General features: G+C 66.4%; 107 protein-coding genes and 1 pseudogene (2 of these 108 running past the window's edge). 43 read left to right on the top strand and 65 right to left on the bottom strand.

What is annotated here, in order from left to right; translation table 11 throughout:
• Positions 1–493 carry the 3' portion of a DUF6194 family protein gene (locus JQT59_RS22370; protein ID WP_213572042.1) on the top strand. It extends 68 nt beyond the left edge of the window, so the window shows 493 of its 561 coding nt (coding positions 69–561); the start codon falls outside the window, past its left edge; the stop codon is at positions 491–493.
• A 7-nt stretch (positions 494–500) separates the two neighbouring features.
• A complete protein-coding gene (locus JQT59_RS22365) occupies positions 501–1262 on the top strand; it encodes a MerR family transcriptional regulator (RefSeq protein ID WP_213572041.1) in 762 nt (253 codons plus the stop codon).
• Between the two features lie 236 nt (positions 1263–1498).
• Here the strand turns inward: JQT59_RS22365 and rox are convergent, their stop codons facing one another.
• Entirely contained in the window at positions 1499–2926 is a 1428-nt protein-coding gene (rox, locus tag JQT59_RS22360; protein ID WP_213572040.1) for a rifampin monooxygenase, read from the bottom strand.
• A gap of 231 nt (positions 2927–3157) precedes the next feature.
• Positions 3158–3547: a LysR substrate-binding domain-containing protein gene (locus tag JQT59_RS38050; RefSeq protein WP_502939876.1), complete on the bottom strand. Its 390-nt coding sequence runs from the start codon at positions 3545–3547 to the stop codon at positions 3158–3160.
• Between JQT59_RS38050 and JQT59_RS38045 the strand changes: the two are divergent.
• A pseudogene (locus JQT59_RS38045) lies at positions 3464–3634 on the top strand (acyclic terpene utilization AtuA family protein); the annotation flags it as partial. The gene JQT59_RS38050 and the pseudogene JQT59_RS38045 overlap by 84 nt on opposite strands.
• A 26-nt stretch (positions 3635–3660) precedes the next feature.
• Positions 3661–3822 carry a hypothetical protein gene (locus tag JQT59_RS22350; RefSeq protein ID WP_249353736.1) on the top strand — a complete coding sequence of 54 codons (162 nt, stop codon included), beginning with the start codon at positions 3661–3663 and terminating at the stop codon, positions 3820–3822.
• A gap of 4 nt (positions 3823–3826) precedes the next feature.
• Here JQT59_RS22350 and JQT59_RS22345 read toward each other — a convergent pair whose 3' ends face one another.
• The 11 genes from JQT59_RS22345 to JQT59_RS22295 all read right to left on the bottom strand — a co-directional run bounded on the left by JQT59_RS22345 (position 3827) and on the right by JQT59_RS22295 (position 14338).
• On the bottom strand, positions 3827–5221 hold the full coding sequence (locus tag JQT59_RS22345; protein WP_213572039.1) for an AMP-binding protein: 1395 nt from the start codon (positions 5219–5221) through the stop codon (positions 3827–3829).
• A complete protein-coding gene (locus JQT59_RS22340; RefSeq protein WP_213572038.1) occupies positions 5214–5816 on the bottom strand; it encodes an energy-coupling factor transporter transmembrane component T family protein in 603 nt (200 codons plus the stop codon). Before JQT59_RS22340 ends, JQT59_RS22345 begins: the two co-directional genes overlap by 8 nt.
• A complete protein-coding gene (locus JQT59_RS22335; protein WP_109330116.1) occupies positions 5813–6493 on the bottom strand; it encodes an energy-coupling factor ABC transporter ATP-binding protein in 681 nt (226 codons plus the stop codon). Before JQT59_RS22335 ends, JQT59_RS22340 begins: the two co-directional genes overlap by 4 nt.
• Positions 6490–7617, bottom strand: a complete 1128-nt coding sequence (locus JQT59_RS22330; RefSeq protein ID WP_213572037.1) for a thiolase family protein — start codon at positions 7615–7617, stop codon at positions 6490–6492. The genes JQT59_RS22335 and JQT59_RS22330 overlap by 4 nt, the downstream gene beginning before the upstream one ends.
• Complete coding sequence (locus JQT59_RS22325) at positions 7614–8735, bottom strand: class I adenylate-forming enzyme family protein (RefSeq protein ID WP_213572036.1); 1122 nt, start codon at positions 8733–8735, stop codon at positions 7614–7616. The genes JQT59_RS22330 and JQT59_RS22325 overlap by 4 nt, the downstream gene beginning before the upstream one ends.
• Positions 8732–9316 carry a biotin transporter BioY gene (locus tag JQT59_RS22320; RefSeq protein ID WP_213572035.1) on the bottom strand — a complete coding sequence of 195 codons (585 nt, stop codon included), beginning with the start codon at positions 9314–9316 and terminating at the stop codon, positions 8732–8734. The genes JQT59_RS22325 and JQT59_RS22320 overlap by 4 nt, the downstream gene beginning before the upstream one ends.
• Positions 9317–9527: 211 nt before the next feature.
• Complete coding sequence (locus tag JQT59_RS22315) at positions 9528–9890, bottom strand: cupin domain-containing protein (RefSeq protein ID WP_109335112.1); 363 nt, start codon at positions 9888–9890, stop codon at positions 9528–9530.
• 199 nt (positions 9891–10089) lie between these two features.
• Positions 10090–11472 carry a hypothetical protein gene (locus JQT59_RS22310; RefSeq protein WP_213572034.1) on the bottom strand — a complete coding sequence of 461 codons (1383 nt, stop codon included), beginning with the start codon at positions 11470–11472 and terminating at the stop codon, positions 10090–10092.
• Between the two features lie 12 nt (positions 11473–11484).
• On the bottom strand, positions 11485–12828 hold the full coding sequence (locus JQT59_RS22305; RefSeq protein ID WP_213572033.1) for a TIGR03118 family protein: 1344 nt from the start codon (positions 12826–12828) through the stop codon (positions 11485–11487).
• 94 nt (positions 12829–12922) lie between these two features.
• On the bottom strand, positions 12923–13630 hold the full coding sequence (locus JQT59_RS22300) for a hypothetical protein (protein ID WP_213572032.1): 708 nt from the start codon (positions 13628–13630) through the stop codon (positions 12923–12925).
• A 429-nt stretch (positions 13631–14059) separates the two neighbouring features.
• Positions 14060–14338 carry a hypothetical protein gene (locus JQT59_RS22295; protein WP_213572031.1) on the bottom strand — a complete coding sequence of 93 codons (279 nt, stop codon included), beginning with the start codon at positions 14336–14338 and terminating at the stop codon, positions 14060–14062.
• A gap of 773 nt (positions 14339–15111) precedes the next feature.
• Between JQT59_RS22295 and JQT59_RS37165 the strand changes: the two genes are divergently transcribed.
• Entirely contained in the window at positions 15112–15357 is a 246-nt protein-coding gene (locus JQT59_RS37165; RefSeq protein ID WP_249353734.1) for a hypothetical protein, read from the top strand.
• Positions 15358–15586: 229 nt separating this feature from the next.
• Positions 15587–16027 (top strand): SRPBCC family protein, encoded by a 441-nt coding sequence (locus JQT59_RS22285; protein WP_213572029.1) that lies wholly within the window; start codon positions 15587–15589, stop codon positions 16025–16027.
• Between the two features lie 296 nt (positions 16028–16323).
• On the opposite strand, the gene JQT59_RS22280 is transcribed toward JQT59_RS22285, so the two are convergent.
• From JQT59_RS22280 to JQT59_RS22260, 5 genes are all read right to left on the bottom strand, one after another.
• Positions 16324–16674 (bottom strand): hypothetical protein, encoded by a 351-nt coding sequence (locus JQT59_RS22280; protein WP_213572028.1) that lies wholly within the window; start codon positions 16672–16674, stop codon positions 16324–16326.
• Positions 16675–17869: 1195 nt separating this feature from the next.
• The gene (locus JQT59_RS22275; RefSeq protein ID WP_213572027.1) at positions 17870–19519 is read right to left on the bottom strand and encodes a glycoside hydrolase family 13 protein; all 1650 of its coding nucleotides are present in this window, start codon (positions 19517–19519) and stop codon (positions 17870–17872) included.
• 51 nt (positions 19520–19570) lie between these two features.
• On the bottom strand, positions 19571–20395 hold the full coding sequence (locus JQT59_RS22270; protein WP_213572026.1) for a carbohydrate ABC transporter permease: 825 nt from the start codon (positions 20393–20395) through the stop codon (positions 19571–19573).
• A gap of 2 nt (positions 20396–20397) precedes the next feature.
• Positions 20398–21345 (bottom strand): carbohydrate ABC transporter permease, encoded by a 948-nt coding sequence (locus JQT59_RS22265; RefSeq protein ID WP_213572025.1) that lies wholly within the window; start codon positions 21343–21345, stop codon positions 20398–20400.
• A complete protein-coding gene (locus JQT59_RS22260; protein ID WP_213572024.1) occupies positions 21342–22691 on the bottom strand; it encodes an ABC transporter substrate-binding protein in 1350 nt (449 codons plus the stop codon). Before JQT59_RS22260 ends, JQT59_RS22265 begins: the two co-directional genes overlap by 4 nt.
• A gap of 102 nt (positions 22692–22793) precedes the next feature.
• Here JQT59_RS22260 and JQT59_RS22255 point away from each other — a divergent pair, with 102 nt between their 5' ends.
• From JQT59_RS22255 to JQT59_RS22225, 8 genes are all read left to right on the top strand, one after another.
• Positions 22794–23918, top strand: coding sequence for a LacI family DNA-binding transcriptional regulator (locus tag JQT59_RS22255; protein ID WP_249353732.1), 1125 nt, complete (start codon positions 22794–22796; stop codon positions 23916–23918).
• A complete protein-coding gene (locus tag JQT59_RS22250) occupies positions 23915–24844 on the top strand; it encodes a glycoside hydrolase family 68 protein (protein WP_249353729.1) in 930 nt (309 codons plus the stop codon). The genes JQT59_RS22255 and JQT59_RS22250 overlap by 4 nt, the downstream gene beginning before the upstream one ends.
• A gap of 94 nt (positions 24845–24938) precedes the next feature.
• Entirely contained in the window at positions 24939–26015 is a 1077-nt protein-coding gene (locus tag JQT59_RS22245) for an ABC transporter ATP-binding protein (protein ID WP_213572023.1), read from the top strand.
• 244 nt (positions 26016–26259) lie between these two features.
• Positions 26260–26391: a hypothetical protein gene (locus JQT59_RS37745; RefSeq protein ID WP_283254007.1), complete on the top strand. Its 132-nt coding sequence runs from the start codon at positions 26260–26262 to the stop codon at positions 26389–26391.
• Positions 26392–26446: 55 nt separating this feature from the next.
• Positions 26447–27061 carry a maleylpyruvate isomerase family mycothiol-dependent enzyme gene (locus tag JQT59_RS22240; RefSeq protein ID WP_213572022.1) on the top strand — a complete coding sequence of 205 codons (615 nt, stop codon included), beginning with the start codon at positions 26447–26449 and terminating at the stop codon, positions 27059–27061.
• A 166-nt stretch (positions 27062–27227) separates the two neighbouring features.
• Positions 27228–27788, top strand: a complete 561-nt coding sequence (locus JQT59_RS22235; protein ID WP_213572021.1) for a dihydrofolate reductase family protein — start codon at positions 27228–27230, stop codon at positions 27786–27788.
• A 345-nt stretch (positions 27789–28133) separates the two neighbouring features.
• Positions 28134–28475, top strand: a complete 342-nt coding sequence (locus JQT59_RS22230) for an ArsR/SmtB family transcription factor (RefSeq protein ID WP_213572020.1) — start codon at positions 28134–28136, stop codon at positions 28473–28475.
• A gap of 3 nt (positions 28476–28478) precedes the next feature.
• Positions 28479–28964 (top strand): SRPBCC family protein, encoded by a 486-nt coding sequence (locus tag JQT59_RS22225; RefSeq protein WP_213572019.1) that lies wholly within the window; start codon positions 28479–28481, stop codon positions 28962–28964.
• A 100-nt stretch (positions 28965–29064) separates the two neighbouring features.
• On the opposite strand, the gene lexA is transcribed toward JQT59_RS22225, so the two are convergent.
• Positions 29065–29703, bottom strand: coding sequence for a transcriptional repressor LexA (lexA, locus tag JQT59_RS22220; protein ID WP_249354654.1), 639 nt, complete (start codon positions 29701–29703; stop codon positions 29065–29067).
• Positions 29704–29831: 128 nt separating this feature from the next.
• Here lexA and JQT59_RS22215 point away from each other — a divergent pair, with 128 nt between their 5' ends.
• Entirely contained in the window at positions 29832–30449 is a 618-nt protein-coding gene (locus JQT59_RS22215) for a DUF1109 domain-containing protein (RefSeq protein WP_213572017.1), read from the top strand.
• Positions 30450–30727: 278 nt separating this feature from the next.
• On the opposite strand, the gene JQT59_RS22210 is transcribed toward JQT59_RS22215, so the two are convergent.
• Positions 30728–31306 (bottom strand): dihydrofolate reductase family protein, encoded by a 579-nt coding sequence (locus JQT59_RS22210; protein ID WP_213572016.1) that lies wholly within the window; start codon positions 31304–31306, stop codon positions 30728–30730.
• Positions 31307–31511: 205 nt separating this feature from the next.
• Between JQT59_RS22210 and JQT59_RS22205 the strand changes: the two genes are divergently transcribed.
• Complete coding sequence (locus tag JQT59_RS22205; protein ID WP_397517634.1) at positions 31512–32006, top strand: SRPBCC family protein; 495 nt, start codon at positions 31512–31514, stop codon at positions 32004–32006.
• A gap of 224 nt (positions 32007–32230) precedes the next feature.
• Here JQT59_RS22205 and JQT59_RS22200 read toward each other — a convergent pair whose 3' ends face one another.
• Positions 32231–32827 (bottom strand): hypothetical protein, encoded by a 597-nt coding sequence (locus JQT59_RS22200; RefSeq protein ID WP_249353726.1) that lies wholly within the window; start codon positions 32825–32827, stop codon positions 32231–32233.
• Between the two features lie 152 nt (positions 32828–32979).
• Between JQT59_RS22200 and JQT59_RS22195 the strand changes: the two genes are divergently transcribed.
• Complete coding sequence (locus JQT59_RS22195) at positions 32980–33669, top strand: hypothetical protein (protein ID WP_213572015.1); 690 nt, start codon at positions 32980–32982, stop codon at positions 33667–33669.
• A gap of 38 nt (positions 33670–33707) precedes the next feature.
• Here the strand turns inward: JQT59_RS22195 and JQT59_RS22190 are convergent, their stop codons facing one another.
• On the bottom strand, positions 33708–34322 hold the full coding sequence (locus tag JQT59_RS22190; RefSeq protein ID WP_283254006.1) for a YceI family protein: 615 nt from the start codon (positions 34320–34322) through the stop codon (positions 33708–33710).
• A 126-nt stretch (positions 34323–34448) separates the two neighbouring features.
• Between JQT59_RS22190 and JQT59_RS22185 the strand changes: the two genes are divergently transcribed.
• On the top strand, positions 34449–35228 hold the full coding sequence (locus JQT59_RS22185) for a DUF899 domain-containing protein (RefSeq protein WP_213572013.1): 780 nt from the start codon (positions 34449–34451) through the stop codon (positions 35226–35228).
• 9 nt (positions 35229–35237) lie between these two features.
• On the opposite strand, the gene meaB is transcribed toward JQT59_RS22185, so the two are convergent.
• From meaB to mutA, 3 genes are read right to left on the bottom strand one after another with little or no spacing between them, the layout of a single operon-like run.
• The gene (gene meaB / locus JQT59_RS22180; RefSeq protein ID WP_213572012.1) at positions 35238–36242 is read right to left on the bottom strand and encodes a methylmalonyl Co-A mutase-associated GTPase MeaB; all 1005 of its coding nucleotides are present in this window, start codon (positions 36240–36242) and stop codon (positions 35238–35240) included.
• Between the two features lies 1 nt (position 36243).
• Positions 36244–38508, bottom strand: a complete 2265-nt coding sequence (scpA, locus tag JQT59_RS22175; RefSeq protein WP_109330158.1) for a methylmalonyl-CoA mutase — start codon at positions 38506–38508, stop codon at positions 36244–36246.
• Positions 38505–40421 (bottom strand): methylmalonyl-CoA mutase small subunit, encoded by a 1917-nt coding sequence (gene mutA / locus JQT59_RS22170; protein ID WP_213572011.1) that lies wholly within the window; start codon positions 40419–40421, stop codon positions 38505–38507. The genes scpA and mutA overlap by 4 nt, the downstream gene beginning before the upstream one ends.
• A gap of 402 nt (positions 40422–40823) precedes the next feature.
• Here mutA and JQT59_RS22165 point away from each other — a divergent pair, with 402 nt between their 5' ends.
• The 8 genes from JQT59_RS22165 to JQT59_RS22130 all read left to right on the top strand — a co-directional run bounded on the left by JQT59_RS22165 (position 40824) and on the right by JQT59_RS22130 (position 52383).
• A complete protein-coding gene (locus JQT59_RS22165) occupies positions 40824–41519 on the top strand; it encodes a TVP38/TMEM64 family protein (protein ID WP_249353724.1) in 696 nt (231 codons plus the stop codon).
• Between the two features lie 59 nt (positions 41520–41578).
• The gene (locus JQT59_RS22160) at positions 41579–42160 is read left to right on the top strand and encodes a hypothetical protein (RefSeq protein ID WP_109330161.1); all 582 of its coding nucleotides are present in this window, start codon (positions 41579–41581) and stop codon (positions 42158–42160) included.
• Positions 42157–42684 (top strand): hypothetical protein, encoded by a 528-nt coding sequence (locus JQT59_RS22155; RefSeq protein WP_213572009.1) that lies wholly within the window; start codon positions 42157–42159, stop codon positions 42682–42684. Before JQT59_RS22160 ends, JQT59_RS22155 begins: the two co-directional genes overlap by 4 nt.
• A 150-nt stretch (positions 42685–42834) precedes the next feature.
• Entirely contained in the window at positions 42835–44667 is a 1833-nt protein-coding gene (locus tag JQT59_RS22150) for a fatty acyl-AMP ligase (RefSeq protein ID WP_249353722.1), read from the top strand.
• A 37-nt stretch (positions 44668–44704) separates the two neighbouring features.
• On the top strand, positions 44705–44989 hold the full coding sequence (locus JQT59_RS22145) for an acyl carrier protein (protein WP_213572008.1): 285 nt from the start codon (positions 44705–44707) through the stop codon (positions 44987–44989).
• Entirely contained in the window at positions 44986–49344 is a 4359-nt protein-coding gene (locus JQT59_RS22140; protein WP_213572007.1) for a type I polyketide synthase, read from the top strand. Before JQT59_RS22145 ends, JQT59_RS22140 begins: the two co-directional genes overlap by 4 nt.
• A 4-nt stretch (positions 49345–49348) precedes the next feature.
• Positions 49349–50122 (top strand): thioesterase II family protein, encoded by a 774-nt coding sequence (locus JQT59_RS22135; protein ID WP_213572006.1) that lies wholly within the window; start codon positions 49349–49351, stop codon positions 50120–50122.
• Positions 50116–52383, top strand: a complete 2268-nt coding sequence (locus JQT59_RS22130; RefSeq protein WP_213572005.1) for an MMPL family transporter — start codon at positions 50116–50118, stop codon at positions 52381–52383. Before JQT59_RS22135 ends, JQT59_RS22130 begins: the two co-directional genes overlap by 7 nt.
• Here JQT59_RS22130 and JQT59_RS22125 read toward each other — a convergent pair.
• Genes JQT59_RS22125 through JQT59_RS22115 form a run of 3 tightly spaced genes read right to left on the bottom strand, consistent with a single transcriptional unit; the run spans position 52292 to position 54765 of the window.
• Positions 52292–53485 (bottom strand): SPFH domain-containing protein, encoded by a 1194-nt coding sequence (locus tag JQT59_RS22125; protein ID WP_213572004.1) that lies wholly within the window; start codon positions 53483–53485, stop codon positions 52292–52294. The two genes, JQT59_RS22130 and JQT59_RS22125, sit on opposite strands and share 92 nt — an antisense overlap.
• Positions 53486–53917 carry an NfeD family protein gene (locus JQT59_RS22120; protein ID WP_159922598.1) on the bottom strand — a complete coding sequence of 144 codons (432 nt, stop codon included), beginning with the start codon at positions 53915–53917 and terminating at the stop codon, positions 53486–53488.
• Between the two features lie 8 nt (positions 53918–53925).
• Positions 53926–54765, bottom strand: coding sequence for a DUF3097 domain-containing protein (locus JQT59_RS22115; protein ID WP_213572003.1), 840 nt, complete (start codon positions 54763–54765; stop codon positions 53926–53928).
• 67 nt (positions 54766–54832) lie between these two features.
• Between JQT59_RS22115 and JQT59_RS22110 the strand changes: the two genes are divergently transcribed.
• On the top strand, positions 54833–55642 hold the full coding sequence (locus JQT59_RS22110) for an Rv1486c family protein (RefSeq protein WP_213572002.1): 810 nt from the start codon (positions 54833–54835) through the stop codon (positions 55640–55642).
• On the opposite strand, the gene JQT59_RS22105 is transcribed toward JQT59_RS22110, so the two are convergent.
• The 8 genes from JQT59_RS22105 to JQT59_RS22070 all read right to left on the bottom strand — a co-directional run bounded on the left by JQT59_RS22105 (position 55608) and on the right by JQT59_RS22070 (position 64249).
• Complete coding sequence (locus JQT59_RS22105; protein WP_213572001.1) at positions 55608–56693, bottom strand: ferrochelatase; 1086 nt, start codon at positions 56691–56693, stop codon at positions 55608–55610. The genes JQT59_RS22110 and JQT59_RS22105 overlap by 35 nt on opposite strands.
• 48 nt (positions 56694–56741) lie before the next feature.
• On the bottom strand, positions 56742–57539 hold the full coding sequence (gene inhA, locus JQT59_RS22100; RefSeq protein ID WP_213572000.1) for an NADH-dependent enoyl-ACP reductase InhA: 798 nt from the start codon (positions 57537–57539) through the stop codon (positions 56742–56744).
• Positions 57540–57584: 45 nt separating this feature from the next.
• Positions 57585–58334 (bottom strand): 3-oxoacyl-ACP reductase FabG1, encoded by a 750-nt coding sequence (fabG1, locus tag JQT59_RS22095; protein WP_109330183.1) that lies wholly within the window; start codon positions 58332–58334, stop codon positions 57585–57587.
• A 57-nt stretch (positions 58335–58391) separates the two neighbouring features.
• Positions 58392–59372 (bottom strand): VWA domain-containing protein, encoded by a 981-nt coding sequence (locus tag JQT59_RS22090; RefSeq protein ID WP_159922606.1) that lies wholly within the window; start codon positions 59370–59372, stop codon positions 58392–58394.
• Positions 59369–60343: a DUF58 domain-containing protein gene (locus JQT59_RS22085; protein WP_109330187.1), complete on the bottom strand. Its 975-nt coding sequence runs from the start codon at positions 60341–60343 to the stop codon at positions 59369–59371. The genes JQT59_RS22090 and JQT59_RS22085 overlap by 4 nt, the downstream gene beginning before the upstream one ends.
• The gene (locus JQT59_RS22080) at positions 60340–61584 is read right to left on the bottom strand and encodes an AAA family ATPase (protein ID WP_397517635.1); all 1245 of its coding nucleotides are present in this window, start codon (positions 61582–61584) and stop codon (positions 60340–60342) included. Before JQT59_RS22080 ends, JQT59_RS22085 begins: the two co-directional genes overlap by 4 nt.
• Before the next feature lie 129 nt (positions 61585–61713).
• Entirely contained in the window at positions 61714–63234 is a 1521-nt protein-coding gene (locus tag JQT59_RS22075; protein WP_249354652.1) for an NlpC/P60 family protein, read from the bottom strand.
• 409 nt (positions 63235–63643) lie between these two features.
• Positions 63644–64249 (bottom strand): Rv1476 family membrane protein, encoded by a 606-nt coding sequence (locus JQT59_RS22070; protein WP_213571999.1) that lies wholly within the window; start codon positions 64247–64249, stop codon positions 63644–63646.
• Between the two features lie 305 nt (positions 64250–64554).
• Between JQT59_RS22070 and acnA the strand changes: the two genes are divergently transcribed.
• Both acnA and JQT59_RS22060 read left to right on the top strand, forming a co-directional pair.
• The gene (gene acnA, locus JQT59_RS22065) at positions 64555–67359 is read left to right on the top strand and encodes an aconitate hydratase AcnA (RefSeq protein ID WP_213571998.1); all 2805 of its coding nucleotides are present in this window, start codon (positions 64555–64557) and stop codon (positions 67357–67359) included.
• Positions 67360–67539: 180 nt separating this feature from the next.
• Entirely contained in the window at positions 67540–68106 is a 567-nt protein-coding gene (locus tag JQT59_RS22060; protein WP_109330192.1) for a TetR/AcrR family transcriptional regulator, read from the top strand.
• Positions 68107–68121: 15 nt separating this feature from the next.
• On the opposite strand, the gene JQT59_RS22055 is transcribed toward JQT59_RS22060, so the two are convergent.
• Positions 68122–68337 (bottom strand): helix-turn-helix domain-containing protein, encoded by a 216-nt coding sequence (locus JQT59_RS22055; protein WP_109335127.1) that lies wholly within the window; start codon positions 68335–68337, stop codon positions 68122–68124.
• A gap of 72 nt (positions 68338–68409) precedes the next feature.
• Positions 68410–70041 carry an ABC-F family ATP-binding cassette domain-containing protein gene (locus tag JQT59_RS22050; RefSeq protein WP_213571997.1) on the bottom strand — a complete coding sequence of 544 codons (1632 nt, stop codon included), beginning with the start codon at positions 70039–70041 and terminating at the stop codon, positions 68410–68412.
• An 880-nt stretch (positions 70042–70921) separates the two neighbouring features.
• On the opposite strand from JQT59_RS22050, the gene JQT59_RS22045 reads away from it, so the two are divergent.
• Both JQT59_RS22045 and ku read left to right on the top strand, forming a co-directional pair.
• Complete coding sequence (locus tag JQT59_RS22045) at positions 70922–72070, top strand: lycopene cyclase family protein (protein ID WP_213571996.1); 1149 nt, start codon at positions 70922–70924, stop codon at positions 72068–72070.
• Positions 72071–72110: 40 nt separating this feature from the next.
• Complete coding sequence (gene ku, locus JQT59_RS22040; protein WP_455431408.1) at positions 72111–72995, top strand: non-homologous end joining protein Ku; 885 nt, start codon at positions 72111–72113, stop codon at positions 72993–72995.
• Between the two features lie 66 nt (positions 72996–73061).
• On the opposite strand, the gene JQT59_RS22035 is transcribed toward ku, so the two are convergent.
• From JQT59_RS22035 to JQT59_RS22005, 7 genes are all read right to left on the bottom strand, one after another.
• On the bottom strand, positions 73062–73475 hold the full coding sequence (locus JQT59_RS22035; RefSeq protein WP_213571994.1) for a metal-sulfur cluster assembly factor: 414 nt from the start codon (positions 73473–73475) through the stop codon (positions 73062–73064).
• Positions 73472–73969 carry a Fe-S cluster assembly sulfur transfer protein SufU gene (sufU, locus tag JQT59_RS22030; RefSeq protein WP_213571993.1) on the bottom strand — a complete coding sequence of 166 codons (498 nt, stop codon included), beginning with the start codon at positions 73967–73969 and terminating at the stop codon, positions 73472–73474. Before sufU ends, JQT59_RS22035 begins: the two co-directional genes overlap by 4 nt.
• Positions 73966–75225 (bottom strand): cysteine desulfurase, encoded by a 1260-nt coding sequence (locus JQT59_RS22025; RefSeq protein ID WP_213571992.1) that lies wholly within the window; start codon positions 75223–75225, stop codon positions 73966–73968. The genes sufU and JQT59_RS22025 overlap by 4 nt, the downstream gene beginning before the upstream one ends.
• 6 nt (positions 75226–75231) lie before the next feature.
• Positions 75232–76038, bottom strand: coding sequence for a Fe-S cluster assembly ATPase SufC (sufC, locus tag JQT59_RS22020; protein WP_159922627.1), 807 nt, complete (start codon positions 76036–76038; stop codon positions 75232–75234).
• A 41-nt stretch (positions 76039–76079) separates the two neighbouring features.
• Complete coding sequence (gene sufD / locus JQT59_RS22015; protein ID WP_213571991.1) at positions 76080–77309, bottom strand: Fe-S cluster assembly protein SufD; 1230 nt, start codon at positions 77307–77309, stop codon at positions 76080–76082.
• Positions 77309–78769, bottom strand: a complete 1461-nt coding sequence (sufB, locus tag JQT59_RS22010) for a Fe-S cluster assembly protein SufB (protein WP_213571990.1) — start codon at positions 78767–78769, stop codon at positions 77309–77311. The genes sufD and sufB overlap by 1 nt, the downstream gene beginning before the upstream one ends.
• 82 nt (positions 78770–78851) lie before the next feature.
• Positions 78852–79601: a helix-turn-helix transcriptional regulator gene (locus JQT59_RS22005; RefSeq protein WP_283254004.1), complete on the bottom strand. Its 750-nt coding sequence runs from the start codon at positions 79599–79601 to the stop codon at positions 78852–78854.
• Between the two features lie 132 nt (positions 79602–79733).
• On the opposite strand from JQT59_RS22005, the gene mptB reads away from it, so the two are divergent.
• The 5 genes from mptB (at position 79734) to JQT59_RS21980 (ending at position 85779) form a co-directional block, all read left to right on the top strand.
• Complete coding sequence (mptB, locus tag JQT59_RS22000) at positions 79734–81518, top strand: polyprenol phosphomannose-dependent alpha 1,6 mannosyltransferase MptB (protein ID WP_213571989.1); 1785 nt, start codon at positions 79734–79736, stop codon at positions 81516–81518.
• Positions 81519–81524: 6 nt separating this feature from the next.
• Positions 81525–82463, top strand: a complete 939-nt coding sequence (locus JQT59_RS21995) for an ABC transporter ATP-binding protein (RefSeq protein ID WP_109330210.1) — start codon at positions 81525–81527, stop codon at positions 82461–82463.
• Positions 82460–83260 carry an ABC transporter permease gene (locus JQT59_RS21990; protein ID WP_213571988.1) on the top strand — a complete coding sequence of 267 codons (801 nt, stop codon included), beginning with the start codon at positions 82460–82462 and terminating at the stop codon, positions 83258–83260. The genes JQT59_RS21995 and JQT59_RS21990 overlap by 4 nt, the downstream gene beginning before the upstream one ends.
• 2 nt (positions 83261–83262) lie before the next feature.
• The gene (locus JQT59_RS21985) at positions 83263–84708 is read left to right on the top strand and encodes a hypothetical protein (RefSeq protein ID WP_213577965.1); all 1446 of its coding nucleotides are present in this window, start codon (positions 83263–83265) and stop codon (positions 84706–84708) included.
• A gap of 108 nt (positions 84709–84816) precedes the next feature.
• Positions 84817–85779, top strand: a complete 963-nt coding sequence (locus tag JQT59_RS21980) for a COX15/CtaA family protein (protein ID WP_213571987.1) — start codon at positions 84817–84819, stop codon at positions 85777–85779.
• Here the strand turns inward: JQT59_RS21980 and JQT59_RS21975 are convergent.
• Positions 85776–86141: a hypothetical protein gene (locus JQT59_RS21975; protein ID WP_109330218.1), complete on the bottom strand. Its 366-nt coding sequence runs from the start codon at positions 86139–86141 to the stop codon at positions 85776–85778. The genes JQT59_RS21980 and JQT59_RS21975 overlap by 4 nt on opposite strands.
• Positions 86142–86216: 75 nt before the next feature.
• On the opposite strand from JQT59_RS21975, the gene JQT59_RS21970 reads away from it, so the two are divergent.
• Positions 86217–87182, top strand: a complete 966-nt coding sequence (locus tag JQT59_RS21970; protein ID WP_213571986.1) for a quinone oxidoreductase family protein — start codon at positions 86217–86219, stop codon at positions 87180–87182.
• 10 nt (positions 87183–87192) lie between these two features.
• Here the strand turns inward: JQT59_RS21970 and JQT59_RS21965 are convergent, their stop codons facing one another.
• Positions 87193–88176, bottom strand: coding sequence for a heme o synthase (locus tag JQT59_RS21965; RefSeq protein ID WP_213571985.1), 984 nt, complete (start codon positions 88174–88176; stop codon positions 87193–87195).
• 216 nt (positions 88177–88392) lie between these two features.
• Between JQT59_RS21965 and tkt the strand changes: the two genes are divergently transcribed.
• The 5 genes from tkt to pgl are packed head-to-tail and all read left to right on the top strand — an operon-like array spanning position 88393 to position 94830.
• Complete coding sequence (gene tkt / locus JQT59_RS21960; protein WP_213571984.1) at positions 88393–90501, top strand: transketolase; 2109 nt, start codon at positions 88393–88395, stop codon at positions 90499–90501.
• A gap of 8 nt (positions 90502–90509) precedes the next feature.
• The gene (gene tal, locus JQT59_RS21955; protein WP_213571983.1) at positions 90510–91634 is read left to right on the top strand and encodes a transaldolase; all 1125 of its coding nucleotides are present in this window, start codon (positions 90510–90512) and stop codon (positions 91632–91634) included.
• A gap of 3 nt (positions 91635–91637) precedes the next feature.
• The gene (zwf, locus tag JQT59_RS21950; RefSeq protein WP_213571982.1) at positions 91638–93182 is read left to right on the top strand and encodes a glucose-6-phosphate dehydrogenase; all 1545 of its coding nucleotides are present in this window, start codon (positions 91638–91640) and stop codon (positions 93180–93182) included.
• Positions 93183–94094, top strand: coding sequence for a glucose-6-phosphate dehydrogenase assembly protein OpcA (gene opcA, locus JQT59_RS21945; RefSeq protein WP_213571981.1), 912 nt, complete (start codon positions 93183–93185; stop codon positions 94092–94094). It abuts the gene before it with no gap.
• Positions 94087–94830, top strand: a complete 744-nt coding sequence (gene pgl, locus JQT59_RS21940) for a 6-phosphogluconolactonase (RefSeq protein WP_213571980.1) — start codon at positions 94087–94089, stop codon at positions 94828–94830. Before opcA ends, pgl begins: the two co-directional genes overlap by 8 nt.
• 324 nt (positions 94831–95154) lie before the next feature.
• Here the strand turns inward: pgl and ppc are convergent, their stop codons facing one another.
• From ppc to rpe, 15 genes are all read right to left on the bottom strand, one after another.
• The gene (ppc, locus tag JQT59_RS21935) at positions 95155–97911 is read right to left on the bottom strand and encodes a phosphoenolpyruvate carboxylase (protein WP_213571979.1); all 2757 of its coding nucleotides are present in this window, start codon (positions 97909–97911) and stop codon (positions 95155–95157) included.
• 179 nt (positions 97912–98090) lie between these two features.
• The gene (gene secG / locus JQT59_RS21930; RefSeq protein WP_109330234.1) at positions 98091–98324 is read right to left on the bottom strand and encodes a preprotein translocase subunit SecG; all 234 of its coding nucleotides are present in this window, start codon (positions 98322–98324) and stop codon (positions 98091–98093) included.
• Between the two features lie 125 nt (positions 98325–98449).
• Complete coding sequence (gene tpiA, locus JQT59_RS21925; RefSeq protein WP_109330236.1) at positions 98450–99235, bottom strand: triose-phosphate isomerase; 786 nt, start codon at positions 99233–99235, stop codon at positions 98450–98452.
• The gene (locus tag JQT59_RS21920) at positions 99235–100446 is read right to left on the bottom strand and encodes a phosphoglycerate kinase (protein WP_213571978.1); all 1212 of its coding nucleotides are present in this window, start codon (positions 100444–100446) and stop codon (positions 99235–99237) included. The genes tpiA and JQT59_RS21920 overlap by 1 nt, the downstream gene beginning before the upstream one ends.
• A gap of 17 nt (positions 100447–100463) precedes the next feature.
• Positions 100464–101483 carry a type I glyceraldehyde-3-phosphate dehydrogenase gene (gene gap / locus JQT59_RS21915; RefSeq protein WP_109330240.1) on the bottom strand — a complete coding sequence of 340 codons (1020 nt, stop codon included), beginning with the start codon at positions 101481–101483 and terminating at the stop codon, positions 100464–100466.
• A 190-nt stretch (positions 101484–101673) separates the two neighbouring features.
• The gene (gene whiA / locus JQT59_RS21910) at positions 101674–102651 is read right to left on the bottom strand and encodes a DNA-binding protein WhiA (protein WP_201453625.1); all 978 of its coding nucleotides are present in this window, start codon (positions 102649–102651) and stop codon (positions 101674–101676) included.
• Positions 102648–103673, bottom strand: coding sequence for a gluconeogenesis factor YvcK family protein (locus tag JQT59_RS21905; RefSeq protein ID WP_213571977.1), 1026 nt, complete (start codon positions 103671–103673; stop codon positions 102648–102650). The genes whiA and JQT59_RS21905 overlap by 4 nt, the downstream gene beginning before the upstream one ends.
• Positions 103670–104536, bottom strand: coding sequence for an RNase adapter RapZ (gene rapZ / locus JQT59_RS21900; RefSeq protein WP_213577963.1), 867 nt, complete (start codon positions 104534–104536; stop codon positions 103670–103672). The genes JQT59_RS21905 and rapZ overlap by 4 nt, the downstream gene beginning before the upstream one ends.
• 44 nt (positions 104537–104580) lie before the next feature.
• Positions 104581–106788, bottom strand: coding sequence for an excinuclease ABC subunit UvrC (gene uvrC / locus JQT59_RS21895; protein ID WP_249353721.1), 2208 nt, complete (start codon positions 106786–106788; stop codon positions 104581–104583).
• A 65-nt stretch (positions 106789–106853) separates the two neighbouring features.
• The gene (locus JQT59_RS21890) at positions 106854–107306 is read right to left on the bottom strand and encodes a PH domain-containing protein (RefSeq protein ID WP_109330248.1); all 453 of its coding nucleotides are present in this window, start codon (positions 107304–107306) and stop codon (positions 106854–106856) included.
• Positions 107303–107800 carry a 6,7-dimethyl-8-ribityllumazine synthase gene (gene ribH, locus JQT59_RS21885; protein WP_213571976.1) on the bottom strand — a complete coding sequence of 166 codons (498 nt, stop codon included), beginning with the start codon at positions 107798–107800 and terminating at the stop codon, positions 107303–107305. Before ribH ends, JQT59_RS21890 begins: the two co-directional genes overlap by 4 nt.
• The gene (locus JQT59_RS21880) at positions 107797–109050 is read right to left on the bottom strand and encodes a bifunctional 3,4-dihydroxy-2-butanone-4-phosphate synthase/GTP cyclohydrolase II (RefSeq protein WP_109335132.1); all 1254 of its coding nucleotides are present in this window, start codon (positions 109048–109050) and stop codon (positions 107797–107799) included. The genes ribH and JQT59_RS21880 overlap by 4 nt, the downstream gene beginning before the upstream one ends.
• An 80-nt stretch (positions 109051–109130) precedes the next feature.
• Positions 109131–109739 (bottom strand): riboflavin synthase, encoded by a 609-nt coding sequence (locus JQT59_RS21875; protein ID WP_213571975.1) that lies wholly within the window; start codon positions 109737–109739, stop codon positions 109131–109133.
• Between the two features lie 37 nt (positions 109740–109776).
• The gene (gene ribD / locus JQT59_RS21870) at positions 109777–110832 is read right to left on the bottom strand and encodes a bifunctional diaminohydroxyphosphoribosylaminopyrimidine deaminase/5-amino-6-(5-phosphoribosylamino)uracil reductase RibD (protein ID WP_213577961.1); all 1056 of its coding nucleotides are present in this window, start codon (positions 110830–110832) and stop codon (positions 109777–109779) included.
• A 21-nt stretch (positions 110833–110853) separates the two neighbouring features.
• Entirely contained in the window at positions 110854–111537 is a 684-nt protein-coding gene (gene rpe, locus JQT59_RS21865; protein ID WP_109335134.1) for a ribulose-phosphate 3-epimerase, read from the bottom strand.
• A 101-nt stretch (positions 111538–111638) separates the two neighbouring features.
• Between rpe and JQT59_RS21860 the strand changes: the two genes are divergently transcribed.
• Positions 111639–112001: an MmcQ/YjbR family DNA-binding protein gene (locus JQT59_RS21860; protein WP_213571974.1), complete on the top strand. Its 363-nt coding sequence runs from the start codon at positions 111639–111641 to the stop codon at positions 111999–112001.
• Positions 112002–112040: 39 nt separating this feature from the next.
• Here JQT59_RS21860 and JQT59_RS21855 read toward each other — a convergent pair whose 3' ends face one another.
• The 3 genes from JQT59_RS21855 to fmt all read right to left on the bottom strand — a co-directional run.
• Positions 112041–112898 (bottom strand): mycofactocin-coupled SDR family oxidoreductase, encoded by an 858-nt coding sequence (locus JQT59_RS21855; RefSeq protein ID WP_159922667.1) that lies wholly within the window; start codon positions 112896–112898, stop codon positions 112041–112043.
• A gap of 112 nt (positions 112899–113010) precedes the next feature.
• Positions 113011–114444: an RsmB/NOP family class I SAM-dependent RNA methyltransferase gene (locus JQT59_RS21850; protein WP_213571973.1), complete on the bottom strand. Its 1434-nt coding sequence runs from the start codon at positions 114442–114444 to the stop codon at positions 113011–113013.
• Positions 114441–115343, bottom strand: the 3' portion of a protein-coding gene (gene fmt, locus JQT59_RS21845; protein ID WP_213571972.1) for a methionyl-tRNA formyltransferase. 21 nt of this gene lie beyond the right edge of the window; only the last 903 of its 924 coding nucleotides appear in the window; the start codon falls outside the window, past its right edge; its stop codon occupies positions 114441–114443. Before fmt ends, JQT59_RS21850 begins: the two co-directional genes overlap by 4 nt.

Raw genomic sequence — 115343 nt, 5'->3', positions numbered from 1 at the left:
GCCTGGGGTCACGGTGGTGACGGCCAGTGAAGAGGGCGGCGCTCCGCGGAGTTCCTGGGGAGACACCTTCTTCTCATACAATCCTGATGGCGACCCGCCGGCGGAGCAGCGTTTCCCGTTCGCCACCATCGTGACGAACGACGTCGATGGGTGGGACACCTCCTCGAACTTGAACCGGCAGGGCATATTTCGTCTCAATGTCTCGGTCGGCCGGGACCGCTTCCGCGAACTACTCGGCTTCTCACCGGCCGAACATGCGCAGCGCAGCAGCGGCATCGATTACAGCGCACTGGACCGACTGCTCCCCCACCCGAACTACGCAGCCCAATCGTGGGTATCGATCCTGAACCCGGGAGTGGCGACGGCGCACTCCGTGCCAGGGTTACTTGCCCTCGCGCACGGCCGAGCGAGGGCGCGACACTCACTGGCGAAGCGCACGATGAACGCCGTCTTCCCTCCGAGTTCGCCCCCGCCGCGCCGCGACGATGGATGATCGCGAGATGGACGGGTACACAGTCGGGCAACTGGCGGCGCTGTCGGGCATTTCCGTCCGTACCCTCCATCATTACGACAGCATCGGCCTGCTGAAGCCGCACGGGCGCAGCGCGGCCAACCACCGCGTGTACTCCCCCGACGACGTGCAGCGTCTGCGGCACATACTCTTCTATCGAGAGCTGGAGTTCGGGCTCGACGAGATCGCCGACATGCTGGCCGCGCCCCACGCCCGCGTCGACGATCACCTCCGCCGACAGCACCGTCTCCTGCGGCAGCGTCAGGCACGCACCGAGGAATTGCTCGACGCCATCGGAAAGGAAATGCGCGCTCGCCACATGGGGGTGGCACTGTCCCCGGAAGAGCAGCTCGCCATCTTCAGCACCGACAGTTTCGGTGAACGACTGCGCGAGGCCGAGCAGCGGTGGGCCGAGTCGAAGCGGAACCAGGAACTACCGCGGCGAACCGTCGCCTACACCAAGGACGACTGGGTGGCGATCAAGGCAGACGCAGATGCCAACATCCAGGAATTCGTCGACGCAATAGCCGCGGGTGAGCCGGCCACCGGCGCAGTCGCGATGCAGGCGGCCGAAAACCACCGTGCCCACATCGCACGGTGGTTCTTCGACTGCACCCACCGACAGCACCGGGACGTGGCTGCGCTCTACCTTTCCGACCCGGCGGCGGCCGCGCACTGGAACGAGATGGCACCCGGGTTCGCGCACTACGTTCACGACGCGATACTGGCGAACGCCGACCGCGCCGGCTGACGACCCGACGACCACCGGACTTTTCGGTTGGTCAGGAACCGTTGACCAGTAGGTCGAGGATCCATACCAACCACGGAATCCCACCTTCGATCGGCAACTCCCACATCGTCGACACCCCCTGCTCGCATCCACTATCCGGACGTCGCCATTGTGCACGACTGCACGACATGTGCCCGCCGATGCGCTCACGACCCGACTCGAACCGGCGTGTCGGACGCACGCGAAGAGTTCGGCGCTCAGCCGGCGGCAGCGCCGAACCACTGGGGCAACCGACTGAGCATGTCCTGCTCATCATCGCCTGCCCACGCCACGTGGCCGTCCGGCCGCAGCAGCACGGCGGGCACGTCGAGTTCCTCGCTGACATCGACGACGTGGTCGACCCGGTCGGCCCAGCCGGCCACCGAGAGCCGGCCCGTCTGGTCGAGGAGGAGTCCGCGGCCGCCGTGCATGAGCGCGTAGAGGCGCCCCCGCGTCAGCTGAATGTCCCGCAACCGCCGGCCGAGCAGTGGGTGCCCCTCGCCGAAGTCGTAGCGAACCCCGATCGCGGTGACCTTCTCGGTCAGGTACCGGTTCACCTCGTCGATGTCCATCAGTTCCGACAGCAACCTGCGAACGGCCCGCGGACCCGGCTCGGTGGACATCAGTTCCGACTGCACGCGGGTGTTGTTCAGCACGTCGGCGGCTACCGGGTGCCGCTCGCTCTGGTAACTGTCCAGCAGCCCCTGCGGAGCCCAGCCGCCCACCTCGGCGGCCAGCTTCCAACCCAGATTGAACGCGTCCAGGACGCCGAGGTTGAGACCCTGCCCGCCCAGCGGCGGGTGGACGTGCGCCGCGTCGCCGGCCAGCAGTACCCGGCCGACCAGATAGCGTTCGGCCAGCCGGGTGGCATCACCGAAGCGGGACAGCCACCGCGGTGAATGCACACCGAAGTCGGTGCCGGCGAACACGCGGAGCTGTTGCTTGAATTCCTCGAGGGTCGGCGGGACCGACCGGTCTTCGGCCACCCCCTCGGCGGGCACGACGACGCGGTACACCCCGTCCCCGGTGGGACCGGCGCCGAAATTCTTGTGGGTCTTGCGGACCTCGGCGACCACGGCGTCCAGTGCCTCCGGCGGAGCGGTGACCTCCATTTCGCCCAGCAGCGACTCGACCCTCGTAGGCTCGCCGGGGAAGCCGACCCCGAGCAGCTTGCGCACCGTGCTGCGGCCACCGTCGCAGCCGACGAGGTAGCGCGAGCGCAGCTGCGTACCGTCGGCCAGCTCGATGGTCACCCGGTGCTCGTCCTGGCTCAGCCCGACCAGTTCGCTGCCGCGGCGGATCGGGGTGCCGAGTTCCGTGGCGTGCTCGGTCAGCAGGCGTTCGGTGACGGGCTGCGGGATGCCCAGGACATACGGATGTGCGGTGTCGAGCCGGTCGGGTTGCGGCTTGGTGATGCCGGCGAAGAAGCCGCTGAGCGGATACTGCTTGCCGTGCGCGAGAAACCGTTCCAGCAGACCGCGCTGATCCATAACCTCGATGCTGCGCACATGCAGACCGAGCGACCGAACATGTCTGGTCGGCTCCTCCTCCTTCTCCAGCACGAGCACGTGTACGCCCTGCAGCCGCAACTCGCAGGCCAGCATCAACCCGGTCGGGCCGCCCCCGGCAATGATGACGTCGAACATGACACTCCCCCAGTCGCCACAGTGGTTTCGAAGCCGGCCGCTCCGCTCGTGCACACAAGTGCACACCCTTCACGATTTCCGCAGGTTGCGGCTTCGACCGGAGATTCTGCAGCACTACCCGGGTCTTGCCACAAGGCCCCCTGTGCGCTATATGTTGGAAGTGGCAAGGAGTGAACTACTCCTTGCCGTTCTCATGTGTACAGCCGGTGCGGATGCCGGACGTCGAGTCGGTCATACGTCGGCGAGAAGCATGGTCACGAAACTGCGGGTACTCGCTGTTTGGGGTCGACCGGCGACCTGGACGAGTGAAATGGTGCGTTCGACCGTCGGCTGCAGCGGTATGTGGACGAGACCGGCGAACGAGATCATGGGAAGTACGGGGTCGGGTACCGCGGTGACGCCGAGCCCGGCCGCCGCCAATCCCGCTACCGCGCCGATGTTCTGCGCCTGCATGACAGGTCCGAGTTCGATGCGTGCGTCCTCGACGGCCCGGCGGACGGGCGCCGCGATGCTGCTCTCGGGTCCGAACGCGATGAACGGCTCAGTTATGCGGGACCACGCGCCTACCCCCGTGCCCAGCTTGCCGCGGACATCGTCACCGAACGTCTCGTCGAGGTACACGGTTTCGCCGAGGGCTCCGTCTCCGTCGAATACATCGGCGCCGGTGCTGCTTTCCGCGGACTCGACACGGACACCACTGCCCACGACCGAGGACGTCGTCGCCGCCCGCTACGGTGAGCTGGTCACCGGACCGGCCCGGCGCACCTGTCAGCCGAAACCTCATGGCGATGGTGTTCGAGTTGCCCGGCGTCCTCGGCCGCGGGGTCACGGGCTCACCGGCGCTCGCCGGACACGGCAAGACGCTGGGCTACCACCTGTTGAACCTTGAAATCTGAACGGCTACGCGGGATTCCGGTTCCGAGAGGCCGCCAGGGTGGCGGCGAGCGCCCGCCGATCGAGCTTGCCGCGCGGTGTGCGCGGCAAACTGTCGACCGCGAGAACCTGAACCGGCATGCTGGGGCTGGGTAACGTGGCGCGCAGATGCCGCCAGATCTCGGTGGAACTCGGCCCGTTGCCGTCCACCACGATCGCGGCGGCCGGCGCCTCGCCCATCCGGCTGTCCGGTACTCCGATGCACGCAGCCTCCGAGATCCCGGGAAGCGCGGTCAACGCCGCCTCGACGGCGGCGGGTTCCACATTGAGTCCCGCCCGGATCACCGTGTCGCTGTCCCGGCCGAACAACTGCAGGCTGTTGCCTGCCACGCGGCCGCGGTCCCCCACCGTCATCCACCCGTCTGCGGGGCCGTTCACCACGCCGTCCTCTGTGAGGTAGCCGTCGAACAGCATGTCGCTGCGCACGTGAACGAGGCCCTCGCGAATTTCGGCGTCGACGCCGTCGAATAGTTCGCCTGCCGCATGCTCGTCGGAGGCGCCGAGACCCCGGTCGAACGATACGAAGCTCAGTTCGGAGGCGCCGTAGAAGTGCACGAGCGATGCGTTGGGCAGCACTTCCTGCAATGCCTGACGCCCGGTGCGCGGCCACCGGGCCGCCGACGACAGCACCTCGCGGACGCTGCCGACCGGACCGACCCCCGACCGCACCACATCCCACGCAATGGTGGGTACCGAGTACAGATGTGTCGCCGCGTCGCGCAGCGAGTGCGTGACCGGGCGCAGATCCACCGTCGCCCCGCGAGTGAGGCCGTGCAGCGCGCCGTACAGGAAATGGGTGTGGTCGAGGACTCCGGGCACCGCCACACGATCCCCGCGACCGATGTCGAAGGTCGCGTCCGAGCGGTCGAGGGTGGTGGCCCACGATCGCTGGTTGCGCACGAACAGCTTCGGCTCACCGGTGGTGCCGGACGTGATGCCGACCAGCAGTTCGGTGTCGGGACGCGCCCGGTCCGCGACGCCGTCGGATTCGAGGCTCTCCGCCGTCTCGACGGTCCCGTCGAATCCCAGTCTCCGCAACCTGGCGTGCTGGTGCGACGCGGCCACCACGGCACCGGGTTTCGAAAGCTCGAGCACCCGCGTCAGCTGCGCGGGCAGGAGGTGTCGGTGCAACAGCACGACGCTGACTCCCGCGTGCATCGCCGCCGTCACTGCGACTAGCGACCCCACATCCGACGTTGGCAGCACCGCCACACGGTTCATGCCGTCGAGCCCGGCGGCGGTGCGCGTGACCCGCGACCAGAACCGGCGGTAGTCGACGGTCTCGCGTGCGGACACGACCGCTGTCGTCTCCGGGTTCTCGGCTGCCCGCCTGGCGACACGCTCGGCGAGCAGTTCAGTCATCGTCGACTCCCCGTGCGACGAGGGCGTCGCCCATCGCATCCGCGGTCCGGAGTGCACGCACCAGAACCGGTGTGGCCAGCGCTGTCATCGACCATTGCAACCCGCGTGCCTTCCGCGCCTGTGCCACCTCCTGCACGATCCCCGTCAGCAGCGGGATACACCGGATCGCCAACGCGAGCAGGAGCCCGATCCGGTCCGGGTCGACCCCGAACCTCCGCAACGGCCCGAGTGCGCGCGACACCGTGTCGAGCATGTCTGTGACCCGGGTGGTGAGCGTGACCAACGCGGCGAGCGCCACCGAGATCAGCAGCACCCCGCACACGACGACCGCCCGCGCGGGCGACGTGATCAGCACCTGAAAGATGGCAATGATCACCAACATCCACACCACCGGACGCAACTGCGCCACGGCTACCCGCCACGGAATGGAGGCCACCGCGAACAGCAAACCCACCACCAGGACGACGACGGCGACCTCGAGCGGGGTGCGCACGAACACTGTGGCCGTGACGATCGACGCGATCAACAGCAGCAGTTTCAGCCCTGCGGGCATCCTGTGCAGGAGTGAGTCGCCCGGGCGGTACAGGCCGATCATTCGACCAACTGCCGATACGCGGGGACGGCGTCGTCCGGGCTGCCGTCGAATGCGACGAGACCGTCGTCGATGACGATGACCCGTTCGAAACTCTCCAGCAGCGCCAGTTGGTGGGTCACGACGATCACCTGCTGGTCCATCGAATCGAGTGCTTCGGAGACGACGCGCGCGTTCCGCAGATCCAGCAGCGTCGTCGGCTCGTCGGCGATGACCACCTCGGGCCTGCGGATGAGGACGGCGCCGATGGCGAGCAGCTGCTTCTGACCCCCGGAGAGCAGGTGCGCGGGGTGGTCGGCGTGCTGGTCGAGCCGGAACCGCACCAGGATTTCCTCGACGCGGCCGGCGATCTCCTGTTTGCTCAGACCGGAGCGGCGCAGCGAGAACGCCAAGTCCTCGGACACCGTGGGCATGACGATCTGAGTGTCGGGGTCGGTGAACACGAACCCGACCTTGCGTCGCACCTGGGCGCCCTTTTTGGCGGCGTCGACACCGTCGACCGTGACGGTGCCGGAGGTGGGCTTCAGCAACCCGTTGATCATCCGTGCCAGCGTCGACTTGCCGGAACCGTTGGAACCGATGATGCCGACCCGGCGCTCGGAGAAACGCAGGTCGACGCCGCGCAGCACCGGGCGGTCCCCGAAGGCGTGGGTCACCGAATCGAAGACGATCTCACTCACGACACACGCTCCACGAGCATCGCGATGCCCTGCCCGCCGCCGATGGCGCAGGCCGCGAGCCCGAGCGCGGGTCCGTCCTCGCGCAGCATCTGACTTGCCAAGCGCACCAACAGGATCGCACCTGACGCGCCCCACGGATGTCCCATGGCGATGGCGCCGCCCTGAGGGCAGATCACCGACTCGTCCAGGCCGAGTTCGTCCGACACCGCCAGCACCACCGATGCGAAGGCCTCGGTGATCTCGACGATGCCCAGATCCGCCACATCATATCCAGTTCTCTTCAGGAGTTTGCGGATCGCGGGAACCGGTCCGAGTCCGGGCAGCGCCGGGTCCGATCCCGCGACGGCGGATCCGAGGATTCGCAGGGCAGGCAGTCCGGCGGCCAGGGACTCGGTCGTCACCGCCAGCACGGCGGCGCCGTCCGAGATGCCGCAGGAGTTGCCCGCCGTGGCCGTTCCGCCGGGACTGAAACTGGGGCGCAGCCGCGCGAGCCTGGTCTCGGTCATGCCTGCGCGAATACGCTGGTCCCGCACGATGTCACCGATCGGGACGATTTCCGCGGAGAAGTCGGCGGCGGCCGCAAGCGTGTGGGAACGCGCCGCGTACGCGTCCTGCCGTTCACGGCTGATGCCGCGAATCCGCGCGAGATCGTCGGCAGCGACGCCCATGTCGGGGTCGGGAAAGCCGTGCGGCGCAAAGGGAGCACGGGTGTAGCGCACCGGATCGGCGCCCGACACCGGCGGCCAGAACCGCCACGGCGCCGTGCTCGCCGATTCGACGCCTCCCGCCAGGATCAGCTCGTCGGCGCCGCTGCGCACACGGAGCGCTGCCTGCATCACCGCGTCGAGGCCGGAACCGCATTGCCGGTCGACGGTAACTCCGGGTACTTCCACACCCATCCCCGCCTGCAGCGCCGCGACCCGGGCCGGGTCACCGCCCGGCCCGAGGCAGTTACCGAGGACGACATCGTCGACCTCGGCATCGATGCCCGACGCCCGCAGCGCCGCCAGAACCTCGCGGAGCACCGGGGCCGCCAGGTCCGTGGTGGTCAGATCGGCGAACCCGTGCCCGGCATTGCCGATCGGCGTCCGACGCGGCGCCACCAGAACTGGGACAGAGCTCATGCCAGCCAGTCTCTCACTCGACCTCGGGCGACCTTGCCACTGGCGGTCCGCGGCATCGACTCGATCGGCACCCAGCGGCGGGGTAGCGCTTCCTTCGTCAGCGTGCGGCGCGCGCGGGAACGGATCTCCCCGATCTCCGCGGTGCCGTCGAGTTCCACCACGGCGGTGACGGTCTCGCCGAGCACCGAATGCGGCGATCCGACGACGGCGGCCGCCGCGACACCGTCGAGCGTCTCGAGGATGCGCTCGACATCCTCGGCGACCACCGTGGTGCCGCCCACGTTGATCGCGGATTCGCCCCGGCCGCGCACCGTCAGCTCACCGTTGTCGCCGAGTTCGGCCAGATCACCGACGCCGAACCATTCCGGGACTCCGATCACGCTGTACGGCGACCGGACATACAGCAGACCGTCGCGGATGTCGGCGTCGACGCCATCCAGCAGCCGGAGCGGTTCGGGCACCCGGCGCGCCGCAACAAGGGACAGTTCCGCGGCGCCGTAGTACTCGACGATGTCGATGCCGTCCGCCACCGCGCGGGCGCCGTCGTCCAGGGCGGTGCCGGCGACGATCGCCGTGCGGAGTTTCGGCGCCTTCCGGACCACGTCCCGCAGGACGGCGGGGACAGCGTGCACCACCGTCGCCCGGGACGGGTCGTCGGTGACGCACGCACCTCGCCAGAGTGCGTGCACTGCGCCGAACAGGTGCATCGTGGCGTGCAATGGGCCGGTGAGCAGCACATGGTCGGTCGCGTCGATGCCGGTGATCGTGGTGAATGCCGGGAAGCTGTCGAACCAGGATGCCGCGGTGCGCGCGAGCGGACGCGGCCTGCCGGTGGAGCCGGACGTCGCGACCAGCAGAAAAGCGGACGGTGGAATAACCGAGCGGTCCGGACGCGCCTCGGGGTCCTCGACGATCACCGCACTCCCCTGCCGCGCCGCCGCGCACACGCAGATCAGCGCATCCGGGACCGGCAGCGTCGACGCGTCGTAGGCAGGCGTACCCGGGCCGTGCTCGAGGATCCATCGGTCGATGGCACCGTCGAGTTCGGCGTAGGTGTAGGTGCGGTCCTGGAAGTCGAGAGCTGGCTGTTCGCCGGAGCCGCCGAGTTCAAAACTCACGTACGGATGAGGCCGGGGTATGCGCGATGCACGCTCTTGGCGACCACGGTCGCGACGACGACCTTGAGCAGGTCACCGGGGACGAAGGCGAAGTTGGTGGTGATCGCGGCGCCGACACCCAGATCGGTGCGGAGCAGGAGTCCGACGGTGCCGAAGACGTAGATGACGACGATCCCACCGAGGGCGTTGATCAGAAGGCCGAGCGCGATCGGATACTTCGGAAGGATCCGGGCGGTGAGCAGGCCGATAACCAGCGTCGCGGGAATCCAGCCGACGAGGTATCCGGCGCTGGGGCCCGCGAGTGCGGTCAGTCCGGTGCGGCCACCGGAGAGCAGGGGCAGGCCGATCAGGGTCAGTGCGATGAAGACCGCGACGGCGGCTGTGCCTTTGCGCGCGCCGAGCACCGCGCCGGCGAGGATGACACCGAGTGTCTGCAGTGTGATCGGCACTCCGCTGAAGCCGACCGTGATGGCGCCGGGCAGTCCCAGAGCCGCGATCAGCGCGGCGAACACCGCGATCTGCGCCATGTCGCGCGCTGAAATACCCAGCCTCGACACCCGAGTACTTCCGACATCCGTCATGACGACTCCTCCAGCTGAACTTGAACGACGTTCAAGGTAGCAGGTCGGCGCGGAGAACGATGCGGCCGGCTCCCCCGACCCGGTTCGGCGTACGCCCGGCGCACGCGTCGTCCACTGGCGGGCCCTCTCAGCCGATGACGTCGGCGATGTCGCCGCCTACGTGTACCCACCTTCCCTGAGGACCGTCATCACGGACAAGCGGCGCTGTCGGCTACCGCTTGGCGTAATCGGCGACGCCGGTCCAGTCGATGAACACGCAGGGCTCATCGCCGAGGATCCACGCGTCGTGACCTGGCGGGCAGACCATGAGATCGCCGGGGCCGAACTCCATGTCCTCGCCGTCGTCCATGACGATCTTCATGCGACCCGAGATGACATAACCCATGTGAGCCGCTTGACAGCTGTCTGTCTTTGCTATCGGTTTGACGTGCTTGGACCACTGCCAGCCGGGCTGGAAGGTGGCCCTACCCACAGCGCCGGAAGGGACGTTGACGAGTTCGAGTTTGCCCTTGTCATCCTCGAAGGGGCGGGTTTCCTCGGGTGAATCGAGACTCTTACGGATGAGACCGGACATCATCGTCCTCCCACGTCGTTGTGGCGGCACCCACGATGCGACGGACCTTCGCCCTGGCAAACGCAGGGAACCATAGGTAAAGCAGAATTCCTGGCACTTCCAATTCTGAGCGGCGATCGGGGTTCACCGCAATATCGAGCGGCGGCGTCCGCCCGGAGCAGCCCTATGCCTCCGCCTTCTCGCATACGCCGAGTGGGTGTCAGGGGGTCGACGGTGCCGCGGTCTCGGCATCCGGTTCGCTCTCGTCGGTGGGGCTGGGTTCCGGTGTTTCCGGTGCTGCGGTCGGATCGGGTTCGGGCTGTTGCGTGGTCGGATCGGGGTCGACCGGCTGCTCTGGATGCGGCGCCGGCTTCGGGCCGAACGATGATTCACGCCCTGGCGGTCTCGGCGGTGCCGCCGCCGCGGTGCTGGTCGTGCTGTCGGAGTCAGGGTGGTGGGGGTCTGCAGAGGCAGCAAGGGCGGCGGGGACTACCGCGACCGGTGCGCGGACGATGATCGGGACAACCGCCGCGAATCCCTGTTCCGGCAGCACGGATTCCTCCACTGCGGCAGGAGGGGATGGTGCGTCGCGGGTCATGCGCCGGGGCGGCACGTGGGGTCGTGCACTCTGCTCGACCAACCGTACGCCGAGACCGGGTGCGCCACTGGTCGCGGTGGTGATGACTGGATCTCGTTCCGATCCCCGGGTGAACAACGGCATAGCGAGCACGACGGCAGCTGCGACCGAGGCGATCGCTACCCGCCGGGGCCACGGGTTCCCGAGGCTCGTCGCTGCGGGAACATCGTCCATGGACGACGCCGCTGCGAGAGCGGCCGCCCCCCGAGCGGCCATGCTGCCAGGCTCGGGACAGGAGAGGATCGGCCTACCGAACTGCGAAAGTGACTGCATCACTGTGGGATCGGCGGCCGACTCGCCGGACACGACGATGACGTCGAGGTCGTCGCAGGTCACTTCGGCCATGGATAGACAGTCGGCGACGAGTTCTAGGGTCGGAATTTGGTCATTGGTGACGGGTGGTGTCGCACAATGCTCGTCGAACCGCAGCGGACGCCCGACGATGGGGTCGGACCTCCACGCCGTGCCGATCGCCACGACGGTGAGGTCCAGGCTGCCGGCGTCGACGTTGCAGACAAGGGCGAGACCGTCACCGAGTGGGCCGCGTTCGAACTCGAGGCACGCAACGGCGGCGACGGGTTCGGCGACCAGTCCGACTCGGCCCAGCCCGGCACGGTCCAACGCTGTTCGAATCGTGTTCCTGGCGCTTCGAGGGTGCGCCGCCGCAGTGGTGAGCACAATGGGGACGTCCTCCGGCGGATTCGCCTCGGCCACGAGGCAGTAGGCGGCGGCGGCAATCAGATCCTCCCCCGTGTAGCGGTAGCCGTCTCCTGCAACGAGCACCTCGCCGGGGCGGTGCGCGAACTCCACTACCACCCCCTCGCCAGGATCGTCACCCAGTCGCACCGTCGACTGGATACCGAACGTCAAGGTGGAGCGACGCGACACCGTCGACGTGCCGTCTTCGCTCAGGCTCACTGCGATAGCCCGTGCAGACCCGATGCTCAGTCCGAGGCCTCGTGTCATGGTCCAGACCGTTCAGTTCGCAGCGCGCAGGCGGCCGAAGATACCGTCCCGCTCGTCCGCCGGTCCGGCCGTGTAGTACAGCGAGTCGCTGTCGCCGAGACTCTCACCGTTTCCGAACAGCAACCCCCACAGCCCCTCGATGCCGAGAACCGTACCGGCCTCGTCGCGGACGTAGTCGACGAACGCACCGGTGGCATCGTCGAAGGCGGCGATGTGGCCGGCACCGCCGAAGTTGCCGACGAGAATCGTGCCGCCGAGATCACCGAAGTCGGCGGGTGCGAGGGCGATTCCCCACGGCGCATTGAGGCGCCCACCGTCGTCGAGAACACGCACGAGGGTGCCGGCCGCATCGAACTCGGCGACCTTGCCCCGATCGGGCCGGTCACCGGACGCGGCTTCTTGCTCAGCGTCGAGCGAATCTTCCTCGCCCGCATCGAATTCTGTTGCGTCGGGCGATCCCTCGGCGGACTTGGTCACTGCATAGGTGACGAAAACGCGGTCACCGAGAGCAACGATGTTGAACGGCGCCGGATCGCCGGGGCGTGCATGCCTTCCCCGGCCCGGGTCGGCTGGGTCGATCAGCTCTCCCGTGGCGAAAGGATTCGCGAACCCTTCGGTCACGACCGGATGCCAAGTCTTGTCGAACTGCCGGATCTGCGGGTCGACCCCGAAATCGGCCGCCCACAGGGTGTCGTCGCGGCCCGGGGCGAGGGCCAGACCGAAGAAGTTCATGCCCTGCGGCTCGCCGTTGAACATTTCCAGCGCGGGTCCGTCGTGCCGAACGATCCGGCCGTCGGCGCCCTGCTCGGTCCAAGCCGAGAGACGACCGGAATCGGTCGCGAACAGAAACCGTGACGACCCCGCCAACATCTGCTGGTGGCCGTCCACCTCGACGGGCTGGCCAGAGACGACGAAGCTGTCAGAGGTCAAGGGCGCGGGATTGAACACGACACCGGTGGTCTTCCCGCCACCGGCGTCGGAGGTGTCGGAGTCTGCGCCGGGGACGGTGACCTTCCGCATTTCGTCTTGATGCAACGTGCGCAGCGCCGGGACGGGTGAGGCTGTCACATCACCCACGAACTCGAACGAGGCGCCGCCGGCGCCGACCCAGAAGTGCCCGCCGGCGCCCTGGGGGCGGATCGCGAGACCCCACGCGTTGACCATGTCATCGAGCACGAGGGGCGCACCGTGCGAGTCGGCATTCGCAGCCAACGTCGCCGTGGTGTACCGGTTTTCGTGTCCGGATTGTGCCGCCACGTCCGCTGATTGCGCCGGAGCGCAGGCAGTCGCCGAGGCTATCGCCGTGACGAGCAGGGCGGCGCAAGCCACCCCGCTACGGAAGGAGGACGTGGTCATCAAGTGGTGCCTTTCTTACAAGGGGGTGAGCGGAAAGAGCAATCGAGCGGTAAGTGGGGCTGATCAGTGGAGGTGCTGATCAGTGAGAGTGGGATCAGTGTTCGGCGTTCCAGAAACCGATCCAGACGGCGCCCCACCAGCAGACCTGCGAAATCATCGCCGTCGCCGCGCCCCACACGGTCAGCTGCGGGGGTAGGTGCGGGGCGTTGCTGTGCGCAATGCGGCCACTCAGAATCAGCGCCTGCAGGCCGTTGACGGTCAGCACCAACACCAGGACGACTTTCGTCTGGGTGAGCGCAGAGTTCAGGTTCGGTTCGAGGAACGCTCCGCTGCCGATGAGACCGGCGAGACCGAGCCAGATCGGCAGGTGCAGTCGTTCCGCGCCCCGGATGGCTTCGGCGAGCGTGGATCGGCCAGAAATCCACACCAGCACCAGATAGTCGGCGATCAGGACCCCGCCGAACCCCAGCACGAGCGATGCGAGGTGGACGAACAACGCCGCAGTGTGGAGGACTGGGTCGACGTCGATATGCGTGGAGACCCACACCGACGCGGCCACCACCGCCGACGCGACTACCGCGGCTGCGCCCACGATCGCCCACGAATCGTGCAGTACCAGCGGTTTCGCCGGCTCGCCCGGCGGAATCGGCAGCAGGCGCTTGCGTGCGCGCGGGGGCATGCCGTGCAGCGGTCCCCAAGAGACAGTGTCGGTGCGGAGCCGTCGGGGGGCGATCGGGGTGACCGGTGAGATCACGGTGGGTGACTCGGCCTCGTCGGCCGGGTCGTAGGAGGTGGTGTACATCGGGATCCGGTTCTAGTGAGAAGTTACGCAACAGCGCCCGCGCATCGCTGGGTGCGGTTGTCGGCGCTCGCTGCCCCGGACGCCAATCCGTGATGGGAAGGTCTGTCAGGAGATTCCTGTCAGACCTCGCAAAGCTCGGGCGCTGCAGTGGCAAAGACGATCAGACTGCCGACGAAAGGGCCCGGTCGCAGGTGTGGTAGCGCCGCCTTCGAGAAACGGTATTCCGATGTGGCCACGCGACTCCTCCCGACCGGTTCGCAGGTGTAGCTAAGGCTGCCCTTTGTTTGTGGGAGCTAAGTAGAAATCTTCGGCTCGCCGAAGTCAATCAGTTGTGGCACCTGTCACACCAGTCATGATGTGCAGTGCGACGTGCTGAATAGCGTCAATCCGTCGGATTCCGACGGCTGTCGGCGTGATGCGCCAGAAGTTTTATCCCACGATCAGCAGCATCCCGACGGCCGCGACCACGAGAACAGAGCCAGTGATGCAGACCGCAAATGCCCGTACCGCGACTCGGTGCCAGTCCCGAACGCGGTCGACCACCTCGATGGTCAGTAGCGGGGGCTTCGAGCGTGCAGTCGCAGTCTCGACGCCGTCCGACCCGTGCCTGCGTCGAGAGATCGCATCCGCGGTGACCGCGGCAGCAAGAGACACAGCGACCACGAACAGCGTGGCCTCGAGGACCGCGATCACCCAAAACATGTTCATACCGAACTCGACCTTCCTCGTATTCGGGCGCCCGTCACAGTCGGCGATTTCGGAGCCAATCGGTCGGCCCATCATTTTTGTGGGTCGTTCCGTTTACGTGAGATATCGCTCGAGCAATGGAGTACCAGTATCCGTCGACGCGAGGGTCTGAGGCCGACGGTCGACGACTTTGGGGTTGCTTCGATAAATTGATCAGTTGTCCAAATCCATTCCGCTCTTGCATCCCATTGATATGGGCGTTTGTTCAGTACGCGGCTATTCCAATCCTCGAGCTACGCGCGCAATGTCTAGGGCACACGAGTTTCGGCGCCCCGGAGACTCCGAGGCGCCGAAACGCTCGGGTACGTTCGATATCCCTGGTCAGCCCACGCCGATGTCGATCCCGAGCGCGATGCTCAGGAACTTGAGGAACGCGTCGATAGCCACACTGAAGTCAATTCCTGCAGAACCCATATCGGGTCACCTCTTTCTGTTGAACGTTGTTCTCTGTGGATCCCCAACCTATTGCGTCTATCGCCATCAGCAGTCCCGGACGTTTCACCTTTCGGCAAATACACTCGAAGTAATTTTCTTGAACACTCGCCCAGATTTACTGGACGTCCGACTAGCTGAAGGCGCGCAAATACGCGGTTCCGGAAACAGTGAATATGTGTTTGATCTCGTGTCTACAGGGAAATTCGAGAATGTCATGCGACTGGGAACGCCCCGATGGAAACTTCGGGGTCGTTACTCGCTCGCCCAGAGTCGGCAATGTGCGAGACCAGGTGGGCACGATGAAGAAGATGGCAGTGCCGACGACTGTGGCGTCGGCCGTGATCGCTCCGGCGATGGTATTCGGGGCGGGTACCGCCACCGCAGTACCGACCTGTTTCGGGTTCGACTCAGCCTTCAATTTCAAGACCGGTGGGTTAGGGGCGGGACTCGGAAAGCTCAGCGGTTTCGCGAAAGGCAATGCCACCGTGTTCTGCTTCGGTAATGCGGCGCCGTTCTTCTTCACCGGGAGCGTGATGGTCAAGTAACCCAGCACACTGCACCGTACGTTGATGGCCGGAGTTTGGTGATTCCGGCCATCAACGAGATCGGTCCGGGCCAGCACCGACGAGGCAGTCTGCTCGATATCTCCCCTTTGCGAGTGCCCCTCGTCGAGGTGTCGTGCCACGAGGTTCCTCGAGTAGGGTGCAAGACACTGGTCATCATCACCTCGCCCAGTTGATGTCACGACGGTGCGAGGTCGCACAGGAGGCCGTCATGATCGAGGTTGAGGACAGCATCGTTATCGCGCGTCCGATCGGCGAAGTGTTCACCTTTGTAGCGGACCAGACCAACGCTCCCCGATGGCAAGAGGGACTGTCGGAGGTCCGCCGAGTTACAGAAGGACCGCCGGGGGTGGGTACCAAGCATGTTGTTGTCCGCAAATTCATGGGGCGGAAGCTCGAGCTGACGAACGAGTACGTGCACTATGAACCGAACACGAAGGTCACCTTCACTGGGGCTTCGGGACCAAGTCGTTTCGAGGCGGAGTATCTGATCAATACGACTGCCGAGGGAACCCGATTGACATGCCGCATGCAGATGGAGCAGAAAGGCCTCTTCAAACTCGGTGACCCGCTGGTCGCGGCCAGCCTCCGCCGAGAATTCGCCGCGAACCTCCGGAATCTCAAGGCCCTTCTCGAAACCACAGCAGACTAGCGCGCAAATGCCCGGACCGCACGACAGACCGGATGATGCCCGCACCGATCATGGTGGGCACACCCACGAAGCGGATCCGCTTCCGGATCGAGTCTCAGCGACCCGGATTCGGTGAACATGCCCGCTCAGCGTTTGGCAAAAACGAATCACTGAGGAAGAGAGGGGCATACGGCCGGATTGCTCAGCTCGGACGGTCAGCTCAGCGGTGGTGAACGCTGACAGCAGCCGACAGCGCCCGTGTCCGGCCCGGGTGTCGCGGACATCGACCAAAGGCTGTCGCGGTCGCGCTCAGTTGATCAACGAGCCGACTGAGCCGGTGGTCTTACCTGCGACGGCGTTCCGTAGAACCCGTAAGTGGTCTGGTACGCGGTACCGAGCAGCCTGTTTGATGCGTCGTACACCTTGCAGGATTCTTCCCGGTTGTTGCCGACCTTCTTAGTCGCGTGAACGCCGAGCACCGCCCCACTGGCATATGCCCCGGGATGGGCGACGCATGTTTCCTGGAATGTTGCTGCCTGGGCGGCGGGCGCGGTCACGGCCATCGAGCCGACTGTCGCGGCGGTGGCGATCAGGGCGCTCGCCGCGACTCGACGCCAGCGTGAGGAGGAGGTGTTGGCGGCGGTACGGACGGTGATGGTGGGGATCATGTGTTGGCTCCGTAGGTTCGGCGGCCATGTGGACGCTGCAGCAAGCCTGCGGCACAACCGGTAGCTGCGACAGGTACCCGAGGGTGACCGTCGCGCACCCTACGAAAAGCGTGGATCTATGGGACCACAGAGTCGGCCGACACCTGATGGACCCGATCATGGGCCGATTCGAGGCGTGGGATACCCGCCATGTCGGCCTCTTCACATTTGCCCACAGCCCGAAGCATCTGGAGTTGTATCACCGGTACGGCTTTTGGCCACGGTTCCTCACGGCCGTGATGGGCAAGCGCGTGGCCGGACCGGGCGGCACGCCGCCGTCGACGTATGCCACGGTCCCCGCCGGGATAGCCCCGAATGCCTGGCGTTGTGCCGGGCGCTGACCGATCGGGTGTACGCGGGGATGAACCTCCCCGCACCTACGCCTACGGACGCATGATCAACCGCGGTTACCGGACCGGACTGCAGGTTGTGGCGATGCATCGTCCCCAACGAATCCGGCTACAACCGTACAGACACGTAGGTGATCGATGACTGGCGTTGAGTCGCGGAGTTGGCGGCGCATCCGCCACAACAATCACGGGAAGGTCCCTTTCGTCGGATAAACGGTTCGTCGAGGTGGCTGAAGTGCTGCTGCCCCGGTGGCTATGGGACGTGCGGTCTCCGTCCGCCCTGGAAGGTCGAGGTGATCGCTGGGCAAAATGAGGGCGCCTAGTTCGACGAGTTGTATGCCGTTGTGCCAGTTTGTGTTTGCTCGTCACCGTCTGGGATGTCTTTCCGGGCGTGCCGTTGTCCGAGTGGCGGGCGGCGGAAAGGCGGCGGCGAGTTGGTCTGCGTCATACGGGCGGCGTCGGCGACCACGAAGGATTTCCCACAGTTTGTCGACGAAACGTGATGTCGACATGCCGAAGTGGTGGAATGTCTCCTCGGCGGGGGCTCCACCATATGGCGCCCAGATTCGGGCGAAGCGGAGGATCTCTTCAACCTCCCGATCGAGCGGTGGTGGTGACGCTGAGCTGATCGGCCATCGACGATGGCGGCGCGTGCTGTGATTATGGCGATTGTCGGCCACCGTGTCGTGGGGCTGGTTGGTGGATGGGTGTGGTCGGGGGTGTGGGTTCACCGCGGGTCCTTCCTGGTCCGGTCTCGGGCTGTCTCTGCCCGACACGTTCTTCGGTGGTGTGGTCGCGTCACCGCCCTATCGGTGTGTGCGCAGCCAGACGGCGGTGTCCGGTGGCAGATAGCCGACATCGGTCAGGTCGGCGGAGGCGAGCAGGACGGTGGTGTCCGGATCGATTGCAAGCGGTTGTCGAGACAGGTTCACGACGCACCGAAACGACGGCCCGCGGTCGAAGGCGAGGACATCGGTGGGCATGGGTAGCCAGGCGAAGCAGTCGCCGCGTAGGGCGGGCAGGGTGCGGCGGTAGTGAAGTGCGGTGCGGTAGAGGGTGAGCATCGAGTCGGGGTCGTTGGATTCGGCGGCAACCGTCTTCGATTTCCAGATGTCTGGCTGCGGAAGCCACGGTTGGGTCCCGCTGTTGTTGAATCCGAAGGGTGGGAGGTCACCGTGCCACGGCAGCGGGACCCGGCATCCGTCGCGGCCGCGGATGGTGTGCCCGGAGCGTTCCCAGGTGGGGTCCTGCAGCAGCTCTTCGGGGAGATCGGTAACTTCCTCGAGGCCGAGTTCTTCGCCCTGGTAGAGGTAGGCGCCGCCGGGCAGGGAGAGCATGAGAAGTGCTGCGGCGCGGGCGCGTCGGGTGCCGAGAACGAGGTCGGAGTCGGTGCCGGCGATCAGGGTCATGGGCAAGGTGCTGGTGTCGGCGCGTCCGAATCGGGTGAGGTGGCGGGTCTCGTCGTGGCTCGACAGCACCCAGGTGGCGGGCGCGCCGACCTCGCGGAGCGCGTTGCGGCTGCGGTCGATGGCCTCGCGTAGCGCTGCCGGGTTCCAGCCCGCTCGGGGAAAGTCGAAGTTGAAGGCGGTGTGCAGTTCGTCCGGGCGCACGTAGCGGGCGAGGCGCTCGGGGCTGCGGACGATCGCTTCGGCGACGAACATGCGGTCGGGCCCGTATGTGTCGGCGATGATGCGGAATTCGCGCAGGATGCTGTGCAGTTCGTCGACGTCCCAGTGTGGGTTGTCGACCCAAGTGCTGGATTCGAATCGGGCTCCGGGCGGGTGGCCCGCGTCCGGGAGTCCGGGGACCTTGGCCATGGCCGATACGGCGTCGATGCGCATGCCGTCGACGCCGCGGTCGAACCAGAACCGCAGGATGTCGGTGAATTCGGAGCGGACCTCAGGGTTGGTCCAGTCGAGGTCGGGTTGTTCGGGTGCGAACAGGTGCAGGTACCACTGGCCAGGTTGTCCGTCGGGTCTGGTGGTGCGGGTCCATGCCGGTCCGCCGAAGGCGCTGATCCAGTCGTTCGGAGGAAGTTCGCCCTCGTCGCCGCGCCCGTCGCGGAAGAAGTACCGGGCGCGCTCTCGGGAATAGGGAGCGGTGTGCAGGGCGTCCTGGAACCAGGGGTGCATGTCGGAGGTGTGGTTGGCGGGAAGGTCGATGATGACGCGGAGTCCGGCGGCGTGGGCGGCGGTTACCAGGGTGTCGGCGTCGTCGAGGGTGCCGAAGAGCGGGTCGATGTCGCGGAAGTCGGCGATGTCGTAGCCGCCGTCCGCCATCGGTGATCGGTACCAGGGGGTGATCCATACGGCGTCGATGCCGAGGTCGACGAGATAGGGCAAGCGGTCCTGGAGGCCTTTGATGTCTCCGATCCCGTCTCCGTTGGCGTCGGCGAAGCTGCGCAGGTACACCTGGTAGATGACGGCGTCGTGCCACCACTGACGTGTTGTGGGCATGGTTTCCCCTGAAGGTGTGTGTGAAAGTGGGCGTTCGAAATCCGGAGGCGGTCAGCCCTTCACGGCGCCTGCGATCATCGCCTTGACGAAGTGGCGCTGAAACAGCAGGAACACCACGACAGTTGGTGCCATGATCAATAGCGATCCAGCGTTGAGGAGGACGACGTCGGTGGAGTATTGGCCGACGAAGTTCTGCAGTGCGCCCGCCATGGTGCGTTTGCTGGGGTCGTCGATGAGGACGATGGCTTGGAGGAAGGTGTTCCAGGTCCACAGGAACAGCAGTAGGCACAGTGAGGCCAGCGCCGGGACGGCGAGCGGAATTTGGATGTGCCGGAAGGCCTGCCAAGGGCCCGCCCCGTCGAGGTCTGCGGCCTCGGTGAGCTCTTTCGGCATCGACAGGAAATGGGCACGCATCCAGAAGACGGCGAACGGCATGAACGTGCCGATCAGCACCAGGATGAGTCCGAGTCGGGTATTGAGCAGGTTCATCTCGCGCAGCTGGTAGTAGAGGGGAACGATCGTTGCTTCCTTCGGGAGGGTCAACCCGAGCAGCAGGAGCAGAAAGACGACGGTGCCGCCGGGGATCTTCAGCTGCCCGAGCGCGTAACCGGCCATGGCGGCGAACAGAGCTGCGACCGGGACCACGCCGCCGACGAGGATGATGCTCGAGACCAGAAGGGGGGTCACCTCGGCGACGCGCCAGGCGTCGAGGAAGTTGTGCCATTGCGGGTTCGCCGGCCACGACAGCCCGAGTGGGACGGTGCCCTGGGGCTGCAGTGCCGCCGTCAGCATGCTGAGTAACGGCAGGATCGAGAAGATCATGGTGCCGAACAGCAGAACAAGTCCGGGTATGCGTTCACGAACGGAGGTTTTCATGCTCATTTCTCTCTGAAGAATCGCTGGATCGGCAGGATCACCAGCAGAATCAGCCCGGTAAGGACGACGGCGAGCGCACTGGCGAGGCCGACCCGGGATTCGGTGAAACCGAGTTGGTAGACGAGGACACCGGGAACGGTGGTCGCGTAGCCGGGTCCGCCCTGGGTGGACATGAACACGATGTCGAAGCTGGCGAGAGCGGCGATGATGGTGACGGTGACGCAGACGCCGATTTCGGCCCGGAGGGCGGGAACAGTGACGTATCGGAAGGTGCTGAAGAAGCCGGCGCCGTCTATCCGGGCGGCTTCGTAGATCGAGATGTCGATTTTGCCGATGCCCGCCATGAGCAGGATGGTGCAGAAGCCGAGTCCCAGCCAGGTGCCGATGATCCCGACAGCGGGCAGTGCCCAGTCGAAGTCGCCGAGCCAGGAGCGGGTGAGTCCGCCCAGACCGACGGCGGAGAGCAGTTGGTTCACGGTGCCGTTGCTCGAGAACATCCATACCCAGGCAACGGCCGCGGCCGCGCCAGGGATGATCTGCGGCAGGAAAAGCATGGTGCGGGTAAGGGTTCCGAGGCCGCGGATGCGGATTTCCTGGAGCAGAGCGGCGACGAGAAGGCCGCCGATCACCGGGAGGACGGTGAAGAATGCGATGAGGAAGAACGCGTGCCCGATCGAGGACAGCAGTTGCGGGTCGGTGAGTACGCGGCGGTAGTTGCCCAGCCCTACCCAGCTGCCGACAGATATCCCATCCCAGTTGTAGAGGGAGTACCAGATGGTAGTCAGGAGCGGACGGAGCACGAAGACGGTGTACACCGTCGCGGCGGGCAGGACGAACAGCCATCCGGTCAGTGCCCGTTTGGCGTGGGAGCCCCGCCTTGCCCGGGTTGCTGTACGGTGCGGGAACGCCCCGGCAGGGGCTGCCTGGGGGGTATGTGCTGTGGAGGTCATCTCAGGAGGTCCTGCTCGTAGGCGGATTGGACGGCGGCCATCATCTCGTCGGGCGTCGTTCGTCCGGCGACGAGCATCTGGACCTGCGGTAACCAGGTGCCAGACATGCCGTTGGTGGCGTTCTGGACGAACTGCACCTGACCGCCGGAGGCGACCAACCTGCTGAAGGCCACCTGGATCTGGGAACCCAGCGAGCCGGGTGTGGTGGCCGGGACTTCGCCGGTGCCGGACGGGGCGAAGCCGGCGTCGACCGCGACCTGCCGGCCGGCGTCGGAGCGGAGGAAGTTCAGGAAGGCCGCTGCGGCATTCTTGTCGTCCGACCCCGCGGGAATCGCGAAGTTCGACACCGGGTCGGACATGGCAAGGGCGGGTGCCCCGGCAGGCGCGGGTGGGAGGGTGAAGCCAACGTTTTCGCCCATCTTCGTCTGCAGGGTCGCGGCATCCCAGTTCCCGGAGACGTAGAACAGTGCTTCGCCGGCGGCGAACCGTCCGGCGGCGGTGGTGGCGTCGGTGCCGTTGGTGTCGCTGGGGAAGTAGCCCTTCGCCGCCCAATCGGCAACGACCGCAGCCGCGTCGACCCCGCCGGGGGTGTCGAGGGTGGCGCCGGGAGCGTTGAAGACCCAGTCGTTGACCGTGTCCTGGCCGAGGGCGGTGTTCAGCATCATCTGCACCAGGAATGTGACCTGCGCGCTCTTGTTACCGGCCATGACAGGGATCAGTCCGGCAGTCTTCGCCGACGCCAGAGCCTGCTCGAATTGCTCGACGGTGGTTGGCGGTGAGGTCATTCCGATGCGGGTCGCGAGGTCCTTGTTGTAGTAGAGCCCCGTCAGGGTGAACCCGCTGGCCATCGTGTACTGCGGGCCGGTGCCGCGCACACCGTTCGCACCGACGCGGTACATGGCCATCTGCTCCTGCGGTAGCTCGTTCCAGCCGTAGGCGTCGGCCCACGGATCGAGTTCGGTGAGCTGGTGGTTGGCCACCGCGGCGGGCAGCGCGATGATCCGCGCGATGTCCGGCGGATTCTCCGACGCGAGCACCCGCGGGGCGTTGACGGCCTGAACCTCGTCTGGGTCGTAGCGCGCCGTGATGGTCACGTTCGGATGGCGTGCGGTGAACGCCGCGATCATCGCCTCATCGATCTTTTTCAAGCCTGCCCCGTCGTACAAGGTCAACTCGATCGGGTCGGTGCCGAGGTCGATATTCACCGGTATCGGGTCGGTCGGTGCGGTCACGGTGTTGCCGCTGCCCGGCGGCGCGCACGCCACCACAGTCGGCAGCATCGCGGCGCCCGCTAGGGCGACGAACCTGCGCGCCCACCGGGGCCGGGTCGAGTGGTGTGAGTCCATAACTCCTCCGCATTGAGACGCGCATCACATTTCGGAAGCGCTTCCGCAGCATATGTCGGAAGCGCTTCCGAAATCAAGGTCGTTCGCGCTACCATCAGCCTTGTGTCCGATCGACCTGCACCTTTGAGCCTCAGTGACGTCGCCCGCGAAGCCGGGGTCTCGCTGACCACAGCCTCACGCGCCCTCAACGACTCGTATGGCGTCTCCGCGGCCACGAAGGCGAAAGTTCTCGCCACCGCCCGCCGCCTCGATTACGTCATCTCCCCGGACGCGGTGCGCCTGGCCGGTGGCCCGACCCGGCGGGTGGCGTTGGTCGTTCCCCACATCGAGCGCTGGTTTTTCGGCGAGATGGTCAATGGAATCGAGAGGGTGCTCGCATCAGCAAACTTCGACCTGTTGCTGTACCAGGTCGGCGGCCCCGAGGATCGCCAGGACTTCTTCACCCGGTTGCCCGCTCGGCGGAAGGTCGACGCAGTCGTGGTGGTCGCGTTTCCAGTGGACCAGCGCGAACGCGAACGGCTCGCACTGATGGGCGTCGGTATCGTCGCCGCCGGCGGCCAGAACGCCGACTACCCCTACGTCTGCATCGACGACTACCACGCCGGGCGGCTCGCCGTCGACCACCTCCTGGAGTTGGGCCACCGGCGGATCGCCATGATCGCCGCCCACGATCCCGATCAGCCCGGGTGGCCGGCACGTTCCGGTCGATCGGAGGCGTATGTCGACGCACTGACCGCCGCGGGCATCCCTGTGGACCACGCGCTCGTCCGCGACGTCGACTGGGGCGGCATCAACGCCGCAGAGGCGATGGCCGACATCCTCGAGGCCACCCAGGAGGATCCCCCGACCGCCGTGTTCGCGCACAGCGACGAACTCGCCCTCGGAGCGATTCGAACACTGCGCCGCCGAGGCTTGCGGATTCCCGAGGACGTCTCCGTGGTCGGAATCGATGACCATCCGCTCGCCGCACTCACCGACCTCACCACCGTGCACCAATCCGTCCGCGAACAGGGCGAGATCGCCGCCCGACTCGTCCTCGACACACTCGCCCCCACTCCAGACGGTGACGCCCCCACCGCCGTCACCGCACCGACAACACTCGTCGTCCGCGGCAGCACCGGACCCGCACCGGATCACGCTCGGTCACTCGCGGCTTCTTCCGACGACCCACACCCCGAACTTTCCGGTAGCCGCCCCGCGGTTCCCGGGCATCCCAAGGAGACATGATGCGACTCGCCCTTCCCGATCACTGGGTCTGGGACAGTTGGATGACCGACGACGGCACCGATTACCACCTGTTCTTTCTCCGGGCCTCGCGCGCCCTCCAGGACCGCGAACGCCGCCACTACCGCGCGACCATCGGTCACGCGACGTCTCCGGACGGCGAGGCATGGACCCTCACCGCCGACGCGCTGGCGCCCTCCGATGCCCCGGCCTTCGATGACCTTGCCACCTGGACCGGCTCCGTCGTCCGCGGCGCGGACGGGCTCTGGAGCATGTTCTACACCGGGGTGAGCCGGGCCGAGAACGGCCTCAAACAACGCATCGGCCGGGCGACCTCCACCGACTTGCTGAGCTGGACCAAGGACCCCGACCTCGTCCTCGAGGCCGACAGCCGCTGGTACGAACTCCTCGGCGAGGGCACCTGGCCGGACGAAGCCTGGCGCGATCCGTATGTCTTCGAACATGCCGGTCAGTGGCACATGCTGATCACCGCCCGGGCCGATGTCGGGGACCCCGAGGGCCGCGCCGTCGTGGGCCACGCGACCAGCGACGACCTGAGCCACTGGCGCATCGAACCCCCACTCTCGACTCCAGCCGGGTTCGGCGAGATGGAAGTCCTGCAGGCGCACACCGTCAACGGGAAGCCGATTTTGTTGTTTTCCTGCGCACCCAAGAACACCAGCCTTCACGCGGGGCACGATGCGGGGACCTGGATCGCCGAGGGACAGTCCCTGCTCGGACCGTGGAAAGTCACCGACGCGACGAATGTCGATACCGCGGACCTGTACGCGGTGCAGATGCGGCGGACACGAAACGGCAACTGGATGACCTGGGGATTCGACAACACCGACGGGCCGCAATTCGGCACCATCACGTCCTCGAGCTACTTACCGCACACCGACACAGAAAGTCCGACACCGGCGACCTGACACCACCCATACCCCACGCGCTACAGGCGCACCAACCCACCTCACTCACTCGGATCGTCCGGCACGTTCCTGCCGGTGGAGGGATTCATTTCTCATGGCAACAATCACCTATGACCGCGCGACCAGACTCTTCCCCGGGTCCGACGTCCCGGCGGTCGACCAACTCGACCTGCATATCGAGGACGGCGAGTTCCTTGTTCTCGTCGGCCCGTCCGGCTGCGGCAAGTCCACGTCGCTGCGGATGCTCGCCGGCCTCGAGGAGGTCGACGGCGGCCGGATCCTGATCGGTGGCCGCGACGTCACGAATTCCGAACCCAAGGACCGCGACATCGCGATGGTCTTCCAGAACTACGCGCTCTACCCGCACATGAGCGTCGCCGAGAACATGGGTTTCGCCCTCAAACTCGCCGGCACAGACAAGTCTGAAATCCGCAGGCGGGTCGGGGAAGCCGCCGACATGCTCGACCTCCGCGACTATCTGGACCGCAAACCCAAGGCGCTGTCGGGTGGGCAGCGGCAGCGAGTTGCCATGGGGCGAGCCATCGTTCGCCAGCCACAGGTATTCCTCATGGACGAGCCGTTGTCCAATCTCGACGCCAAGCTGCGCGTACAAACCCGCACCCAGATCGCACAGTTGCAGCGGCGTCTCGGCACCACCACCGTCTACGTCACCCACGACCAGGTCGAGGCGATGACGATGGGTGACAGGGTCGCCGTGCTCAAGGGCGGAATCCTGCAGCAGTGCGCGAGCCCCCGCGAGTTGTACCGGCGCCCGGTGAACGTGTTCGTCGCCGGATTTATGGGCTCTCCCTCGATGAACTTGTTCACGCTACCCGTTACCGATGGGGGAATCAGCTTCGGCGATCAGCTCATTCAGGTGCCCAGGAACACGCTGGCGGCCGCAGGCCGCGAGGTGGTCCTCGGGATCCGACCCGAGCACATCGAACTCGCCGACTCCGGGCACGAAATCGAGATCGACGTAGTAGAAGAACTCGGCTCGGAAGCCTTCATCTTCGGACGCACTCGGGTGGGCCGACGGCACGAACCAATCGTGGCCCGAGTCGACTGGCGCAACCCCCCGGAGAAAGGCCAGGTCGTGCACGCCCGCATCGACGCCTCCCACGCCCACGTCTTCGCCACCACCCCCGACGGTGCACGGCTATCGAAATAGCAGACGCCGCAACTGGGGCTTCATGCCTCATCGTCACAACCGTCATCGACTTCGAACGCAGCACGTGGACGGCCCAGCATTGGTCTCCCGCACTGACCTTCACTGACCAGTCGATCTCGCCGGCGGGCGGCCCCTGCCGCCCGCCGGGGCATCAGACCGAGGTGGAGTCGCACGACGCTGTTGTTTGCGGAGCCGTCATCGTCGGTGAGCGAGGTGATCTGGCTGAACGTGGCCGTAGAAAATCATGAGTAGCCCGACAGCCCGATCGACGGGAGAGCGTGTCGTCGTGCAGCAGACTGCGGGCAGGCACCCAGCGGATGCCCCCGTCGGCGAAGACTTCCCGATCTCGACAGGGATCGTCTACGACGGTTGGTAGGACGGCGACGGGCCCAGGCCAGCCGGGAACGGACAGTCTTTGCCAGACTGTCTTCATGAATGCTGTCTGGCCGATGGTGCATGCGGAGCGTGCGGCGCTGATCGATGACCTCACCCACCTCACCGACGACCAATGGGCCCTGCCCTCGCTGTGCGGCGACTGGACCGTGCACGACGTCGCCGCACACCTCATCAACAACGCGAAGACCACCCGACTCGGCATCGTGCGGAACATGGTCCGAGCGCGTTTCGACTTCAATCGCCAGAACGCCCAGGGCGTCGAACGTGAACGCGGCGCCACACCCCAGCAGACGCTCGCCCGACTTCAGCAGGTAGCCAACTACACGTCGACGCCGCCGGCACCGCTCGACAGCAGACTGGTGGAAGAGGTCGTCCATGGCGAAGACATCCGACGGCCGCTGGGCATCAACCGGACGTATCCGTCGGAGGCGGTCGTCAGGTCGTTGCACTACCAGGCGCGGACCCCGGTGTCCCTGGGCGGGGCGAAACAACTCATTGCCCCCGTCCGATTGCGGGCCACCGACGCCGACGTGACGATCGGTGATGGCCCAGAAGTCTGTGGCCCGGCACTCTCCCTGCTCTTGGCGATATCGGGGCGCAAGTCGGCGCTGGGTGACTTGGACGGACCCGGAGTACCTGCGCTGAAGTGATCGCGCCCGTGGCGTCCTCAGCACCAATCCGCCTGCGGAACGACCCGTCCGCGCGCGCAAAGTCGGCCTGGTTGCCCCACTAAAATTCCGGACCAATTCGTCTCTCAGTCAGAGCGTTTCGGCTGAACGACGGCTGCGCGTGCTCGTGGGCGTTATCGTTGCTCGCGTGGGCAAGCTGATCTATTCGTTCCTGGCGTCGCTCGACGGCTACATCGCCGACCGTGCCGGCGCCTTCGATTGGGCCGTCCCCGACGAGGAAGTACTCGACTTCATCAATGTCGCCGAGCGGGAGGTAGGGACATACCTCTACGGCCGCACTATGTACGAGATGATGACTGGGTGGGAGAACGATCCGGCAGTGGCCGCCCAGTCACCCATGAGCGCAGAGTTCGCCCAGATTTGGCAGGCGGCCGAGAAAGTCGTCTTCTCGCGTAGTCTCGACTCGGTTTCCACGACACGCACGCGGATCGAACGCACCTTCGACCCGGGTCTGGTGCGGGACCTCAAGGCCACTACGGCGAAGGACCTCAACGTGTCCGGCGCCACCCTTGCTGCCTCCGCATGGAAGGCACGGCTGATCGACGAGTGCCACCTGTACCTTGCGCCCATGCTGGTCGGTGGCGGTAAGCGGATGTTCCCGGACGACATCCGACATTCGCTGGAACTGCTCGACGAACGCCGGTTCCGCAACGGCATGGTCTTCCTCCGCTATGCCGTAAAGACATGAGTCAACGCTGAGGGTTCCAAGCCAGGTGGTGACAAATTATGTCGAAGCCTTTGCGCGAGAATGATTTGTGAGCCGCACGCCGGGAGTGCCCGGTGTTCAGGTGCAGTTGGGCGCAGCCACGAAGGCCGGTTTGTTCCTGGAGGTGCTCGAGTTGTTTGGCTCCCAGCCCCGTGCCACATCGTTCGGGTAGTGCGATGAGGTCGGCGATCAGGACGGCTCACTCTTTCACGGCCTCGCGTCGGCGAAAGCCCCCGATCGGCAAATGGGAAGGCGCTCCCCCGCCTACCCGCATCCGAGAACCGACCACGCCTTGCACATACAACCAATCGGTTGTATATTTCGAGTGTGTCAGAAAGAGATGAGGATCAGGCCGATGCCCTGTTCCACGCGCTATCCGACCGAACGAGGCGCGACATCATGCGTCGCGTACTGGCCGGCGAGCATTCCGTCTCGGCACTCGCAGCGAAGTACGACATGAGCTTCGCTGCGGTACAAAAGCACGTCGCAGTCCTCGAGAAGTCCGGTTTACTCGTGAAACGACGCAGTGGCCGTGAACAACTCGCCAGGGGCGATGTCGAAGCAGTGCGCGCGGTGTCGTCCATGCTCGTCGAGCTGGAACAAGTCTGGCGTGGGCGGATCGCACGCATCGACGAACTGATCGCAACGCAACCTCAACGGAAGGAATGAACGATGCCTGTCACCAATGTCAGCCACGACATCGATGCACTGACCCTGACCATCACCGCCGAGTTCGCGGCGCCTCGGGAGCGAATCTGGCAGATCTATGCCGATCCTCGCCAGCTCGAGAAGATTTGGGGTCCGCCGACGTACCCGGCAACAGTGGTCGACCATGAGTTCACCCCGGGCGGTCGGGTCACCTATTACATGACCGGCCCCGAGGGCGACAAGCATGCGGGCTACTGGAATATCATTTCCATCGATGAGCCGACCGGCTTCAGCTTCACCGACGGATTCGCCGATGCGGATTTCAGCCCGATCGAATCAATGCCAGTGTCCACCAACGATTTCTCCTTCCGTGAGGAGGACGGCAGCACCATCGCCACCTACGTGAGCACCTACGCAACTGCCGAAGGTCTCCAGCAGGTGCTCGACATGGGCGTGGTCGAGGGTGCCTCGCAGGCGATCGGCCAGATCGACGACCTCATCAAAAGTTGAGGCTGCCTGGTCACCACAGTGGCCGATCTCGTCGCCTCGCCTTTCACGTGCGAGGCGACGAGCCGGCACCACGAGTTGCATCGTTCAAGTTGCACGAACCTCAGATGCGGCGCATCACCGATACCACCTTGCCCAGGACGACTCCGTCGTCACCGTCAATCGCGGCATAGGCGGAATTGCGGGGCTCGAGGAAGACGTGGCCGTCGCGGCGCCGGAGCACCTTGACTGTGGCCTCGCCATCAATCATCGCGGCGACGATCTCGCCGGAGTGGGCTTCGTCCTGGCGGCGCACCACGACGACATCGCCATCGCAGATCGCGGCGTCGATCATCGATTCGCCGCGCACCCGCAAGCCGAAGACGGTGCCGGAGCCGACGAGCTCGCGAGGGAGTGTCAGTGTCTCATCGGCGTGCTCTTCCGCGAGGATCGGTGCGCCGGCGGCGATGTCGCCGACCACCGGTACCGTCACATTGTTGTCGGACGAGCGACCCTGCTTCGTCTCGGTGAGGAACGGGCGCACGTCCAATTGCCGAGCCATGGCCGAACCCCGGCGAAGAAAGCCCCTCTCCTCGAGACTTTTCAGATTCTTGGACACCGACGACGTCGACCGCAGGCCCACCGCATCCCCGATCTGCCGGGTGCTCGGCGGGCATCCATGTGCAGCCACCCAGTCCCGGATCGTTGCCAGGATCCGCTGCTGGCGGGGTGGCAGGGTGGAGGCGTCGAGGCCGCCGAACATGTCGAGATCGTCGTAATCGGTCACCGGAGAATGGTAGGGGGTGGCCACTGATCGCCGCGAAGGCCTCTACTTCTCTCCCTAATTGCTCCGGCCGCATTTCCACGCCGGACGACGGCTAACGTGAACCAATGAGCAGTGCCGCCGGACCGCCCGTTCGCGCGCAGAGTGGCGTCAAGCCGAACAAGCCTCCCGGACCGATCCATCTGGCTCTGACCGCTGCCTCACTGCTGATCCTGGTGTGCATCTACTACGACTGGTGGCCCTCTCGCTACGGCACGTCGAGTTGGGCCGATCCGATATTGTTCGGTGCAGCGGTGATGCTGATCCTCGCCGCCCTAGGGCCGGTGTGGGCAGTGAAGACCTTGTATGTCATCGGCCAAGACCGGCGGTGGTCATGGTGGATCGCGGCTGCGCCGGCGGTCCTACTCGTCGCTGTCGTCACGGTGATGCTGGCACCACGGCCGTCGTTCGACGACACCCGGGCAGAGTTCGAGCGGGTGGCGCTCGAGTTGCTGGCAGATCCGGAGCCGCTCCACAGCCATCTCGAGATCGGCCGGTTCGATATTCGCACCGCCATGTCGGGCGACGATGGCGTGGTCTACTTCATCGAGGACGGCGGACTCGGACTGACGGTGAGCAGCGGTTGGGCGTACAGCCCGCGCGGTGTGCCCGCCGGGTTCGATGATTTCACTGCGACTCACCTGGGCGGGCCGTGGTACAAGTTTATTTCAGTGTGGCGAACCTGACCGCCCACCCTGTCCCACATCGTATCCAGCCTCGCGACGAGGATTTCCGGCAGGTAGCGTCCGAACTACGGTCACCGTGGCATCTGCCCGGCTTCGACAACCGTTCGCTCCCGACGAGCGCCAGAAACGCATTCTCGTCGAGGGAGCTGCGCTCGGCGAGCTCCTGGTCCGCAAGCCGGTTCGGACGCGATCGATCGGCTCGTGGCCGACCCGCGGGTCGTCGTCGATGATTCCGACAGGGAACCCCCGTACTACTCCTGCGTGGACCGCTGACCCTCTCAGGCATGCAGGGTGGGCCGGTAGATGAGCTCCTGGATGTTGCCGTCGAGTGTCCGGCTCTCGATCAGCTCGAGGTCGAAGTCGGCCGCACCCTGGAATATCGGGTCCAGCCCGGTCTGACCGGTAATGACGGGGAAGATCGTCACCTGGACGCGGTCGACCAAACCGGCGGCCATCAGCGCTCGGTTCATCGACAGACTGCCGTGTGAGCGCAACGGCACCTCGGACTCCTCCTTGAGCCGGGCGACGACGTCGACGGCGTCACCGCTCACGAGAGTCGCGTCCGGCCAGTCGAGCCGTCCTTCCAGGGTGGTCGATACCACCGTTGCCGGCAGACTCCTCATCCGGGTGACCCATGGATCACGAACCTCGGACTCTTCCGTGCTCGAGGCCAACATCTGCGCGAACGCGCGGTAAGTGTTGGCGCCGAACACCATCCGCTGCTCGGTGCCGTACAAGGCGAGGCGGTGGTCGAGCAGCTCGGGGCCTTGCTTGCCCCAGTAGCCGGTCCAGTTGCCGCTGGCGGCGCCGAAGCCGTCGAGGCTGGAAAAGACGTCGAAGGTGTAGGTGGCAGTCATGATGCGCTCCTCGGGTGCGGTCGATCGGGCATGTGGATACAGACTGGAACTTTCGGCGAAACTCATCACGCTCTGTCCCACGGGAAGTCCGCGCTGCGACGTTATTCCGTCCACCCGACCGATGAATTCCGGTTCGTCTTGCAGTCTGCATTGATGAAGGTTCCTTCCGCACCTGTGGGAGGCTCGAGATCTGATGACAAGGAGCGTGAACGCCGTGGACCGAGAGAACGTCTGCGCCACCGTGGTTGTTGCCGCTCCCGCCACCAGGGTGTTCGCGCTGCTGGCCGACCCGAGGACCCATGCTGCGATCGACGGCACCGGTTGGGTGCAGGACGCTGCCGACCAGGCGCCGCTGACCGAGGTGGGGCAGATCTTTCGGATGGACATGTATCACCCCAACCACCCGAACGGTGACTACAGAGTGGCCAACCAGGTCCAGGTGCTCGACCCGCCGAGGGCCATTGCCTGGCGGACCGGGCAGGAGAAGGACGACGGTCAGCTGGAGTTCGGCGGCTGGGTCTGGCGTTACGACCTGGTGCCGCTCGGTCCGTCCGATACCGAGGTCACGCTTATCTACGATTGGTCGGCGGTGCCGCACTACATCCGGGAGTACCTCCAGTTCCCGCCGTTCGGTCCCGAGCACCTCACCAACTCGCTGCATCACCTGGCAGAGCTGGCGGTACTCACTCCCGACGCCTAGGCATCTGCCGGTCGCCCCGTAAAGTCGGCCGGCTGTCGATGGCGAGTTGCAGCGAATACCGAAACGCTCTTGCATGGGACGGACGGCAGAACAAGTGGCGTCGCTCCGTGGCCGCGACGGCGTCGACGTTGCGGTGAGTACGACACCAAGTCCTGATCGGAGTGGTAGATGCCGGCGTCCGCGCTTATGCCGTGTCGGCCTTCTCGACCGCGTCACGAGTGAGATCAGTCAATTTTCCGATGTTCTCGGGCATTAGCCGGGTAGCCGGCCGAGGTCACGCCGATGACATACTCGCCTGCGAGAGCGCCGTATCCGATGTGCGTTTCTTCACCCTGCGTGACGGCGCCGGCAAACGCCTTCTCGCCCACACCGGATGGCGTCGGTAGCGCTACGAAACCCTGAACCACTTCGCTTTCGTCGATCGCTTGCTCGAATGCGGTCGATGCGGAGTCGGGGATCGAATACTGATCGACAGACACGGTGACCCGCCTGCCGTCAGCGCCTTCGTAGATCACCATTCTCGTCGCCTCGGGGACACCGGCAGCACTGTCGTTCGCACTGGTCGTGGCCTGTCGATCTATCTCCGGGAAATACTTCTGAACGACTTCCAGCCCGACCAGGACCTCCTGAGGCACGAGGTTCGTGGTGGAGGTCGTCGCGTCCTGCTGCGATTCCCCACCAGGCTCCGTGCGGTGTTGTCCACACCCGCCCGCCGTCAACACTCCGATCACGACGATCGAGAGAATGGAGAGAGACGCGCGACGGCCGATGCGGCGCGGCCGGTATTTCTCCGTTGGTTGCGCCACGCCGGGAACAAGCATGACACCAAGTATCACCGCTCCCCCGTCCTCGGACCGCGCTTCGTTGGACGAATGCTCAAATTCGGTGCCAATGCGATTGCGGTCGGAAGATCCCTTTGGAAACCTCGAAGAACAGGTGTCGACCGAACAACGTGGAAGGTGACCTCCGATTCATGATGCTGGCGAATGCCTGTGAGCTCTATAGAGGCACAGGTCTCATCGGTCAGCCGGCGGCCGCTGTCACCAGCCTGGCCTTCGTGGTTGCCGGCGTCGCGGTGATCGCGCGCCGTCGGAACGGTGCGCCGACCGTGATCTACGGCCTGCTCGTCGTCGCCGTCGGTGCCGGGTCACTTGTTCAGCACGGACCCAACCCGTCGTGGCAGGCCTACGCACACGACTTGCCGATCGCAACTCTGCTCGCCTACGTCGCCGCCGAGGCCGCGTCCGACAGGTTCGGCCGTCGGCTGTCGCCCGGGTGGTGGCTCGTTGTGCCGCTCGTGATGGTTCCCACCGTGGCTGCCGGATCGACTGTATCCACAATCGTGCAGGCAATGCTCGCCGCGCTCGCTATCGGACTGAGCATGGAACGCGCGCGCGTCCATCCGCAGTTGCGGCGCGCGACGGTCGTCGCGGCAGTACTTCTGGCGTCCGGCGCCCTGCTCGGCGCCCTCGGTGACCGGACGCCGATCTGTCGGCCGAGCAGTGTCGTTCAGGGACACGCGCTGTGGCACGTTCTGGCCGCCGCCGGATTATGGCGACTCGCGTCCACGATCGGTGCATCCGCCGAAAAGGCGCCGAGACGCCCGGAATCGGATTCACCGCCGACCAGTTCCGACGGCACCTTTCGTCGACCGCCGACGTGACGGGCGTAGCCCCGCGAGTGAGAGAAAGGCGCGGTGAATCAGGACTTGACGAAGACGGCGTTGATCACGACACGGGTGGCGAGGCGCGAGCCCTTCTTCGTGTAGGTCATGCCCCAGTTGCTGCGGTCGAGGAGTATTTCGGCGCTGACCGTGGCGGTGTCGTCGGTGGCGACAACCTCTGCGGGCACGGTGAGCGGTCGAGTCTGCCCGTGAACGGTCAGGTCGCCGTCGAGATGTACGTGTCCCGGATCGGCTGGTCGCGATTCTGCCGCGGTGAAGACAATGGTGGGGTAGTTCTGGACATCGAAGAAGTCTGCGGAGCGCAGGTGCTCGTCGCGTTTACCGTTCTTGGTATTCAGCGAGGTGGCGTCGACTACCAGCCTTCCGGTGATACCTCCGTCGTCACCGACCGTTGCGGTGCCCTCGACGGTGTGGAAGCTGCCGGTGACCCCGAAGATCCACAATCCCTTCGTGTGGAAGGTGATCGAGGTCCGGAAGGTTCCAGAGTCCAGGACCCGGCGAGCGTAGACAGTTGCGGGGCGGACTCCATGGGAGATGTCATGTGTACCTCCGGTAGGTGATGATCGGTAGCCAGACACGGTTTCGCGAGAGCGCCGGGGCGTCACGACAAATCGGTCTCGGCTGGACTCCATCCCCAACGAACACCCTCTGGCAAGCATGCTAGCTGCGGGGCCGACTGTCTCGTGGAAGTTCTGGAGGTAGCCGCAACCGAGTGCCGGCTGAGACCATTACGTGTGTCCTACGAGAGGAGACGAACGATGACAGCGTCCGATCCACAGGTCACCACCCGCGAGCAATGGCTCATCGCGCGGCGCGAGCTACTCGCACAGGAGAAGGAGCTGACCCGACACCGCGACCGGGTCAACGCCGCCCGACGCGCGCTACCCATGGTCGAGATCACCAAGGAGTATGTATTCGACGGTCCCCACGGCAAGGTCGAACTCGAGGACTTGTTCGACGGCCGCAGTCAACTCCTCATCTACCACTTCATGTTCGAACCCGACGCCGACGAAGGTTGCCCGTCCTGTTCGTTCACGATGGACAATGTGGGCGACCTCCGCCACCTGTACGCCCGGGACACCTCGTTCGCGGCCGTGTCACGCGCACCGCTGCTCGAGCTCGAGCGCTACCGGCAGCGGATGGGTTGGGCCCTCCCCTGGTATTCCTCGCACGGCAGCGACTTCAACTACGACTTCCACGTCACCCTCGACGCGGCGGTCGCACCGGTGGAATACAACTACAAGGATCAGGCCGAGCTGGAGCGGATGAACCCCGCCTGGAAGGGCTGGTCCGGCGAAGAGCACGGTGTCAGCGCCTTCCTCCGCCACGGTGATCGAATTTTCCACACCTATTCCGGCTACGCGCGCTCGACCGAAACGCTCCTCGGCACCTACCAGTGGCTCGACCTCACCGCCCGCGGCCGGCAGGAGGACTGGGAACAACAACCCCGGCGCGGCGACGACCCCGCCATGAGTTGGCTGCGCCGCCACGACGAATACGAAGCAGACGTGATCGCAGGAGCGAAGAGCCCTGAGTGACCTGCCCGGTCATTCCACGGAGGCGTCGGAACCGTCGAAGGCGTCGAGGATCTGGGCCGCGGCCAGCGCCGCTGTCAGGGAACCGTCACGCACTTGTTGCTCGACCTGCCCGCGAATGTCCTTGACCCGCGGGTTCGATGCCAGTCGACGTAGCAGCTGATCGTGGACCATGGTCCACGTCCAGTCGACCTGCTGGCGACGACGGTTCTCTTCGAATCGTCCGGCCTCGCTGAGCACCTCACGGTGATGCTGGACGGTGTTCCAGAACTCCTCGAGCCCGACACCTTCGAGACCGCTCATCGTGATGACGGGCGGCTTCCAGATGGCGTCGTGGGGGTAGATCAGCCGCAGTGCACCCGCCAATTCGCGGGCAGCTCCCTTCGCTTCGCGTTCGTGCTTGCCGTCGGCCTTGTTGACGGCGACGAGGTCGGCGAGCTCGAGCACACCCTTCTTGATGCCCTGCAACTGGTCACCGGTCCGGGCGAGAGTGAGGAAACAGAAGCAGTCGACCATGTTCGCAACCGTCACCTCGGACTGCCCGACCCCGACCGTTTCGACCAGAATGACGTCGAAACCGGCTGCCTCGAGGAGCACGATGGTTTCCCGGGTCGCCTTCGCGACACCGCCGAGGGTGCCCGAGGTCGGCGACGGCCGGATGTAGGCGTCCTTCTCCACGGTCAGCCGCGCCATGCGGGTCTTGTCGCCGAGGATCGACCCGCCGGTGCGCGTCGACGACGGATCCACCGCGAGGACCGCCACCCGATGACCTTTCCCGATCAGGTACATCCCCAGTGCGTCGATGAACGTCGACTTGCCGACGCCGGGCACACCGGTGATACCCACCCGGTGCGCGTTGCCCGACTCCGGAAGCAGTTCGAGGAGCAGACGCTGCGCCGCCTCCCGGTGGTCGGTGCGTGTCGATTCGACCAGCGTGATGGCCTTCGCCAGGCCGGCGCGCTGGTTGGCGCGCACGGTCTGGGCGAGGGCATCGATGTCGACTGGAGGGCGCCCCATGCTATTCCGGGGTGCCCGTCAGGTCGTGCCCGAGCTGGGCGGCCAGCTTCTCGAGCAGACCGGTGGCCGCCTCGGCGATCACCGTGCCGGGCGGGAAGATCGCGGCGGCGCCCGCCTGGTAGAGCTCGTCGAAGTCGCCGGGCGGAATGACACCGCCGACCACGATCATGATGTCGGGACGCCCCACCGCCGCGAGCGCATCCCGCAGTGCAGGCACCAAGGTGAGGTGACCTGCAGCCAACGACGACACACCGACCACGTGGACGTCGTTGTCGGCCGCCTGGTTAGCGACCTCTTCCGGGGTCTGGAACAGCGGTCCGACGTCCACGTCGAAGCCGATGTCGGCGAAGGCGGTGGCGATCACCTTCTGTCCGCGGTCGTGCCCGTCCTGGCCCATCTTCGCGATGAGGACACGCGGGCGGCGGCCCTCCTCCTCGGCGAACTTCTCGACGAGTTCCGTTGCGTTACTGATGTTGTCCACCTTCCCGGCCTCGTCCCGGTACACCCCGCTGATGGTGCGGATCTCGGCCTGGTGACGTCCGAACACCGTCTCGAGTGCGTCGGAGATCTCGCCGACGGTGGCGTGCGCACGGGCAGCGTCGATGGCGAGCGCGAGCAGGTTGTTCTCCATGCCGCCCTCCGACGAGGCAGCGGCGCGGGTGAGCTCGGCGAGTGCCGCCTGCACCGCGACGGGGTCGCGTTCCTCACGCAGGCGTGCGAGCTTCTCGAGCTGCTCCTTGCGGACCCGCGAATTCTCGACCTTGAGGACCTCGATCTTCTGATCCTCTTCGGCCCGGTACTTGTTGACACCGATCACCGGCTGACGACCGGAATCGATGCGCGCCTGAGTGCGGGCGGCGGCCTCTTCGATGCGCAGTTTCGGGATGCCCTCGCTGATGGCCTGCGCCATACCGCCGGCCTCTTCGACCTCGGCGATGTGCGCCCGGGCGCGGTTCGCCAGCTCGTGAGTGAGCCACTCGACGTAATGGGAGCCGCCCCACGGGTCGATCGGGCGGACCGTCCCCGATTCCTGCTGCAACAACAACTGGGTGTTGCGGGCGATGCGGGCGGAGAAGTCCGTCGGCAGCGCCAGCGCCTCGTCGAGTGCGTTGGTGTGCAGAGACTGGGTGTGCCCCTGCGTAGCGGCCATGGCCTCGACGCAGGTGCGGGCCACATTGTTGTAGACGTCCTGGGCGGTGAGCGACCAACCCGATGTCTGCGAATGTGTGCGCAGCGACAGCGATTTCGCCGACTTCGGCTCGAACTGGGCAACCAGTTCACTCCACAGGAGACGACCGGCCCGCAGCTTGGCGACCTCCATGAAGAAGTTCATGCCGATGGCCCAGAAAAACGACAACCGCGGCGCGAACTTGTCGATCTCCATGCCGGCGTCGAGCCCGGCGCGGAGGTATTCGACACCGTCGGCGAGCGTGTACGCCAGCTCCAGATCGGCTGTGGCACCTGCCTCCTGGATGTGGTACCCGGAAATGGAGATGGAGTTGAACCGCGGCATCTTCGTGCTGGTGTACGCGAAGATGTCCGAGATGATGCGCATCGACGGCTTCGGCGGATAGATGTAGGTGTTGCGGACCATGAACTCTTTCAGAATGTCGTTCTGAATGGTTCCGGCCAGCTGTTCCGGAGCGACACCCTGCTCCTCCGCCGCCACCACATACAGGGCCAGGATCGGCAGAACGGCACCGTTCATGGTCATCGACACACTGACGCTGTCGAGGGGAATGTGGTCGAACAGCTGCCGCATGTCGAGGATCGAGTCGATGGCCACACCGGCCATGCCCACGTCACCGGCGACGCGCGGGTGGTCGGAGTCGTAGCCGCGGTGGGTGGCCAGGTCGAACGCCACCGACAGACCCTTCTGCCCCGCCGCAAGGTTGCGGCGGTAGAAGGCGTTGGACTCGGCGGCCGTCGAGAATCCGGCGTACTGACGGATGGTCCACGGCTGGTTGACGTACATGGTGGGGTACGGCCCACGCACGAACGGCGCGGCACCGGGGAAGCTGCCCACCGGGTAACCCTCGGACTCGGCGGCGTCGCGGTCGGCCTTGGTGTAGACCGGTTTGACGTCGATTCCCTCGGGCGTGGACCACACCACCTGTTCCGGGGTGTAGTGGTTCGCCGCCGCGGCGGCGGCGATCAATGCGTCCGTCTGTTCCGCGGTCGGTGCGGCCGGCTGCGGAAACTGAGGATCCTCCAGCGGCACGTCGGCGAAGCTGCCGATCGTGTGCTTGACCTCGCGAGTAGTCACTTCTTGCTCCCTGTGTCGCCCGAGGTGTTCCCCGCGCTCTCGATGATGTCGAGCAGATCGGACAGGACCGAGACTGCATCGATGCGTGCTGTGACGAATCCGTCGGGACGGGCTGCCCCGTCCACGTCGGCAACGACCTTCTCCGGACCCGCCAGGAGAACGGTGCCCACACCCGCAGCGCGCAGTTCCTCGACCGCGGCCGCGGCGTCGGCGGTGTACCGCTTGTCGGTACCGCAGATCACCGCGATACCGGCCCCGGACTGTGCCGCTGCGGCCGCGATGCTGCCGTCACCGACCGCGAGGGGTCCGGGATTGACTGCGGCGATGCCACCCGATGCCAGCAGGTTCGTGCTGAAGGTGGTGCGCACGTTGTGTTCGGCGACCGGTCCGAGCGGAGCCAGGAACGCGGTGGGCCGGACCCCGTGGGCCGCCAGATAGCTGTCGGAGCGGTCGCGGAGCCGTTCGAAGGCGGCGGCGTATCGCGCCACCCGTCCGGTGTCCGCGGCACCGGGAGGCAGTGGCGCCTCCTCCAGATTGGGATACTCGTTGACCCCGGTGACCGCGGTCTTGCGGTGTGCGATGTCCGATTCGCGTTGCGCCCGCGTCGAGTTGATTCGCTCGGTGATCTGTCCGGCGTCCAGGCCCGCGAGATATCCGCCGGCCGACTCGATCTGCTGGAAGAATTCCCACGCCTTCTCCGCGATCCGCTGCGTGAGATCCTCGACGTACCACGATCCGGCGGCGGGGTCGAGCACGCGGCCGAGGTGCGATTCCTCGAGCAGCAACAACTGGGTGTTGCGGGCGATCCGATCGGCGAAGGTCTGCGAGACCCCCAGCGCCCCCGCGGGCAGCGCGGCATCGAACGGCAACACCGTCACCGCGTCGGCACCGCCCACCCCGGCGCCGAACGCGGCGAGGGTGGTGCGGAGCATGTTCACCCACGGATCACGCTGCGACATCATCGCGGCGGACGTGACCGCATGCTGCGGCGCGCCGCCGAAGTCGGAGGCACCGCATACCTGGGCGATCCGGGCCCACACCAACCGGGCGGCGCGGAACTTGGCGATGGTCTGGAACTGGTCATCGGTCGCCGCAAACCGGAAATCGATCTGGCCGAACGCTTTTCCGATCGGCAGCCCACCCGCGGTGAGCGCCCGCAGGTACTCGAGCCCGGCGGCGACGGACGCACCGAGCTCCTCCGAGTCGGAGGCGCCCGCGTCGTGGAAGACGGTGCCGTCCACGGTGATCGCGCGCACCTGTTCCGGTCGGGTCGACGCCTCGGTGGCCAGTGCCACCGCGTCACCGAGATCGATATCCGTCACACCGGCGAAGGCACTCGTCAGCGGCGCCGCACCGAGGTGGACGCGCACCGTGGTGCGATCGGTGACGCCGTCACCGGCGGACGCACGCGCCTCGAGCAGGGCGAACAATGCACGGGCCGCGGCTGTCACCTCGGTTCCGGCATCGAGGGTGAGCGGGGCGAGGTCGAGCAGCACGCCGTCGAGCGCCGTCTCCAGCGACCTGACGGGCAGCGTGTTCTCACCGACGGTGAGCCAGACCGCGCTGACCCCGTTTTCCAAGGCGTCGAGGATGGACCGGTTGACGTCCGCCGGATCGGCGCCCGCACCGAATCGGGCGCTGACGAGCCAGCCGGAGTTGACGTCCCGAGTGGCGTCGACGCCCCGAACGTAAGGGAATGCGCCGGGAAGCGGCTGCTCGGGACGCTCGTCCCGGGGGCTGTAGAGCGGCGCGACGGTCACACCGTCGTAGGTGGTGGTCTCGAGGAGCTTCTCGGGTTCCGGACCGAGGTCTGCCGCGTCGACTCGCCGCGATTTCGCGAGGACTCCCGCCACGGAGCGCTGCCAGTCGGTATATGCCCGCGCAGCTTCCTCGGTTTCTGAAGCTAATGACACGGTGTCCGCTTCCTCTCCCTGCATGGCCCTGATGAGCGATCGATCAATATGTTGTGTTGGTGTGATGCTAGCCGCAGACTCCGCTCTCCTATCGTGAGGATCACCACATGATGGATAACCTCAGGTCATGAGCATGACGCCGGAATAGTTCGGCGCCCAGGGCACCGCCATTCATCGGTTCTATCGGCTGACCGTGCCCGTCAGGGGAGATCGTTTTCCGCAGCGAACTACTCCATCGTAGGAGGATGGCCGCCGCCGCGCTGGCCCGAATTCTCGCCCCGCGGGCCGGGGTCGCGCCTGCGTGGCGGCGGTGTCCGGATGGGACGGCTTCCGCTACGACCGTGCTCTCGACTGTTTTCCTCGCACGACCCTTCGCGGTCCGGCCGGGTAGCCTGGTGCCCTGTGAAGAGACGCCTGGGGAACCGCAGGGTCATCGGCGTCGCCGCACTGGCAATCGTGCTGGTGGTCGTCGCGGTGGTGGCACCCCATCCGTCCGTTCTGCAGATCCGGGAATGGGCGCAGTCGGTGGGCCCGGCCTTTCCGCTGGTCTTCTTCGTCGCGCATGCGCTGGTGACGATATTCCCGTTCCCCCGCACCGTGTTCACCTTGAGTGCCGGGTTGCTGTTCGGGGCCTGGCTCGGCATCGCGATCACTGTCGCGGCCGCAACGGTCAGCGCGGTGCTGGCTCTGTATCTGGTGCGCGCCATCGGCCGGGACGTCGTGTGGCAACGCATCTCCAGCCCGACGATCCGGCGGGTGGACGAGCGGATCGCCCGACGGGGGTGGCTCGCCGTCGGCTCTCTCCGGCTGATCGCATTCGTCCCGTTCTCCGTGGTCAACTACTGCAGCGGCGTCTCCTCCATCCGGCTGCTCCCCTACGTGCTCGCCACGGTCGTGGGCATCCTCCCCGGAACGGTGGGGATCGTGGTTCTCGGGGACGCCCTGAGCGGCGAGACGAATCCAGCCCTCCTCCTGCTGTCCGGTGTGTGCGTCGTCGTCGGCATTCTCGGGTTGATCGTCGATTCTCGGCGTCCCCTCGATCGATCCGATGCCGAGGAGTTGCCGCTGACCGAGGGTGTGTCTATCCCTCATCCTTGAACGCGCGATGTCAAGTTACGAGTCTTGACAGACAGGTTTCCAGGTTCTAGCCTTGACGAATGTTCGTCCTCACCGTCGACCAGCGCGGAAGTCGCCGCGACGTCGACCGTGTCGGCGACCTGATCGCCGAACTCGGCGATCACCGCCTCGTCCGCCCGTTTCAGCGCACGGCCGGCGACGAGATGCAGGCGGTCGTGGCAGATCCCGGGACCGTGGTGGCTCTCGCCCTCGACCTCGTCGGTCGCGAACACTGGAGCATCGGCATCGGTGCCGGCGCCGTGGAAGAACCGCTTCCCGACGAGACGCGGGCCGGCCGAGGACCGGCGTTCGAACTCGCCCGCGTCGCCGTCGAGCGGGCGAAAAGTGCCCCGGGCCGGGTTGCGGTGGAGGGTTCCGACACCGACTTGTCCGCGGACGCCGACACCGCACTCACCCTCGTCGCCGTTCTCCTCACCCGCCGTACCGACGAAGGCCGCGAAGCTGTCGCGCAGATGCGGCGCGGGCTCACCCAGACGGAGGCGGCTAAAACACTCGGCATCAGCAAGCAGGCCGTCTCACAACGCCTCGCCACCGCGGGGTGGCAGGTGGAGACGGCAGGCCGCCGACTGGCCGAACGACTCCTACAGAAGGCGGATTCATGACGGCGGTCGCGCTCCTCGCCCTCGGCGTCGCGGCGCTGGCACCGTTGGTGCTTGCCACACAGCGCGTTCCCCGCTGGGTGTCTCAGTGGGCGGCCCCACTCGTCGGGCTTGCCGCCCTCGCCGTGGCCGCGGTCGCCGGCTCCGCCACCACACCGGTGAAGGGTTTCGCACTGGGTGCGACGCTCGTGCTGTGTGCAGCAGCGGCCACCACCGGCGGGGCGCCGATGGTGCTCGCCGCCTTCAGGATCGCCCGGCGCCAGCCCGATTCCGGTGACGACCCCCGGCCCGAGGCGGGCCCATTGCGAGGCGGTCGGGTGATCGGACTGCTCGAGCGTGCCGCCGTCGCCGCCGCGATCCTCGCCGGGTGGCCGGAGGGTATCGCCGTGGTCCTGGCCGTCAAAAGCTTGGCCCGCTACCCCGAACTGCGCGAACCACACGCCTCCGAGCAGTTCATCATCGGCACGTTCACCAGCGTGCTCTGGGCCATCGCCGTGTGCGGCGTCGGGCGGGCGCTCATCACCTAGCCCTGGGCCTCACCGAAAAGCCCTGCGGCACAGAACGATCAACCTCTCGAGGCACTCAAATGCCCGGTGACACTGCCCATCCCACGGTGACGCGAGACCAACCGGAGGTGGGGGTGATTCCACCCCTGGGGTTGATGGAATCCCCCGGCGATGCGGACGAGAGTAGGAATCGTCCACTTCGAGGGAGAAGATCACGTGCATTCCGACTTCGTGTCACACGTTCGAGCTCAGGCCGCCACCTACGGTGAGGAACGCTCCTACACCTACCATCGCGAGGTCGGCCGCGAACTCGTCGAAGAGGTTCTCACCTACCGCCAGTTGGACCAGGATGCGCGGGCGATCGCGTCGTGGTTGTCGACGCGGCCCGAGGCCCACCGCCCGGTGATGCTGCTGTACGTCGACGGCATCGACTTCCTTCGCGCATTCCTCGGCTGCCTGTACGCCGGTGTCGTCGCCGTACCTGCCCCCGTGCCGCACGACGCCCGCAGCATGGCGCGGGTGGCCACGATGTTCGAGGACGCCGACGTCGGTCTGGTGCTCACCACGTCCGCGATCGAAGAACTGCTGACGGCGTGGATCGGCGACTCCGGACTCACCGGCACGGTCGCCGTCGCGTCGACCGACGCCGCCGAACTCGGCGACCCCGACGAGTGGCAGATGCCCGAACTGGACGGCGACACCCTCGCCTTACTCCAGTACACCTCGGGATCCACCAGTGAGCCCAAGGGCGTGATGGTGACCCACGGGAACCTCCTGCACAACGCCGCGGCCATGATCGAGGCCATGTCTGCGGCCATCAGGGACGGCGACGCAGGCAGCGTTGTGGGCTGGCTTCCACACTTCCACGACATGGGGCTGATCGGCATGCTGCTGCTCCCCCTCTACGCCGGCAGCAACCTTGCCTTCATGTCGCCGATGACCTTCCTCAAGCGCCCGGTGCGCTGGTTGCAGTTGATCGATCGCTACCGCGCCGACATCACCGTCGGCCCGAACTTCGCGTACGACCTTCTCGCCCGCCGGATTCCCGACGACCAGTTGACCGGCCTGGACCTCTCCTCGGTGCGGGTCGCTCTCAATGGGGCAGAACCGATCCGCCCCCGTACCCTCGAGGCCGTCCTCGACCGGCTCCGGCCCTACGGGTTCCGGGCGGACGCGTTCTTCCCGGCTTACGGAATGGCCGAGGTGACGTTGCTCGCCACCGCCGGAGCCGTGGGCAGCCCGCCGGTATACCTCGACGTCGACCCGGCCGCACTCGAGCGCAACGAGCTCACCCCGATGGCCGGTGGCACCCGACTGGTGAGCAGCGGCCGCGCATTCGGTGTGGACATTCGCGTCGTCGATCCGGACACCACCGACGAGCTGCCCGAGGGCCGGGTCGGGGAACTGTGGATCCGCGGTGGCAGCGTCACCGCCGGCTATTGGAATCGACCCGCGGACACCGAGGAGAAGTTCCACGCCACCACCCTCGGCGGGGACGGGCCGTTCCTGCGCACCGGTGACCTCGGCGCTTCCGTCGGCGGTGAAATCTTTGTCACGGGCCGGCTCAAGGACCTGCTGATCGTCAACGGACGCAACCTGTACCCCCAGGACATCGAGGAGGCGGTGCGCGAACTGCATCCAGCCCTCACCGGATCGGCCGGAGTGGTGTTCTCCATGGACACCGGACGCCACGAGCGCCTCCTGGTGATCCACGAGGTCAAGACCGGGTTGCTCGATCAGGGTCACGGAGCGAACGACACCGTGACGATCACGGACCTCGCCCGAAAGATCAAACTCTCCGTCGCCCGGGCCTTCGACGTGCCGGCGCCGAGCGTCGTCCTGGTAGATCGGCACGGGGTGCACCGCACCACCAGCGGAAAGGTTCAACGCCGATCGATGCGCGCGTCGTTCCTCGAGAACAGGGTGGATGCGGTGCTGCACGAAGAAATCGATCCGGCGGTCCAGGGCCTCCGCAGCCGAACCGCCACACCTGCACACGCCTGACCTCCACCCCCACCCTCGCCGACAAGGAAACGTCCCCATGCCTGCTTTCGTGAACCCCACCCGCGACCTCACCCCGGCTATCGACTGGCTCACCCGAAGGGTGGCATTCTATACAGAGCAGCCGGTGCACAATGTCGACCCAGACATCCCGCTCGCCGAGCTGGGAATCGAATCGGTGTCTGCGGTGAGCCTGTGCGGCGAGATCGAAGACCAGTGGGAGCTCGAACTGGACCCCACTGTGGTATTCGACTACCCCACCATCGCCGAGATGGCTGTCTTCATCACCACCGAAGTCGAGGACCGGTACGAGAGGGCCGCATGACCGACATCGCCATCGTCGGCCTCGACTGCCGATTCCCGCAGGCAACGGACGCCGACGCGCTCTGGAGGCTGCTGATGGCCGGCGGCGACGGAATCGTCGACGTCCCCGAAGACCGATGGCACGCGAACGACTTCTACAACGAAGCGGGTGGACCGGGCGCGATCAACAATCGTAGCGGCGGATTCCTCAGCGACGCAGACGCTTTCGATCACGAGTTCTTCGGCATCGCCCCCCGCGAGGCCCAGGCGATGGACCCGCAGCAACGCCTGCTCCTGCAGACGGCGTGGCGTGCCCTCGAGGACGCCACCCTGGATCCGCGGGGCCAAGCCGGTTCGAACACCGGCGTATTCGTCGGCGTAATGGCCAACGAGTGGAATCTGCAGATGAGCGACCTCTCGCGGATCACGCCGCAACTCGGAAGTGGCAACGGCTACTTCATGACCGCAAATCGAATCTCGTATCAACTGGACCTCGAGGGCCCGAGTATCGCGGTCGACACCGCGTGTTCGTCGTCCCTGGTCGCCGTCCACCTGGCCTGCGCGGCGTTACGCGCCGGCGAGTGCGAACAAGCGCTCGCAGGCGGCGTCAATATCGCCCTCACCCCCGCCTTGAACGTCTTCTACACCCAGGCCGGGCTGTCGGCGCCGGACGGACGATGCAAACCGTTCAGCGCCAAGGCGAACGGTATCGGCCGGGGTGAAGGTGCCGCCGTGCTCGTGCTGCGCCGCCTCGAGGACGCGCAGGCCGAGCGGTTGCCGATCTACGCGGTGATCAAGGCGAGCGCGGTCAACAACGACGGCCGCAGCAACGGAATCACCGCACCCAACCGGTGGGCCCAACAGCAGGTCATCGGCGAAACCTATCGGCGCGGCGGGGTGACGCCGGACCGCGTCGCGTTCGTCGAAGCGCACGGCACCGGAACCGTGCTCGGCGACATGATCGAGATCAAGGCACTCGGTCACCTCCACGGCGTTCCCCGCCGGCAGCCGTGCGCGATCGGATCGATCAAGGGCAACCTCGGCCATACGGAGGGTGCGGCCGGGGTGGCCGGGGTGATCAAAGCAGCGCTGGCCCTGCACCACCGTGTGGTACCGCCCACCCGCTGCGCGGAGGACGAGAACCCTCGACTTCGACTGGCCGACAACGGGCTCCGTCTCGCAAAGGAGCCGATGAGCCTGCCCGACGGCGACGTCTACGGTGCGGTCAGCAGCTTCGGGCTCGGCGGCACCAACGCCCACCTGCTCCTGGCCGCCGCGCCCGCCGACGAGACCGTCCCGGTGGGCGTCGTCGGCGGCGGCGTACTCACCCTGGCGTCGAACAACAGCGAGGGCCTGCGACGCAACGCCGCCGTCCTCGCCGACCATCTCGCCACCCGCCCCGCTACCGAACTGGCCAGGGTGTGCTGGACCTCCAACCGGGTGAAAGCCTCCGGACGCCACCGCCTTGCGGTGCCCGTACAGGACCGCGACGAGGCCGTGTCCGCCCTGCGCAAGCTTACGACCGACCCCGGCCTGCTCGAGGTGTCGTCCGGAACCGCACGGCCGGTGAGCACCGGCTGGCTCTTCACCGGTCAGGGCGCACAGTACCCGGGAATGTCGCGTCAGCTGCACGAGCAGTCCGCGGCGTACCGACTCGCCTTGGCGGACGTGGACGAGCAGATGGCACCGCATCTGGGCCGATCGGTCCGCGCGCTGCTGCTCGACGCCGGTGACGACGACATCCGTCGAACCGAGTTCGCGCAGCCCGCTCTCTTCGCCGTGGAGTACGCGCTGGCGCGAGTGCTCGCCGAGATCGGCATCGAGCCCGCGTGGCTGGTCGGCCACAGCGTCGGCGAATACGCGGCCGCGGCGTTGGCCGGCGTTTTCGACCTGGACGACGCGTGCCGCCTCATCACCGCCCGGGGGCGGCTCATGCAGCAGTTGCCCGAGGGCGGTGCGATGCTGGCCGTGCGCGCCGCCCGGGAGGAGGTCGCCGATCTCCTCGCCGGTGAACCGTCGGTCGCGCTGGCAGCGGTGAACGGGCCACGGGACCTGGTGCTGTCCGGGTCGGCGGGCGCACTCGAGGTGATCCGAAAGTGTCTGGCCGGGAAGGGTTTCGCGGTCCGGCCTCTCGCCGTCTCCCACGCGTTCCATTCGCCGCTGATGAGGCCCGTGTCGGACGCCTTCGCCGAGGTCGCGGCCGGCTGCACCTACCGGACACCGACCATCCCGATCTTCTCCACCGTGCACGGACGGCTACTCGACGTGGACGAACCGATGGATGCCACCTATTGGACCGACCACATCGAGGCGACCGTGAAGTTCGCGGACGCGGCCACTGCCGCGGTGGCGTCCGAACCGACGCATCTGATCGAGGTGGGACCCGCACGGGTCCTGGCGCCGATCCTCACCCGCGCTCATCCCGAACTCGCCGCGAAGTACCTCCTACCGTGCCCCGGCCCGGCGGCCACCGGTCACGAGCTCACCGACACCGTCGCTGCCCTGTACCGGGACGGTGTCGACCCGAACTGGGATGCGCTCTACGAACCGGGCGCGCGTGTGCGCCGACGACTGCCCGGCTACTCCTTCGCAACCACCGCCCGCTTCTGGACGTCGGTTTCCACCACTGTCGGGGCGACCACAGCGACCGAGGCGGCCGACGCTCAACCGCCCACCACGCCGATCACCGACGCACCGAAAGCCGAGGACTCCACCATGGAGCACCTGATTGCACTGTTCCGGGAGCAGGCCGCCGTCCTCGCCGCCTTCGCTCATAACGGCGCCGACATCTCGACGCCCGCATGGACGACACCCCACGCCGACACCGCCACCCGCGAACGCGTTTCCGGAGAGATTGCCGAGGGAATCCGCGGCGAGGCGGCGCGTGTCAGCGGGTTCCCGGCCGGGTCGTTGCGGACCGCACACACCATCGTCGGCGACCTCGGATTCGACTCGATCATGGTCGCCGACCTCTTCAGTGGGCTGAGGCGAACCTTCCCGGAACTGGTCATCGACCCGGAGTGGTTCTCGCCCTCGACGACCCTCGGCGACCTGATCGACCACGTGACCACGCAGTTGCAACCGGCAACGTCGCCGGCCGCTGCCCCGACCCCCGAACTTGCGGTGGCGTCGGCGGGCCCCGCAACCGCCCCCCGCATGGTCCGGCCCGAGTACCGCATCTCCGACTTTCCCGAGGTCAAGGCACTTTCCGAGCGCCTGACCATGACCGAAGGGTTCGGCGTCACCAACCCGTACTTCCTGATCAACGACGGGGTCACCCGCGACACTTCGATCATCGGCGGGAACGAAGTTCTCAACTTCTCCAGCTACAACTACCTCGGCATGTCCGGCCATCCCGCCGTGGTCGCCGCCGTACAGGACGCCGTCGCCTGCTACGGCAGTTCGTGCTCGGCCAGCCGGCTGCTCTCCGGCGACAAGCCGGTCCACCGCGAGCTCGAGACCGAACTCGCCGCACTACTCGGCACCGAGGACGCCATCGTCCTGGTCAGTGGGCACGCCACCAACGTGACCGTGATCGGGCACCTCGTCGGTGAAGGCGACCTCGTCATTCACGACAGCCTGGCGCACGACAGCATCCTGCAGGGCTGCACACTGTCCGGCGCCACCCGCCGCCCGTTCCCGCACAACGACCATGATGCGCTCGACGCCCTGCTCACCGCGATCCGGCCGCAGTACCGGCGGGTCCTCATCCTCATCGAGGGCGTGTACAGCCAGGACGGCGATATCCCCGACCTTCCCGCCATGATCGCGGTGAAGAAGAAGCATCAGGCGCTGATGATGATCGACGAGGCGCACAGCATCGGGGTGCTCGGGGCAACCGGCGGCGGTATCGGCGAACATTTCGGTGTCGACCGCGGTGATGTCGAGTTGTGGTCCGGCACCATGTCGAAAGCCCTGGCCGGCTGCGGCGGATACGTAGCCGGGAGTTCCGAGCTGATCCAGTTCCTCAAATACACCACCCCCGGCTTCGTCTACAGCGTCGGCATGACACCCATGAATGCCGCGGCATCACTGGCCGCGATTCGTCAGATGCGCGCCCAGCCGGAGGTGCTCGACCTGCTGCGACACAATGCGCAGCTGTTCCTCTCACTGGCCACCGAGGCCGGCATCGATACCGGTGACACGCGGGACACGCCTGTCATTCCCTGCATCGTCGGTGACTCGCTGAAAACGCTGAAGTTGTCGAACAGGCTGCTGGAGCGCGGAATCAACGTGAACCCCATTCTCTATCCCGCCGTACCCGAGGACCTGGCGCGGCTGAGATTCTTTGTCACCTCGTGCCACTCCGAGGACCAGATCCGCTACACGGTGAAAACTCTGGCCGAAGAACTCGCTGCACTCCGGGACGGCGACTAGTGCCATGCACAGCCGCTATCTCGACCAGCCCGGGGCCGACGCGGCACTACGCCTGTTCTGCTTCCATCACGCCGGTGGCGGGTCGTCGATGTACCGCCCCTGGCATCGTGCACTGCATCCCTACGCCTCGGTGTGGCCCGTGCAGCTGCCCGGCCGGGAGGGCCGCGCCGGAGAAACTCGATTCGTCGACCTCGAGTCCCTCCTCACCGACCTGGAGTCCGAACTCGACGACGCCCTGACGGTTCCGCACCTCTTCTTCGGACACAGCCTGGGCGCGCTCGTGGCCTATCGGCTGGCCTGCCGGCGTCGATCCCGGCATCGTCTCCTGCCCAGGGCCCTGCTGCTGTCGGGATACGGGGCGCCGCACCTTCCCGCACCGTTCCCACCGGTCGACAGCCTGGACGACACCACCTTGATCCAGTTCCTTCGCGATGTGGGTGGTGTTCCGGCCGAGTTCCTGGACTGGCCCGATTGGGTGCGGCACTGGCTTCCGGTGGTGCGCGACGATCTGCGCGTCTGCTGCAACTACGTCGACCCCGGTGACCCGCCGCTCGAATGCCCGATGCATCTCTTCGGGGCGGACGCCGATCCGCTCGTCAACGAACACGACCTGCACGCCTGGAACCGTCACACCACACAGCCGTGCGAAGTGCAGATTCTCGCGGGCGACCACTTCTACCTCACGCAGTCCCCCGAACAGCTGTTCCGTCTGCTGCGGCCGTTGCTGCGGCGCTACGCCCCGGTGACCGGCCGTGACGAAGCGGTAGCGTCGTGCTGAGGCGCCTCGCCACCCTCATCGTGTCCTTCCCGCGCCGCGTCCTGGCAGTCGCGGTCGCCCTCCTCGTACTGTCCGCAATTTTCGGGGCGGGGGTGTCCGAGCACCTGAAAGTGGGCGGTTTCGACGACCCAGGCTCCGAGTCTGCGCAAGCGGAGCGATTCCTCGAGGCGGAGTTCGGCACCGCGAGTCCGAATCTGGTGCTCCAGGTCACGGCGCGCAGCGGCGACGTGAACACCCCGGACGTCGCCGCAGCCGCACAACAATTGCGACGGTCGATCACGTCGGAACCGGACATCACCGAAGTGGCCTCCTACTGGGTAGCGAATTCCCCCGAGCTCCGCAGCACCGACGGACGCTCGGCTCTGTTGCTGCTGCACGTCGGGGGTAACCCGGAGCAGGCGGCGCGGCGCACCCACACGCTCGTCGAGGCATTGCCGTCCGACGACCCCGCGATCGAGGTGGTCGCCGGCGGCAAGCTGGGCCTGACCGACGCCATCGAGCAGCAGGTCGCCGACGATCTCCTCCTGGCCGAATCGATCGCCGTCCCGGCAACACTCGTCCTGCTCGTGGTGGCGTTCGGCAGCGTGGTGGCCGCGCTCCTGCCGTTGACCCTGGGTATCATCTCGATCCTCGCGACGATGGTGGTGCTCTTCGGTCTCGCCCAGATCACCGATGTCTCGGTGTACGCGCTCACCGTGGCCACCGCGTTCGGGCTGGGCCTGGCGATCGACTTCGGATTGCTCCTGGTCTCCCGGTTCCGTGAAGAACGAGCCGCCGGCCGCGATCCCCAGGAAGCGGTCGTCGACACGGTGACGACCGCCGGGCGCACCATCGTGTTCAGCGCCGCGACAGTCATGGTCGCGATGACCGGAATGCTGGTGTTCCCCACCTACTTCCTGCGATCGGTCGGTCTGGCCGCGATGGCGGTGGTCGCCGTTGCGGCGCTGGGCGCCGTCGTGGTGTTACCCGCGCTGCTCGCTGTGCTCGGAACCCGGGTGGACCGGCTGACGGTGCTCCGACGGAAGAAGACACCGGCATCCGACTCGCTGTTCTGGCGGCGAACCGCGGCTGCGGTCACCCGTAGACCGGTGCGGACAGCGCTTCCCGTCGTCGCACTCCTGCTGGTGCTGGGAATCCCGTTCCTCCACGCGCAGTATGCGACACCGGACGAGCGCGCCCTGCCCAGCGGGTCGGCGGCCCGCCAGGTCACCGTCGACATCCGAGAGAACTATTCCGCCGGCGCCGACGCCGTGACGGTGCCGACCCCGCAGGACGGAAGGTCCCTCGGGCCACTCGCCCGGGAGATCTCCACCATGACCGACGTCGCCCGGGTCGACGGCGTGTTCGGCCGCTACGAGAAGGGGGATCTGGTCCTCGGCCCGGGACCTGAGAGCGCTCGGTTCGCAGCGGGAGAGGCCGGTTTCCTGCTCGTGCAGCCCTCGGTCGGCGCCCAGTCGGAGGCCGCGCAGGACCTGGTCCGCGCGATCAGAGACCTGCCCGCGGTAACCGGAGACGACCTTGCGGTAGGCGGACCCACCGCCACGCTCATCGACAGTCGCACCGCCATCATGGACCGGCTACCTCTGGCCATCGGTCTGATGGCGGTCGCGACTTTCGTGCTGCTGTTCTTGTTCACCGGAAGCGTCATCCTGCCGCTGAAGGCGTTGGTGCTCAACGTGTTCACACTGTCGGCCGTCGTGGGTGCGATGGTGTGGGTGTTCCAGGACGGCCACCTCGCCTGGCTCACCGGCGCGACGCCCGCCCCATTGAACATCGGCATGGTGGTGCTGTTGTGCTGCATCGCCTTCGCGCTGTCCGTGGACTATGAGATTTTCCTACTCAGCCGCATCAAGGAAGCCCATGACGCCGGCGCGAGTACAACCGAGGCGACCATCGAGGGACTCGGCCGCGTCGGTCGCATCGTCAGCAGCGCGGCGGCACTGCTCACGGTGACGCTGCTGTCGTTCTCCACCGGCCTGTCGTTCATGCAGATGTTCGGGATCGGCACCGCGCTCGCCATCATCGTCGATGCCACACTGATCCGCGGTGTCCTGGTACCGGCGTTCATGCAGATCGCCGGCGACCTGAACTGGTGGGCGCCGCGCCCGCTGCGGTGGCTGCATACCCGCATCGGGCTGAGCGACACCCCGGGGTCCGGCCCGCCCGAGGTCACCGATCCTGCGGCGGCACCGGCGGCGGAAGCTGTCCTGGCGCCGCACTCGGCCCGAGCGAATGCTCCTCGGCCCCACCAATCTTCGTGAGCGGACCGTCGACGGGCTGACGCGCCTCCACCTCTGCGGCGCGCACCGCCCGGGCAATGGCCGGGTCGGACTTGGTTTCGAACCACTCGGCGACCTCGTCGGAGTCGTCCTCCGGCTTCGGTAGATCCTCGTCCGCCGTGGACGGCTCGTACCGGAACACGCCGTCCTGGCCCTGAGCTCCGAGGGTCTTCGCGAATCCCTTGAGCGCGTCACCGAAGTCGCTGGGCACCAACCACACCTTGTTCGCGTCGCCCTGCGCCATCTGCGGCAGCGTCTGCAGATACTGGTACGCGAGCAGCTCAGGGGTCGGTTTTCCCGCCTTGATCGCGGCGAACACCTTCTCGATGGCCTTCGCCTGACCCTGCGCCTGAAGGTATTTGGCCGCCCGTTCACCCTGCGCGCGCAAGATCCGGGACTGCCGCTCCCCCTCGGCGGTGAGGATCGACGCCTGCTTGGCGCCCTCCGCGGCGAGGATCCGGGACTGCTTGTCGCCCTCGGCGGTCTTGATGGCCGACTCGCGGTGTCCCTCGGCGGTCAGAATGGTGGCCCGCTTCTCGCGGTCCGCCTTCATCTGCTTTTCCATCGACTCCTGAATCGAGGGTGGCGGATCGATACTCTTGAGCTCGACTCGGGCGACCCGAAGCCCCCACCGGCCGGTGGCCTCGTCGAGCACACCCCGTAGCTGCCCGTTGATCGAGTCCCGCGACGTCAGCGTCTCTTCCAGAGTCATGCCACCGACGACGTTGCGGAGCGTGGTGGTGGTCAGCTGCTCGACACCGACGATGTAGTTGCTGATCTCGTACACCGCGGCCTGCGGATTGGTGACCTGGAAGTACACCACCGTGTCGATGGACAGAGTCAGGTTGTCCTGGGTGATCACCGGCTGCGGCGGGAACGACACCACGCGCTCGCGCAGATCCACCTTGGCCCGGATGCGGTCCGCGAACGGGATGAGGAACGTCAGCTGTCCCGACACCGTCCTCGAATACCGGCCGAGCCGCTCGATCACTGCGGCCTCGGCCTGCGGCACCAGAGCCACCGATTTGGCCACCACCAGCGCGACGAACAATACGAGCACGACCAACACGATGAGTGCTGCCATCTACGGTCCCCTCCACACGACGGCGGTAGCGCCGTCTATTTGCATCACCGTCACGGTCGTTCCCGGTGGATATACCTCGGTGCTGTCGAGCGGACGCGCAGTCCACACGTCACCGCCGAGCTTGATCTGTCCCGCGTGCTCGGCGACTTCCTCGAGAACCAGCGCCTGTTTTCCGGTGAGCGCCTCGATCCCCATCGGCGTCGACGGCGGGGTCGCGAACTTACGCAACAACACCGGCCGCACTCCGAGGATCAGCACGAGAGAGAGAACGCCGAACAACACCGCATCGACCCACACGGGGAAGTCGGTGACTGCGGTGACCCCGGCCGTGGCGAGGGCACCGCCGGCCAGCATGAGGAGGAAGAAGTCCCCCGTCAATGCTTCCGCTGCAGCGAGCAGGACACCCGCTACCAGCCAAATCAATGCAGCCACAACACCATCTAACCAGAACCTGGGTGTGGGGCGGTGACGAAGTCGACCAGCTGTTCGACCGCCCCGATCAGCGGGGCTTCGAGGTCACGGAAACTGTCGACCGCCGAATAGACCCGACGCCAGCCGTCGCGCGGCGTGCCCCAGCCCAGCTCCCGGCACACCCCGGTCTTCCAGTCCTCACCGCGCGGGATCTTCGGCCATGCCTCGATCCCGACCGCGCTGGGACGCACCGCTTCCCACACGTCGATGAAGGGATGCCCCGTCACCAGCACATTCGGGCCGAGTCCCTTCGTAAGCTGTGTCTCCTTCGACCCGGTCACCAGATGGTCGACCAGAACGCCGACGCGCCGGCCGGGCCCGGGCCGGAACTCTGCCAGCCGTTCCGCGAGATTGTCCAAACCCTCGAGATGCTCGACGACGACACCCTCGACGCGCAGGTCGTGGCCCCACACCCGCTCGACGAGTGCCGCGTCGTGGACACCCTCCACCCAGATCCGGCTGGCCAGCGCGGTGCGGGCACGCAGCCCTTCGACTTTGGTCGATCCCGACGCCGACCTCGTTCGCGCGGGCCCGGCCGGCTTCCCCGCGGGCCGCACCAACGTAACCGGCTTCCCGTCGATCAGGAACGCGGCTTCCCGCATCGCGAACAACCGGGTACGCCGCGCTCCGTCCTCGAGCCGGACGAAGTCACCGTCGTAGGTTCGCTCGAACCCCACCACCGCCCCGCAGAACCCGGTGCCCGCATCCTCGACCACCAGATCCCGTTCCGCGGCCACCGTGGGCGTCACCGGCTTCCTGGTCCGCGGGTGTCCGGAAAAGATGTCGCCGTATCTGTCGCCTCCGCTCACGGGCGCTGACGCTATGCCAGAGGTGCCGTTACACACACCCCGCCACGCCGACATATGCTCGTTTATCGTGACTTCACCCAGCGCCACTCTCACCGTGTGGGCCAGTTCCTGGCTCGCCGGGAACAGTGCACCCGACGACGTCATCGACGCACTGCATGCATGGGCGCCGATGCATCTGGTCTGCGCGGGTGACCATGTGACGGCCGGACGCACCGGGCTGCCCTGGCCCGACCCGCAGGACCGAGGTGCCGCGGCGTTGTTGCAGACGATCCGCCGCGCCGTCTCCGAGCCGGACACCGAGATCCGACTCGTTCTACCCGGCCCTGGCGACGTGCGCGGCATCCCCGCAGGAACCACCTTCGCGGCCGCAGCGGTCAGTGCCGGCGAAGGCATCCTCATCGGGCCCCAGGGCCGTCCCGGAACGGGTCTGGTACCCCACGTGGAAGGACCCGACGTGCTGCGCTGGACCGTCTCCTGCCTCGAACAGCTCCCCGTCGACGCTCATCACACCGGTCTCGGCGAGGCCGAATTCACCATGCGGGAAACGGTGCGCGACGCCGCCGCAGCGCTCGAAACCCTGCACATGCTCGATTCCGGCTTCGGCGCCGACCCGCGCGCCCTCATCGCGGATGCGCTGGCCGAGTCGGCGCTGCACCGGTACCCGGCCACCATCCCGGCGCGCGCCCTCCGAATCCTGGACTCCGCGGATCAGGTGGCCGCCATCCTCACCGTCGCCGAGCAGATGGCGCCCGCCCGGACCGTCACCGCATCGGCCGCAGCCTCCCTCGAGGACCTGCTTCGCCCACTGCGTTCCGCCGTGCGTTCAGCCCGCACCGCCGCAATCAATGCGTGTGCGCGGGACGCCCGGCCGGCCTGACCACGGCCTTGCAGCAGTCGACAGCACAGGACCTGCCGTCGGAAGTGGAACCGAGGAGCGGTTCGGTACCGAGTCGCCGGGCCGGTCTACCGTCGAGGTGCTCGCCCATCAGTTCCAGCACGAGTGCGGCGAAACGAGGATCCGTACCCGGAGTGGCCGCGCGCACGAAGTCGATACCCACGTCGGCCGCCTTTTCGCGGGCCTCGGTGTCGAGGTCCCACACGACCTCGAGATGGTCCGACACGAAACCCACGGGGCAATTGATGACCGAACGCACTCCCTGGGCCGCCAGAGCCTCGAGGTGATCACAGATATCCGGCTCGAGCCACGGCACCTGGGGCGGGCCCGACCGGGACTGCCACACCAGGTCGAAGTCGCCGAAGCCGGCAGCGTTCGCGATCAGCCGTGCCGCCTCGGCCACCTGCCTGCTGTACAGATTGCCGCCCTCGTCGGGAGGGCCGGCGTTGGCATCCGCGGCGACAGGTACCGAATGCGCCGTGAAAACCAGACGGGCGCCGGCGCGGGTCTCGGCCGGAAGCTGCGTGGTCGCCTCCCGCACCGCATCGGCGAACGCGTCGATCAGGAGGGGATGGTCGTAGTACTGGCGCAGCTTCACCAAGTGAGGTGCCGCATCCCCGAAGGCGGCACGCGCCCGTGCGATGTCCTCGTGATACTGACGGCAACCCGAATACCCGCCCCACGCCGACGTGGGAAACACCAAGGCCGACCGGACACCGTCCGCGGCCATCTGCGCCACCGTGTCCTCGACCATCGGATGCCAGTTGCGGTTCCCGAAATAGACGGGCAGATCGACACCGGCTTCGGACAGCGCCGCCTCGACCCGGGCGATGATGTCGCGGTTGAGCGCGTTGATCGGCGACACACCGCCGAAGTGAAGATAGTGCTCGGCCACCGCGTCGAGCCGCTCCGGCGGCACTCCCCTTCCCCGGGTCACATTCTCGAGGAAGGGGCGCACGTCCTCAGGCTTTTCGGGACCGCCGAACGACAACACGAGAAGGGCATCGAACTCTGTTTCCCGTTTCTGGACCATGGTGCCAATCCTGCGCGCTGCCGTCGGTGATCCTTACTGCGGGTCCTGCTATCCGGCCATCGCGTGGGCGCCACCGTCGACGTAGATGATCGACGCCGTGGTGCCGGGCAGCCAGTCGGACAGGACGGTGCACACGGTCTTCGCGACCGGTTCCGGATCGTCGACGTTCCAGCCGATCGGCGCCCGGTCGGACCAGGCGGTGTTCAGCTTGTTCATCTCTTCGGCCGGTCCGGTGGCGCTGCCGGCGATCGCCTTGGCGGCGAGCGTCTTGATGGGTCCTGCGGCGACCAGGTTGGAGCGAATCCCGCGCTCGCCCACCTCCTTGGCCACATAGCGGTTGACCGACTCGAGCGTCGCCTTCGCCACACCCATCCAGTTGTAGAACGGCACGGCCCGCGCCGGGTCGAAATCCATACCGACGATCGACGCGCCGTCGTTCAGCACCGGAAGCAGCGCCTTGGCCACCGACGCGTACGAGTAGGCGGACACCTCGAAAGCGACCCCGACGTCCGACCACGGTGCATCGAAGAACGGGCTGCCCAGGCAGGACCGCGGCGCAAAGGCGATGGAGTGCACCACACCGTCGATACCCTCCGGGGCGAGTTCGCGAACCCGATCGGCGAGCGACTCGAGGTGAGCGGTGTCCTGCACGTTCAGTTCGACGGCCGGCGGCACCGGCTGCGGCAGGCGCTGCGCGATCCGGTCGATCAACCGGAGACGGTCGAACCCGGTGATGATCACCTTCGCGCCCTGCTCCTGCGCCACCTTCGCCACGTGAAAGGCGATGGACGCGTCGGTGATGATGCCGGTGACGAGAATGGTCTTACCTTCGAGCAATCCGCCCATGAGGTGTCCTCCTGTAGGAAAAGTCCGGGAAGTGAAGTGGGTGGGTCAGTGACCCATGCCCAGGCCGCCGTCGACGGGGATGACCGCGCCGGACACGTAGGCCGAATCGTCGGACGCCAGGAAGCTGACCACCGCGGCCACGTCCTCCGGCTGGCCGACGCGCTGCAACGGGATGGCCTGCACGGCCATGTCCCGGTACTTGTCCTCCATCGCTGCCGTCATGTCGGTGTCGATGAACCCAGGGGCGACCACGTTCGCGGTGATCGACCGAGAACCCAACTCGCGGGTGAGGGACCGCGCGATGCCGACCACACCGGCCTTGGAGGCCGCATAGTTCACCTGGCCGGGTCCGCCCGCGAGACCGACGACGGAACCCAGGAACACGAAACGGCCCCAACGGGCCCGCAGCATCGACCGGGTAGCCCGCTTGGCGACCCGGAACGCACCGGTGAGGTTGGCGTCCACGACGCTCGTGAACTGCTCCTCCGACATCCGCATGATGAGGGTGTCGTCGGTGATCCCCGCGTTCGCGACCAGTACCTCTACCGGACCCTGATGCTCTTCCACTTCCTTGAAGGCGCGATCGATCGACTCGGCGTCGGTGACGTCGCACTGAACGGCGAAGAGCCCGTCGGGCGCACCCGAACCGCGGTGCGTGACGGCGACCTTGTGGCCGTCCGCCGCGAGACGCTGCGCGACGGCGAGACCGATCCCGCGGTTACCGCCGGTGACCAGCACCGAGCGAGGAGAGGACACCGTCCTTACCGACGAGTCAGTAGATTCTGGGTTAGACATGGGGAACAACCTATCTGTTCGAAATCGCTGGAAGAAAACGCCGGTCCGAACGGAACGTCAAGGCAGGCGTTGACGCAGAACAAGTGCAAGGATCAGCCCGGCGGTCGCCGACAGGACCCCGAGCACCAGCCAGGGCCGGCTGGCATCGCCACGGGTGGTCTCGAATCCGATCTGTTCCTCGAGGGTGTCGTAGACGTCACGCAACTCCTCGAGGCTGGACGCGGTGAAGAAGCTTCCGCCGGACAGGGAAGCAATTTCCCGCAGAGATGGGTCGTCGACCGGCACCGGAATCCGCTCGTCCTCGATCTCGACCTTGCCGTAGCTGGTCCCGAAGGAGATTGTCGAAATCGGCACGTCCTTCTCCTTGGCCTGACGCGCCGCAGTGAAACCGCCACGGGGATCGTCCGGATTCTCGGGCACCGTCTGCTTACCGTCCGACAGCAACACAATGCGGGCCGGCGGGGCCTGATCGCTGCCGCCGAGCACCGCTGCCAACGTCTCGATCGATTGCAGCGACGTGAAGATCGCCTCCCCCGTCGCGGTGCGCTCACTCAACTGCAGATTGTCGATGGCAACCTTCGTCGCTTCCCGATTGGTCGTCGGCGAGACGAGCACCGACGCCGTACCCGCGAAGGCGACGAGACCCAGGTTGATGCCCGGGGTCAGGCCGTCGGCGAACGACTTCGCCGCATCCTGGGCGGCGGCCAACCGGGTCGGTTCCACATCGGTTGCCTTCATCGAGAGCGAGACGTCGATGACGAGAATCACGGTGGCCCGGTTACGCGGAACCCGCTTGTCCTCGGTGGGTCCGGCGAGCGCGACGCTGAAGAACACCAGCGCCAGCACCATCAGCAACGCCGGAACGTGGCGAATGCGGCCCGGTCTGGACGGCGCCACCTTCTCGAGCAACGCGAAGTTCGTGAACCGCAGGGTGTGCTTGTGCCGTTGCCGCTGCACCCACACGTACCCGGCCACCAACGCAGCCACGACGAGGAGGAAGAGCAGCCACCACGGCGAGGTGAATTGAGAAAGGCTCACCGGCGAGCCCTCTGCGTCGTCGCAGTTCCGAAACTGTGCTTACGCGCCGAAACGAACCGGACGACGTCCGCGATCCAGTCCCGGTCCGTCCGCAGACTGAGCACCGGTGCGCCGCAACGTCGCAACGATTGCTGCACCTGCAGGCGATGTTCTTCCGCGGCCCGCGCGAAATCCGCGCGGAGCTGCGGTGTGATCGAGAATTCGCGGGTCCGTCCGGACTCCGGATCGTGCAGCACTACATCCCCTATGTCGGGTAGTTCCAGATCTCGCGGATCGAGCACCTCCACGCCGAGGACGTCATGGCGACCCGAGATTGCCCGCAGTGACCGTTCCCAGTCGATCGGCCCCAGAAAGTCGCTGATGACGACTGCGAGGCCCCGGCGCCGCTGAGGCCGGCGCAGCGACTCCACCGCGCTCTGCAAGTCACCCCGGACACCGTCCGGGGCGTGCGGGGTGGTCGCGATCTGCCGCAGCATGGCCTGGGCGTGAATGCGGCCACCGCGCGCAGGGATACGGGTGGTCTGTGCGCCGGTGGCCACGATGGCACCGACCCGGTTGCCCCCACCACTGGTCAAGTGGGTGACAGCAGCCGCAGCCGCCACGACGAGGTCCCGTTTCTCGCAACCGGCCGTGCCGAAGTCGAGGCTCGAGGACAGATCGATCACCATCCACGTCTCGAGTTCCCGGTCGGCCACCGACTGGCGAACATGCGGATGCGTGGTCCGCGCGGTGACCGACCAGTCCATCTGGCGGACGTCGTCGCCGGGCTGGTATTCGCGGGCATCACCCGGTTCGGAGCCCGGCCCGGGAATCAGACCGAGATGATCCCCGTGCAGCACCCCGTCGAGGCGTCGACGAACGGTGAGCTCCAAGGTTCGCAGCGCAGCGGACAGTTTCGGGTCGCGCAGCTCGCCGGAACGAAAGGACGGCGGTGGGCCGGCGCTCTGCGCACCGGCAGTACGCGCACTCACCGTGGCTGGCTCATTGCCGTCGGTCCGGGCACAGACGCAACCGGACCTGGTCCTGGATGCCCGGCCGGAGCGACCTGCGCAGTGGGCTGAGCGGCGATCTGCGGGAGCCCCACGGTCTGCAGAACCCGTGAGATGACGTCGTCCGGGGACACCTCGTCGGCCAGGGCGTCGTAGGACAGAACGAGGCGGTGACGCAGCACGTCCGGAATGACCTCCAGAACGTCCTGCGGCACGACGTAGTCACGCCCCCGCAGAAGTGCCAGTGCCCGCGCCGACGAGATGATGCCGAGAGTGGCACGCGGCGAAGCTCCGTACGCGATCCAGCCGTCGACATCGGCGAGGCCGAACTGTGCCGGGGTACGGGTGGCCGCGATCACCCGCACGACATAGTCGACGAGCGCATGATGCACGAACACACCACTGGCAACCTTCTGCAGACGGACCAATTCCTCGGGATCGAGGACCTGTTGCGGCTCCGGCGCCGCGACACCCATGCGGTAGACGATTTCGCGCTCCTCCTCCACCGAGGGGTAGTCGACGAGAATCTTGAACAGGAACCGGTCGCGCTGCGCCTCCGGCAGCGGATAGACGCCCTCGTTCTCGATCGGGTTCTGGGTGGCCATCACCAGGAAGGGGTCCGGCATGTGGTACCGCTTGCCACCGATCGAAACGTGCCGCTCCGCCATGACCTCGAGAAGGGCCGACTGCACCTTCGCGGGCGCCCGGTTGATCTCGTCGGCGAGTACGAAATTGGCGACGACCGGACCGAGTTCGGTGTCGAATTCCTCCCGGCCCTGCCGGTAGATGCGCGTACCGATGAGGTCGGTGGGCACGAGGTCGGGCGTGAACTGGACGCGCGAGAAGGAACCGCCGACCACCTTCGCGAACGTCTCGACGGCGAGCGTCTTCGCGACGCCCGGCACACCTTCGAGGAGCACATGCCCCTTGGCGAGCAGACCGACGAGGATCCGTTCCACCAAGCGGTCCTGACCCACGATCACCCGCTTGACCTCGTAGATCGCGCGTTCCAACGTCTGAACGTCCGCGGCGAGGCTGGGCGCGACGGCGTTTGTCGCAGTCTTCGGGGCGGCGTTCTGCACGGATGCACTCGCCGCGCCGGGAGCGGTCTGAGGGCCCGACCCGTTGGCCGTGCCACCATTCTTCACTCCGTCCGGCGACGCCTTCGCGAGCGTCTCCTTCCGGGCTGCGCCCTCCGATACCGCATCATCACGTGAGGTCACCAAGAATCCACCGCTTTCACCTAGATCGTTCCGCCCGTTCACGTACTTGCTCAACTATTCCAGGTGCAAGCAACCCCCGCCGCAACCAAGCACGATCCGCACTGCGAACTACTTCGTCGACACCATGGCTTACGAGACCATACGCACAGCGTAGGGGGTCATGCCATCCCACCGCACGGGCGAAATCCGGACGGTGGATCCGGACTGCGGAGCCTCGAGCATTTCGTTGTCACCGAGGTACAGGGCGACGTGCTGACTGGCGTTGGGGCCGTAGAAGATCATGTCGCCGCGCTGCATCTCCTCCGAGGGCACCTGTTCACCGGCCGTGTACTGGTACCCCGTGTAGTGCGGCAATGAAATCCCGATGCCCGCGAAGGCGTAGATCATCAGACCCGAGCAGTCGAAACCCACCTTGTTGAAATCGCCGTAACTGTCGGCGACACCCCCGTCGCGAATGCCTTTGGTCGGCCCGTTCTCGTCGCCGCCGCCCCACGCGTACTCGACACCGATCTGGGAAAGCCCCCGGTCGATCACCGTCTCGATCGCGGCGCTGCCGGTAAGGCCGGAGCCACTGTTCGACGACTCGCTGTCGGACTCGTCAGTCGTGGTCTCTTCGTCGTACTCGCCGGTCGACGTCTCGTCATCGGCGGAGTAGTCCTCGCCCTCCTCGGTCGAGTCCTCCTCGATGGCGGTGTGCGCCCGCTGACCGGCAGAGAGGGCCGCTGCGCGTTCGCGCGCCGCTTCGTTGGCCGCCACCCGCGCTGCGGCCTGCGCGGCCGCCTCACGGGCCGCCGCGGCGACAGCTGCCCTCTGAGCTTCCTCGGCCCGCCGCTGCTCGTCCCACGCCGCGTAGGCCTCACGCTGGCCTTGCAGTCCTGCGACGCTGCCGCGAGCTGCTTCCAACTGGGCCTGCGCGGATGCTCGTTCGCTTTCGATCTGCGCCTTCTTGGCTGCCTGATCTTGCAAGGCCGCCCGGGCGATGGCGATGGCCTGCTCGGCAAGTGACTTCTTCGCCTCGGCCTGCTCGGCTGCGACATCCGCCTGCTGCTTCGCCTCGCGGGCCGAGGAGTCCCTGTTCGCCTGCTCCGTCCGCGCCCGCTGCAGTCCTTCGAGTACCGCGTTCTGGCTCGCCGCCAGAAGCTTCAACACCTGTGCACGGTCCAGGACGTCGCCGGGTCCCTTCGCTCCGAGATAGGTCGAGATCGACGAGACGTTGGTGCCCTGGGTGTAGCTCGACCGGGCGTACTTGTCGAAGTCCTTCTGGGCGAGCTCGATCTGCGCGCCCGCGTCGCGCAGTGCCTGCTGTGACGCCCCGACGACCCGCGCCGCAAGGTCGGCGGCACCACGCGCGTTCTGTAGATCCACCAGAGCGCGATTGACGTCTTCCCGTTTGATCGCCACCTCGTTGTCGAGCTGGGCGAGTTGCTGGTCGGCAGAAGCCACCCGGTTGATGAGATCGCTCACCTGCCCGACGCCCGCGGCTACTCGGGCGCCGGCCTGAGCGAGGTCGGAATCGGACGGATTGGGCGGCGGAGGGGGAACCGCGGCCGCCAAGCCCGGAGTGCTTCCCACCAGCGCCGCGACGATGCCCAGCCCGATGATGAGGCGTACAGCTCGATGTCGCCTGCGGGAGAAGCCACGGTGCCCCAGTCCACCTCGTGCTTGTCGCTTCACAACTCTCTCCCTCGGTTCTGCACCGAACACGCAACCGCGCTCCACGCGAAGTGGCGCGCCGCGCCGTGCTCGTTGGGGGGAAGGAGATCCGGCAAGCCACATCGTTTCCGTGACTCGGACGACACCGATCGACACGAAAATTGCCGTCACCAATGACGTCAATGCACCGCCTGCGACACTTCTTCCCCAAGAGCGCCAAATGCACCGTACGACACTTGCGGACTCTATGGAAACTTTAGTCACAAATAACACATGGGTAATTTGACCAGCGGAAATGTGGAAAGAACACGATCAGGGGCTGCTGTCGGCCATCGGTGCAGGCAGAGACGATCGAGGCCGAAGCGGATCGAATGCGCCGCCGCGAAGAGGTGAATCTATGCGTCGGTCACGGTTTCGGATGCTCGACAGGTGCGGACGTCGACGCGGCGGCGCCACTTCCGTCCCGCGGCGCCGAGTCCGGGGAGACGCGTCGGCGTGACTTCGCATAGAACGTCGCTGCCGCGGCGACAGCGACAACGGCCACGATCAGTGCCGTCATCAGCGCCCACGGGGGTCCCGGCGCGACGATCTCGTCCACGAACTGATCGGCCGCCACCACCGGGTCGCTGGTATAGGTGCGGTCCTGGCCCGATTCGAGCAAGACCCGGCTGATCGAGTCGCTGTACGTTCCGACCCAGCTAGGACTCAGAACGAGAACGGTGCCGCCTTCTTCCTGACCGACCTCGGTCGCGAGGTCGCGTAGTTGCGAGACGCGTTCCGGATCCGCGTCCAGAACCACGATGCTCAGCTCGATGCCGTGATCGGCGGCACGATCGACAACAGTGACGAGGTCGCTCACTTCGTCGGCCGGCGCCGAGACACCGTCGTCGGACACATCGGTGACCACGTCCGCCACATCGAGGTCTTCCGGAAGATCCGCCGACAACGGCAGAGCCGTCGGGGCGGGAAGTGCGGCACTGGAGGGAAGCACGGTGGCGATTGGGGCAGACATCTCTCATCCGGGTTTGCTGTAGGAACGTGGAGCCTCGCGTGAACACTACGTGAGGACAGGGCGATGTTTCGTTCCATCCGGCTGCACGGCTCGGCGGTGTCTGCTGAGATCGGGAGGTGACGGGAGCTTTCCCGCCCCGAATTCTCACAGGACAAGCGTACTGTTAGACTATCGGAGGTACCGCGGTATCAGCCGAGTCCGTTCATCGCTAGCACCACAGCGCGCCCGGATCAGCCTGCCCGCAGTGCCTCCAGCCGTCGACACAGCCCCGTCGGCGGCGACCCTCATAGACGAGTGGAGCTGACGTGAGCACGAGTATTGATTCGTTCGGCGCCAAAGGCACCCTCGAGGTCGGTGAGAACTCCTACGAGATCTTCCGCCTCTCGGCCGTGCCCGGTACCGAAAAACTTCCCTATGCACTGAAGGTTCTCGCCGAGAACCTGCTTCGTACCGAGGACGGCGCGAACATCACCGCCGACCACATCCGCGCCATCGCGAGCTGGGACCCGTCGGCTGAGCCGAACGTCGAGATCCAGTTCACGCCTGCCCGCGTGATCATGCAGGACTTCACCGGCGTTCCCTGCATCGTGGACCTCGCCACCATGCGCGAAGCGGTCACCGCACTCGGCGGCGACCCCGACAAGGTGAACCCCCTTGCGCCCGCCGAGATGGTCATCGACCACTCGGTCATCATCGACGTCGCAGGCCGCGCCGACGCCTTCGAGCGCAACGTCGACATCGAATACCAGCGCAACGGTGAGCGCTACCAGTTCCTGCGCTGGGGTCAGGGCGCATTCGACGACTTCAAGGTCGTCCCCCCGGGAACGGGCATCGTCCACCAGGTCAACATCGAGCACCTGGCACGCACCGTCATGGTTCGGAACGGCCAGGCGTACCCCGACACCTGCGTCGGCACCGACTCGCACACCACCATGGTCAACGGCCTGGGCGTGCTGGGCTGGGGCGTCGGCGGCATCGAGGCCGAGGCGGCCATGCTGGGCCAGCCCGTGTCCATGCTGATCCCGCGCGTCGTCGGCTTCAAGCTGACCGGTGAGATCAAGCCGGGCGTCACCGCCACCGACGTGGTTCTCACTGTCACCGACATGCTGCGCAAGCACGGCGTCGTCGGCAAGTTCGTCGAGTTCTACGGCAAGGGTGTGGCCGAGGTTCCCCTCGCCAACCGCGCAACTCTGGGCAACATGAGCCCGGAGTTCGGTTCCACCGCCGCGATCTTCCCGATCGACGCCGAGACCGTCAGCTACCTCCGTCTCACCGGCCGCACCGACGAGCAGCTCGCGCTCGTCGAGGCCTACGCCAAGGAACAGGGCCTGTGGCACGACGCCGACCGTGAGCCCGAGTACTCCGAGTACCTCGAACTCGACCTCGGTGACGTGGTCCCGTCCATCGCCGGCCCGAAGCGCCCGCAGGACCGGATCCTGTTGTCGGAGTCGAAGACTGCGTTCCGCAAGGACATCCACAACTACGTGGAGGAGAACTACCCCACGGGCCACTCACAGCTCGACGAGGCCGTCGAGGAGTCGTTCCCCGCAAGCGACCCCGCCGCCCTGTCGTTTGCCGACGACGGTGCCGTCGACGTGCAATCCGCAGCCAACGGGTCCCAGGGACGTCCGAGCAAGCCGATCAAGGTCGTCTCCGAGGAGAAGGGCGAATTCGTCCTCGACCACGGCGCCGTCGTGATCGCCTCGATCACCTCGTGCACCAACACCTCCAACCCGTCGGTCATGCTCGGTGCGGCACTGCTCGCCCGCAACGCCGTCGAGAAGGGGCTGTCCGCCAAGCCTTGGGTCAAGACGTCCATGGCCCCCGGTTCGCAGGTCGTCACCGACTACTACAACAAGTCGGGCCTGTGGCCGTACCTCGAGAAGCTCGGCTTCTTCCTGGTCGGCTACGGCTGCGCCACCTGCATCGGAAACTCCGGACCGCTCGACGAGCAGATCTCGCAGGCCATCCAGGACAATGACCTCACCGCCACCGCGGTGCTGTCCGGCAACCGCAACTTCGAGGGACGCATCTCCCCCGACGTGAAGATGAACTACCTCGCATCTCCCCCGCTGGTCATCGCCTACGCGCTGGCAGGCACCATGGACTTCGACTTCGAGCACGACGCCCTCGGTCAGGACACCGACGGCAACGACGTGTTCCTGAAGGACATCTGGCCCTCCCCCCAGGAGATCCAGGAGACGATCAACTCCTCGATCAGCCAGGAGATGTACGTCAAGGGTTACGCCGACGTCTTCAAGGGCGACGAGCGCTGGCGTGGTCTGCCCACCCCCGAGGGCAAGACCTTCGAGTGGGCCGAGGATTCCACCTACGTGCGGAAGCCACCGTACTTCGACGGAATGCCGAAGGAGCCCACCCCGGTCAGCGACATCACGGGCGCCCGCGTCCTCGCGCTCCTGGGCGACTCGGTCACCACGGACCACATCTCCCCTGCCGGCAACATCAAGGCGGGAACGCCCGCGTCGCAGTACCTCGACGCGAACGGCATCGACCGTAAGGACTACAACTCCTACGGCTCGCGTCGCGGCAACCACGAGGTCATGATCCGCGGAACGTTCGCGAACATCCGTCTGCGCAACCAGCTCCTCGACGACGTCTCCGGTGGCTACACCCGCGACTTCACCCAGGACGGTGGACCGCAGGCCTTCATCTACGACGCGTCGCAGAACTACCAGGCCGCGGGTATTCCACTCGTCGTCCTGGGCGGCAAGGAGTACGGCTCCGGATCGTCACGTGACTGGGCGGCCAAGGGCACCAGCCTCCTCGGCGTCAAGGCCGTCATCACCGAGTCGTTCGAGCGCATCCACCGCTCCAACCTCATCGGCATGGGCGTCATTCCGCTGCAGTTCCCGGCCGGCGAGTCCGCCGCGTCGCTGAAGCTGAACGGCACCGAGGTCTTCGACATCGAAGGCGTCGAGAAGCTCAACGAGGGTGTCACGCCGAAGACCGTCAAGGTCACGGCAACCCGTGAAAACGGCGAAAAGGTCGTCTTCGACGCTGTCGTTCGTATCGACACCCCGGGTGAGGCCGACTACTACCGCAACGGCGGCATCCTGCAGTACGTGCTCCGCAACATGATCAAGAGCTGAGGCGCACTAGGCGCTCCGCGCCTGTGAGCACTTTCGACCTAGACAGGCACAAAGCGCTCACGACCACCGATAGTCGACCGTCTTGCCGACGGAGTGGTCGTGAGCGCTTTGCGCACGACGTGAGTTACCTCGCCCACGGCCGAAAGTGCTCACAGGCACCCAAACGAAGGAAGGGTGCCTGTGCCCAAGGTCAGTGAAGACCATCTCGCGGCACGGCGCAGTCAGATTCTGGACGGCGCCCGCCGATGCTTTGCGGAATACGGATACGACGGTGCCACGGTCCGCAGGCTCGAAGAAGTGACCGGCCTGTCGCGCGGAGCGATCTTCCACCACTTCAAGGACAAGGACGGATTGTTCCTCGCGCTCGCACACGAGGACGCAACGAGGATGGCCGACGTCGTCGCGCAAGAGGGCCTCGTTCAGGTCATGCGCGACATGCTCGCTCAACCCGACCAGTTCGACTGGCTCGGCACCCGGCTCGAGATCGCCCGCCGCCTGCGCAACGACGCCGATTTCCGCCGAAGCTGGTCACAGCGCTCAGCTGAACTGACCGAGGCCACCATGGCGCGCCTCGCACGGCAGAAGTCCGCCGGACGTCTGCGCGACGACGTGCCCACCGACGTCCTGATCGGATATCTGGATCTCGTTCTCGACGGACTGGTCGCACGAATCGCGTCGGGACAGGCAGGCGACAATCTCTCCGCCGTCCTCGACCTCGTCGAGGAATCGGTCCGGCGCCGGGACTGAACCCCGGAGGAATTCTCAGGTCGGGCGGCGGTGCGCCCCACCCCTTCCCCGCAGCTCTACATGCGACTCGGCGAGCATGTTCCGTACAAACCCGTACGAACGTCCCATCTCCCGGGCGAGCGAGCGAATACTCGCACCGGCCTGGTACCGATCCTTCAACTCCGCTTGCAGATCGGCGCGGGGCGACCCCGTGATGCGAGCACTCTTGGCGAAAACACCGATGTCAGCCATGCATTCCTCCAGTCGACGAGCGACGGTGGTGGCTTCCACGGTAGAACGTCGCCGCGACGGGATCAACGCACGTCAGGCGAGCTGGATCAGTTCCAGATACTCCTGAGACCAGTGGTCTTCGGTGCCGTCCGGTAGCAGGATGACCCGTTCCGGGTCGAGCGCCTCCGCCGCACCCGGGTCGTGTGTCACCAGCACCACAGCGCCCGTGTAGCTGCGGAGGGCATCCAGAACCTGTTCGCGCGATACCGGATCGAGGTTGTTGGTGGGTTCGTCGAGCAGCAGCACGTTGGCCGACGACGACACCAGACCCGCCAACGCGAGACGGGTCTTCTCACCCCCGGACAACGTGCCGGCGGGCTGCTCGAGCTGCGGACCGGTGAACATGAACGCACCGAGCAGCGAACGCAGCTCCTGCTCCCCCGTGTCGGGCGCCGCGTGGCGGATGTTCTCCCACACCGAGGCGTTGTCGTCGAGTGTGTCGTGCTCCTGCGCGAAGTACCCGATTTTCAACCCGTGCCCGGGGACGAGCCCGCCGGCGTCCGGTGTTTCGACGCCACCCAGAATGCGTAGCAACGTGGTCTTACCGGCACCGTTGAGGCCCAGGACCACCACGCGGGAGCCCCGATCGATCGCGAGATCCACTCCGGTGAAAATCTCGAGGGAACCGTAGACCTTGGTCAGGTTCTCCGCCATCAACGGCGTCTTCCCGCAGGCAGCGGGTTCGGGGAACCGAATGCGAGCAACCTTGTCGGAAACCCGTTCGGCATCGAGCTCGGACATCATCTTGTCGGCGCGCTTCGCCATGTTCTGCGCAGCAACGGCCTTCGTGGCCTTCGCGCCCAGCTTCGCGGCCTGAGCGCGCAGGGCACCGGCCTTCTTCTCGGCATTGGCCCGCTCGCGGCGCCGACGCTGCTCGTCCGTGGCCCGCGCGTCGAGATACTTCTTCCAGGTCATGTTGTAGACGTCTGCCTCACCGCGCACGGCGTCGAGGAACCACACCCGGTTGACGACGTCGTTGAGCAGTTCGACATCGTGGCTGATCACGATCAGTCCGCCCTCGTGGCTCTGCAGGAACCCGCGCAGCCACGTGATGGAATCGGCGTCGAGGTGGTTGGTCGGCTCGTCGAGCAGAAGCGTCGTGTCCGACCGTCCGCCGCTGCCATCCGAGGCCGCGAACAGAATCCGGGCCAACTCGACACGGCGGCGTTGCCCGCCCGACAGGGTGTGCAGCTGCTGGCCCAGGATGCGGTCGGCGAGACCGAGACTGTTGCAGATACGCGCTGCTTCACTCTCCGCTTCGTATCCGCCCAGCGCGGAGAACCGTTCCTCGAGATTCCCGTACTTGCGCACGGCTCTGTCCCGTTCGGCGTCGTCGACCACTTCGGCCATCAGAATCTGCTGCTTCTCCATGTCACGCAGCAACGCATCGAGGCCCCGCGCCGACAGAACGCGATCTTTCGCGAGAACGTCGAGATCGCCCTCCTTGGGATCCTGCGGGAGGTAACCGAGGTCGCCGGTCCGGACGACGGAACCGGCGTAGGGTTCGCCCTCCCCGGCGAGGATGCGAAGCGTCGTCGTCTTACCGGCACCGTTACGGCCGACCAGACCGATCCGGTCGCCGGGCTGCACCCGCAAGGCCGGCCCGGGCGCAGACAGCAACGTCCGCACTCCGGCTCGAACTTCCAGGTCGGTAGCGGTGATCAACAAAACTCCTAGGAAAAAAGCTCAAAATTTCGATGAGAGAGGCGCGCGCAGAACGCACGAACCCGTAATTTTACCTCGAGCTTCGACCCAGCCAGAACACGCGCACCAGTGATTTCGCTAACGCGCGCCCATGGCAACGGACACAGGAGTGAACTCCTCGAAGGATCTACACGGACTCACCGCCCTCATGACGGGCGCGAGCCGAGGGATCGGCAGAGTTGCTCGGCCGCGGGCGCTGACGTCGTGATCACGGCCCGCAAACCGGAACCGCTAGCTCTCAGATCGGTGCCGTTGCATCTCCCCCAGACGGCAGCATTCCGTAGGGCCGCACGGCGTAGGCCGCCGCACTGCCACACTTCGAGTACAGAGCGACGCCGCCGAGCGAACAGACACGGGGGCGGTCATTGCTGATGCTGGCGGTAGTACGTCGAGTCGGAAATGGGGCTTCTGAGGGTGATGACGATGGTTCAAGAATAGGTGGGCCGTGATATAAATTCGGGATATTAAGGTGTTCCGTCCCGTTCCGAGTCGTACGGTGGATTCGACGAAGTCACCTCCGCAAAATGCCTTCTTGCGCTCGCCGTGCCGACGCACGGCAAGCGCAAGAGGTCCGCTGTCGCGTCGGCGCGACTACTGCACTGCTGACTCCCCTACCCCGCCGGCAATGCAGCGCGTGCGCCTTCGGCCTCCCCCATTCAGGTCCGGCACCGGCAGTGGCTTTTCGGACTGGTGATATACGTAAGGTGCAGCGATGTCGAATGGGTGCCGCTACTGCCCCGCATCTGGACGTTTACAACTTCCGTAATCGGGTAATTCGGGCGTTCCGTCCTGGGCGGACTCGAAAGCGCTCTCACCCCGGTGTTCATGAAAAGCTGGCACTGTGGCAGCCACATCACATCCGCCGAACTGGGACGTCGCGATCGTCGGGCTCGGCCCTGCCGGCCGCGCACTCGCGTACCGGGCGGCACTCCGTGGCCTCGCCGTGGTGGCGATCGACCCCCACCCTCGGCGTAGCTGGACCGCGACCTACGGTGCGTGGGAGGACGAGCTCCCCCACTGGTTGCCGGAAGCATCGATCGCTACCCGGACCCCTCGGCCGACGGCATGGACTACACGCCGACAGGCAATAAGCCGCACCTACTGTGTCTTGAATACACCTTTGCTGCAGTCAATGCTGTCAGACGGAACAGCGACCGTAATCGCAGGTAAAGCAGTCGACCTCTCCCCCACTTCCGTGTTCCTCGGTGACGGGACGACCGTGGACGCGCGCGTGGTGGTGGACGCGCGCGGGACCGGAGACAGCCCCGACCTTGCCCAGCAGACCGCGTACGGCGTTGTAGTCGACACGGGCACGGCGGCCGGCGCTCTGGACGGCGAGCGCGCCCTGTTCATGGACTGGCGAACCGACAACGGCACCTCGTCGTCAGATCCGCCGTCCTTTCTCTACGCCGTGCCGCTGTCCGCCGATCGGTTCCTTCTCGAGGAAACATGTCTCGTCGGTCGTCCAGCTCTACCGGTGTCGGAGCTCGCGACAAGGCTCCACCGGCGGCTGCGACACCGCGGAGTTTCCGTTCCGCCACGCTCCAACGTGGAACGCGTCCGGTTTGCGGTCGAACCGCCCCAAGACGCCGGCCGTACGGTGGGATCGGGGCAGGTCCGTTTCGGCGCCCGTGCAGGCCTGATGCATCCGGGCACCGGATACAGCGTTGCCGCATCGCTCAGTTGCGCGGACGCCCTGACCCGCGACCTCGTGGAGGGCACTTCGGGCCGGCTCTGGCCCTGGAGGGCACGAACAGTGGCGTCGCTGCGGTCGATCGGGTTACGCGCACTCCTCCGACTCGACGCGGAATCGGTACCGGAATTCTTCGAGCATTTTTTCGATCTTCCCCCGCATGTACAGGTGGCCTATCTGTCCGACCGTGCACATCCGGCCGCGACGTTGTCGGCCATGCGACGGATGTTCCTCGCTTCGTCCGCGGATATTCGCGGTGCAATGCTGCGCTCGGTGCTTCCCCGGGAAGTTCGATGAAGTGTCGCGCGAAGCCTGAAAGGGGACCATTATGGAACGCATGCGGTCGATATGGAAGGGCTCGATAGCGTTCGGTCTCGTCAACGTGCCGGTCAAGGTGTATTCGGCAACCGAGGATCACGACATCAAGTTTCACCAGGTCCATGCCAAGGACGGCGGGCGGATCAAATACAACCGGGTGTGCACAGAATGCGGCAATGTCGTTCAGTACGCCGATATCGACAAGGCCTACGATTCCGACGACGGTGTCCGAGTAGTCCTGACGGACGACGACTTCGGGAAGCTTCCCGCCGCCGAGAAACACGAAATTCCGGTGTTGCAATTCGTCCCCACCGATCAGATAGATCCCATTCTGTTCGAAAAGAGCTATTACCTCGAACCGGATTCCAGCTCGCCGAAGGCGTACGTGCTGCTGGCGACCGCGCTCTCCGAAAGCGACCGTACGGCGCTCGTGCACTTCACGCTGCGTCAACGCACTCGTCTGGCGGCGATGCGCTCCCGGGACGGCGTCCTGGTCATTCAGACGCTGCTGTGGCCCGACGAAGTACGTGAAGCGTCCTTTCCGTCGCTCGACAACGTCGACAAACCGAAGGCGAAAGAACTGGCGATGGCGGAAACGCTGGTCGACAGCATGGCCGAGGATTTCGATCCCACCGAGTTCACCGACGACTACCAGGTTCAGCTACGGGAGCTGCTGGACGAGATGATCAGCTCGGGTGGCAAGAAAGTCATTCCTGTTGCGGAAACCGAGAAGGCCGGCGAAGACGCCGAGGTGGTCGACCTGGTAGCAGCGCTACAACGCAGTGTCGACGCCGCCGGCAAGAAGGCGGCTCCCGCGAAGAAGCCTGCCAAGAAAGCTCCCGCGAAGACCGCGGCGAAGAAAACCGCGTCGAAGTCCACTGCCTCGGAGCGCAAGCGCGCTTGAACGGGCATTCACGCGCAGGGCCCGGCGAGAAGATCTCGCCGGGCCCTGCGCGTGAATGACGGCAACTCAGACGGTGAAGCCGAGAGCGCGTAGTTGCTCGCGCCCGTCCTCCGTGATCTTGTCCGGACCCCACGGCGGCAGCCACACCCAGTTGATCCGCAAGTCGTTGCACAAGCCGCTGCGCACCAGTGCGCCACGCGCCTGATCCTCGATGACGTCGGTCAGCGGGCACGCCGCCGAGGTGAGGGTCATGTCGAGAATGACCACGTCCTCGTCTTCGGTGATGCCGTAGACGAGTCCCAGATCGACGACGTTGATGCCGAGCTCCGGATCGACGACGTCGCGCATCGCCTCCTCGAGTTCCTCGAGCCGCTCAGGGGCGGGAACCACCCCTGCGGTGGAGGTTTTCTCGGCCTGGTCGGCAGTCGGCTGCTCCGTTCCGGCAGCGACATCCGTATCCGGGGTCTGCGTCTCGCTCATGATGCCTGTCCTCCGATTCGAGCTGGTTCGCCGTCTTCTGTCGCGACCGAATCTTTCTCGGCCACAATCTGAACAACGGCGTCCTTGAATGCCATCCATCCCAGCAGCGCGCATTTGACGCGGGCCGGGTACTTCGAGACGCCGACGAAGGCGATGCCGTCACCGAGGACGTCCTCGTCTCCCTCGACGGTACCGCGACTGCCGACCATCTCGCTGAACGCCGCGACCGTCTGCAACGCCCGGTCCACCGGCATTCCCACGACCTGATCGGTGAGAACGGAGGTGGATGCCTGGCTGATGGAACAACCCTGACCGTCGTAGGACACGTCGGCGACCGTGCCGTCATCGGTCACGTGCACCCGCAAGGTCACTTCGTCGCCGCACGTGGGATTTACGTGGTGCACCTCCGCACCGAACGGCTCCCGCAGGCCGCGACCGTGAGGGTGCTTGTAATGGTCCAGGATCACTTCCTGGTACATCTGTTCCATTCTCACGCGGGCGCCTCCCCGAAGAAGTCCTGCGCTCGACGGATCGCAGCAGCCAGCGCCGCGACCTCGTCGAGTGTGTTGTACAGCGCGAACGACGCCCGGGCGGTGGCTGCGACTCCGAACCTCCGGTGCAGTGGCCACGCGCAATGGTGTCCGACGCGGATGGCCACGCCCTCGTCGTCCAGAATCTGGCCGAGATCGTGTGCGTGAATCCCGTCGACCACGAAGGAGACGGCGCCACCCCGGTCCGCTGACGAGGTCGGACCGATGATCCGTACTCCGTCGATGGCTCCGAGAGCCTCGAGCGTGGCTCCGACGAGCGTGTGCTCGTGCGCCGCGACGGCGTCCATCCCGATGTCCTCGAGGTAGCGCACCGCTGCGCCGAGACCGACTACCTGCGACGTCATGGGCACGCCCGCCTCGAACCGCTGCGGCGGTGGCGCGTATGTCGTGCGCTCCATGGTGACGGTCTCGATCATCGATCCGCCGGTGATGAACGGCGGCATCGCGTTGAGCAGCTCGCGCTTGCCGTAGAGAACGCCCACCCCGGAAGGCCCGAGCATCTTGTGACCGGAGAACGCCGCGTAGTCGACACCGAGCGCATGGAAGTCGACAGCCATGTGCGGCACAGATTGGCATGCGTCCAGCACGACGAGAGCGCCGACGGCGCGGGCACGCCGGACCAGCTCCTCGACCGGCGCGACTGCTCCCGTGACGTTCGACTGGTGCGTGAACGCGATGACCTTGACGGCCTCGGTCAACTCGAGGGAGTCGAGATCGATCCGACCGTCGTCGGTGACTCCGTACCAGCGCAGCGTGGCGCCCGTGCGCCGGGCAAGTTCCTGCCAGGGCACAAGGTTCGCGTGGTGTTCGAGTTCGGTGATCACGATCTCGTCGCCCGGTCCGACGTGCCGATCGAAGCGGTCGTCACCGAGCACGTGCGTGACGAGGTTCAGCGACTCCGTCGCGTTCTTGGTGAACACCAATTCGTCGCTGTCTGCACCGACGAACGCCGCGATGGCCGCACGCGCGTTCTCGTAGGCATCGGTGGCCTCCTCCGCGAGTTGGTGCGCGCCGCGGTGCACCGCCGCATTACAGGTCGTCAGAAACTCCCTCTCGGCGTCGAGCACCTGAGTCGGGCGCTGCGATGTCGCGCCCGAATCGAGGTACACCAGCGGTTTTCCGTCGCGCACCGTTCGAGCCAGGATCGGGAAATCCTCCCGGATCCTGGTGACGTCGAACACGCTCACCGAGGTGGTCATCTGCGTTTATGCTCCTTGCGTTGCGGCAGCCTGGGTGAAGCGCTCGTAGCCGTTGGCCTCGAGCTCGTCGGCCAGTTCCGGCCCGCCCGACTCGACGACACGTCCGCCGACGAACACGTGCACGTATTCGGGCTTGATGTACCGCAGAATGCGGGTGTAGTGCGTGATGAGCAGGATTCCGCCGTGGTCGCGCTCCTTGTAGCGGTTGACTCCCTCGGAGACGACACGCAGAGCGTCCACGTCGAGGCCTGAGTCGGTCTCGTCGAGAATCGCGATCTTCGGCTTCAGGAGACCGAGCTGCAGGATCTCGTGACGCTTCTTCTCGCCACCCGAGAACCCTTCGTTGACGCTGCGCTCCCCGAAGGACGGGTCGATGTCGAGCTCGGTGAGAGCCTCCTTGACTTCCTTCACCCAGTGGCGCAGCTTCGGCGCCTCCCCGCGCACGGCGGTGGCCGCGGTACGAAGGAAGTTGGACATCGACACACCGGGAACCTCGACCGGGTACTGCATGGCGAGGAACAGGCCTGCGCGGGCACGCTCGTCGACTGTCATCTCGAGGACATTCTCACCGTTGAGGGTGATCGACCCGGAGGTCACCTGGTACTTGGGGTGCCCGGCGATGGCGTAAGACAGCGTCGACTTGCCGGAGCCGTTGGGCCCCATGATCGCGTGGGTCTCGCCGGAGCGCACCGTCAGGTTGACGCCCTTGAGAATGTTGATGGGTTCCGCGTTCTCGTCGGTGTTCGCAACGTCGACGTGGAGGTCCTTGATTTCCAGGACAGAGATTTCGGGGGAAGCGTCAGGGGTAGACATGGGAATCCTTCGAAGAAATGGGCAGTAGTGGTCGAGCCGCGTCAGACGCCGACTGCGGCGAGTTCGGCCTCGACGGCGGCTTCTAGACGCTCGCGGATCTCGGCGACGGCGATCTTGTTGATGATTTCGTGGAAGAACCCACGCACGACGAGTCGCCTCGCCTGGTCTTCCGGGATACCCCGGGCGCGGAGGTAGAACAGCTGCTCGTCGTCGAATCGACCGGTGGCACTCGCGTGCCCGGCGCCGACGATCTCGCCGGTCTCGATCTCGAGGTTCGGGACCGAGTCGGCTCGCGCTCCGTCGGTGAGGACGAGGTTGCGATTCAGCTCGAACGTGTCCGTACCCTCGGCAGCTGCCCGGATCAGCACGTCGCCGATCCACACGGTGTGCGCGTCGGGTTTGCCCGAGTTCGGGTCGCCCTGCAGCGCACCCTTGTACACCACATTCGACTTGCAGTGGGGCTGTGAATGATCCACCAGCAGGCGCTGCTCGAAGTGCTGTCCGGCATCGGCGAAGTACAGGCCGAGCAGTTCGGCATCGCCACCGGGACCGTCGTACTTGACGGTTGCAGACAGACGCACCAAGTCTCCACCGAGGCTGACCGCGTTGTGCCGCAGCACCGCATCGCGCCCGAGGAGCGCGTGGTGCGCTGCCACGTGGACGGCGTCGTCGGCCCAGTCCTGCACGGCGACAACGGTGAGGCGGGCGCTGTCGCCGAGAACGAACTCGACGTTCTCGGCGAAGGTTCCGCTGCCCCGTTGGTCGAGCACGACAGTGGCCTTGGCGAACGCCTCGAGCCGGATCTGCAGGTGGCCGAACGCCACGTTGCCTTCACCGGGACCCGTGACCGTGATGTTGATCGTCTCGGGAACCTCGACCTCACGGCCGACGGTCACGACGGTGGCCGACTCGAATCCCGAGTACGCCTGCGCGGCGACACGGTCGGCGGGCACGCCGGCCTTGCCGAGCCGGGAATCGTCTCGGCCGACGGTCTCGACCTGCACCGTGTCCGGAGCCGCGACATCAACTGTGACGGCACCGTTCGCGACGGCCGTTCCGTCGTGCAACCCGCGCAGGCGACGCAGCGGAGTGAATCGCCAGACCTCGTCGCGACCCCCCGGAACTTCGAAGGCTTTGACGTCGAAGGAGGTGAAAACCTCACCCTTGTTAACGATCGGCGAGCCGGTCGCGGTTCGCCCTATCCGCGGATTCTCTCCCGCGACAGCGCCTTCGACGCCGAGCTTCTCAACACCGGTTTCTGGCGTGGTCACTAACCCACCGCCCCTTCCATCTGCAGTTCGATCAGGCGGTTCAGTTCCAGGGCATACTCCATCGGGAGCTCCTTGGCGATCGGCTCGACGAAGCCGCGCACCACGGTTGCCATGGCCTCGTCCTCGGTCAGCCCGCGGCTCATGAGGTAGAACAGTTGGTCGTCGCTCACCTTGGAGACGGTCGCCTCGTGGCCCATCGTCACGTCGTCCTCGCGGATGTCGACGTAGGGGTAGGTGTCGCTACGGCTGATCTGATCGACCAACAGAGCGTCACACTTGACGGTCGACTTCGACCCGTACGCTCCCTTGTTGACCTGAACGAGTCCGCGGTAGGACGCACGCCCACCGCCGCGAGCCACCGATTTGCTGATGATGGTGGACGACGTATGGGGCGCGAGGTGGAGCATCTTCGCACCGGTGTCCTGGTGCTGTCCCTCTCCCGCGAACGCCACGGAGAGAACCTCGCCACGAGCGTGCTCGCCCATCATCCACACGGCCGGGTACTTCATCGTGACCTTGGAGCCGATGTTGCCGTCGACCCATTCCATGGATCCGCCGGCTTCCACCTTGGTGCGCTTGGTCACCAGGTTGTAGACATTGTTCGACCAGTTCTGGATGGTCGTGTAGCGGCAGTGGCCGCCCTTCTTCACGATGATCTCGACCACGGCGGAGTGCAGCGAATCCGACTTGTAGATCGGCGCAGTGCAACCCTCGACATAGTGCACCGACGCACCTTCGTCGACGATGATCAGTGTTCGCTCGAACTGGCCCATGTTCTCCGTGTTGATACGGAAATACGCCTGAAGCGGGATGTCCACGTGCACGCCCGGCGGCACATAGATGAACGATCCACCCGACCAGACGGCCGTGTTCAGGGCGGAGAACTTGTTGTCACCGGCGGGAATGACCGTGCCGAAGTACTCACGGAAGAGCTCGGGGTGCTGCTTCAATCCGGTGTCGGTGTCGAGGAAGATCACACCCTGCGACTCGAGGTCTTCACGGATCGAGTGGTACACCACCTCGGACTCGTACTGTGCTGCGACACCTGCCACGAGGCGCTGCTTCTCCGCCTCGGGGATGCCCAGCCTGTCGTACGTGTTCTTGATGTCCTCGGGCAGGTCTTCCCAGCTCTCGGCCTGCTTCTCGCTCGAGCGCACGAAGTACTTGATGTTGTCGAAGTGGATGCCCTCGAGGTTGGAACCCCAGTTCGGCATCGGCTTCTTGTCGAAGGTCTTCAGCGCGCGCAGGCGGATGTCCAGCATCCAGTCGGGCTCGCTCTTCTTCGCGGAGATGTCGCGCACGACGTCCTCGGACAGACCGCGCTTGGCGCTGGCACCTGCCGCGTCCGAATCGGACCAGCCGTACCCGTAATGCCCGAGTGAGGCGATGGTCTCTTCCTGCGTGAGCGGCTCGGCATTTGCCGACGCAGCGGATGTCACCTGGTCTGATGTGACGGTCATGCGAGCTCCTTCCGGAGTCTTGTTACGTGACCGGCGAGGGCTGGTCGCCGGGGATCGGTGGCTATGGGGTGTATCGGCGGCACTATTTCGGCCCCGCCGGCGGTACGAGTGGAACGTGCGTGGTGCAGGCGCAGTCACCGTTCGCGATGGTGGCGAGCCGCTGAACGTGTGTGCCCAGTAACTGCGCGAACGCTTCCTGCTCGGCGTCGCACAATTCGGGGAACTCCTCGGCGACATGCGAGACCGGGCAGTGGTGCTGGCAGATCTGGACACCGTTTCCGACCGGGCGCGTGGACGCCGCGAATCCGGCGCTCGTGAACGCATCCGCAATGGCATCCGCGGTCTGTTCGAGATCCTCGGGGGTCTGAGCGGAGGCGGGCTCGACCTCACCGACGATTGCCTGGACGCGGCGCCGGGCAAAGTCGGTGATCGCAGCGTCTCCACCAACTTCGCGCAGTTGACGCATCGCTGCACCGGCAAGATCGTCATAGGCGTGGCCGAGCCGCCCGCGACCCTTGGCGGTGATCTGGAAGTATTTGGCAGGGCGTCCGCGACCACGATGGCGCGCCGCACCTGCGGACGCTTCCCGGGCCTCGCCCGACTCCAGGAGCGCGTCGAGGTGGCGACGTACACCCGCGGCACTGAGACCGAGCCGAGTGCCGATCTCCGACGCGGTAATAGGCCCGTCCTCGAGCAAGAGCTTCACCACGGCCGCCCTGGTGTGGCCTTCGTGGCCCGCGGCGACGGGAGATGCGGTACCGGCCGACAGCGCGGAGGAACGCGCCTGAACAGCGCTTTCCTTGCTCGCTCGGGTGGTCGCATCCGTTTTCACAACACCAGTGTGACGGAATTCCGACCGCAGGTCTACTAAGGGTGCCCTGCCTTACACCTGTGATTATGTACCCGTTCCCCGCGGGAATACTGGCCGGACGAACTGTGTTCGAACCACCGCTACGCTTCCTGTGTGCCGCAGATCCCCGAGAACCCGGACTCGTCCCGCGTCCAGCCGATCCGCGCGGCTCGCGTGGCTCTCCGACACTCCGCCGAACTCGGACGCCGGGCACTGGGAATCGACGGCCGGTCGCCCCGTCCGTCCGTCGCAGCCGTTCTCCACGGTGACGAGGTGGAAACCGCCGGACTCAACGCGCAGGAAACCGCGCAGCTGCGCGGAATTCGCAGATTCGGCGCCACCGGAGCCGTGTTGATGGCGGTGGGTGCGCTCGGCGCCGGCGCCCAACCGGTGTTGCAGAACCCTGTGCAAGGGCTGCGATTCATCGGCCTTCCGGCGAGAATCCCGAGTGTCGCACTGACACTGACCATGACCGGAACCGTGATGATCGTCCTCGCGTGGCTGCTGCTGGGGCGATTCGCGATCGGCAACCTGCAGTCAGGTCCGGTCCGGCGGTTGAACCGCTCGCAACTCGATCGCACCCTGCTCTTGTGGGTGATCCCACTGTCCGTGGCGCCCCCGATGTTCAGCAAGGACGTCTACTCCTACCTCGCGCAGAGTGAGATTGCGTCACGGGGGCTCGATCCGTATGCCATCGGTCCGGCGGGCGCACTCGGCGTCGACCACGTCCTCACCCGGACCGTTCCCACCATCTGGCGCGACACCCCCGCACCGTACGGTCCTCTGTTCCTCTGGATGGGCCGGGGAATCAGTGCTCTGACCGATGACAACATCGTCGCCGGCATCTTCCTGCACCGGCTGCTCGCACTGGCCGGCGTAGCGATGATCGTGTGGGCACTACCGCGGCTGGCGCGGCGCTGCGGCGTCGCCGAGGTGAGCGCGTTGTGGCTGGGCGCCGCCAACCCACTCCTGCTGTTCCACCTCGTCGCCGGCATCCACAACGAGGCCTTGATGCTCGGATTGATGCTCGCGGGCATCGAACTCGCGCTGCGGTCCATCGAACACGCCGGACCGATTCGCGGCCGATCACTACTACTGCTGCTGTCGGGCGCGGCGCTCATCGCCCTGTCGTCGACGATCAAGATCCCGTCCCTGCTGGCACTGGGCTTCGTCGGGATGGCGTTGGCGCGGCGCTGGGGTGCGAACCTGCGAGCGGTACTCACCGCGGCAGCCCTGCTCGGCGGCGTCGCACTCGTCGTCACACTCGCCATCAGCACATCCAGCGGGCTCGGGATCGGGTGGGTCCACACGCTCGGGACGGCGAATGCGGTTCGCAGCTGGATGTCGATCCCCACCCTTCTCGGCCTGGGCACCGGACTCGCCGGGGTCCTCCTCGGCCTCGGCGACCACACGACCGCGGTGTTGAGTCTCACCCGGCCGATCGCGTCGGTAGTGGCCGCGTTCATCACGCTCCGCATGCTGGTGGCCGTCCTCATGGGACGCATCCACCCGGTCGGCGCACTCGGTGTGTCGCTCGGGGCGGTGGTATTGCTGTTCCCGGTGGTACAGCCCTGGTATCTCCTGTGGGCAGTCCTCCCGCTCGCGGCGTGGGCGACGGCACCGGCCTTCCGGGTGCCCGCCATTGCGTTCTCCTCGGTGGTCAGCGTCATCCTGATGCCCAACGGCGGCGAGTACCAGCCGTTCGTCATCGTCCAGGCGGCCATCGCGACCGTCTTCACAGCGGGAACTTTGATCGTCATCACGCGCAACCGGCTGCCCTGGCGTGTCGGGCCGGAGCCTGTCCGCGTCGTCGCCGGCACACTCCGACAGCCCGCCGCAGGCGCCGACGCCGAAAGCCGGGGCACCGGCCGGGTCACACCAGGCCAAGGCTTACGCTGATTCCCCGTGACCTCGCGAACGCCCGGATCGGCGCAACCCGCTGTACGCCTCGAAGGCGTGGTGAAGACCTTCGACGGCGTGCGGGCAGTGAACAACCTCGATCTGCTCGTCGAACAGGCGCAGGTCGTTGCACTGCTGGGTCCGAACGGGGCAGGCAAGACCACCACGGTCGAGATGTGTGAGGGCTTCGTCCGGCCCGACAGTGGACGCGTCCAGGTACTCGGCCTCGACCCGATCGCCGACGCGGGGAAGGTCCGCGCACGGATCGGCGTGATGCTGCAAGGTGGCGGCGCCTACCCGGGGTCGCGGGCCGGGGAGATGCTCGACCTCGTCGCCGCTTACTCCGCGGATCCGCTCGACCCCGACTGGCTGTTGCGCAGCCTGGGTCTCGAGGATTCCCGTCGTACCCCGTACCGCCGGTTGTCGGGTGGGCAGCAGCAACGGTTGTCGTTGGCGTGCGCCCTGGTCGGTCGCCCCGAACTGGTATTCCTCGACGAACCGACCGCCGGGCTCGACGCCCAGGCGAGGCTGATGGTGTGGGAACTCATCGACGCCCTGCGCCGCGATGGAGTCGGTGTGCTGTTGACGACGCACGTCATGGATGAAGCCGAAGAACTTGCGGATCAACTCGTCATCATCGACCACGGGTCGGTCGTGGCGGCCGGCACGCCAAGCGAGGTGACGAGCCGCGGCGCCGAGGGGCAGCTCCGACTTACCGCGCCGGCCGGCCTCGACCTCGCCCGGCTCACTCTTCCGGACACGTTCCGTGTCTTCGAGTCCACACCGGGGACCTACCTTGTGGAGGGCCCGATCGATCCGGCCGTGGTGGCCGCGGTCGCCTCCTGGTGCGCTGATCTCGGCGCATTGATCCATGACATCCGGGTCGACCAGCGCAGTCTCGAAGACGTGTTCCTCGAACTCACCGGCCGGGAACTGAGGGGATGACCATGAACGCCAGCGACCGTCTGACGGACAACCGATTCGCGCCGGGCACTTTTTCCCCCGATCCGCGTCCCAGCTCGGCCGCAGTCATGCTTCGAGCACAAACCGTTCTCGAACTGAAGCTCCTGCTGCGCAACGGCGAACAGCTTCTGCTGACGATGTTCATCCCGATCACCTTGCTGGTCGGTCTGTGTCTATTGCCTATCGGTGATCTCGGAGCGACCCGGGTCGACAAGGTGGTCCCGGCTGTGATGATGGTGGCCGTCATGTCCACCGCCTTCACAGGCCAGGCAATCGCAGTCGGCTTCGACCGCCGCTACGGCGCCCTCAAGCGGTTGGGCGCCACTCCCCTTCCTACCTGGGGAATCATTGCGGGAAAAAGCGCCGCGGTCGTCCTCGTCGTGGCACTGCAGTCGGTTCTGCTGGGTGCGATCGGCGCCGCCCTCGGATGGCGGCCGAGCGTGTGGGGACTGGCACTCGGGGCGGTGGTCATCGCGCTGGGCACGGTGACCTTCGCCGCCATGGGACTACTCCTGGGCGGAACGCTGCGGGCCGAGATCGTTCTGGCATTGGCGAACATTCTGTGGTTCATCATGATCGGCGTGGGAAGCGTCGTCTTCGTCACCGGTGAGCTCTCCGCGTTCCTTCACACAGGCGCCAGGCTGATCCCGTCCGGCGCTCTTGCCCTGGCGTTGGACGCCGCGCTCAGAGGAGCGATCGACGTAGTCAGCGTCGTTGTTCTCCTGGTATGGGGCGTCGCCGCCGGGGTTCTCGCGGCGAGGACGTTTCGGTTCACATGAGGATGTTCGCGCGCCGAATCTCAGGTCGGGCCCGTTCCGCTGCGACAGTTCTCGTGGTGCTGGGTGCGCTGCTGGCCTGTGTCGCTCCGCCCGCCGGTGCCGCACCTCACTGGGGGCCGCCGGCACCACCGAATCCGTATCTGGGCCCAGCAGGCACCTCGACCATGCACGGTGACGCCGGTTCCACGGACGTCACCCCGCTTCCAGGCCCCGGCACCGGTCGGCATTCGCTCTCCGCGTATCCGCTGGTATCGGCCTGCCCGACCTTGCTCCAGGGATCCGACCGGCTCGTCGTCGCACTCTGCACCGCAGTGGCCGGGCAGGTTCCCACGGTTCACCTCATCGACCCGGCAGCCCCGGCTGCACCGTTCGGTCGCTCGCTCGCTCGATTCGAACTCGCGAAAGGCAGTCTCCTCGGCGGCGTCTACGCGTATCTCGACAACGACAATCGCCTGGTCGTGGTCGACGGTAACCGGCAACTCCTACGACTCGGCCACTCGAGGGACGCCGGCGGCGCCTGGCGGCTCACCGTTGATTCCCGGGTCGACCTGTCCGGCAGCGTCCCCCCGGGCGACAACGTGACCGGCCTGACGCCCGACTGGAACGGCAACGTGTGGTTCGCCACCGGAGGCGGAGTGGTCGGTGCGGTAGACCGCGCAGGCATCGCCCATGCTCGCGCCCTTCCCGCCGGAGAGGAGGTACAGAACAGCATTTCCAGCTCACCCGCCGGAACCGCCGTGGCCAGCACACACGCGCTCTACCAATGGTCCCTCCGTGACGGTGACCTTCACCTCGACTGGCGGCGCGACTACGACCGAGGCGGCTCCCGCAATCCGGGACAGCTCAGCTGGGGTACCGGTTCCACTCCCACCTATTTCGGGCCGTCCACCGGCAGCGATTTCGTCGCGATCGTGGACAACGCCCAGCCCCGCGCGCAGCTGCGCGTGTTCCACACCGAGTCCGGCGACGAGGTGTGCACCCTGCCCGTGCTGGCCGATCCCGGCGGAAGCGAGAACTCTCCTGTCGGTGTCGGCAACTCGGTGTACGTGGCCGGAACCTACGGTTACCCGTATCCGGTGGTTCCCGACGGTGCCGGTCCGGCCGAACCCGCGAGTGCGCCCTTCACCGGGGGTATGGCCCGGATCGACATCGATCCCATCGGTTGTCACGAGGTATGGAGCAACGACGTCCGCAGCGCTGCGGTCCCCCGCCTCTCGACCGGCGACGGCCACCTCTACACAGTGATCCGTGAAGGCCCTGCGGTCACCACACCGCTGGACGGCTTCTCCTTCGCCGTGATCGATCCCGCCGACGGGTCGCTCGAACACACCAGTCCACTGCCGGGCACAGCCGTCAACGACACCCTCCAGATGTCCGGTCTCGTCACCGACACCGGTGACTTCTGGCAGGGCACCGTGACCGGCATACTGCGCATCCGCGCGGAGTAGCTCGCCGTCGCCGGAGGTGCCGCCGCGAAAGCGGTGCGACGACGAACCGAGTTCTAGACCCCCAGCCCAACGACAGCGTGTAGTTGATCGCCCTCTACCATCGACATCGTGCTATCTCGCGGGTTTCTGAGCCTGGTCGACCGACTCCCACTTCCGTCGCTCGCCGTGCAGCGTGTCATCGCCTTCGCGGTGATCCTCACGCAGGGCGGAATCGCCGTCACCGGCGCCGTAGTGCGGGTCACGGCCTCAGGCCTCGGTTGCCCCACCTGGCCGCAGTGTTTTCCGGGAAGTTTCGTCCCGGTCGGGCACGGTGAGGTCGCGGTGCTCCATCAGGCCGTCGAATTCGGCAACCGGATGCTCACTTTCGTCGTCGTGGTCGCCGCCGCACTGATCGTCCTGGCAGTGACTCGCGCACGCCGCCGCAAGGAAGTGCTTGTCTACGCCTGGCTCATGCCGCTCGGCACGGTGGTGCAAGCCGTCATCGGCGGCGTGACCGTCTTGACCGGCCTGCTCTGGTGGACGGTCGCAGTGCATCTCCTCGTCTCCATGGCGATGGTCTGGGTTGCCACCGTCATGTATGCAAAAATCTCCGAACCCGACGACGGCCACGTCATCGCCGCGATTCCCGCGCCGCTGAGGTGGCTCACTGCACTGTCCGGTGTCGCGCTGGCCGGAGTACTGGTCGCCGGAACCCTCGTCACCGGAGCCGGCCCGCACGCTGGTGACAAGAGTCTGGATCGCGTCGTTCCCCGCCTCCAAGTGGAAATCGTCACCCTCGTGCACCTGCACTCGCAGTTGCTGGTCGGCTACCTCGCATTGCTGGTCGGCCTGTGTTTCGGCCTCTATGCCGTGGGGGCCGACCGCACGGTGAAGGTCCGACTGCAGGTCCTGCTCGCCCTCGTGGTGGCGCAGGCGCTGATCGGAGTCGTGCAGTTCTTCACAGACGTTCCCGCCGCCCTCGTCGCCTTCCATGTGGCCGGGGCTGGGCTGTGCACCGCAGCCACGGCCGCGGTGTGGGCTGCGGGACGCACCAGGGAGCACGTTCCGCAGCCCGCGACGGCAAGGGTTTAACGCTCGTTACGCGCCTTGGGGAATCGTGTCTGCCGCGCGACCCAGCCGGCCATCTTCTGGAAGTGCCCCTTCCGGGGAGTCACGATGCTGGTGAGGGACCGGTCCCATTCGCCGATCGTCACGTTGTCGACAGCGGCGACCACTGCGTTTGCGGTTGCCAGATCGTTCACCAACTGATCGCCGAGGATGCCGTCGGCTCCGACGAGCGTGATCCGGACACTGGCGAGACCGACCGGCTGGATCACGGCGCTGGCGGAACCACCGTGCTCGCTGACGAACTTCTTGATTGCATCGACCGTGTGGGACGGCAGTGAAGGCGCCGCGCCGGCTGACGCCTCTTCGGCGTGGGTATCGGTACTCATGCCCTGAGAATACTGGGCGGTAGCCGCCACCTGCCGGTCAGGCTCCGGGCGGGTCGCACGTGTAGAACAGAAACCATGCGCGCAATACAGGTTTCACGTCTCGGTGGTCCCGACGTCCTCGAACCGGCCGACGTCCCCGAACCTCGGATCGGGTCCTCGGATCTCCTCGTTCGCACCGAGGCGATCGGCATCAACTACATCGACACCTACTTCAGGTCCGGCCTCTACCCGCGCACGCTCCCCTACGTTCCCGGTGACGAAGGCTCCGGTGTGGTGGAGTCGGTAGGCACCGAGGTGACGGACTTCGAGCCCGGGGACAGAGTGGCCTGGTGCGCCGCTCCCGGTAGTTACGCCGAAAAAGTGCGGGTGCCGGCCGCAGCAGCGATCGCCGTCCCCGACGTCGTGCCGGCATCGCAGGCTGCGTCCGCGTTGTTGCAGGGCATGACGGCGCACTACTTGGCGTACTCCACCTACCCCATCCGCGAAGGGGACACCGTGCTGGTACATGCCGGAGCGGGTGGTGTGGGCCTGCTGCTGACCCAGATCGCGACCCGTCTCGGGGCGCGCGTCATCACGACGGTGTCATCGGATACGAAGGAAGAGCTTTCCCGGAGCGCGGGCGCGCAGGAAGTACTGCGATACGACGAGGACATCGCCGCCCGGGTGCGGGAGCTGACCGGCGGTGAGGGCGTCGCGGCCGCCTACGACGGCGTCGGCGCCTCGACATTCGAGGCGAGCCTGGCTTCGGTCCGCATCCGGGGCACGCTCGCACTGTTCGGTGCCGCGAGCGGTCCGGTGCCGCCGTTCGACCCGCAACGGCTCAATCCGGCAGGCTCGCTGTTCCTGACCCGCCCGACGCTGGCGCATCACATCCGCGACCGCGAGGAATTGGTGTGGCGAGCGGGCGACGTCTTCGCGGGTGTGGCGGACGGCGCGCTGACAGTGCGGGTCGGCGCCGAATACCCGCTCGAGCGAGCGGCAGATGCACACCGCGATCTGGAGGGACGGGCGACGACGGGGTCGATCGTGCTTCGGCCCTGACCGGGACAGATCAGGTGAACAAGCTGCTGACGGTCGGCAGCCCGAGAACGGAGTCGACAGCCAGACCGACGAAGACGACGGCCAGGTAGTTGTTGGACTGCAGGAAGAGCCGGAGCGGCTTCACGGCCGCTCCGCCTCGCACGCTGCGATACAGCTGGTGCGCCATCAGGAGGAACCAGGCGCCGGCGACGAGTGTGACGGCGGCGTACACGACCCCCGCTGCGGGTACCAGCGCAAGGGACGTGACGACCATTGCCCAGCTGTACAGCAGGATTTGTTTGGTGACGTGCTCCTCGGTCGCGATGACCGGGAGCATGGGCACGCCCGCCGCCTTGTAATCCTCCTTGTAGCGCATTGCAAGCGCCCAGGTGTGCGGCGGCGTCCAGAAGAAGATGACGAGGAACAGGACGAGTGGTTCCCAGTCGAGCGAGCCGGTGACGGCCGACCATCCGACCATTACGGGCATGCAGCCGGCCGCGCCGCCCCACACGACGTTCTGCCAGGTCCGACGCTTGAGCACCATGGTGTAGATCAGCACGTAGAACGCGATGGTGAGAACGACCAGGCACCCGGAGAGGAGATTGGCCCGCCACCACAACCACAGGAACGACGCGAGACCGAGGGTCATGCCGAACACGAATGCGTGCGACGTGGGCACAGCTTCGCGCGCCAGCGGGCGGCGGGCCGTGCGTTTCATGACCTTGTCGATGTCGGCGTCGACGACGCAGTTGAGCGCGTTCGCGCTCGCCGCGCCCATCCAGCCGCCGAACAGTGTGCTCAGGATGAGCAGGATGTCGACGTTGCCGCGATCCGCGAGGAGGATCGCAGGAATGGTGGCCACGAGGAGGAGCTCGATGACCCGCGGTTTGGTGAGCGCGATATAGGCCAGAACCTTGCCCGTGGCGCGGCCGATCACCGTGCGAGTGTTGGTCACGCGGGGGGCGGCGCTGGGGCTACCGAAGCCGTGTCCGCTCGGCTGATGCCCTGTCCGCACGTTCTCTCCTCGCACCACGCGTAATTCCACATCTGATAGCCGGGTGTCTGCCCGCACGCCGCCCAAGGGCAGCCGGGGTCTACTACAACCGATGGTAGACCGCCCTATTGCACGAACCGAATCGACCCGGATAGGACTGCACACTAGGCTGGGGTGGCACAAGAGGCTCACGCATCCTCAGGCTCCACGTTCACCCATGTCAGGAGACTTCTGCCCGTGTCGATCACAGACGACATCCACGTCCTCACGCAACCGGTTCACCCAGCAGACTGGACCGAACTGGACACCAAGGCCGTCGACACCATCCGCGTACTCGCCGCGGACGCGGTGCAGAAGGTGGGTAACGGCCACCCCGGCACTGCCATGAGCCTCGCACCCCTCGCTTACACGCTCTTCCAGCGCGTCATGCGCCACGACCCCACCGACGCCGACTGGATCGGCCGCGATCGTTTCGTCCTCTCCTGTGGGCATTCGAGCCTGACGCTCTACATCCAGCTCTACCTCGCCGGTTACGGCCTCGAACTCGACGACCTGAAGCAGCTGCGCACGTGGGGCTCGAAGACCCCGGGACACCCCGAGCACGGTCACACCCGCGGCGTGGAGATCACCACCGGTCCACTCGGTCAGGGTCTGGCCTCTGCCGTCGGCATGGCGATGGCGGCTCGCCGCGAACGTGGCCTGTTCGACCCGGAGCCCGCACCCGGTGAGAGCCCGTTCGATCACCACATCTACGTCATCGCCTCCGACGGTGACATCGAAGAAGGTGTGACCTCCGAGGCGTCGTCGATCGCCGGCGTCCAGCAGCTGGGCAACCTCACCCTGATCTACGACGACAACAAGATCTCCATCGAGGACGACACCGCGATCGCCTTGTCCGAGGACACCGCCGCTCGTTACGAGGCGTACGGCTGGCATGTCCAGGTCGTCGAGGGCGGCGAGAACGTCGTCGCGATCGAGGAAGCGCTTCAGAAGGCTCGCGACGTCCTGGACCGCCCGTCACTGATCCTGTTGCGCACCATCATCGGCTACCCGGCGCCCACCAAGATGAACACGGGTGCCGCCCACGGTGCGGCGCTCGGCGCCGACGAGGTTGCCGCAGTGAAGACGGCACTCGGCTTCGACCCCGACAAGACGTTCGAGGTCACCGACGAGGTCATCGCGCACACCCGCAAGGTCGTCGAGCGCGGCGCCCAGGCGCACAAGGAGTGGCAGGCCGGCTTCGACGAGTGGGCTGTGCGCGCCCCCGAGGGCAAGAAGCTCCTCGACCGCCTCACCGGTCGCGACCTGCCCGCCGGCTGGGCCGACGTACTTCCGACCTGGGAGCCGGACCCCAAGGGTGTCGCCACCCGCAAGGCGTCCGCAGCGGTCCTGAACGCTGTCGGCCCGGTGCTCCCGGAACTCTGGGGCGGTTCCGCCGACCTCGCCGAAAGCAACAACACCACCATCAAGGGGTCCGACTCGTTCGGCCCCGCCTCCATCTCCACGTCGATGTGGAACGCCGACCCCTACGGCCGGACCCTGCACTTCGGTGTCCGCGAGCACGCGATGGGGTCGATCCTCAACGGCATCGCCCTGCACGGGCCTACCCGCCCCTACGGCGGCACCTTCCTGGTGTTCAGCGACTACATGCGTCCCGCCGTGCGGCTTGCGGCAATCATGAAGACCCCGGTCACCTACGTCTGGACTCACGATTCCATCGGTCTGGGCGAAGACGGCCCGACCCACCAGCCGATCGAGCACCTCGCCGCGCTGCGCGCCATCCCGGGCCTGAATGTCGTGCGCCCCGGTGATGCCAACGAAACCGCCCACGCGTGGCGGGCCGTCCTCGAGAAGGGCGCCGACGAGGCGACCCGCGCGCCCTCCGGCCTGGCCTTGACTCGCCAGGATCTGCCCGTCCTCGAAGGAACCAGCTACGAGGGAGTGTCCCGTGGTGGGTACGTCCTCGCCGATGCCTCCTCCGGTGTTCCCGAGGTCATCCTGATCGGCACCGGTTCCGAACTCCAGATCGCCGTGGCTGCCCGCGAGACCCTCGAGGCCGAGGGCATTCCCACGCGGGTGGTGTCGATGCCGTGCGTCGAGTGGTTCGACGCCCAGGACGAGGCCTATCGGGACGGTGTGCTGCCTCCGACCGTCAAGGCCCGCGTCGCCGTCGAGGCCGGCATCGCGATGCCGTGGTACCGCTTCGTCGGCTCGGACGGCGAAATCGTCTCGATCGAGCACTTCGGCGCCTCTGCCGACTACAAGACCTTGTTCCGCGAGTTCGGTTTCACCGACGAAGCCGTCACCGCGGCCGCACAGCGCTCGCTCTCCCGAGTGAAGGGATAGAAAACGTCATGACTCAGAATCCGAATCTTCAGAAGCTCTCCGAGGCCGGGGTCTCCGTGTGGCTGGACGACCTCTCGCGTGACCGCATCGAGTCGGGCAACCTGGCCGAACTCGTCGCCACCAAGAGTGTCGTCGGCGTCACCACCAACCCGTCCATCTTCCAGGCCGCGCTGAGCAAGGGCCACGTCTACGACGCGCAGGTCAACGAGCTGGCCGAGCGCGGCGCCGACGTCGAAGCCACCATCCGCACGGTCACCACCGACGACGTGCGCGCCGCCTGCGACATCCTCGCCCCGCAGTACGAAGCGAGCCACGGAGTCGACGGCCGGGTCTCCATCGAGGTGGATCCGCGGCTGGCGCACGACGCCGACAAGACCGTCGCGCAAGCGGTGGAGCTGTGGAAGATCGTCGACCGGCCCAACGTGTTCATCAAGATCCCGGCCACCGAGGCCGGCATCCCCGCCATCGCGAAGGTCATCGGCGAAGGCATCAGCGTCAACGTCACCCTGATCTTCTCGGTCGAGCGGTACGAACTCGTCATGGGCGCCTACCTCGACGGGCTCGAGGCGGCCAAGGCAGCAGGACACGACCTCTCCCGCATCCACTCGGTCGCGTCGTTCTTCGTCTCCCGCGTCGACACCGAGATCGACAAGCGACTCGAGGCGATCGGTACGCCGGAGGCACTCGCACTCCGCGGCAAGGCGGCGCTCGCCAACGCACGACTGGCGTACGCGGCCTACCAGCAGGTGTTCGAGGTCCAGCCGCGGTTCCAGGGGCTTCTCGGCGACGGCGCGCGGCCCCAGCGTCCGCTCTGGGCGTCGACGGGTGTCAAGAACCCCGACTACTCCGACACTCTCTACGTCACCGAGCTGGTGGCACCGAACACGGTGAACACCATGCCCGAGAAGACGCTCGACGCCGTCGCCGACCACGGTGACATCACCGGTGACACGGTGTCCGGCACCGGAGCGCAGTCGCAGGAGGTCTTCGACAAGATCGCCGCCGTCGGCGTCGACTTGACCGACGTCTTCCTCGTCCTCGAGAACGAGGGTGTCGACAAGTTCGAGGTGTCGTGGAACGAGCTGCTCGAGGCCACGGCGGAGCAGCTCCGTACAGCAGGGCAGAAGAGCTGATTCGTGAGGGTGCCCGCAGCGTCAGACGATTGGGTCAATCCGCTCCGCGACGGTAGGGACAAGCGCCTACCGCGCATCGCCGGGCCGTGTGCGCTGGTGATCTTCGGTGTCACCGGCGACCTCGCGCGGCGCAAGCTGATGCCGGCCGTCTACGACTTGGCCAATCGTGGTCTCCTTCCCCCCGGCTTCGCCCTCGTCGGGTTCGCCCGGAGGGACTGGGACGACCAGGATTTCGGCAAGGTCGTGCACGACGCGGTGCGCGAGCATTCGCGCACCCCGTTCCGGGAAGATGTGTGGGATCGGCTGTCGGAGGGCCTGCGGTTCGTGCAAGGCTCCTTCGACGACCCGGCATCGTTCTCGGAGCTTGCGTCCACCCTCGACACGCTCGACCGCGAACGTGGGTCCGGCGGCAATCACGGGTTCTACCTCGCGATTCCGCCGGCCGCGTTCCCGGTGGTTCTCAAACAGTTGTCGGAAGCCGGGCTCGCCCAGTCCGACGAGGGCCAGTGGAAACGAGTAGTGATCGAGAAGCCGTTCGGCCACGATCTCGACAGCGCTCGCGAGCTCAACACGGTCGTGAACCAGGTCTTCCCCGAGGACACCGTCTTCCGGATCGATCACTACCTGGGCAAGGAAACCGTTCAGAACATCCTGGCACTGCGATTCGCCAACCAATTGTTCGATCCGATCTGGAACGCCCACTACGTGGACCACGTCCAGATCACGATGGCCGAGGACATCGGTCTCGGTGGACGGGCCGGCTACTACGACGGAATCGGGGCGGCGCGCGACGTCATCCAGAACCATCTCCTTCAACTCCTCGCCTTCACCGCGATGGAGGAGCCGATCAGTTTCGAACCGTCCGAACTGCAGGCGGAGAAGATCAAAGTTCTCTCAGCAACCCGGCTCGCGGAGCCGCTCGACGAAACCACCGCCCGCGGCCAGTACGCCGGCGGCTGGCAGGGCGGGCTTCCGGTGGTCGGTCTGCTGGAGGAGGAGGGTTTCGCTGCCGACTCCACTACCGAGACTTTCGCCGCGATCACGCTCGAGGTCGATACCCGGCGGTGGGCGGGAGTGCCCTTCTATCTGCGAACCGGAAAGCGACTGGGCAGGCGGGTCACCGAGATCGCCGTCGTGTTCAAGCGTGCACCGCACCTTCCGTTCGACCAGACGATGACGGAGGAACTCGGCCAGAATGCTCTCGTCATCCGGGTGCAGCCGGACGAGGGTGTGACTATGAGATTCGGGTCCAAGGTTCCAGGGTCGAGCATGGAAGTCCGGGACGTCAACATGGACTTCAGCTACGGGCAGGCCTTCACCGAGTCGTCTCCGGAAGCGTACGAACGTCTCATTCTCGACATGTTGCTCGGTGAGCCGTCGCTCTTCCCCGTCAATGCGGAAGTCGAGCTGTCGTGGGAGATCCTCGATCCGGTACTCGCGCACTGGGCCGCGGAGGGCAAACCGGAACCCTACGAGGCCGGAACGTGGGGCCCACACTCGGCGGACGAGATGATGCGCCGCACCGGCCGCGAATGGAGAAGGCCGTAGATGATCATCGACATTCCCTCGACTACCACCGGCCAGGTCAACAAGAAGCTGGTCGAGCTACGTAAGACCGGCGGTGCTGTCACGCTCGGCCGCGTGCTCACCCTCGTGGTGTGCACGCGCGACAGCGACAACTCCGAGTACATCATCGATGCCGCCAACGAGGCGAGCCGGGAACATCCCTGCCGTGTGATCGTCGTGGCCCGCGGTGAGCGGGAAGCGGCGGCGCGGTTGGACGCTCAGATCCGTGTCGGTGGCGACGCCGGCGCATCCGAGGTCGTCGTGCTCCGGCTCTTCGGCGAATTGGCCGACCACGAAAGCAGCGTGGTGGTCCCCTTCCTCCTGCCGGACACACCTGTGGTCGTCTGGTGGCCCGAGATCGCTCCGGCCGTTCCTGCACAGGACCCCGTAGGCAGGCTTGCGATCCGGCGCATCACCGACGCCACGGGCCGCGACGATCCGACGGCGGAGATCAAGGGCCGGCTCACGTCGTACACGTCCGGTGACTCAGATCTCGCATGGAGTCGCATCACGTACTGGCGCGCGCTGCTCACGTCCGCGGTCGATCAGCCGCCGCACTCGGCGATCACCTCCGCCGTGGTGTCGGGTCTGGTGGACGAACCCGCTGTCGATCTGATCGCCGGGTGGTTGGCGAGCCGGGTCGACATACCGGTGAGCCGCAGGACCGGCCCGCTGTTCGTGGAATTGACCTTTGCCGACGGCGGATCGCTGACCATCAGTCGTCCTCAAACGGGAACGACCGCCACACTGTCGCGGACCGGGAAACCGGATGCGCTGGTGGCCCTCGGCCGACGGGAAACGCGCGACTGCCTGGCGGAGGAACTGCGCCGACTCGACGCCGACGAGGTCTACGAAGCCGCATTGTCCGGCCTGACGAAGGTGACGTATGAGTGACATTCACGTAGAGGTCCATCCCGACACGGACACGCTGGTGGCTGCGGCCGCCCGACGTTTCGTCGACACGGTCGTCGCCGCCCAGAAATCTCGTGGGTCGGCGTCGGTGGTTCTCACCGGTGGCGGAACCGGGATCGGGATGCTCGAGGAGGTGCGGAAGAATCCCGGTGACATCGACTGGCGTGAACTCGACATCTATTGGGGCGACGAACGATTTCTGCCCACCGGCGATCCGGAACGCAACGACGTGCAGGCGCAGGCCGCGCTCCTCGACCACGTCGATGTCGACCCCGACCGGGTCCACACGATGCCCGTGTCCGACGGTATCTACACCGACGACCCAGAGGCCGCTGCGGTCGCCTACGCGCAAGTACTGGGCGCGCACGCCGACGGCAAGCAGGTTCCGGTGTTCGATGTCCACCTCCTCGGAATGGGCGGCGAGGGTCACGTCAACTCCCTCTTCCCCGACACCGACGCGGTACGCGAAGAACACCGATTCGTCGTTGCGGTGACGGACTCCCCCAAGCCGCCGCCCGTGCGCATCACCCTCACCCTTCCCGCTGTGCGACACGCCGACGAAGTGTGGCTGGTCGTCTCCGGGGAAGCCAAGGCCGAGGCGGTGGCCGCCGCCGTCGCGGGCGCACCCCCGGTGGAGATACCAGCCTCCGGCGCGCGGGGACTGACCGCCACACGTTGGCTGCTCGATTCTTCGGCCGCATCCCGACTGCCGAGCTGATCCATTCACAGGTGGGGATCCTCGTCGTCCTCGGCCGGCAACGCCGCCGAGGGACGAGGGCCCTTCTCCGTCTCGATCCGCGTCACGTGGCATGCGGTACTGATCCGGCCGCCGCGGTGCGCGCTCGACCGACCCGTCCCCCTCTGTCCGAAGCCCCCTCGCCAGTGCTGAGGTTTCCCCGCGCAGCGCCCCATCCTGTAACCCCATTCCGCCTCGAGAGGGTCACGGTCTGTCCCGTTTCGACCCCTTTCCCCGTTTGACGCGGTGGGCCGACAATCGGTTCCCCCGGACCGAAAGTCGCGTGGCGGCGTTGGTGCAGGACAGCTAACCGCTGTTCCGGAGCGCGGTGGCCAGCCCGTTCATCGTGAGCTGGATACCGCGGCGGGTCTGGTCGCTGTCGTCGCCGGCACGGTATCGGCGCAGCAACTCCACCTGAAGGTGGTTCAGTGGTTCGAGGTACGGAAAGCGATTGTGCACCGACCGTTCGAGCCCCGGGTTGTCGGCGAACAACGTGTCGTTTCCTGTGATCGTCTTGTACATCCGGATGGTGCGTTCGTGCTCCTCGGTGATCTTCCCGAACACCCGTTGCCGCAGCCCCTCGTCGGGAACCAACTCCGAATAGCGTGCCGCCAGACCCATGTCGGATTTGGACATCACCATCGCCAGGTTCGACAGGACCGTGCGGAAGAAAGGCCACGTGTCATAGAGCCGTGACAGGGTGGCAACCTTCTCGGGGTCGCCGGCGGTCCACTGCTCGAACGCGGAGCCGGTGCCGTACCACCCTGGCAGCATCACCCGCGACTGGCTCCAGGACAGCACCCAAGGGATCGCGCGCAGGTCGGCGATCGATGTCGTCTGCTTCCGGGACGCGGGCCGACTGCCGATGTTGAGGGCCCCGATCTCCGCGACGGGCGTCGACATCTCGAAGTACTGAACGAATCCTGGTGTGTCATGGACAAGTTCGCTGTACGCACGGCGCGCGAGTGCGGCGAGTTCGTCGAGGACGCGGTAGGCGGGTTCGGCGGCGGCGCCGAGTCCCTCCACGTCGAGCAGGGTGGCCTCGAGGGTTGCGGCGAGAAGTGTTTCGAGGTTCCGCTGCGCGAGCCGGGGTTCCGCGTACTTGGCGGCGATCACCTCGCCCTGCTCGGTGATCCGCAGGGAGCCTGCGACGGCTCCCGGCGGTTGCGCGAGGATCGCCTCGTAGCTGGGTCCGCCGCCACGCCCGACGGTGCCACCGCGACCGTGGAAGAGGCGCAATCGTATTCCCGTTTTCCGGGCCGCCTCCACCAGGTCGAGCTCGGCCCGGTACAGCGCCCAGTTCGCAGCGAGATACCCGCCGTCCTTGTTGGAATCGGAGTATCCGAGCATCACTTCCTGCGAGTCGCCCCGGGACGCCACGAGGGCGCGGTAAAGCGGAATCGCGAGTGTCGCCTCGAGCGTGGACGCGCCGTGCTGGAGGTCCTCGATCGTCTCGAAGAGCGGCACGATCCCCACCGGACACGACGGGTTCTCCCCCGGCCCGGGATCGAACAGCCCCACTTCCTTCAGCAGGATCGCCGCCTCGAGCATGTCGCTGACCGAGGTACACATACTGATGATGTAATTGGGCACCGCTCCGGACCCGAGCGTCCGCACCGCCTCGGCCCCGGCCTCGAGGATGGCGAGCTCCTTGGTGGTCAGCTCGCTGAACTCCGCCTTCGCTGCCGTCAGTGGGCGCCTCGTCGACAGCTCCGCGGTGAGCAACTCCACCCGTTCGTCCTCGGACAGCGACGTGTAGTCGGGATGCACGCCGGCCCAGGCGAGCAGTTCGGCGACGACCGTTTCGTGCACCTCCGAGTTCTGGCGCATGTCGAGGCCCGAGAGATGGAACCCGAACACGTCCACCGATTCGCGGAGGCGGGCGAGGCCGTCGTCGGCGATCGTGCCGTCGCCGCCGCGGCGCAGGGACTCGTCGACCACATCGAGTTCGTGGAGCATTTCCCGCGGTGAGTCGTAGGGCGCGAGCCCGAGGTCGAGGGCGTACGCGGGCATCTCCCCGAGGATACGGAGCGCGGTGGCGGTCAGTCGGCCACGGATCCCGCGGACCGCACGCCGGTACGGCTCGTCGGCACGGAACGGTGAGTCGTCCTGCGAGGCGGCTGCCAGAAGATCGAGGTCGGGAGTGACCGTTACCAGGCGGGCAGACATCGACAGTTCCCGTTCGAGCGTCGCGAGTTCGCACAGATGATGCTCGACGGCGGTTGCGGCGGCGCGGCTCGTCGCCTCCCGGACGACGTCCGCGGTGACGTTGGGATTGCCGTCCCGGTCGCCACCGATCCACGACCCCGGCCGGAGAATGGGTTCCCGCCCGAGATCGGTGTCGGGCCACCGGGCTTGGAGGGCGTTGCGGAGTTCGGCATTGATCGCGGGCACGACCTCGAAGAGCGCGGCGTCGTAATAGCGCAGTCCGACTTCGATCTCGTCCTGAATACGCAAGCGGGACAGCCGGATCAGTGCGGTCTGCCACAGGGTGAGGATTTGGCGCCGAAGCCGCACGTCGACGTCGGCGATTTCCGACTCGGTGAGCGCGGTCCGCTCCCGGAACCGCATCAACTCAGTGATCCGCGTCTGGGTGTCGAACACCGTCCGTCGACGCGTTTCGGTGGGGTGGGCAGTGATCACCGGTGAGACGAGCGCCCCACGTAGGGCTGTCGCGACCACTTCTCGGTCGAGGTCGGCGGCATCGAGCTTCGCGAACGTGGCCGCGAGAGTGCTGTCGGGAGCCGGTTCGCCTGCTGCCACGTGCACAGCCCGGCGGCGTTCCCGGTGAATGTCCTCGGCGAGGTTTGCGAGAAGAGCGAAATGGCTGAAGGCGCGGATGACGGGGATGGTGTCCCCGGTGGCGACGTGCGTGAACATGTCGGCCAGTTCGGCGCGGTCGATTTCCGAACGCCGAACACGGAACGATTCGACCCGGGCCTTCTCCACGAGATCGAAGATGTTGTCGCCGGCCTGTTCGCGGACGATCTGACCGAGAATGCCGCCGAGCAGCCGAATGTCTTCGCGGAGTGGTTCGGTGGCTTCACGGGGGGTTTCGGTCATGCACCCAGTATCGACTGCCACTGCGGGGTCCGCACGATGAAACTGCGGGGTCCGCACGATGAAACTGCGGGGTCCGCACGATGAAACTGCGGGGTCCGCACGATGAAACTGCGGGGTCCGCACGATGAAACTGCGGGGTCCGCACGATGAAACTGCGGGGTCCGCATGGTGACGGCTGATCAGCCGAACTTGATCTCCAGGCCGATGCCGATGATCGAGATCAGCCAGATCAGACCGGTGAAGACGGTGAGCCGGTCGAGGTTCTTCTCGACCACGGTGGAACCGGACAGGCTCGACTGGACGCCGCCGCCGAAGAGGCTGGACAACCCGCCGCCCTTACCGCGGTGCAGGAGCACCAACAGAATCAGCAGCAAGCTGGTGGCAACCAGCAAGATATCCAGGAACAGTTCCATGTCTGTCTACGTCCACCCATCGAGTAGCAACAACTACGACCTCGTACACCCTACAGGCGCTCCGCGCTCGTGCGCCTTTCTGGTAGCGGTGGCTACCAGAAAGGCGCAGGAGCGCCGGAGGCGCCTCAGGGCAGGGGGCCGCCGGCAGCGATCGCCGACAGCGTCGCGAACTCGTCGGCCTTGAGTGAAGCGCCGCCCACGAGGGCGCCGTCCACATCGGACTGCCCGACGATCTCGCCGACGTTCTTGGCGTTGACGCTTCCGCCGTAGAGCACACGGACCGTGGAGGCCACCGCAGGGGTGGCCAGTTCGCCGAGGGCGGCACGGACCGCAGCACAGACTTCCTGCGCGTCCGACGCACTGGCGACCCGGCCGGTGCCGATGGCCCACACCGGCTCGTACGCAATGACGACCTTGGCGACGTCTTCGGCGGACAGCCCGGCGAGCGAACCCCGCAACTGTTCGACGTTGTACGCCACGTGCTCGCCGGCCTCACGGATGTTGAGGCCCTCACCGATGCAGACGATCGGGGTGAGCCCGTTCTTCAGTGCTGCCTTGGTCTTGGCCAGCACGGTGTCGTTGTCCTCACCGTGCAGGGTCCGACGCTCGGAGTGTCCGACGACGACGAACGTGCACCCCAGCTTGGCCAGCATGGAACCGCTGATCTCGCCGGTGAAGGCACCCGAGTCGTGCGCCGACACGTCCTGCGCCCCGTAGGTGAGCAGGAGCTTGTCACCCTCGACGAGGGTTTGGACACTGCGGATGTCGGTGAACGGTGGGAGCACCGTCACGTCGACCTTGTCGAAATACTTGTCCGGCAGCGAGAAGGCAATCTTCTGAACCAGCGCGATCGCCTCGAAATGGTTCAGATTCATCTTCCAGTTGCCGGCGATCAGCGGCTTGCGCGCCATCAGCCCTCCAGAACCGAGATGCCGGGCAGTTCCTTGCCCTCGAGATATTCGAGAGAGGCTCCACCACCAGTCGAGATATGCGAGAAGCCGTCCTCGGGTAGATCCAGCTGACGCACCGCGGCCGCGGAGTCGCCGCCACCGACGACGCTGAAGGCGCCCTTGCCGGTGGCCTCGATGATGGCCTCGGCAACACCCTTGGTGCCCGCAGAGAACTTCTCGAACTCGAACACACCCATCGGGCCGTTCCAGAACACCGTCTTCGCGCTGGTGAGGATCGCCGCGAATCGGCGCACCGACTGCGGTCCGATGTCGAGGCCCATCCAGCCGTCCGGGATCTCGAGCACCGACACGGTCTTGGACTCGGCATCCGCCGAGAAGGAGTCCGCGATCACCACGTCCTGCGGGATGTGAATGACGTCGGCGTACCGGTCGAGTAGCCCCTTGCACGTCTCGATCATGGACTCCTCGCACAGCGAGTTGCCGACCGAGACGCCCTGCGCGGCCAGGAACGTGTAGAACATGCCGCCACCGATGACGAGGGTGTCGACCTTGGGGGCCAGTGCCTCGATCACCGCCAGCTTGTCCGACACCTTCGACCCGCCGAGCACCACCGCGTACGGCCGTTCGGCGGCCTGGGTCAGCTTGCCGAGCACCTCGACCTCGGCGGCGACGAGTGTGCCCGCGTAATGCGGAAGCAACTTGGCCACGTCGTAGACGGACGCCTGCGCGCGATGCACGACACCGAAGCCGTCGGAGACGAAAGCACCGTCGTCTCCGACGAGCTCGACGAGCGCCGCGGCGAGCTTGGTGCGCTCCGCCTCGTCCTTGCTCGTCTCGCGCGCGTCGAAGCGGATGTTCTCGAGCAGGAGCACGTCGCCGTCCGTGAGACCCTCGGAGCGGGCCAGAGCGTCCTGGCCGACGACGTCCCCGGCGAGCTGGACGTTGCGGCCGAGCACCTCCGCCAGCTTCACTGCCACGGGTGCGAGCGAGAACTTCGGATCGGGCTTGCCGTCGGGACGGCCCAGGTGGGCGGTGACGATGACCTTGGCCCCGGCTTCCGCCAACGCCTTCAACGTGGGGGCGGACGCGATGATGCGGCCGGGATCGGTGATCTTGTCACCGTCGAGCGGAACGTTGAGGTCGGAGCGCACCAGCACGGTGCGGCCTTCCACCCCAGCGTTCAGCAAATCCTGGAGAGTCTGAACTGCCACTGTTATCGGACCTTTGCTCAGAGAGATTTGGCGACGAGACCGATGAGGTCGGCCAGGCGGTTGGAGTAGCCCCACTCGTTGTCGTACCAGGACACGACCTTCGCCTGATCCTCGATGACCTTGGTGAGTCCCGAATCGAAGATCGAGGAGTGCGGATCGGTGACGATGTCGGAGGACACGATCGGCGCGTCGGTGTACTTGAGGATGCCCTTGAGCGGTCCCTCGGCCGCAGCCTTCATCGCGGCGTTGATGTCCTCGACGCTCGCCGACTTCTTCAGGTTTGCGGTCAGGTCGGTGACCGAACCCGTGGGGATCGGCACGCGCAGCGCGTAGCCGTCCAGCTTGCCGAGGAGCTGCGGGAGCACGAGGCCGATGGCCTTGGCCGCACCGGTACCGGTGGGAACCACGTTGAGAGCGGCGGCGCGGGCCCGACGCAGGTCGCTGTGCGGGCCGTCCTGCAGGTTCTGGTCCTGGGTATAGGCGTGGACCGTGGTCATGAGGCCCTTGACGATGCCGAACTCGTCGTCGAGCACCTTGGCGATGGGCCCGAGGCAGTTGGTGGTGCACGAGGCGTTGGAGATGATGTTCTGGCTGCCGTCGTACTTGTCGTCGTTGACGCCCATCACGATGGTGATGTCCTCGCCCTTGGCCGGGGCGGAGATGATGACCTTCTTGGCGCCGGCGTCGAGGTGACCCTTCGCCTTCGCGGCGTCGGTGAAGATACCGGTGGACTCGACGACGACGTCGACGCCCAGGTCACCCCACGGAAGTGCCGCGGGACCTTCCTTGATCGCGAGAGCCTTGATCTTCTGACTTCCGACCACGATCGTGTCTTCGCCTTCGAGCGAGACGTCGTGCGGAAGACGACCCAGGATGGAGTCGTACTTCAGGAGATGCGCGAGCGTTGCGTTGTCCGTGAGGTCGTTGACCGCCACAATCTCGATGTCGGTGGTTCCGAGCGCCTTCTGCGCATCCACCGCCCTGAAGAAGTTACGCCCGATACGGCCGAATCCGTTTACGCCTACCCGGACAGTCACAATCTGCTCCTTTGCGCATGATTCTGGTGTACAGCTCTGCTGCTCCCGCACCACTCGAATCCATGTGTGCATGGCTGGGCGCGAGGGTCCATCGGTCGATGTGTTTCTTACCCTAGTGCTCAGGATCGCCCGGCGCGCACTTCACCCACGCCCAGCACAGTCCCGCACTCCGGCATGCGGGCCGGACAGCTTACGCGTCGTCGAGAAGGTCTGCGGTGACCGCCGACTCGGTGTCGGGGATCCCGGTTTCCTTGGCTTTGCGGTCCGCCATGGACAAAAGACGCCGAATCCGCCCTGCGACAGCGTCCTTCGTCATCGGGGGGTCGGCGAGCTGGCCGAGCTCTTCCAGCGACGCCTGCCGGTGCTCGACGCGCAGATGCCCGGCCGCCGCCAGGTGGTCCGGCACCTCGTCGCCCAAAATCTGGAGGGCCCGCTCGACGCGGGCTGCGGCTGCCACTGCCGCACGGGCGGAGCGCCGCAGGTTCGCGTCGTCGAAGTTGGCCAGCCGGTTAGCGGTGGCCCGAACCTCACGGCGCATCCGGCGTTCTTCCCACACGAGGCGGGTGTCCTGCGCCCCCATCCGCGTGAGCAGAGCCCCGATGGCCTCACCGTCACGAATGACGACACGGTCGGTGCCGCGGACTTCTCGCGCTTTCGCCGAGATCCCGAGCCGGCGAGCAGCGCCGACGAGCGCGAGCGCGGCCTCCGGACCGGGGCAGCTGACTTCGAGTGCCGAGGATCGTCCCGGTTCGGTGAGCGAGCCGTGCGCGAGGAACGCACCTCGCCAGGCCGCCTCCGCATCGGCGACACTGCCGCCGACGACCTGGGCCGGCAGACCGCGCACCGGACGTCCCCGCAGGTCGAGGAGCCCGGTCTGACGGGCGAGGGCCTCACCCTCCTTCGCAACACGCACGATGTACCGCGATGACTTCCGGAGTCCCCCGGCGCTGAGGACATGGACGTCGGCGCTGTAGGTGAACAGGTCGAAAATTTCCCGGCGCAGTCGCCGAGCCGTGGAGCCGAGGTCGACTTCGGCCTCCACCACCACACGGCCACCGACGATGTGCAATCCCCCGGCGAACCGCAGCAGCGACGAAACCTCGGCCTTCCGGCAACTCACATGAGTGACGACGAGACGACTGAGTTCGTCTTTGACCTCTGCTGTCATTGCCACGAAGCGCTCTCCCTTTCCTCTGGTGTCCCGGCCACAACGCTCCCCCGAGACCCCGGGTCGGGGCCGCTCCAGAGCTGTTCGAGAACGGACGCAAGTTTGCCTGCATGGTGCGTGTGGGTGCCGTGTTCCGACACGTCGGCGTAGACGACGCGGGCCCGGAACTGCTCCGCGGCGCGGTCGAGATGCTCGCGTTCCCGGCCCGGGGGGACGGACGCGGAATCGACGACCACGAAGTCGACAGTGAGCCCCGGTGCGTGCCGGGACAGCACGTGTAAGTGCCGTTCCGTGGAGAAACCTGCGGTCTCACCGGGCTCCGGTGCGAGGTTGAGCACCAGCACCTTCCGGGCGACGGTCGCGATCAGGGTGTCGAGAAGTTCGGGTACCAGGACGTGCGGGATGACACTGGAAAACCACGATCCCGGACCGAGGACCACCATGTCGGCGGCCTCGATCGCTCGCACCGCGTCGGGACATGCCGGTGGGTTCGCGGGCAGCAACCGAACGCGGCGCACCTTGCCCGGGGTGGTCGCGACCGCGACCTGCCCGCGGATGCAGCGGCTGACTCGCGGGTCGGCCTCGAGGCCTTGCACGTCGGCTTCGATATCGAGGGCGATCGGCGACATCGGCAGCACCCGGCCGTCGATGCGGAGCAGCCGGGCGAGTTCGTCCAAAGCGGCAACGGGGTCGCCGAGGACTTCGGTCAGGCCGGCCAGCATGAGATTTCCCACCGAATGCCCGGCCAGAGCGCCGATACCCCCGAACCGGTGCTGGATGGTGTCCGTCCAGTCCTGCACGTCCGGGTCGTCCGCTGCGAGCGCCGCCAGCGCCATCCGAAGATCTCCGGGCGGGATGACGCCCAGTTCCGCGCGCAGGCGACCCGACGAACCCCCGTCGTCCGCGACGGTGACGACGGCGGTGACGTTCCGGCTGAGCCGGCGCGCCGCACTCAGCGTGGCGAAAAGCCCATGACCTCCGCCGAGCGCGACCACTGCGGGGTAGGCGTGCTCCGCCGTCATTCGCGCCCCAGATCACGGTGAACGACACGCACGCCGAGCCCGGAGTCCTTTCCGAGCCGGCCTGCCAAGGCCTCGGACATCGCAACACTGCGATGCTTACCGCCGGTGCAACCCACCGCGATGGTCATGTAACGCTTCCCCTCCCGACGATATCCCGCGATCGTAAGATCCAGCAGATGGTGATAGGTGGTCAGATAGTCGTCCGCGCCGTCCTGCGACAACACGTAGTCCCGCACGTCCGGGCTCTGTCCCGTGTGCGGACGCAGTTCGGGGATCCAGTGCGGATTGGGAAGAAACCGGACGTCGCAGACCAGGTCCGCGTCCATCGGAAGACCGTACTTGAAACCGAACGACTGGACCGTCACCTGCATCGTTCGGTGCTCGGCGTCCCCGAAGGCGTCTTCGATCTTCTGCCTCAGCTGGTGCGCGGCGAGGGACGAGGTGTCGATCACCAGATCCGCGGCGGCCTTGACCTTGGCGAGTTGGTCGCGCTCGGCGGCGATGCCCTCGGACAGGGTGCCCTGGGCGCCGCCCCCGGACAGCGGATGACTTCGCCGCACCTGCTCGAAGCGGCGCACCAACACCTCGTCGGACGCATCGAGGTACAGCACCCGGGTGTGCACCGGCTTGCACTCCAGCTCGGTGAGAACCCAGCCGAGGTCTCCGGTGAACAGCCTGCTGCGCACGTCGATGACCACCGCGAGGCGTTCGAGTCGCGAATCGGATTCCAGACTCAGATCCACCATGCGGGAGATCAGTTCCGGTGGCAGATTGTCGGCGACGTACCACCCGAGGTCTTCGAGAACCTTCGCGGCGGTTTGCAATCCCGCCCCCGATAGCCCGGTGACGAGAAGGAAGTCCATCGGCCGAACCGTGGGTGGACGGTCGCTCTGCGCGTGCTGATCGTTCACTCGACACCTGTCCGTTGCGAAGCGTGTAGCCCTACTGTGTCGCGCTGTGCCGGCGGCTCCTGCTCTGCTGCCGGGTCCTGCTGTGCTGCCGTGTCGTGCCGGATGTCTGCGCCGTTCTCTTCTGTGCTGCCGGTTCCGTTGCGATCGGGTTCATCATCCCCCACTCCCGCCACCGCCGCAGACGGTTCCCCGGCCCCGAGGGCGCTGAGGACGGCCTTGGCCGTGGTCGTGCCGATCCCGGGCACCGCCGTGATCTCCTCGACAGTGGCCTGCTTGAGGCGGGCGACGGAGCCGAAATGGGTGACCAGCGCCTTGCGGCGGGTATCGCCGAGACCGCGTACGGAGTCGAGCGCCGATGCCGTCATCCGCCGCGAGCGCTTGCTGCGGTGGAAGGTGATGGCGAATCGGTGCGCTTCGTCCCGCACCCTCTGCAGGAGATACAGGGACTCACTGGTCCGGGGCAGGATCACCGGATCCTCCTCCCCGGGTACCCAGACCTCTTCGAGTCGCTTGGCAAGCCCGATCACCGCGACATCGGTGATCCCGAGTTCCTCGAGAACAGCGGATGCGGCCGCCACCTGCGGCGCACCCCCGTCCACCACGAAAAGGTTGGGCGGGTATGCAAAGCGTCGCGGACGCCCCGTCTGAGGATCGATCGCCGCCTCGGGTGCGAGATCGCCGCCTTCGGAGCCTTCACCCGCCGCCTCGGCCTCCGCCCTCAGCACACCGACGTCGCGGTTGTGCCGCAGGAAACGCCGACGGGTGACCTCGGCGATGCTCGCGACGTCGTCGGAGCGGCCATCGCCGGCGGCCTCCTTGATCGCGTAGTGGCGGTAGTCGGACTTGCGGGGCAAGCCGTCCTCGAAGACGACGAGTGATGCCACGACGTCCGTGCCCTGCACATGGCTGATGTCGACACACTCGATGCGCAGGGGCGCGGAATCCAGATCGAGAGCCTCCTGGATGCCCTGCAGTGCAGCCGACCGGGAGGTGAAGTCACCAGCGCGTCGCAGCTTGTGTTGCGCCAGCGCCTCCTGCGCATTGCGCTGCACCGTCTCGGCGAGGGCCTTCTTGTCGCCGCGCTGCGGCACTCGCACCCGGACTCCTGATCCACGCAACCCGCTCAGCCACTCCTGCACCTGCTCGGTGTCGTGTGGCAGTACCGGGACGAGCACCTCTCGCGGGACGCCGTTGCTTTCACTCTCGCCGTCGGCGCCGCCCGCCAACGCCGCCTGCTCGCCGTAGAACTGAGTGAGGAACTGCTCGACGAGAAGCGGTAGGTCCGAGCCTGCCTCGGAATCGACCGTTGCCCAGTCGATGACGTCTCCAGCTTTCTCGACCACCCAGCCGCGCTGCCCGCGGACCCGGCCCCCGCGCACGTGGAACACCTGGACCGCCGCTTCGAGTTCGTCGGTCGCGAAGGCGACGAGGTCGGCATCGGTGCCGTCGCCGAGCACCACCGCCTGCTTCTCGAGTGCCCGCCGTAGCGCGCCGACATCGTCACGCAGCCGCGCCGCCAACTCGAAGTCCAGCTCTTCGGACGCCTTCTGCATGCGTGCCTCGAGCTCGCGGACCAGCTTGTCGGTGCGGCCGGACAGGAAGTCGCAGAAGTCCTCCACGATCTGCCGGTGTTCCGCCGCCGACACGCGCCCCACACAGGGCGCCGAGCACTTGTCGATATAGCCGAGCAGACAGGGCCTGCCAATCTGGTTGTGCCGCTTGAACACCCCGGCCGAACAGGTCCGGGCCGGGAACACGCGCAGCAGCAGATCCAGGGTTTCGCGGATAGCCCAGGCGTGGGAGTAGGGACCGAAATACCGCACCCCTTTACGACGCGGACCGCGGTAGACGAACAACCGCGGGAACTCCTCGTTCAACGTGACCGCGAGCACCGGGTAGGTCTTGTCGTCGCGGTACCGGACGTTGAACCGCGGATCGAATTCCTTGATCCAGTTGTATTCGAGCTGGAGTGCCTCCACCTCGGTGCTCACCACGGTCCACTCGACGCTGCCAGCAGTGGTGACCATCTGACGGGTACGCGGATGCAGCGTCGTGACGTCGGCGAAGTAGGAGTTCAACCGCGAACGAAGACTCTTCGCCTTCCCCACGTAGATGACCCGGCCGTGCGGATCGCGGAACTTGTATACCCCCGGCGCCACCGGAATCGTTCCGGTCGCGGGGCGATATGTCGAAGGATCGGGCACCCCTCCACGTTAGTCGGCGCCACCGACCAACCCCGCATCCGCGACGGCTGTAACAGGCCGGCCCGTCAGGACGGTGCGTACTCCGACACGAGGTCGCGGAAGCGGTGCACGGCGTCCACCGCGTAGTCGCGGTCGTTCGACTGGATCGCCATCACGGGAACGTATTCGTCGTCGGGGAGTTCTATCCGCGCCCATGCCGCGCCGTCGGGAAACGAGAGTCCCTCGTACAGGTCCCAGTCGACGATCCGTTCGCCCAGAACGTTGCGGACAGCGATGCCGCGGGGGCCGACGCGCAACCGCGGACGTGTGAGCAGAAGCACCGCCCCGGCGAGCAGACACCCGATGCCGACGAAGGCCACCTGATCCGCGAGCCGGAAGTAGACGCCCGTCGAGTCACCGCGCAGGAGAATGGCGAACGTCACGTGAAGGACGACCATGAGAATCGCCACGCCGATCGCGTACCGACTCGACTTGCGTGGTCGCGAGACGAACTGCCACTCGGTTTCCGAGGAGGTCATGCGAGCGCATCTTCCGTTCGTTCCCGGCGCAGGCGCGCCAGGGTGACCGCAGTGTCGAGCGCCGCAGCGCACGCCTGCCCGCCCTTGTCCTCCACCGCACCGGGCAGGCCGCTGCGGTCGATCGCCTGCTGTTCGGTATCGGTGGTGAGAACACCGTTGCCGACGGGAGTGCTCTCGTCGAGGGACACCCTCGTCAGGCCGGCGGTCACCGCGTCGCAGACGTACTCGAAGTGCGGGGTACCGCCGCGGATCACGACACCGAGGGCGACCACGGCGTCATGAGTGCGGGCCAGTTCCTGGGCCACCACCGGCAGTTCGATCGCACCGGCCACGCGCACCAGGGTGACCTTCTTCACCTTCGCGTCCGCGGCGACCCGCTGTGCACCGGCGATCAGCGCCTCCGAGATCTCCGCGTGCCAGCTTCCCGCCACGATCGCCAGCTCGAGGTCCTGAGCCTCACCGAGTTGCAGGTCGGGCAGACCTTCCCCACTCACAGCAGTTCTCCCGCTTCGAAGTCGTCGAGCCCGATCAGGTCGTGCCCCATCCGGTCGCGCTTGGTGCGCAGATACGTCAGGTTCTCGGCGTTCGCGCGCAGCGGCATCGAGACGCGCTCGGTGATCTGGAGGCCATAACCGTCGAGACCGACCCGCTTGGCCGGATTGTTCGTGAGCAACCGCATCGACGAGATGCCGAGATCGACCAGGATCTGCGCACCGATCCCATAGTCGCGGGCATCTGCCGGCAGACCCAGCTCGAGGTTGGCGTCGACGGTGTCCGACCCGGCGTCCTGCAACTGGTAGGCCTGCAGCTTGTGCATCAGTCCGATGCCACGACCTTCGTGCCCCCGCATGTAGAGCACCACGCCGCGACCTTCCTGCGCCACCATGTCGAGCGCCGCGTCGAGCTGGGGACCGCAGTCGCAGCGCAGTGACCCGAACACGTCACCGGTGAGGCACTCCGAGTGCACCCGCACGAGGACGTCGCTGCCGTCGCCGTCGGGACCCGGCAGGTCGCCGCGGACGAGCGCGACGTGCTCGACGTCGTCGTAGATGCTCCGGTATCCGACGGCGGTGAACTCGCCGTGCCGGGTGGGGATCCGTGCGGCCGCGACCCGTTCGACATGCTTTTCGTGTTTGCGGCGCCACGCGATGAGATCGGCGATGGAGATCAGCGCGAGATTGTGGTCGTCGGCGAAGACCCGCAACTCGTCGGTCTGGGCCATGTGGCCCTCGTCCTTCTGGCTGACGATCTCGCAGATCACGCCCGCCGGCCGGAGGTCGGCCATCCGGGCCAGGTCGACGGCGGCCTCGGTGTGGCCGGGACGGCGCAGCACCCCGCCCTCCTTGGCGCGCAGCGGCACGACGTGGCCGGGACGGGTGAAGTCCTGGGCTCCGCTGGACGGGTCGGCGAGCAACCGCATGGTGGCCGCGCGGTCGGATGCGGAGATCCCGGTTCCGATGCCCTCACGGGCGTCGACGGTCACCGTGTACGCCGTGCCGTGCTTGTCCTGATTGGTGGCGTACATCGGGGGCAGACCCAGCCGATCGCAGTCCGCACCGTCGAGGGGCACACACAGGTAGCCGGAGGTGTATCGAACCATGAAGGCAACCAACTCGGGGGTGGCCTTCTCCGCCGCGAAGATGAGGTCTCCCTCGTTCTCCCGGTCTTCGTCGTCGACGACGACGACAGCCTTGCCTGCGGCGATATCCGCAACGGCGCGCTCGATACTGTCGAACCTGGTCACGTGCTCGGTCTCCAAAGTCTTGACTTACGCATCTTCGAATACAGCAATCGCATCCGTCGGATGCTTCTCAACAGTACGACTCAGCGGCCGGCGGCTTGCAGGCGCTCCACATACTTGGCGATCACGTCGACCTCCAGATTGACGGGTGTGCCGACCGGCGCCGCTCCCAGTGTGGTCAGGTTTAGCGTGGTGGGGATCAGCGAGATTTCGAAATACTCGTCGCCGCGCTCCCCGCCGAGCGCCGACACGGTCAGCGATACCCCGTCGACCGTGATCGATCCCTTCTCCACTACATACTTCGAGATCGCGTCGGGCAGAGCGATCCGCACCACTTCCCAGTTGTCGGACGGGCTCCGGCTGATGATGTGACCGGTACCGTCGACGTGCCCCTGAACGAGGTGACCGCCGAGCCTGCTGTTCAGCGCTGCCGCCCGCTCGAGGTTGACCCGGCTCCCGACATCGATCTTCTGCAGACTCGACCGGTTCAAGGTCTCCTGCATGACGTCGGCCGTGAACGACCCGTCGGCGAGCACTTCCACGACGGTGAGGCACACGCCGTTCACGGCAATCGAGTCTCCGTGCGACGCATCGGAAGTGACCACCGGACCGCGCACGGTGAACCGTGCGGCGTCAGCCAGCTCTTCCTTGGCGACGACCTCACCCAATTCTTCGACGATTCCGGTGAACACGGTGGCTACTCCTCGTTTTCAGGGCTGACAGTGATATTCAGGGCTTGCTGGACAAGGCGGGGTGCTCCGGCGGTGCCGGAATCAAACTCAACAACAAATCGGGGCCGATTGTTTCGACGGACTCGTAGTGGAACCGCAGTGCGCCGTCGATCGTGGACACCCCCGCCTCCGACACCGCAGGCCTGCCGGCACCGAGTACCAGCGGAGCGAGGTAGGCCTGGATCCGGTCGACCCGGCCTGCGGCAAGGAAGGCACCCGCCAACCGGGGCCCGCCTTCGAGCAGAACGTCGGTGTACTCGGCGAGGGCGGCGACGACGTCGTTCACATCGTGAGTGCGGAGCAGCAGCGTGGGCGCCGAGTCGTCGAGAACCCGAGCGCGCGGCGGAAGCTCGCTCCGGCCCACGACCACGCGCAGCGGTTGGTGGGCCGCGAGGGACCCGTCGGGCAGCCGAGCCGTCAGCCGGGGGTCGTCGGCGAGCACGGTCCCCGTGCCGACCACGATCGCATCGAGCTTCGCGCGGTCGGCGTGGACCCGCGCCCGGGCGTCGGGACCGGTGATCCACTTGCTGGTTCCATCGGCTGCGGCACTACGGCCATCGAGGGTCGCCGCGTATTTCCAGGTGATGTGCGGCCGGCCGGTGCGTTGCCGGTGCAGCCAGGCCCGGAGCGGCCCGCGCTCGACTTCCTGGGCGCGCAGTCCGGAGGCGACGGCGACGCCGGCGGCCGCGAGAGTTTCGGCGCCACCGGCTGCCTCGGGGTTGGGATCGGCCACCGCATAGTGGACGGCCACGACCCCGGCCTCGATCAGCGCGGTGGAGCAGGGCCCCGTGCGGCCGTGGTGGTTACACGGTTCCAGAGTGACCACGACCGTGCCTCCGCGCGCCGCGTCACCCGCCTCCCGCAACGCCACGACCTCGGCGTGTGGACCGCCCGGGGGCTGGGTCATTCCCACCCCGGCGATACGCCCGCCGGCGTCGAGCACGACAGCACCGACCGCGGGGTTTGGGCTGGTGAAACCACGGGCCGACTCCGCGGCGCCGATGGCGATCAGCATCGCGGCGTCGAGGTCTGCGGCGGAATTCTCGTGGGGCACGTTCACGGCGCGGCTGGGCCGTTACCGCGAGATGCTCAGGTGCGGAGAGGCTTTGGCCGCACTGGCTCGGAGCGCCTGCACCGCTTCGGCGGGATCGGAGGCGCCGTAGACGGCGGACCCGGCGACGAAGCAGTCGACTCCCGCCTCGGCGGCGGCCTCGACAGTGTCGGCGTTGATGCCGCCGTCGATCTCCACGATCAGCGTCAGCTCGCCCGAGTCGACCAGACGGCGTACGGCCTTCGCCTTGGACAACACCTCCGGGATGAAGGACTGTCCGCCGAATCCGGGCTCCACACTCATGACGAGAAGTGTGTCGAAATCTTTCAGAATTTCCAGGTAGGGCTCGATCGGCGTTCCCGGCTTCACACTGAGTCCGGCTTTCGCGCCGGCCGCCCGAATGTCGCGGGCCACCGACCGCGGGTCGTCGGTGGCTTCGGCGTGGAAGGTCACATTGTGTGCGCCGGCTTCGGCGTAGGGCGGTGCCCAGCGTCCCGGGTCGTCGATCATGAGGTGGCAGTCGAGCGGAATGTCCGTCGCCGCGAGCAGGCTCTTCACCACGGGAAGACCGAGCGTGAGGTTCGGGACGAAATGCGCGTCCATCACGTCGACGTGAAGCCAGTCGGCACCGGCGACCGCGGTCGCCTCCTCGGCGAGACGAGCAAAATCTGCAGACAGGATGGACGGTGCGATCATCGGGGTTGCCACGCGCCGGAGTTTAGTCGCACGCGGAAACGTCTCGGACCACACGGTCGGACCCCGCGAGAAACGTCGTCGCCCGCCGTCACGATTCCGCCATACTTGGGGGCATGGCGACCTGGGCGGACGTGGTGGACATCGGGCGGTCACTTCCCGCAGTGGAGGAAAGCACGTCCTACCGGACCCCGGCGCTGAAGGTGGCGGGCAAGCTGATCGCGAGACACCGCACGGAGTCCGACGGCGGGCTCATGGTGGTGTGCGGTCTCGACGAGAAGGCCGCTCTCCTCGAGGAGGGAAACGCCTTCTACACCACCCCCCACTACGACGGGTACGGCGCGATTCTGGTCCGTCTCGCCGAGGTCGACCTCGACCAACTCACCGAGCTTCTGCAGGATGCCTGGCGGATCAAGGCCTCTGCTCAGCTCCGCAAGCAGGCCGACCGTCCCCGATCGCCAAGTCCGCGGCGATCGTAGGGCGCGGTGCGCCGCAGGCGCGAAATCCGGTACGCAGACTCAGACCCCCAGCTTGAGACCCGCTCCCGCGTCGACCCGGAGCTGCTGTCCGGTGACGAACCGCGACTCGTCGGACGAGAGGTATACCACCGCGTGGGAAATATCCTCGGGCTCCACCCACGGCGTCGGCATCGCCTGCATGAAGGGGAACGTCACCTTCGCGTCTTCGGCCGTCGGGTTCTCGAGGTCGGGCCGGAACGTGCGGAACATCGGCGGGCTCTGGAGCATGTCCGTGTTGCAGTTGGTGGGATGGATGGCGTTGACGCGGATGGACTTCGGGCCCAGGGTGAGCGCCAGCGAATGCGTGTATGTCTGCAGCATCTTCTTGGCCAGACCGTATCCGTCTCCGCCCGGCCCCTGGAGAGCCTGCTGACCGTTGAGGCCGGTCTGGGGGACGAGGCCGGCCACCGAACCGGTGGCGATGATCGACGCGCCACCACCGAGATGCGGCAGAGCGACGTGGATGGTGTTGACCACACCCACGAAGTCGACGTCGAATGCGTCCACGAATCCTTCGACCGGCACATCGTTGCCGAGTGGGGCGATACCCGCGTTGGCCACCACCACGTCGAGCCGCCCGAGTCTGGCGACGGCGGCGTCGAGTTCCCGTTTCAGCGCCGCGCGATCACGCACGTCGACCTTCGCCGTGACCACGCGACGTCCCGCCTTCTCGACGAGCTTCCCGGTCTCTTCCAGATCGGCCGGCGTCGCGAGGGGATACCCGTTCGATGCAATGTCCTCGCAGAGGTCGAAGGCGATGATGTCGGCGCCCTCGTCGGCGAGGTGGACGGCATGACTGCGACCCTGCCCCCGTGCTGCGCCGGTGATCAGAACTACTTTCCCCGCTACCCGATTCATCGTGAGTCCTCCACTCGCTTGTGACAGACGACCTTCGTCGCGAGAAAAGTAGAACACGTTTTAGCACGAATGGGAACAGGTTCTAGTTATCTGAACGAGCGTCTGATTACGGTCACTCCATCGGCTTCCGCAGCGCAGCGAGGAACATCGCGTCGGTGCCGTGGCGGTGCGGCCACAGCTGCACACTCGTACCGTCACCGAGTCCCGGAACGCCCGGGACCAGCGCCCTCGTGTCGAGCGCTGTCGCGCCATAGCGGCGTACCGCATCCGCCACCACCGCCACTGTCTCCGACAGGTGCGGAGAACACGTGGAATACACGACGACACCACCCGGGCGCACCAACCCCAGCGCCGAGGCGAGCAGTTCCCGCTGCAGTTTCGCCAGACCGGCCACATCGGACGGCTGCCGACGCCAGCGTGCCTCGGGGCGGCGCCGCAGGGCACCGAGACCGGTGCACGGCGCGTCGACCAGGATCCGGTCGTAACCACCGGCAAGCCCGGGATCGCGCCCGTCCGCGACATGCACGTCGACCGGGAGTTCCCGCGTCGTCTTACGAATGAGGTCGGCGCGGTGCGCCACCGGCTCCACCGCATCGAGTCGCCCGCCCTCGATACCTGCGAGTGCGCCGAGCAGCGCGGCTTTACCACCGGGTCCGGCACAGAGATCGAGCCAGCGCCCGCCGTCCGCTCCCTCGAGTGGGGCCAGGGCGAGTGCTCGGGCCACCAGCTGACTACCCTCGTCCTGCACACCGGCCAAACCCTCGCGCACAGCGTCGAGCTGGCCCGGGTCGCCACCGTCGAGATACACCGCATACGGCGAGTACCGGCCGACCTCTCCCCCGGTGACCAGAGCCAGTTCTTCCGCCGAAATCTCACCCGGACGCGCGACGAGGTGAACGGCCGGACGGGAATCGTCGGCGATCAGGACATACTCGAGTTCGCCGGCGTCGGGCCCCAGCGCATCCGCGAACACCTGCGCGATCCAGGCCGGGTGCGCATGCTGGAAGGCCAGCCGCCCGATCGGGTCGGACGGCGCCAACCGCTCCACCCACTCCGCTTCCGACCGCTCCGACACCCTGCGCAACACGGCGTTGACGAACCCGGCCTTGCCCGGACCCGCCTCTGCGCGGACGAGGTCGACAGAGGTTGCGACGGCGGCGTGCGGGGCCACCCGCGTACGGAGAAGCTGGTAGGCGCCCAGCTGGAGCACATCCAACAGCGGGCCGTCGACCTCCTCGATCGGGCGGCCCGCACAGTCCGCGATGACCGCGTCCAGCAGTCCCCGCGCTCGCGCCGCACCGTAGGCCAATTCGGTGGCCAGCGCGGCGTCCCGGCCGTCGAGTCGCCGTTCCCGCAGCAGTCCGGGGAGGACCAGGTTCGCGTAGGCGTCCCGTTCACGCACTGCCCGCAACACGTCACGCGCAGCGAGCCGAGGCTGATCCAGACCCGCTTGGGCGGCATCGGGCCGACGCGCCTGGCGCGGCCGATTGTTGCTCGCGCCTGTTCCTGCCCTCTTGCCGCGTGCGGGTCTTCTCGAGTCGCTCACTGTGCCCGTACCTTCGCGTCGAGTCGTGCGCCCCGCGCCCAGTCGAGAGCGGACATCTGTTTTTTTCCTTGAGGTTGGATCCGGTCCAGCCGGACTGCCACCGTGGAGGTTCCGACGAGGAAGTCGCTCTTGGTCACGGAGATTTCTCCGGGCTCGAGCCTGTCGTCGGTGAGGGTGAGCGGGCCGACCTTGACGCGAACGTCCCCGATCGTCGTCCATGCTCCCGGTGCGGGTGTCACCGAGCGGACATGCCGATCGATCACCACAGCTGTTCTGTCCCAACGGATTCGGGCTTCCTCCACCGTCACCTTGGGTGCATACGAGACGCCGTCCCCTGGCTGCGGAACCGCGGTGATCGTGCCGTCCGCCAGTCCGTCGAGAACGGATTCGAGGAGAACCGCCCCGCTGTCGGCCAATCGGCCGAGAAGGTCACCTGCGGTATCGGTAGCGCGGATTCGCTCGGTCACGACCCCGTACACCGGTCCCGTGTCCATTCCAGCCTCGAGCCGGAAGGCGCTGGCGCCCGTCATGTCGTCGCCGGAGGCGATCGCCGCCTGCACCGGCGCCGCACCCCGCCAGGCGGGCAGCAGCGAGAAGTGCAGGTTGACCCAGCCGAGGGCCGGAATGTCCAGCACCTTCTGCGGAAGCAACGCACCGTAGGCGACGACGGGAGCACACTCGGGTGCCAGGTCGGTCAGTCGCGCGAGGAACTCCGGATCGGAGGGTCGCTCGGGCGTGAGCACCTCGATACCGTGCGCGTCCGCAAGGGCACCGATCGGCGATCGGACTACCTTCCGCCCTCGCCCGGCCACCGCGTCCGGCCGCGTGATCACGGCGACCACCTCGTGACGGGCGGAACGGATGAGTCGCTCGAGAGACGGCACAGCGGGTTCGGGTGT

This window comes from Rhodococcus sp. USK13 (assembly GCF_018343855.1).
In the GTDB taxonomy this organism is placed as follows: Bacteria; Actinomycetota; Actinomycetes; order Mycobacteriales; family Mycobacteriaceae; genus Rhodococcus_F; species Rhodococcus_F oxybenzonivorans.
The sequence above is the reverse complement of the archived record's forward strand: the minus strand, read 5'-3'. Positions and strand labels throughout refer to the sequence as shown.

What these genes read in the sequence shown, in the direction of transcription:
- JQT59_RS22365 (WP_213572041.1), top strand. Translation starts at nt 501, where the DNA reads ATGGACGGGTACACAGTCGGGCAACTGGCGGCGCTGTCGGGCATTTCC.
- rox (WP_213572040.1), bottom strand. Translation starts at nt 2,926, where the DNA reads ATGTTCGACGTCATCATTGCCGGGGGCGGCCCGACCGGGTTGATGCTG.
- JQT59_RS22345 (WP_213572039.1), bottom strand. Translation starts at nt 5,221, where the DNA reads ATGACTGAACTGCTCGCCGAGCGTGTCGCCAGGCGGGCAGCCGAGAAC.
- JQT59_RS22340 (WP_213572038.1), bottom strand. Translation starts at nt 5,816, where the DNA reads ATGATCGGCCTGTACCGCCCGGGCGACTCACTCCTGCACAGGATGCCC.
- JQT59_RS22330 (WP_213572037.1), bottom strand. Translation starts at nt 7,617, where the DNA reads ATGAGCTCTGTCCCAGTTCTGGTGGCGCCGCGTCGGACGCCGATCGGC.
- JQT59_RS22320 (WP_213572035.1), bottom strand. Translation starts at nt 9,316, where the DNA reads ATGACGGATGTCGGAAGTACTCGGGTGTCGAGGCTGGGTATTTCAGCG.
- JQT59_RS22315 (WP_109335112.1), bottom strand. Translation starts at nt 9,890, where the DNA reads ATGTCCGGTCTCATCCGTAAGAGTCTCGATTCACCCGAGGAAACCCGC.
- JQT59_RS22310 (WP_213572034.1), bottom strand. Translation starts at nt 11,472, where the DNA reads ATGACACGAGGCCTCGGACTGAGCATCGGGTCTGCACGGGCTATCGCA.
- JQT59_RS22305 (WP_213572033.1), bottom strand. Translation starts at nt 12,828, where the DNA reads ATGACCACGTCCTCCTTCCGTAGCGGGGTGGCTTGCGCCGCCCTGCTC.
- JQT59_RS22300 (WP_213572032.1), bottom strand. Translation starts at nt 13,630, where the DNA reads ATGTACACCACCTCCTACGACCCGGCCGACGAGGCCGAGTCACCCACC.
- JQT59_RS22295 (WP_213572031.1), bottom strand. Translation starts at nt 14,338, where the DNA reads ATGAACATGTTTTGGGTGATCGCGGTCCTCGAGGCCACGCTGTTCGTG.
- JQT59_RS37165 (WP_249353734.1), top strand. Translation starts at nt 15,112, where the DNA reads ATGAAGAAGATGGCAGTGCCGACGACTGTGGCGTCGGCCGTGATCGCT.
- JQT59_RS22285 (WP_213572029.1), top strand. Translation starts at nt 15,587, where the DNA reads ATGATCGAGGTTGAGGACAGCATCGTTATCGCGCGTCCGATCGGCGAA.
- JQT59_RS22280 (WP_213572028.1), bottom strand. Translation starts at nt 16,674, where the DNA reads ATGATCCCCACCATCACCGTCCGTACCGCCGCCAACACCTCCTCCTCA.
- JQT59_RS22275 (WP_213572027.1), bottom strand. Translation starts at nt 19,519, where the DNA reads ATGCCCACAACACGTCAGTGGTGGCACGACGCCGTCATCTACCAGGTG.
- JQT59_RS22270 (WP_213572026.1), bottom strand. Translation starts at nt 20,395, where the DNA reads ATGAAAACCTCCGTTCGTGAACGCATACCCGGACTTGTTCTGCTGTTC.
- JQT59_RS22265 (WP_213572025.1), bottom strand. Translation starts at nt 21,345, where the DNA reads ATGACCTCCACAGCACATACCCCCCAGGCAGCCCCTGCCGGGGCGTTC.
- JQT59_RS22260 (WP_213572024.1), bottom strand. Translation starts at nt 22,691, where the DNA reads ATGGACTCACACCACTCGACCCGGCCCCGGTGGGCGCGCAGGTTCGTC.
- JQT59_RS22250 (WP_249353729.1), top strand. Translation starts at nt 23,915, where the DNA reads ATGATGCGACTCGCCCTTCCCGATCACTGGGTCTGGGACAGTTGGATG.
- JQT59_RS22245 (WP_213572023.1), top strand. Translation starts at nt 24,939, where the DNA reads ATGGCAACAATCACCTATGACCGCGCGACCAGACTCTTCCCCGGGTCC.
- JQT59_RS37745 (WP_283254007.1), top strand. Translation starts at nt 26,260, where the DNA reads ATGAGTAGCCCGACAGCCCGATCGACGGGAGAGCGTGTCGTCGTGCAG.
- JQT59_RS22240 (WP_213572022.1), top strand. Translation starts at nt 26,447, where the DNA reads ATGAATGCTGTCTGGCCGATGGTGCATGCGGAGCGTGCGGCGCTGATC.
- JQT59_RS22225 (WP_213572019.1), top strand. Translation starts at nt 28,479, where the DNA reads ATGCCTGTCACCAATGTCAGCCACGACATCGATGCACTGACCCTGACC.
- lexA (WP_249354654.1), bottom strand. Translation starts at nt 29,703, where the DNA reads ATGTTCGGCGGCCTCGACGCCTCCACCCTGCCACCCCGCCAGCAGCGG.
- JQT59_RS22215 (WP_213572017.1), top strand. Translation starts at nt 29,832, where the DNA reads ATGAGCAGTGCCGCCGGACCGCCCGTTCGCGCGCAGAGTGGCGTCAAG.
- JQT59_RS22210 (WP_213572016.1), bottom strand. Translation starts at nt 31,306, where the DNA reads ATGACTGCCACCTACACCTTCGACGTCTTTTCCAGCCTCGACGGCTTC.
- JQT59_RS22200 (WP_249353726.1), bottom strand. Translation starts at nt 32,827, where the DNA reads ATGCTTGTTCCCGGCGTGGCGCAACCAACGGAGAAATACCGGCCGCGC.
- JQT59_RS22195 (WP_213572015.1), top strand. Translation starts at nt 32,980, where the DNA reads ATGATGCTGGCGAATGCCTGTGAGCTCTATAGAGGCACAGGTCTCATC.
- JQT59_RS22190 (WP_283254006.1), bottom strand. Translation starts at nt 34,322, where the DNA reads ATGGAGTCCAGCCGAGACCGATTTGTCGTGACGCCCCGGCGCTCTCGC.
- JQT59_RS22185 (WP_213572013.1), top strand. Translation starts at nt 34,449, where the DNA reads ATGACAGCGTCCGATCCACAGGTCACCACCCGCGAGCAATGGCTCATC.
- meaB (WP_213572012.1), bottom strand. Translation starts at nt 36,242, where the DNA reads ATGGGGCGCCCTCCAGTCGACATCGATGCCCTCGCCCAGACCGTGCGC.
- JQT59_RS22160 (WP_109330161.1), top strand. Translation starts at nt 41,579, where the DNA reads ATGTTCGTCCTCACCGTCGACCAGCGCGGAAGTCGCCGCGACGTCGAC.
- JQT59_RS22155 (WP_213572009.1), top strand. Translation starts at nt 42,157, where the DNA reads ATGACGGCGGTCGCGCTCCTCGCCCTCGGCGTCGCGGCGCTGGCACCG.
- JQT59_RS22150 (WP_249353722.1), top strand. Translation starts at nt 42,835, where the DNA reads ATGCGGACGAGAGTAGGAATCGTCCACTTCGAGGGAGAAGATCACGTG.
- JQT59_RS22145 (WP_213572008.1), top strand. Translation starts at nt 44,705, where the DNA reads ATGCCTGCTTTCGTGAACCCCACCCGCGACCTCACCCCGGCTATCGAC.
- JQT59_RS22140 (WP_213572007.1), top strand. Translation starts at nt 44,986, where the DNA reads ATGACCGACATCGCCATCGTCGGCCTCGACTGCCGATTCCCGCAGGCA.
- JQT59_RS22135 (WP_213572006.1), top strand. Translation starts at nt 49,349, where the DNA reads ATGCACAGCCGCTATCTCGACCAGCCCGGGGCCGACGCGGCACTACGC.
- JQT59_RS22125 (WP_213572004.1), bottom strand. Translation starts at nt 53,485, where the DNA reads ATGGCAGCACTCATCGTGTTGGTCGTGCTCGTATTGTTCGTCGCGCTG.
- JQT59_RS22105 (WP_213572001.1), bottom strand. Translation starts at nt 56,693, where the DNA reads ATGGTCCAGAAACGGGAAACAGAGTTCGATGCCCTTCTCGTGTTGTCG.
- inhA (WP_213572000.1), bottom strand. Translation starts at nt 57,539, where the DNA reads ATGGGCGGATTGCTCGAAGGTAAGACCATTCTCGTCACCGGCATCATC.
- fabG1 (WP_109330183.1), bottom strand. Translation starts at nt 58,334, where the DNA reads ATGTCTAACCCAGAATCTACTGACTCGTCGGTAAGGACGGTGTCCTCT.
- JQT59_RS22070 (WP_213571999.1), bottom strand. Translation starts at nt 64,249, where the DNA reads ATGTCTGCCCCAATCGCCACCGTGCTTCCCTCCAGTGCCGCACTTCCC.
- JQT59_RS22055 (WP_109335127.1), bottom strand. Translation starts at nt 68,337, where the DNA reads ATGGCTGACATCGGTGTTTTCGCCAAGAGTGCTCGCATCACGGGGTCG.
- ku (WP_455431408.1), top strand. Translation starts at nt 72,111, where the DNA reads ATGCGGTCGATATGGAAGGGCTCGATAGCGTTCGGTCTCGTCAACGTG.
- JQT59_RS22035 (WP_213571994.1), bottom strand. Translation starts at nt 73,475, where the DNA reads ATGAGCGAGACGCAGACCCCGGATACGGATGTCGCTGCCGGAACGGAG.
- JQT59_RS22025 (WP_213571992.1), bottom strand. Translation starts at nt 75,225, where the DNA reads ATGACCACCTCGGTGAGCGTGTTCGACGTCACCAGGATCCGGGAGGAT.
- sufC (WP_159922627.1), bottom strand. Translation starts at nt 76,038, where the DNA reads ATGTCTACCCCTGACGCTTCCCCCGAAATCTCTGTCCTGGAAATCAAG.
- sufB (WP_213571990.1), bottom strand. Translation starts at nt 78,769, where the DNA reads ATGACCGTCACATCAGACCAGGTGACATCCGCTGCGTCGGCAAATGCC.
- JQT59_RS21990 (WP_213571988.1), top strand. Translation starts at nt 82,460, where the DNA reads ATGACCATGAACGCCAGCGACCGTCTGACGGACAACCGATTCGCGCCG.
- JQT59_RS21985 (WP_213577965.1), top strand. Translation starts at nt 83,263, where the DNA reads ATGTTCGCGCGCCGAATCTCAGGTCGGGCCCGTTCCGCTGCGACAGTT.
- JQT59_RS21975 (WP_109330218.1), bottom strand. Translation starts at nt 86,141, where the DNA reads ATGAGTACCGATACCCACGCCGAAGAGGCGTCAGCCGGCGCGGCGCCT.
- JQT59_RS21970 (WP_213571986.1), top strand. Translation starts at nt 86,217, where the DNA reads ATGCGCGCAATACAGGTTTCACGTCTCGGTGGTCCCGACGTCCTCGAA.
- tal (WP_213571983.1), top strand. Translation starts at nt 90,510, where the DNA reads ATGACTCAGAATCCGAATCTTCAGAAGCTCTCCGAGGCCGGGGTCTCC.
- opcA (WP_213571981.1), top strand. Translation starts at nt 93,183, where the DNA reads ATGATCATCGACATTCCCTCGACTACCACCGGCCAGGTCAACAAGAAG.
- pgl (WP_213571980.1), top strand. Translation starts at nt 94,087, where the DNA reads ATGAGTGACATTCACGTAGAGGTCCATCCCGACACGGACACGCTGGTG.
- ppc (WP_213571979.1), bottom strand. Translation starts at nt 97,911, where the DNA reads ATGACCGAAACCCCCCGTGAAGCCACCGAACCACTCCGCGAAGACATT.
- secG (WP_109330234.1), bottom strand. Translation starts at nt 98,324, where the DNA reads ATGGAACTGTTCCTGGATATCTTGCTGGTTGCCACCAGCTTGCTGCTG.
- tpiA (WP_109330236.1), bottom strand. Translation starts at nt 99,235, where the DNA reads ATGGCGCGCAAGCCGCTGATCGCCGGCAACTGGAAGATGAATCTGAAC.
- whiA (WP_201453625.1), bottom strand. Translation starts at nt 102,651, where the DNA reads ATGACAGCAGAGGTCAAAGACGAACTCAGTCGTCTCGTCGTCACTCAT.
- JQT59_RS21905 (WP_213571977.1), bottom strand. Translation starts at nt 103,673, where the DNA reads ATGACGGCGGAGCACGCCTACCCCGCAGTGGTCGCGCTCGGCGGAGGT.
- rapZ (WP_213577963.1), bottom strand. Translation starts at nt 104,536, where the DNA reads ATGGACTTCCTTCTCGTCACCGGGCTATCGGGGGCGGGATTGCAAACC.
- JQT59_RS21890 (WP_109330248.1), bottom strand. Translation starts at nt 107,306, where the DNA reads ATGACCTCCTCGGAAACCGAGTGGCAGTTCGTCTCGCGACCACGCAAG.
- JQT59_RS21860 (WP_213571974.1), top strand. Translation starts at nt 111,639, where the DNA reads ATGGCGACCTGGGCGGACGTGGTGGACATCGGGCGGTCACTTCCCGCA.
- JQT59_RS21855 (WP_159922667.1), bottom strand. Translation starts at nt 112,898, where the DNA reads ATGAATCGGGTAGCGGGGAAAGTAGTTCTGATCACCGGCGCAGCACGG.